The sequence below is a fragment of the Ruegeria arenilitoris genome (genome assembly GCF_013032855.1).
Classification (GTDB): domain Bacteria; phylum Pseudomonadota; class Alphaproteobacteria; order Rhodobacterales; family Rhodobacteraceae; genus Ruegeria; species Ruegeria arenilitoris.
This window is the reverse complement of record NZ_WQDA01000005.1, coordinates 55,937-166,771: the sequence shown is the minus strand read 5'-3', so window position 1 is coordinate 166,771 and position 110,835 is coordinate 55,937. Positions and strand designations below refer to the sequence as shown.

Here is a 110,835-nt window from a genome sequence, read left to right as displayed (position 1 = left end):
CATGATGCCGGCGATGGATTCCGGGCCGTTGTCGTCGGAAATCACAATCATGCCGGGCTGCAGCGTGTATTCCTTTTCATCCAGCGCCACCAGTTTCTCACCGCCCTTGGCGCGGTACACCCGCAGGTTGCCTTTGACCTTGTCGGCGTCAAAGACGTGCAGCGGGCGGTTGCTGTCGAAGGTCATGTAGTTGGTGATATCCACCAGGGCCGAGATCGGACGCAGGCCGATCGCCTTCAGCTGATCCTGCAGCCATTGCGGGCTGGGGCCGTTCTTGACGCCGCGGATCAGGCGGCCGGTGAAATGCGGGCAGCCATCCAGCGTGTCGTCGTCGATCGTCACCTTGATCGGGCTTTCGAAATCCCCCGGCACCGGGGCATAGTCGCGCTGCTTCAGCGTGCCCAGACCCCGCGCCGCCAGATCGCGCGCGATGCCTGCAACGCCCAGCGCATCGGGGCGGTTGGGAGTGATGGCGATCTCGATCACCGGGTCGATCTTGGCGGGGTCGTTCTCGGCCAGCCAGTCGACGAACCGCTGGCCCACCTCGCCCGAGGGCAGCTCGATGATGCCGTCATGTTCGTCCGACAGTTCCAGCTCGCGCTCGGACGCCATCATGCCAAAGCTTTCGACGCCGCGGATCTTGCCAACGCTGATCGTCAGATCCAGACCGGGGATATACATGCCCGGCTTGCAGACTACGACGGTGATGCCCTCGCGCGCGTTGGGGGCGCCGCAGATGATCTGCAACTCGCCCTCGTCAGTGTCCACCTTGCAGACGCGCAGCTTGTCTGCATCGGGGTGTTTCTCGGCATGTTTCACATAGCCCAGGGTAAAATCCTTGAGCTTGTCGGCCGGGTTGATGACCTCTTCGACCTCGAGCCCGAGATCGGTCAGCGCCTCGGCGATCTCATCAACCGAGGCGTCGGTGTCCAGGTGGTCTTTCAGCCAGGAGAGGGTGAATTTCATTTCTGTTTTCCTGTCCGGTTAGGCGGGCCAGCCCGCCGAATTCTCTTGGGCAGCAGGGCAAGCCCCACGCTATTTCATCGTGACAAGCCACCATGCAGGTTCGGCATATCCAACGCCGCAAACCCATAGTGCCGCAGCCAGCGCAGGTCGCTGTCAAAGAACGCCCGCAAATCCGGGATGCCGTATTTCAGCATCGCCAGACGATCGATGCCGATGCCGAAGGCAAAGCCCTGATAGACCTCGGGGTCGATCCCGCCGGCGGCGATCACCTTGGGGTGGACCATGCCGCTGCCCAGAATCTCCATCCAGTCGTCGCCCTCGCCGATCTTCAGCTGGCCGCCTTCCCAAGAACAGCGGATATCGACCTCGGCCGAGGGTTCGGTGAACGGGAAATGCGAGGCGCGGAAGCGCAGTTCGACGTCGTCGACCTCGAAGAACGCCTTGACGAATTCCTCCAGCACCCATTTCAGGTTCGCCATCGAGATATCCTTGTCGATGGCCAGGCCTTCGACCTGGTGGAACATCGGCGTGTGGGTCTGGTCATAGTCGGCGCGATAGACACCGCCCGGACAGATCACGCGGATCGGCGCGCCCTGCTTTTCCATCGAGCGGATCTGAACCGGCGAGGTATGGGTGCGCAGCACATGCGGCGGGCGATTGTCGCCCGGCGCGCGGTGCATGTAGAACGTGTCCATCTCGGCCCGCGCGGGGTGGTGGCCGGGGATGTTCAGCGCGTCGAAATTGTACCAATCTGTCTCGATCCGCGGACCTTCGGCGACGGAAAAGCCCAGTTCGGCAAAGATCGCGGTCAGTTCCTCGGTCGCCTGGCTGACCGGGTGAATCGAGCCTTGGCGGCGCGGGCGCGCGGGCAGGGTCACGTCCAGCCACTCGGTCCGCAGACGTTCGTCCAGCGCGGCATCGGCCAATGCGGCCTTCTTGGCGGCCAGCGCCGAATTGATCTCGTCCTTCAGCGCGTTCAGCGCGGGGCCGGCGACCTGGCGTTCCTCGGGCGTCATCTTGCCCAGTTCGCGCATCTTCAGCGCCACTTCGCCCTTTTTGCCCACCGCGGCCACGCGGATCGCTTCCAGCGTGCTTTCGTCGCCTGCGTCAGCGATCTGACCCAGGTATTTTGCCTTAAGATCGTCCATGACGGTCCCCTGAATTCTGTTGCTGTCCTGCTATCACAGCAGCGCGCGAAAGCAAGAGGGCCGGGCCGCGCGATCAGGTCGCGCGCAGAACCGCTGCCTGTCGATCACACCGGACCGGGCGGATCGTGGGGCCATAGCCCTGCGGATGGGTCTGCAGTTCGGGGAACAGCGCAAACAGTTCGCGCGCGGCCTCCTGCTCCAGCCCCGAGAGCGCCTCCTGCCCCGGAAAGAAGCTCTCGGACACAAGACCTGAAGTGGTGACCAGCTGGTGCTGGTCGAAGAACAGGTGGACATAGCGGACAATGTCACAGGGCTGCACGGTGACGGTATCGCCGTAGACCAGCGATTTGGCGGGGACCAGAACCTCATCCTCGCCGAACAGAAGCTGGGCTTGCCAGCCTCCGACCAGAATGCGGTGCTGGGGCGAGACCAGAATGTCTGTCTTGGCGCCCAGAACACCCGCGCGGATGCGCACCGGCGCGAAACGACCCACGCCGCGCACCGTGCGGCCGCCGATCCAGCGCACCCGGCAGGGGCCGTCATCGACGGTCAGGACCGTATCGCCGGGCTGCAGCGTCTCGATCCGGCGCGGCCCCTCGGGGGTATCCACCAGGGTTCCGGCCGTGAAACAGGCGGCCCCGGTATCCCCGGGCGACAAGGGGCCATAGGTCAGCGTGTCAGGATCGGGTTGATTGAACTGCAGGGTCGTCGTCGTCTGGTTCGGCCCGACCAGCACCGGCAGGTTGACCGAGGTTTCCCCGGCCGCCAACCCATCGACCGCGACGATGTTCTGCGTGCCGCCACCGATGTCGTAGAAATCTATTACCTCACCCGTGGCGGTGTTGGTCAGCGCATAGGCTTCGTAATTGGTTGGGCCGCCACCATCCGGATCGGTCAGGAAGATCGGAAAATCATCGGCCGAGATGACATAGACGATCTCGTTGTTGTCGGGGTCGACGGTGACCTGAACGGAGGGATCGTTGAGTGGGATCTCGATCCCAACCTGCCCGTTCGCCTGATAGAAGGACACGGTGAAATCCGCCGGATCTTCGCCGGGGCGAAGGGACACCTCCAAGAATTCGGACACGCCCGAATTCGCGGCATAGGCATTGGAATAATGCAACTCACTGATACGCCCCATGAAAGCACCACGACCGGAAAACCTGACCCGAATGTATCGCGCAAACGCCGCCGCCGAACAAGGCGCGATCCGGGAATGTGGCTAACAGGCCCCTAATTGCAACAGGTCGCGGTCAGTAGCTGTATTCGGGGTAGATCCGCGTCAGATCGCCCTGCCAGTCGCCGTGGTAATGCTCCAGCAGCTCGTCGGCCGGCACCTTGCCGGACTGGATGCTTTCCTTAAGCGCGTTCACGAAATGGGTCTCGTCCGGGACCAGCCCGCCTGCACCCGGCCGCGCCCGCGCCTTCAGGCCGGACTCGGCGATGGCCACCACCTCGCGCGCCAGATCGTGCATGTTGATACCGCCGACCTGCGCCTGCAGCCCGTCCCGGGCCGCGGCGACGCGCAACCCCTCGCGGGTTTCGGCGTCCCAGCCCTTGACCAGATCCCATGCGGCATCCAGCGCGGACTGGTCATAGGTCAGCCCTACCCAGAAGGCGGGCAGCGCGCACAGACGGCGCCACGGGCCGCCGTCGGCCCCGCGCATTTCCATGAACTTCTTGATCCGCGCCTCGGGGAAGGCGGTGGTCAGGTGATCGGCCCAATCCGAAAGCGTCGGCGTCTCGCCCGGCAGCGCGGGCAGCTTGCCCTGCAGGAAATCGCGGAATGACATGCCCAGCGCGTCGATATACTTTCCGTCGCGATAGACGAAATACATCGGCACATCCAAAGCGTACTCGACATAGCGCTCGAACCCGAAGCCGTCCTCGAACACGAAGGGCAGCATGCCGGTGCGCGCGTCATCCAGATGCCGCCAGATGTAGCTGCGCCAGCTTTTGTGGCCGTTGGGCTTGCCCTCGAAGAAGGGCGAGTTGGCAAACAGCGCGGTCGCCACCGGCTGCAGGGCCAGCGCCACGCGCAGCTTCTGCACCATGTCCGCCTCGGACCCGAAATCGATGTTGACCTGAACCGTGCAGGTCCGGCGCATCATGGCGCGGCCCATGTCGCCGACCTTTTCCATGTAGTCATTCATCAGGACATACCGGCCCTTGGGCATCAGCGGCATGTCCTCGTGCTTCCAGATCGGTGCGGCGCCCAGCCCGATGAAGCCTACGCCGATCTTATCGGCGATGTCCTTCACGTCGCGCAGATGCGCGTTCACCTCGTCGCAGGTCTCGTGGATGGTCTCCAGCGGAGCGCCTGACAGCTCCAGCTGCCCGCCCGGTTCCAACGAGACGTTGGCCCCGTCCTTTTCCAGCCCGATCAGCTTGCACGCCTCTTCCACGGGGGTCCAGCCATGCCCGTCGCGCAGCCCCTGCAGTACCGCCAGGATCGAGCGTTCGCCTTCGTAGGGCAGCGGCTTCAGCGTGTCCTTGCAATAGCCGAATTTCTCGTGCTCGGTCCCGATGCGCCATTCGCTTTTGGGTTTGCAGCCATCGGCCAGGTATTCGGCCAGTTGTTCGTGGCGTTCGATCGGCCCGCCGCCGGACTGAGGAATGGACATGAACCGTGCTCCGATCCTGAAGTGTCGAGTCGTGGGGGTCAGTGGTGGTCGCAATCTCCCCCGGTGTCAATGCACCGTCAATTCAACCGGATGTGTGCCGGGCGCGAGGGGTGGCGTTCCCAGATGACCACCGGATGCGACGCCCCGCCCTTGAGTTCCGACAGCATCCGCTCGGTCCGCAGCCCCGGCAGGGCCGAGAACACATCGAACAACGCCTCGGCGCCCTCGGCATTCACGGGAATGTGAAGCGGCGGCTGGCCGGGCTGCTGCAGCACCCAATGCGCGGGGCTGGCGGTAGGGTCCAGAGTCAGGCTCTCGATTTCGCGAGTGGCGACGATGCCACCGTCCAGCGGCCCCAGATAGGCGATCTGTCCTTCATCCACCGACACCACGCCCGGCCCGCCCGCGCCCAGCCGGAACCGCGCGCGCTGTACGCCGATCACGGCCAGCGCGACCGAGACCAGCACAAGCACCCAGCCCAGCCAGCCCAGCAACCCGCCCGGACCGCCGATCCAGCTGAGGCCAAGGATCAGAACGAACCCGGCGGCCAGCACCTCGCGCCAGCGCCACAGGGCCAGTTTGGCTTCGGGTCGGATGAAACTCATGACGCGGCCTCCATCTGATCGCTGAACAGGACCAGTGAAAAGGTCCCGGCAGGGGCAAACCCAATCGCAACATAAGCACGCACGGCGGCGTTTGAAGCCGCGAACAGAACGGCCCTGCGCACTCCGGCGGCCCGCGCTTCGGCCAGATGCAGGGCGACGGCGGTGCGGGCATAGCCTCGCCCGCGCAGCGCGGGCGGCGTAAACACGCCGCCGATCTGGACGATCTCGGGCAACGTGGCATTGAAGCCCGTCATGCTGACGGGGTGGCCGTCGACCATCAACAGCCGGTGCGAGTCGCGCTGAATATATCCGTCGATGTCTTTCTGCGCAGCCTTGCGGGCCATGCCCGGGTCGGTGCCCAAAGATTCCAAGTGATAGGCCTCGCGCCAGCGGATCAGCAGGCTGCGGTCGCCGTCAGACAGAGGCACCAGCCTTGCGTTTTCCGTTGGTGGAACGATCAGGTCGCGCAAGTCCAGCGCAAAAGAGGGCTCATCCCGGTCCAGACGGGCGGCGCGGTCCTGCCATCCGGCCTGTCGCAGAAACCGGCGGGCTTGCGTTGCCTCGCCCGCCAACCCAATGACCGTGCGGCCCCGGATCAGGTCCGCTGCCTCGGCCAGGCCGGCCTCGGGCAGATCCGGGCATTGCGGCAGGATCATGCCTTCGTTGGTGATGCCGAACACGCCGCGCAGCGGGTCGCCCAGCATCCACATGCTCATCGCGCGCGGTGCAGGTGCGTTCAGGCCGAACTCTCGCAGGTTGGCCAGCGCGAACATCGAGCTTTGCACATGATCCAGAAGAAACCGCTCGATCGCCGGAACATCCTGTTGCTGCGCCGGCCGCCACATCAGGACCAGTCCCCCAGCGTCTGCTGCCACAGGGTCATCGCGGCCACCGCCGCCGTATCGGCCCGCAGGATGCGCGGCCCCAGGCTGACCACATGCGTGAACGGCAGATTCTTCAGCCGCTGGCGCTCGGTATCGGAGAACCCGCCCTCGGGGCCGATCAGGATGGCCCACGGCAGGCCCTTGTCCTGCGCGGCCAGGCGCAGGGCCGATCCGGCCTCGGCCTCGTCGCAGAACATCAGCTGGCGGTCGTCGGGCCAGTTGTCCAACAGCTTGTCCAGCCGCTGCAGGTCGCAGACCTCGGGCACGAAGGTGCCGCCGCATTGCTCGGCCGCCTCGACCGCATGGGCCTGCAGCCGGTCCTGGCGGATGCGTTCGGAATTGGTGAAGGCAGTCTGCACCGGCATGATCTTCGCGGCCCCCATCTCGGCCGCCTTTTCGACGATGAAATCGGTGCGCGCCTTCTTGATCGGGGCAAACAGCAGCCAAAGGTCCGGCGGCAGTTGCAGTGGCCGGGTCTGTTCAAGACAGCTCAGAGTACCGCCCCGCTTGCCCGCCTCGGCCACCTGCGCCAGCCACTCGCCATCACGGCCGTTGAACAGGGCCACCTGCCCGCCCACGGCCAGACGCATCACGCCGAACAGGTAATGGGCCTGCTCGCGCGTCAAAGGAACCGATTGCCCCGCACCCAGAGGGTGATCTACATACAGCCTGATCTTCGCACTCATGAGACCCTACATATGCAAGGCAATGCCCCAACACCAGACGGTCAGGTCGCCGACGCCGTTACCGGCAACTGGGTCGATACCCGCGCCCCGGCCTTTGCCCGCCCCTATCTGCGGCTGTCGCGCGCGGACCGGCCGATCGGGACGTGGCTGCTGCTGATTCCGTGCTGGTGGGGCTTGGCGCTGGCGATCCTGCATGACGGTCAGCCGCGGTGGGGCGATCTGTGGATTGCCGTGGGGTGCGCGGCCGGGGCCTTTCTTATGCGTGGCGCGGGGTGCACCTGGAACGACATCACCGACCGCAAGTTCGACGCGCAGGTCGCCCGTACGCGCTCGCGGCCCATCCCCTCGGGTCAGGTCAGCGTGCGGCAGGCGGTGATCTGGATGGGCCTACAGTGCCTTCTGGCGCTGGCGATCCTGCTGACCTTCAACCAGGCGGCCATCGCGATGGGCGTCCTGTCGCTGCTGCCGGTGACGATCTATCCCTATGCCAAGCGCTTCACCTGGTGGCCGCAGGTGTTTCTGGGGCTGGCCTTCAACTGGGGCGCCCTGCTGGCCTGGGCGGCGCATCGCGGCACGGTCGAATGGCCTGCGATCCTGCTGTACCTGTCCGGCATCGCCTGGACGCTGTTCTACGACACTATCTATGCCCACCAGGACGCCGAGGATGACGAGCTGATCGGCATCAAGTCCACCGCGCGTCTGTTCGGGACCGACACCGCGAAATGGCTGAAGTATTTCCTTGTGGCGACCGTGGCGCTGATGGGGCTGGCCATCGTCGAGGCCGCGCTGCCCAATTCCAGCGTGCTGGCACTGGTCGTGGCCATCGGTGGACCTTGGGCAATGGGGTGGCACATGGCGTGGCAACTGCGCGGGCTGGACATCGAAGACAACGCGAAACTGCTGCAGCTGTTTCGCGCCAACCGGGATACCGGCCTTATTCCGCTCATCTTCCTTTGCGTCGCATTGCTCCTCTGATTGCACCTCGGTACCGGTGCCTGTAAGAGTCCCGCCCAATGGCCCGAGGAGATAAGAAACCGCTCATGCGCTTGCCGTATTTCCTGACATCAGCCCTGATCTTTGTCGTGTCGGCGGGGGTCTGTCTGCTGGCCGCCGGATTCGCGGTGACCAAGATCGAAGAAACCTCGGAAACTGCCGTTCGAAATGCACTGAGCATGCAGGGCCACGAGTGGGCCGAAGTGCAGGCGGATGGGCTGCGCGTTGTGCTGACCGGTACTGCCCCGGACGAGGCCACCCGATTCAACGCGCTGACCGCGGCCGGTACACAGGTCGACACCTCTCGGGTGATCGACGAGATGGACATTGCCCCGACGGCTGACCTGACTCCGCCCAAATTCTCGGCAGAAATTCTCCGGAACGACAGCGGCATTTCCGTGATCGGGTTGGTTCCGGCCAGCGTGGATCGCAACGCACTGATGGCCCGGCTGCAGAAGCTGGACCCCCAGGCGCGGGTGTCGGACCTGCTGGAAACCGCAGACTACAAGAAACCCAAAGGCTGGGACGACGCGATATCCTACGCCATCCTTGCCCTGTCCAAGCTGCCGCGAGCCAAGGTTTCCGCCAGTCCCGACCTGGTTAAGATCACTGCCATCGCTGACAGCCAGCAGGAAAAAGAACGGCTGGAACAAGAGCTGACACGCGCCGCGCCGCCCAGCTTGCGCATCGGTCTGGCGATTTCGGCACCGCGCCCGGTGATCACTCCGTTCACATTGCGCTATCTGATTTCGGAAGATGGCGGACAGTTCGACGCCTGTTCGGCACAGGATGAAAAGGCGCGCGACACCATTGTTGCCGCCGCGCAGGATGCCGGGCTGTCAGGGCCCTATACCTGCACGATCGGCCTGGGTGTGCCATCGCCCCGATGGGCGCAGGCCGCTGAACTGAGTATCCGGGCTCTGTCCGAGATCGGGCAAGGTTCCGTCACGATGTCGGATGCCGACATCACGCTGATTGCTGAACCGAACACCAGCCCGGCCACCTTCGACAAGGTCGTGGGCGAGTTGGAAAACGCCCTGCCCGAAGTGTTTGCCCTGCACGCGGTTCTGCCTGAACCCGAAAACAACGAACAGGCCGGACCTGTGGAATTCACCGCCACCCGCAGCCCGGAAGGTCTGGTACAACTGCGCGGCCGTCTGGGCGACGATTTGCAGCGTGACATGATCGACAGCTACGCCCGGGCTGCCTTCGGATCCGATCAGGTTCACAGTGCCGCCCGCGTAGTCGACCAGATGCCGCAGGACTGGCCCGTACGCGTTCTGGCGGGGCTGGAATCCCTGTCCTGGCTGAACAACGGCGTGCTGACCGTAACGCCCGACAAGGTCGAGTTGACAGGCGTCAGCCATGATGAAGACGCCAAGGCACAGATCGCGGGCCTGCTGTCCGACAAGCTGGGCGATGCGCAGGACTTTGACCTGTCGATCACCTATCAGCCCCCGCCCGAACGCGAAGACGCGCTGCCAGACCCCGAGCAGTGCGAAAGTCGCATCGCCGAGGTTCAGGAAACCCGCAAAATCACGTTCGAGCCCGGATCGGCTACGGTTTCATCAGAGTCCCGCGACAGTCTGAACCAGATTGCCGAGATCCTGCGCGAATGTGGACCGATCCGGATTGAAATCCAGGGTCATACCGACAGCCAGGGCCGTGAAGAGATGAACCAGCAACTGAGCCAGTCACGCGCCCAGTCCATCCTGAACGAATTGCGCGCCCGTCGGGTGCCGACCAAAAGCTACTCGGCCGCAGGATATGGTGAGACGCAGCCGATTGCAGACAATGACACCGAAGACGGGCGCGAGAAAAACCGGCGCATCGAATTCCGGCTGATCCGGCCCGAGCCGGTCGCCAATCAGGAAACCGGTCTGGAAGCATTGGAGACCCAGACAAGCGCAACCGAACCTGCGCCAACAGAAGAAGAAGCATCCGAAACGGATGCAGGGGACCAGTAAGTTGAACAGAACCGAATTCATCATCGCCACCGCCGTCATCCTGTTCGCCGCCTTCTGCATGGGCTGGTTCGCCAACTGGCTGGTGCACCGCCTGTCGCGCGTGCGCCAATCCGACGTGGCCGATCTGGACCGCATGAGCCAGGAGCTGCACGAGGCCGAGGAAACCCGTGATCAGGCGATCACCTATCTCCAGCAGCGCGAGGCCGAGCTGACCAACCAGCTGACCCAAACCGAGGCCGAGCTGGCCGCGGCTATGGACGGGCTGCGCGCCGCCCGTCAGGAAGCCGAGGAATTGCGCGGCCGGATCAACAACGCCGACTGAGCGCCTACCAGCGCGACAGCGCGTCCTCGTCCTCGTCCTTGGCGGCAACCCACTCCGCGCCCAAACCTGTGATTTCCTTCTTCCAGAACGGGGCGCGGGATTTCAGGTAATCCATCAGGTATTCAGCGGCCTCGAACGCATCTTTGCGGTGCGGGGCTGCCGTTGCGACCATCATGATCCGGTCACCTGGGGCCAGCCGCCCATGGCGATGGATCACCAGCACGTCACCCAGCGACCACCGGCTCTTGGCTTCCTCGGCGATCTTGGCGATGGCGCGTTCGGTCATGCCGGGATAATACTCGATCTCCATGTAGGCCAGATCGGTCTGCGCCAGATCGCGCACGACGCCGGTAAAGGTGACGATAGCGCCATTGGCCGTGTCACCTGCGGCAAAGGCATTGGCCTCGGCCCCCAGATCGAACGGCTCTTGCTGGACGGAGATCCGCATTGCCTTATCCGCCGGTCATGGGCGGGAAAAAGGCCACTTCGCGGACGCCGGCCAGCGGCGCGTCGAAATCCGACAGCTCCTGATCCAGCGCGACCCGCAGGGCCGACAGGTCGGCAAAGGCCGCGGCATAGCGGTCTTCGCGGGCGCTGAGTTCGGTCACCAGATCGGAGACCGTAGCTGCGGTGGTTTCGACCTTCTCCTTCGGCACGCCGATCCGCTCGCGGACCCAGGCGAAATACAGAACATCCATGCGTCAGCCCTCCTTCAGATGGGGCATGGCTTTACGTAGGTAGTCGTAGCCGGTGATCAATGTCAGCGTCGCCGCGATCCACAGCAGCCACAACCCGATGCGGCCCGACCAGAACATGCCATCCAGCTTCCATTGCAGGCCCGAGATGTCCTCGACCTGGCCCGACAGGATCTGGTCGATCAGCGCGGCATCCATGCCGAAGGTGGACATGACGAAATAGTGCTCGAATATGCCCTGCGAAAACAGCACGGCGATCGCCACCATCTGCGCGGTCGTCTTCCACTTGGCCAGCTTGGTGACCTTGAGCGTTCCGGCCACGTCGCCCAGATACTCGCGCAGGCCCGAGACGAAGACCTCGCGGAACAGGATCACGGTGGCGGGCAGCACCAGCCAAGGCGTCCAGTGCTCGGTCGAATAGCCGACAAGGATCATCAGCGCGATCACCACCATCGCCTTGTCGGCGATCGGGTCCAGCATCGCACCCATCTTGGTTTCCTGCTTCCACGCGCGCGCCAGATAGCCGTCGAACCAATCGGTTATGGCCGCCGACAGGAACAGGATCAGCGCGAACCAATCGGCATAAGGCCGCGTGAAATACAGAAACATCACCGCCAGGCCGGGTGCGGCCAGAAGGCGCAGCAAAGTCAGAATATTCGGCAGGTTCCACTTCATGCGCTGGACCCTACAACCATGACCGGGAACAGAAAAGACGGCACGACAAAAAACTGCCAAGAACACAGGTGTTTGGACCACGATAGGTCAGACCGTCGCAGGCGGAGGATCGATGACCGTTTCCCCCTTGGCGCGGCGCGAAGAACGGGTCAGGTTGCGCGGGTATCAGCACACCAGGAAAGATCCGCCCCGTGACCTCACATATCAGAACCGATGCGCGCGCCAACCTGATCGGCAGCGCCTGGATGATCGCGGCCATGGCCGGGTTCGCCCTGGAGGACGCGCTGTTGAAAAGTGCGGCCAAAGCGCTTCCCATCTGGCAGGTTCTGGTGCTGTTCGGGCTGGGCGGCGCGTTGGTTTTCGCCGGAGCCGCGTTGCTTCAGGGGCGGCGGTTGCTGCACCCCGATGTCCTGTCCAAGCCGATGAAGATCCGAGTACTGTTCGAAGTCTTCGGTCGCCTGTTCTACGTGTTGGCCATCGCCCTGACGCCGCTGTCCTCGGCCACGGTGATCCTGCAGGCCACGCCGCTGGTCGTGGTGGCGGGTGCCGCGCTGTTCTTCGGGGAGACCGTCGGCTGGCGCCGCTGGAGTGCCATTCTGGTCGGACTGATCGGAGTGGTGATCATCATCCAGCCAACCGGAGACAGTTTCTCGGCCCTGTCCATTCTTGCGGTGCTGGGGATGCTGGGCTTTGCCGGCCGCGATCTGGCCAGCCGCGCGGCCCCGGCCACGCTGGGCACCACCGTTCTTGGGTTTTATGGCTTTCTGTCAATTGTCGTCGCCGGCGGTCTGTATTGGGCGTTCGAAGGCGCCGCCGCGGTGCCGGTGGACGCCCGAGCCGCCCTGCACCTGACTGGAGCCGTGGTGATGGGCGCGGTGGCCTATTCTTCGCTGATGCTGGCCATGCGGACGGGTGAAGTGTCGGCCGTAACTCCGTTTCGCTATACCCGCCTTCTGTTCGGCATCGGGCTGGGCGTACTGATATTCGACGAGCATCTGGACCAGACCATGTGGCTGGGCAGCGCGCTGATCGTGGCCTCGGGGCTTTACATCCTGTGGCGCGGGCGCCGGCGGCCTCAGCCCTTTTCGTGAAAGAAATCATAGACCTTCTGCGCCAGACCGGCCGAGATCCCGTCCACCGCCTTCAGATCCGCCAGATTGGCGCGGCTGACCGCCTTTGCGCTGCCGAAATGTGCCAGCAAGGCGCGTTTGCGGGCCGCGCCCACGCCGGGGATTTCATCCAGAGGCGTCGCTCCCATCGCCTTGGCCCGTTTGGCGCGGTGGGTACCGATGGCAAAACGGTGCGCCTCGTCCCGTAGCCGCTGAATGAAATACAGAACCGGGTCGTTGCGTTTCAGGGCAAAGGGGCGTTGGCCGATGCGGTGGAACTCTTCCTTGCCGTGGTCCCGATCGACGCCCTTGGCGACACCGACCATCGGGATGTCCTCGACCCCGTGCGCCTGCATGATCTCGTGCACGGCGCTCACCTGCCCCGCGCCCCCGTCGATCAGCAACAGGTCGGGCCACAGGCCCTTGTCGCGGTCCGGGTCCTCTTTCAGCAGGCGGGTGAAGCGGCGGCTCAGCACCTCTTTCATCATGCCGAAATCGTCGCCCGGCGTCAGGTCGTCTCCGCGGATGTTGAACTTGCGATAGGCATTCTTCATGAACCCCTCGGGCCCGGCCACGATCATCGCGCCCACCGCGTTGGTGCCCTGGATATGCGAGTTGTCATAGACCTCGATCCGGTTCGGCGGCGCGTCCAGATCAAAGGCCTCGGCCAGGCCGCGCAGCAGCTTGGCCTGCGTCGCGCTTTCCGACATGCGGCGCGCCAGCGCCTCGCGCGCGTTGCGCAGCGCGCCCGAGACCAGCTCGAGCTTTTCGCCCCGCTGCGGCACCAATATCTCGACCTTGCGACCGGCCTTTTCCGACAGGGCCTGCTGCATCAGGTCTGCGTTCTCGATCCCGTCCGACAGGATCAGTTGGCGCGGCGGTTCCTTGTTGTCGTAGAACTGGCCCAGAAAGGCCTCCATCACCTCGGCCGCCGACACGTCAGGCCCGACCCGCGGATAGAAATCGCGGTTGCCCCAGTTCTGGTTGGCGCGGATGAAGAACACCTGAACGCAGGCCTGCCCGCTGTCCATATAAAGGCCGATCACATCCGCCTCGGCCACACCGCGCGGGTTGATGCCCTGCGCCGTCTGCACCTGCGTGAGCGCGCGTATCCGGTCGCGCAGGGCGGCGGCGCGCTCGAACTCCATCGCGTCCGAGGCCTCCTGCATCTGCGCGGCCAGTTCCTCCTGGATCCGGGTCGAGCGTCCGGACAGAAACCGCTCGGCGTCACACACGCTTTCGGCATAGTCGGCCTGCGAAATCATGTCCACGCACGGCCCCGAGCAGCGCTTGATCTGGTAGAGCAGGCAGGGCCGGGTGCGACTGTCGAACATCGAATCCGAACAGTTGCGCAGCAGAAACGCCTTCTGCAATTGGTTCAGCGTGCGGTTCACCGCGCCCGCGCTGGCGAAGGGGCCGAAATAGGCGCCCTTTTCCTTCTTGGCCCCACGATGCTTCTTGATCTGCGGAAACGGGTGATCCTTGGCCACCAGAATGTTGGGAAAGCTTTTGTCGTCGCGCAGCAGCACGTTGTACTTGGGCTTGAGCTGCTTGATCAGGTTCTGTTCCAGCAGCAGCGCCTCGGTCTCGGTCCGAGTGGTCAGGAACATCATCGACGCGGTCGAGGCGATCATCCGCTCGATCCGGCCGGAATGGCCGGGGCGGGTATAGTTCGACACCCGCGCCCGCAGGTTGCGCGCCTTGCCGACATACAGAACCCGGCTGTCCGCATCCAGCATCCGATAGACACCCGGCGAACTGTCCAGCGTCTTCACGTATTTCTGGATGCAGGCATAGCCGGTCGGCTGAGGCTGGGATTGAGGGGCGCTGTCGGCGGTCATGAGAGAGAGATACGATTCTCTGACCGTGGCTGCAATCTTGCGCGCCTCAGATCAAGAGAAAACAAATCCACGATTCTTGTGGATAACTGTGCGGACAACTTTCCCTGCGCCGTGATTTTTCCTTGAATCCTTGTGTTTTCACTGCGTTGCACAATAAATAGGCACAATTTCAACACATTGATTATAAAAGATATTTTTATTCTCGTTTTACAAGTGTATGAAAAAAAAGACATTTTTGTAACGAACCTGTAACAGGATCGAGAGCGGTGCAAAACTTGCAGCGGCAATACCTATTCAAGGCCCACTACATCAGGCGTTTGCCAGCCCAGATGCTGGCCGCCATCAACGCACAAAAGCTGGCCCGTGACCGCATGCGCGTCCAGAAAATACCCAAGAGCCGCGTTGATATCCGAGGGGTTTGCACCGCGTTCCAAGACCGTGTTTTCGCGTTGGGTCTTGAAGTGCTGGGGACTTTGCCGATGTCCCTGCAGGGTTGGACCCGGCCCAATGGCATTGACGCGAATGGCCGGCGTCAGTGCCTGGGCCGCCGTCCGGGTCAATGCCCATAGCCCCATCTTGGCGATGGTGTAGGACATGAATTCAGGCGTCAGTTTGCGCACCCGCATGTCGACCATATTCACGATCAAGCCGGTCGCGACGGGTTCGTCATTCTCATCCATCTCGGGTTCCAGACCCTGGCCCGCCATGGCCTGCGTCAACACGAAGGGCGCGCGCAGGTTGCTGTCCATGTGGCGATCCCAGCTTTGCCGGGTGGCAGTGCGGATGTTGTCGTATTCGAAGATCGACGCATTGTTGACCAGACAGGTAATCGGACCGCCCAGCGCCTCGGCCGCGCGCGGCAAAAGGGTCTGCACCTGATCCTCGTCCAGCAGATCGGCCTGCAGCGCCACGGCATTGCGGCCCATCGACTGGATCTCGGACACGGTCTCGGCGGCGGCTGCACCCGAGGTTGCGTGGTGCACGGCAACGTCCATGCCACGTTTCGCCAGGTACAACGCCATGGCCCGCCCCAGTCGAATGCCGGCGCCGGTCACCAGTGCTCGGGTCATGTAGGGGCTCCTTTCAGTCAGATCAGGCCAACAGGATCACGACATATGTGACGTACAGCAGCGTCAGGATGAACCCCCAGACCCGGGTGATGTCTTGCTTGAAGAAGACGAACGGGATCAGCAGCAGGGATGAGCCCAGCATGACCCAAAGATCGAATTGCAGGAATTCGGGGTCCACGGGGATGCGCCCGAACAGCGTGGCGATACCGACAATGCCCAGAAGGTTGAACATGTTCGAACCGATGACGTTGCCCAGAGCAACATCGGCCTGCCGGCGCAACGCGGCCATGACGGTGGTCGCAAGTTCGGGAAGAGAGGTTCCGACCGCGACCAGCGTCAGCCCGATCACCGTTTCACTGACCCCGTAGGTCCGCGCAATGATGGTCGCGTTGTCGACCAGAAGATGTGCGCCCATCGGCAGACCAATCAGCCCCAGCACCAGATACAGCGACACCTTCCAGTACGGCATGTCCGGGTCGGCCTCTTCCAGCGTTTCCAGGTCCTGCTCTTCCGAGCAGGAATTGCGATGCGCGTGCGCTTCTCGGAAGGCGTTGAGCAGGATCAGAGCCAATCCCGCCAGCAGGATTGCCCCGCTGAACAGGTTGAATTCTCCGCAAAAGGCCAAACCGATGAACAGAACCGAGGCCAGCAACATGAAGATGTAGTTTCTGCGCGTGTTGCATTCGCTGCTGTGGATCGTTGCCAACAAGGCCGGCAAACCCAAGACCAGCAGAATGTTGGCCGTGTTCGAACCGACGACATTACCCAGCGCGATACCGGGCGCATTTTCCTCGATGGCCTTGATGGCGATCAGAAGCTCAGGCGCTGAGGTACCGAAGGCCACGATCGTAAGGCTGACGATCAAGGCGGGAACACCCAGGCGCAAGCTGAGATTCACCGCACCCCGCACCAGCGCGTCACCGGCCAACAGCAGGATCAACAAGCCAAGACCGGAAAGCAGCCAGGCCGTCATCGACGCCCTCCTTGCTCACATGTGCAGGGGCCCTTGCCGATCCGGAACCGACCGCAGCGCGGACATTTCGCGGAAATCAATCGCTGTTGACCGGGAAAGCGCAGCTTTCCGAACATCGCCAGGACCCCCATGGCAACCAGAAACAGAATGACGACCTTGACGATCACGTCACATACCAAAGCGCGCGTAGGCCGCGCGCTCCTCGAGCAGGGAAATAGCGTCCTGCGCCATGTCCGTTCCGAACCGCGACCAGATCGGTCGGCGCAACCCGTAGCGCCGGAATTTGACCTTGTCGCCATACACTTCCTGCATCCTTGGCTTCAGATGCGCGATGCCGTCGATCAACCCAAGTTCATGCGCACGCCGCGCCAGCCAGATTTCACCGGTAAACAGATCGGCGGCCTCGTCCAAGCGACTGCCGCGCCGAGCTTTCACATAGGCAATGAAATTCTGGTGGATGTCCTCCAAAAGCCCCTTGAGACGCGCGACATCCTCTTCTTTCTCCGGAGAGAACGGGTCCAGCATCGATTTGGATTTCCCGGCGGTGTGCACGCGCCGCTCGATCCCCTGACGGGCCAGAAAAACATGGGCTCCGAACCCCGAGGAGATGACCCCGATCGACCCCAGAACCGAGCTGTCATCCGCCCAGATCTCGTCCGCCGAAGCCGCAAGCCAATAACCACCCGAGGCCGCCACATCCTCGACAAAGGCATGGACTGGCACCTTGAACTCGTCGGCCAACCGTCGGATCCGCGCACCGATCAGCGAGCTTTGCACCGGCGATCCGCCCGGCGAATTGATCTCGAGCGCGACGGCGGCAGGTTTTCCCTTGCGGAAGGCTTTTTCCAGAACCGGTGCCAAAGAGGCATCGTTCAGCGAGGCTCGGCCAGCCATTCCAATGGCTCCGGACAGGCGAACGACAGCCACGGTTGGCTGCTTGTTGAGAAACGGCAGGCTGAGTTTCATGGGTGCCGATGTAGAGTGCGCCCGCCCCTTAAACAAGGGACCCCACCTGCCATGAACGTGACGTGAACCAAAATCCTGTTCAGCCACGGCAAAAATGCAACGCCCTAGCTGCGGATGCGCCACCCGGTTTTGAAGATCCAACCGATGACCGCCAGACAGAAGCCGGTAAAGGCCAGGATCGCCAGAAGGCTAAGCAGAATGGGCACGTCCGAAAGCCCGTAAAACGACCAGCGAAAGCCCGAGATCAAATAGACCACCGGGTTGAACAACGAGATCGTCTGCCACACCGGCGGCAGCATCGAAATCGAGTAGAACGTGCCGCCCAGAAAGATCAGAGGCGTCACAACCAGCTGCGGTACCAACGACATCTGTTCGAAATTGCTGGCCCAGATCCCGATGATGAAGCCCAGCAGGGAAAAGCTGAGGCAGGACAGGATCAGAAAGGCGGCCATCGCGAAGGGGTGCTCGATGCGGATGTCCACGAAGAACGTGGCGGTGGTCAGGATCACCAATCCCACGAACAACGCCTTGGTCGCGGCGGCGCCCACATAGCCGATCACGATCTCGATGAAATTCACCGGAGCCGAGAGCAGTTCGTAGATCGTGCCCAGGAACTTGGGGAAATAGATGCCAAAGGACGCGTTCGAGATCGACAGCATCACCACCGACAGCATGATCAGCCCCGGCACGATGAAGGCGCCGTAGGAGACGCCCTCGACCTCCTGGATGCGACTGCCGATGGCAGTGCCAAACACCACGAAGTACAGCGAGGTCGACAGAACCGGTGACAGAAAGCTCTGCGCGAGGGTGCGGAAGAACCGGGCCATTTCGAACCGGTAGATGGCGGCGATGGCGGACCAGTTCATGCGGCATCTCCGGACACGAGGTTGACGAAAATCTCTTCCAGGCTCGATTGCCGGGTCTGAACGTCACGCAACACCAGCCCCGCCTCTGCCACGTCATTCAGCAAAGTGGTGATGCCAGTGCGATCGGCATTGGTGTCGTAGGTATAGATCAGCGCATCGCCCTGCCCGTTCAGCACCAGATTGTGGTGGGCCAGACTGCCGGGAATGTCCGAGATCGTGCGGGTCAGCATGACCTCGATCTGCTTCTTGCCCATCTGCGCCATCAAGGTGTTTTTGTCCTGCACCAGCATCAGTTCGCCCTTGTCGATCACACCGATCCGGTCGGCGATGGCTTCGGCCTCTTCGATGTAGTGGGTGGTCAGAATAATGGTGACACCGGCAGCCTTCAACTCGTCGACGATGGCCCACATATCCTTGCGCAGTTCGACATCCACGCCGGCGGTGGGTTCATCCAGAAACAGCACCCGCGGCTCGTGCGCCAGAGCCTTGGCGATCAGAACCCGCCGCTTCATGCCGCCCGACAGTTCCTTGATCGCGTTCTTGCGCTTGTCCCACAACGACAGCTTGCGCAGGATCTCTTCGATCCGCGCACTGTCCTGCCCATAGCCGAACAGACCGCGTGAAAACCGCACGGTGTTCCAGACCTTCTCGAACGGCTCCAGCGCAATTTCCTGCGGCACGAGGCCAATCATGCGCCGGGCGGCACGAAAGTCCGTGAGGATGTCGTGCCCCCCTACTGTGACGGTCCCAGACGTGGGTGTGGTAATCCCGCAAACCGTCGAGATCAGGGTGGTCTTTCCCGCCCCGTTCGGGCCGAGCAGGGCCAGGATCTCGCCCTCTTCGATGTCCAGCGATACGCCTTTCAGCGCTTCGAACCCGCCGGCATAGGTTTTGCGCAGATCCTTGATCGAAAGAATTGTCGTCATGCGTTTTCCCAGTTCTGGCCGGGACAGTATCGCGCCAAAGGATTGCCGAACAGACCAAATCCGCACAGTCCTCTGCGCACAAACGCAGGTTTCACTCGCGCCCGGTCAGGCGACCCAGCCAGCCTTTCTTTTCCCCTTCGGAGGTGTCTTTGCCGCCCTCTTCCGGCGCTGCAGGGCCTTCGAAATGCTGCTGAAGGTTCGAGAAGAACTGGTCAGCCATCTTTTTGGCAAAGCCGTCGATCAAACGGCTGCCTAGCTGCGCCAGCTTTCCGCCAACCTTGGCATCCACGTCATAGGCCAGAACCGTTCCACCGCTGTCACTGGCGCTGAACGTGACACTGGCGCTGCCCTTTGCAAAACCCGCCGCCCCGCCTTTGCCCTCACCGGCGATGGTCAGGCTTTGACCCTCAACCATGTCGGGCATCGTGACGGTGCCTTTGAACGTGGCCTTTACCGGCCCGACCTTCTGCACCACGGTCGCCTCGTAACCGTCCGTCGGATTGCCCGAAACCTCTTGCGCACCGGGCACGCAGGCTTTCAGCACCTCGGGGTCCAGCAGGGCCGCATAGACATCGGACGGCGCCGCCTGAATTTCACGCGTGTCACTCATTTGCATGGGACCACCCCCCTTTCTTAAATGTCTGATATTCGACCAAAGACCTATCCACGAACTGCCGTTGCGGCAACCGTGTTCCACACATTACCCGCCGCCCCCGGAATCCTGAGCCCGCATGTCGGAAATCCGTTTCTGCACCAGTTCCAGATGCAGACGGGCATCATACTGCCCTTGCCTGTAGGCCGCTGGCAGCCGTAGGTCCGCCAGCTTTTCGTCCAGCACCTGCAATTGGCCTTGCATCCGCACGAGGTCTTCCGCGGAAGGGTTGTCGGCCAGGTCCTGTTCGATCAGACGAATTTCCGGGTAGTGCTGCCAGACACGCCATCGTTGGAAATAGGCGTAGATGCGCGGCAACAACCGGACCAGCGGAAGGACGATGAAAAAGAACGGCAGGAACAGAAGGAAAACCCGATTGACCTGCGCCGCCACCCAATAAGGCAACCAATCATGCCAGGTGGATGGCCCTTCAAGTATCAGCTGCCGTGCGGTGTTGTTGAGGGGCAATGCGGTCCCTTCGATCCCCGGAAAGGCCCCGGGGTCATTAATGATGCCCTGAGCCTCGTGCAGGGCGATCGCCGCCATCGTCAGTCGATTGACCAACGCCGGATGCAGTCCCGGCCGCACGACCAGCCGCGCCTCGAGAGCGATCAGATCTACCGGGCGCGGCGGCAGAACCGGGTTCAGCGACATGCCTCCGGTCGGTACGGTCACCACGGTGGCATAGGACAAACGACGCGAAATCGCCTCGACATGTTCAAGGTTCAGCACCTTCAGTCCCGGCACCTCGTACGCGGCCAGCAGGTAGGGGGCTTCGATCGGGGCGACAAAGACGGCGATGTCCAACGTTCCGTCCAACAAGGCGTCGGCCGCCTGGTCATAGGGCAGTGCAACATGCACGTTATCCTCTTGGGCCAGCCCGACCGCGCGCTCGAAGTCGCGGAATGCGTCCGCGGTGCCGGACCCGGGCGCACCGCTGTTGATGCTCAACCCACGCCACAGCGCGGGATTGGGCGGAATCCACGCATCCTCGCGCGCCATGAAAATCATCGGCTCGAAAAACACCGTCCCGATGGCCTGCGCCCGATCCGGGTCAACTTCGATGCCGCCCTGCAAGAAGGCCACATCCACAGCCCCGTCTTCCAGGAGACGCGCATTTTCGACCGACCCTGCGGTTTCGACGATCTCGAGCCGAATGTCATCCTCGGCAAGGATATCGGAATAGTCCTGCGCCACTTCGATATAGGCACCACCCGCCGGTCCGGCTGCCATGCGCAGGTCGCCGGGTGGGTGCAGCAGAAGGATGATTGCCGCCAGAACCGCCAAGACCATGGCGGCACTGATCGTGATCCAAAGACGCATCCTACCCCTCGCTGATCCACCCCGGACAGCACGCTACGCCGCTGGCCCCAAGCTGGCAAGTATTCCGATGTGTTTGTTGATTTTTCCCGTTCCGGATCAGACCGATGCCAGACGCCGCGTCGCTGCCGGTCGGTCTTGCATTCCTGCTGGGCCCCGGCCAGCATCGCCGCGAGGGAGTGCTGCTCATGCTGAACGGAATCCGTGTTGTCGAAATCGAGGGTCTTGGCCCCGGCCCGTTCGCCGCCATGATGCTGGCGGATCTGGGGGCCGATGTCGTGACCATCCACCGCAAGGGGGGCGCCGTCACACCCGGCATGCCGGACCGATCCGTGCTGGACCGGGGCAAGCGCTCGATCGCGCTTGACCTCAAGGACCCCGGCGACCTCGAAACCGCCCGGCGCCTGATCGCAACTGCCGATGCGTTGATCGAAGGCTTCCGCCCCGGCGTGATGGAGAAGCTGGGCCTGGGGCCCGAAGCCTGCCACGCCCTGAACCCGGCGCTGGTCTATGGCCGCATGACCGGCTGGGGCCAGGACAGCCCGCTTTCCGACACCGCAGGACATGATCTGAACTACATCGCGCTGTCGGGGGCACTCTGGTACGGCTCACCACCGGGCGCCGAGCCGATGACCCCGGCCACGCTGGTCGGCGATATCGGCGGGGGCGCGATGTATCTGGTCACCGGCATACTGGCCGGGCTGCTGAACGCGCGCACAACGGGCACAGGCACGGTGGTCGACGCCGCCATCTACGACGGGTCCGCGCATATGATGAACCTGCTGATGAGCCTGCGCCAGACCGGCAACCTGTCCGACACGCGCGGCCAGAGCCTGCTGGACGGCCCGCATTGGAGCCGTACCTACGCCTGCGCGGATGGCGGCTTTGTTTCGGTCCAATGTCTCGAGCCGAAATTCTACGCCCAATTCCTGGAAATCCTGGGCCTGTCCCAAGACTCGGCGTTCCAGCGACAATACAACAGCACGCACTGGCCAGACCTGACCCGGCGCCTGGCGGAAATCTTCGCAACCAAACCGCGCGACCATTGGGCCAAACTGTTCGAAGGCTCAGACGCCTGCGTCGCCCCAGTGCTCTGCCCCGACGAGGCCGCAACCCACCCGATGAACACCGCCCGCCAAACCTGGCGCACGGCAGACGGCACCCTGCAGGCCGCCGCCGCCCCGCGCTTCTCCACCCACCAATGGCAGCCGAAACCCAGCCCGGCCCGCGGCCAACACACGACCGAAATTCTGAACGAACTTCAGGCTCTCAAGAAGACCTGACACACCCTTCATCTGGCCAACGGCCAAGAGGGCGCTGGCCCCCTCCCGCGCCGCCTACCCGCCGCGGACCGTGTCAATCATCAACTGCACATTCTCCGGGTCGGCATCCGGCGTGATCCCGTGACCCAGATTGAAAATATGCGGCCCCTTGGAAAAGGCGCGCAGGATGCGGCGGGTCTCATCCACCAGCGCCTGCCCGCCGGTGACCATGTGCGACGAGGCCAAGTTGCCTTGCACGCAGCCATCCACCTGCACATGTTCGGCCGCCCATTCCGGAGCAACCGAGTTGTCCAGCGCCACGCAATCGAACCCAGTGGCCTTCGCGAAACCGACATAACCCTCGCCCGCTTCACGCGGGAAACCGATGACCGGAATGCCCGGGTGGCGTTCCTTGAGCGCCTGGGTAATGATCCGGCACGGCTCGACCGCGTATTTGGTGAAAGCCTCGCCTTTCAGCGACCCGGCCCAGCTGTCGAAAACCTTGACCACCTCAGCCCCCGCTTCGATCTGAGCCGACAGATATTCGATCGTGGCCGCAGTGATCCGGTCCAGCAACGCCTCGAACAGCGCGGTGTTTTCCTCGCGCAGGGCGTGCGCAGGACCCTGATCAGGGGTGCCACGCCCGGCGATCATATAGGTCGCAACGGTCCACGGAGCGCCGGCAAAGCCGATCAGGGTCGTTTCGGACGGCAGCTCGCGCGACAGGATGCGCACGGTTTCATAGACGGGCGACAAGGTCTCGTGAATCGCATCAACCGGCTTCAACGCATCGAAATCCGGTTGCTGCGTGATCGTCGACAGGCGCGGCCCTTCGCCAGTGACGAACCAAAGGTCGGCGCCCAGCGCCTGCGGCACCAGCAGGATGTCGGCAAACAGGATCGCGGCATCGAACCCATAGCGGCGGATCGGCTGCAGCGTCACCTCGGCCGCCAGATCGGGGGTGTAGCACAGCGACAGGAAATCGCCCGCCTGTTCCCGCGTCGCGCGGTATTCCGGCAGATAGCGTCCGGCCTGTCGCATCATCCAGATCGGCGGCGTGTCCAGTACCTCGCCCGCCAGCGCCCGCAGCAGTTTCTTGTTCTCGGCCATGTCAGCCCCCACTATTCCGGTTTGCGCAACGGGTCCGCCTTCAGCGGCAAAATGTCAAGCGTGGCCCCCATTGTCAGGGCAATGTGACGCGACTAAAGCTGTGCCCATGACTTTGACCCTGCCCACCCCCGCATCGCCGCTGAAGATCGGCACCCGTGGTTCGCCGCTGGCGCTGGCCCAGGCCCATGAAACCCGTCAGCGGCTGTGCGATGCCTTCGATCTGCCGGAACAGGCGTTCGAGATCGTGGTGATCAAGACCACCGGCGACAACCGCGCCATGATCGACGCGGACCGTCCGTTGAAAGAGATCGGCAACAAGGGCCTGTTCACCAAGGAAATCGAAGAGGCGATGCTGGGCGGGGACATCGACATCGCCGTGCACTCGACCAAGGACATGCCCGTCGAACAGCCGCAGGGGCTGGTGCTGGACACGTTCCTGCCGCGCGAGGACGTGCGCGATGCCTTCATCTCGCCCCGCCTCAACTCGATCCATGACCTGCCCGAAGGCGCGGTCGTCGGCACTTCGTCGCTGCGGCGACGGGCCCAATTGCTGCACCGCCGGCCCGATCTGAACGTGGTCGAGTTCCGGGGCAACGTACAGACCCGGCTGAAGAAGCTGGCTGATGGTGTGGCCGAATGCACGTTCCTGGCCATGGCCGGCCTCCGCCGCCTGAACATGCAGGACGTACCTGCCACCGCGATCTCGCCCGACGACATGCTGCCGGCTATCGCGCAGGGTACGATCGGCATCGAACGCCGCGCGGACGACCACCGGGCCGCCGAGATGCTGGAAGCCATTCATCACTCTGAAACGGCCTGTCGCTTGGCGGCCGAGCGCACGTTGCTGGCCGCGCTGGACGGGTCCTGCGAAACTCCGATTGCCGGTCTGGCCGAACTTGCCGATGGGCAGTTGCGCCTACGCGGCGAGGTCCTGCGCCCGGATGGATCGGATGCCATCACCGAAAGCCAGACCGGTTCGACGGAGGACGCAGCGGAAATGGGCCGGGCCGTGGCGGCAGAACTGCTGCACCGTGCCGGGCCCGGATTCTTCGAGTGGAGAAATCTGTAAAAAGTTTCTGCGAATGTGAACTGCTTCACTGTCGCCCCGGTTGAAATCGGGCATCAATGTTTCATCCCGATTGGGAATGTGGATCAGTCTCGAATGTATCGAAGTTTTAGTTCGTGATTTTGTAGATAGTATTCGAGGGGGCGAGACTGAGAACCCTGTCCGATCGAAACGGGCCGTGCCTTTGAAAAAGGCACGGCCCGTTTTGACTCTGCGGCCCGTAACGGGTCCCTGTCATCCGGGAAACCGGTGCACGTTGCCATGATGACTGAACATCGCCTGGCCCGAGCGGATGTCGAACCGGAAATCAGCCGACCGTCCCGGCAAGGCCGCATAGAACGCGCGCAGGCCCGGTTCGACCAAGCCTGCTTGGGCGCTGCAGGCTTCGCTCAAGCGCTGTATTTCGTCGTGAGCCCGCCGTGCACGTATCGCAATGATCAGATCCTGATGCATCTCCTGCAGCTTCCGGAAATCCGCGCTATGGGCCAACACGCTGTCACCGACCAAAGCAAATAACGGCTCCAGTTCGGTCTTGCCTTTCAGATGAACAAGCCCGGCTTCGAGCATCGCGAGATCGGCGCCAGCAGCCTGTGAGACTGAGCTTGAGATCAGGATGTCATATTCGACCTGGCGGCAACTCTGCTCGATTCGAGCGGCGACGTTGACCACATCTCCGATCACCGTGTAGTTGAATCGCCGCCGCGAGCCAATGTTGCCGACGCAGGCCATTCCCGTGGCACATCCTGTCGCCAATGCGATCGGAGGATGCCCGCGCATCGTGTCCGAAGCATTGAACTCGGCCAGAGCTCGCCGCATCTGCAACGCAGCCTGTGCCGCCAGAAGCGGGTGCCGCTCCACCGGAACCGGCGCGTTCCAGAACGCCATGACCGCATCCCCGATGAATTTGTCGATGGTGCCTTTTTCGTGCAGGATCCGGTCTCCGATGACCGAAAACAGTTCATTGAGCAGCGCGACCAGGTCCGTGGCCGACACCCGCTCGGACAACGGTGTAAACCCGCGAATGTCCGAGAACATGACCGTGATTTCCTGCGTTTCACCGCCCAGTTGAAGTTGGTGTCCGGTTGCATCCATCTCGTCCAGGATCTCGGGCGCGACATAGTGCGAGAAGATCCGCCGGATCACCCGCTTTTCCCGCTCGGTCGATATGAACAGATAACCGGACAACAGCCCGAAATTGGCCATCCCGCCGGCAAGCGGGAAGGTTGCATCGAACAGCACGGACTGGTTCTGAAATGCCAACCAACTGACCCCGACAACCACGGCCGCCGCGATGCCGCCGGCCATGAACGAGGCAACGGCCCCGAAACTGGACATGACGACCGTGACGACGACTCCAAGGATGATGAAAGCCAGAAGTTCGAGGGCGGCGGTGACATCCGACCGGGTCAGCATGTCGCCCAGCAGCGCCTGCTCGATGACTTGGGCGTGGATGGAGACGCCGGGAACGGACTCTCCCAACGCAGTCTGATGCATGTCGAACAGACCTGCCGCCGATGTTCCGATCAATACGATCCGGCCTTCGATCTGGCTGCGCAGAACCGGATCATCTGCGGATTGCAGTATGTCATTGGCCGACAGGTAGAGCCCGGGATCATCCGGTCTGTACCTGACCCAGACCTCTCCGTTTTCCGTTGTGGGCAGGACCAGACCCGCCAATTCGACCGACAGCACGATGCCGGCCTCGCCCTGAGCCCCTTCGATGAAGATCACCGGCTCGCCCGTCGCGACCCTCAGAGCCTCCAGCCCAAGTCCGGGAAGAACACCGCTTGGCCCCTGCCACAACACCGGAACCCGGCGCACCACGCCCGTGCCGCCCAATGGTGAAACATTCACACCGCCGATCCCGGTTGCATCCCGGTCCAGCGGTGGCGCCAGCGGAGTCCAGTGGGGCACGGACACCAGCCCGGCGGCCGGGTTTTCGCCGATCTCCACGATCCCGGCCTTCGGGGCAATGTCCTGATCCCCTCCGGTCAATCGCGCCGCCACACCCATCACGACGGGCCAGTTCGAAACCTCGGCCCCGAACAAGATGTCATTGTCCAGCTGGGCGGCTTCCTTTTTGGCGCTGAGAATGTCAGCTAGGGCCGGATCACTCAGCAGCCGCGACGGTGAGTACCGATCGGGCTCGGCGAACAACATGTCAAAAGCGATTGAAGCGGCGCCATAGTCGCCCAAACGCTCGACCATCTGCGTCAACAGGGTCCTGGGCCAGGGCCATTGGCCCCAATTCTCGAGCGACGTTTCGTCGATATCGACGACCCGGACCGGCAAATCGGGATCGAAAGCGCGCGGGGACAACCGCTGCAACACGTCGAAATAGATCAGCCGGGACATGCGGACCGGATAAGGGTCCAGTACCCGCAGCAGACAACCAAACAGGATCAGCCCCAGGCCCACCAGCCGAAATGCACGGCGCCGTCCGGCCTTCTCGTGCTGCCTGACGCTCACGTCAACCTCTGCTCGCCGGCAACGACATGGACAACGCTCTAGCCATCGCCGCCGGACCCAAAGACACCGCCGCCAGCATCCCGCCGATCATCGACAGTTTCGGGCCGGTCGCCCGGCCTGTCGAACTGCCCAACCGGATCCGGTTGTTCGGGCGGGGCAGCGACCGCTGCCTTGACCTGCCTCTGCGGCGGAGCGGACCGGCGCGGTTCGGGCGCGTCCGATTTTGCGCGCGGCGCAGGTTGGGATTCACCCGAGCAACCTTCGACATCCACCTGCAATGGCGGCTTGAGGTCTTTCTGCGACTGAATGAACGGAAAACCACTGACCACGGCCTTGTCATACATCGCCTGATCGACCGGGCGCCCGACCGCACCACGCTGGCTGGTTGCATACAAGCTGCAAATCCGGCCCGTCGATCGGCAAGAGCCGCCGAGGCCACACATCTGAACCGTGCCATGCAGCACGAGCATCGCGCTTTGGTTTCCCGGCGCGATCCACATGTCAAATACCGTGCCCCGCACCGCCATGGTGGCCGTCGGAGTCTTGATGGAGTAGGCGCGTTTCCTGCTTTTGCCCGAGATGAACCGGAAGCTTCCACCCAGCGCCTCGACAGCAAAGCTCTTGGCCTTGCGGTTGCCGCGCAACATCTTCACGTCCAGAACCATTCGCGCATTGGGACCAACCGCGATCTTCGTGTCATCCACAAAGACAAGCTGAACCACGCCATTCGCATCCGTGACGATCGAGTCGCCGGACAACACCTCCATGCCATTACGCAGGGGCAGCGTTTTGCCGCCACGGGTCACGTCCGCCCCCTGTTTCACGCTGATTACGGTTCCGATATTTGCCCAACTGAGGGCAGGAACGCAAAGAACGAAAAAACCAACCAGAACAATCTTCAACCAAGCCAAAATGCCAGCCCTTCCCCCAAAGGTTACTGTAGAGCGCGGATGCGCTCACTGCCCGGCCAGCCTCTGAAACTGTTTTTTTGGATCAATCAAAATGACTAAAATCTTAGCAAATATGCATCCATTGGCATGTGATTGGCAAGTTTTCTGTTCTTATGCCTGTTCAGCGGAGAAGCTGAGCCGCCGAGTTTAGTCAAAAGAAACGGCCGTTTCTGCAACTCAAACCACCTGACACTGGTGATCCAGCAAAGCGCGTTCCAACGCCAAAGGCAGGCAACCTCTCCAATTGGTTCAGCCGTTTGCGGCACCCATCATTTTGCAGATGCAGTTCCCTACCGCACCTGGCTCGCCCAAATTTTTGTGTCCGATTACGTACTCTGGCCGCGCGTACATTCTAAGGCCAACCGACGTTGGGACAGCGAAACCAAATCGAAGCAGAACGCGAATCCACGCATGGTTCTTGAAAACCCAACAGCAAGACATAGTGACCACGCCTTTGCCCAAGCGGGTGCAGACCCAAGCGATTCCAAGCGTTTTCAAGGGCTTCGCCCAATCCGGCAAAAATTTCCGGTGGTGCAGGAATTGGCCTTGTATTTCCGTCGCTTGCACGGCTATACCCGTCGGCGGAGACGTGGCCGAGTGGTCGAAGGCGCTCCCCTGCTAAGGGAGTAGGCGGGAAACCGTCTCGAGGGTTCGAATCCCTTCGTCTCCGCCATTACCCATTGATACGGCTAAGATAGTGAAGGGCTTGCTTACAAGTTCTACGTTTTTGCCGCGCGCCTTCGCCGGTGCTCCGCCAGCTTCAAGCACCGTTTGGCAGATGATCCGGCCATGCAGGCGGCACCGGAAACGTCAAAACCTGCCAAACCGTCGTCTTCGGCCAGCGGGGCGCGCAATCGTCCGATCAGGTCAGGCCCGGGCTGTACGGCTGCGCCCTTGGGTCGGCAAGATAGGCAAACCGTGATGTGATGTGTTGATTGTCGGTTCATTTCGGCCTCCGCGAAATCGCGGGCCGGACAGGGAACCAGTCATGTCAGCGGCGTAAGCCGAAAATGCCATCTTGGCCTCCTTCCGAGACACCCCGCCCGGGTTGAGTTGCGTTTGATGATGGCAGGTCTCCTGACTCGCGGTGTATGGCTTGCCCCGCCTTCCCAGACCTATCGGCCCAGTGGCATCCGGGGGTCGCACACCGCCTACAGTTGCGGGGGCAGTCACGGAATTGGCGTCAGAACGGCGCCGCACCGTATTCCCTTTTACCCGACCGCCAAAACGATCGGGAACCATCAGCGCCAATCTCATCAATGAATCGGGCTGCACTGTCAACGACGTTCTGAGCGGCTGCGTGATCGAGGAATCCAAGCGCCCGTTCAGCACCAGCTGAGCGATAGGCCGTGCAGCGAACTACGGTGTTTCAACCAAGTGGATTCGGATAGCCCGGAAGGTCCGGAGACACAGCGGCGCAAGCGGGTAGATTGCAAAGTCTCCGTGAGCGGCCTCGCCTTTTCCCTTTGAATGCAGAATCCTATCGTCGGCAAACGTACGAAAATTTACGCGCGGAAAAATCATTGATTTATCCTGTAATTGATTCAAAAATACGAATTCGACACAACTTTAGCTTTACCTCCGTTGTTGTCGCTGTCGCCCGTTTCGTCGGGCCCTTCCGACTGCTGGAGTGAGTGCTGGCGGTCGGAAGGCATTTCACGAAGATCAGCGTTGGGAGGACGCGGTGCCCGGACTTAACGTACGATCCCTCCCTCGAAAGTTCGCACCGGCTTTTGCCCATGACGTCATTGCGTCAGCACGCTTTGTTCACGGTCCCGGGGATCAGCAGAAATCCTGTCTGCCAGCCACGTCATTGGCGACAGACTTTTTTGGAACGGGAATTACCAGACCGGGGTATGCTCGTATGACTGCATAGACGTGTGCGCGCGAAAAAGAGGCCACCTATTCCACATGTATCGACAAACCCAAGAGGAGAAGAAAGTGATTAACAAAGTCATGATGATTTCAGGCGCGACGTGTTTCGCACTACTAGCGGCCTGTGACGATACGAGCACGTCAAGTGCATCCGCCGAACTGACGCCCGCTCAACAGGCGTGTCTGCGAGACGTGGCCAAAACAACCAACAATTCGCAGGTGGTCGTGCTCTCATCCGCCTTCAGCGAGGCTGGAACACAAGTCACCGTTGGGGTTGGAGAGGATCGGGCTCCGTGGAATTGTATTGCCTACAGTGACGGCGCGACAGCTGGTATCGAGTTCCTGGGCGACGAAGGCGCGTTGTGACCCGTTTGATGCGTAGCCGAAATCGGCTGCGCTGCACTGGCTTGATACGCTGAGGTCCGGCTTGGTCTGCAGAATAACCATCATCGCGTTCGCGACCCTTTACCTGTTGGCGTTGTTAGCGTTTGTGACGGGCACTTTTGGCTGGTTTGGACAGGAACGAGACCCATTGTCCGGCGTATTCCTTTTGCCGCTGGGTCTGCCTTGGGTCCTTGCGGTGGACCTTTTCTCAGAGTCGGCCAAACCGTGGCTCGCGGCGATTGCACCGGTGCTCAACCTGTTGGCACTGGTTCTGATATGCAGATGGGCACGTGGTTTGCGCCAGGAATGAAGGCGGAACTCTTTCCCGCAAAATGGGAGGAAAACATGGGAAAAGTGATCTTGGGGCTTGTGATCGGGCTCATCCTCGGCGTGGTTGGAGCGATGACCTTGGGCGGCGGGGCCGCGATGGGTGTCGGCGTTGCGACAGGCTTGTCCGCCGGTGTGTGCACCACATTGAAGGGAGCTCAGGCCGAGAACCTGATCACCGCCGAGCAAGCAGATCAGATCCTCAATCGCGTGAACTCCGAGATGGCATCATTGCAAGGAATTGAAACGACGGACGAGATCGTCGGCAGCGCACAGGCATGCGATGAATTTCTGGCAAAGTTGCGGGAAGCGAAGTGAGGTTTCTGCTCACCGGAAACATTACATTTACGATAGACCGACAGAGGACCTGCTTATGAAACGCAGTTTTTGGAATCTTTTCACACCCGCACTTGCGATCAGCGGAACGGCCGCCCTGGCCATGTCAGACGCCGACGACGCGTGTATCGACCATCTGCGACAGGTCGGTGGACCGGACGGTCAATCCGGTACGATCGAAAGCTCACAGTTCTCGGAAGCCGGCACGCTCGTCATGCTGCGTGACGCCGGCGGAACACTTTGGCGCTGCATTGCGTACAAGGACGGAAGCATTGGCGAGATGTCGGTTGTCGAGCCGATGGATGATGGTGGCGGAGCCATGGACGGCGCTTCCGGGTCTACAGGTAGCCAGCGCGTCACATTCGATGCCGGATCCACCGGCGCCGAGCTCGTCGGCCAACTCGCGCCAGGGGAATCGCAGCAATACGTTCTTGGCGCGAAGAACGAACAGTTCCTTTACGTCCGCGTTGCTCCCCGAAATGGATCCTTGGACTACGTCATTCGCAACCCCGATGGGTCTGAATTGCTGGGATTGATGTCTGCGGACAAGGAGTATCGCGGACAGCTGTGGCAATCCGGCGATCATGTTGTCGAGGTCATCAACCGCGGCAGCTCTGCCGTCGACTACAACGTCATTTTTGGAATTGAGTAGGTGATCGACCTGAAACCCTGAACCGCATTTCCAAAACAACCGGGGAAAAACCGATGAAGTCCAAGACCCTAGTGGCGATCGGCGCGGTCAGTGTCTCTGTGCTTGCAGGATGCGGCGAAAGTGGCGGATCAGTGGAAGCAAGTGCACCGATTGTGGGCAGTTCCAGCGATCTGTCGTCATTTGAAGGCGCAAGAGCGGGTCAGGCTGAAATGGGCATTCAAAGTCTTGGGTTTGAACTCATCCGAAGCGAAGGGCTGACCTCGTACTGGTTCAACAAGGAGACCGGTGCTTGTGCTCGGATCACGACATCTGAGGGAAGATACTCGGACGTAGAAATGCTGCCCTCAGGTGACTGCTGACACACATCATCAATCCCAAATCTGAAAAAAGGAGCTCCAACTTGCATTTCGACCTGGCACATGCGGCGATTACCGTTGTCGCGTTGATCATTACCAACCTGGCCTTGAAATCGGCCGGTGTGATCAACGAAGAAAACAAACACCAATGGAACTGGAAAGTTGTTCTGGCCTACTTCGTGGTCGTCTTTATCATCAACATGGTGTGGCCGATTTAAAGCTGGAGGGCGAGAAGCCAACCGCCGACCTGACCTGGTTACCGTGAACGCGCCTCTCCGCGGGATTGCCGGCAGGAAAAGCGTGAGCATCGCCGGCTGAAAACAGAAAGGAATACGCATGCGGTTTTTGACGTCCCTCATATTCATCGGTGTTCTGGCAACTGCGGCGAATTCTGACGTCACCAGTCGAAACGGTGGCCCAAGCAACAGCCAGATGCTCTCAAAGGGCAGCGACGGAGGCGTCGACGGCGTCGCTTTCTTTCGCCCAGTCCTAAGCGGCGTTTTGTATCGCTCTGGCTTCAGGGGCGGCGACAAGGGTCGGACGGGCTTGAGCAACGCTCAGCGCGAAACACTGTGCGATGAAGGGTTTTCAGCCGGGTTTTACGCGGATTTCGGCAAGAACACTGAATACGGCCGAACCAGTTGTGGAAACGGATCCTTTGACTATCAGAACGCCAGATCGTCCCGCCCCGGCAGTGTCATGGCCGCCGTACACGAGGTGATTGAGGACCCTGGAAAGGGTCCTGTCCTGGTGCACTGCATGTGGGGCGTTCATTCCTCAGGCGCCTTGTCGGCAATGGCACTTGTTCAGTTTTGCGGTTGGACGGAGGAAAGGGCCAAGGCCTATTGGAATGATGCCCGAAACGGGGCCCCATGTTCGGGCGGGTGTGACCAGTGGATTGACTCGAAATTCTCCAACTTCAGTTTCGACCCCAGTTTGAAGATCTCCGCCGAACAACAGGCCGCGATTTGCCCCAAATGACATCCGGAGGACTATCCAAATGAGATTCAATCTTCTGGGGTCACTGGCTCTCATTGCACCCACAGCCTTGTGGGCGAGCGACGATGTTCGCGGAGAAGCCACGGCATTTGATAGTCCCAATGGTGTTACGGAACGCTGCATTCGGATCGAAAAAGTCCCAACGGGCGAGTACAAGAACAGCGATCTTGAGGAAGAAACTGCCTATTGCGAGATCGATTTCTATGCGCCCGAAATCGCCATTTGCCCAAAAACTTGGAGCACCAGCCCGGGAATGGCCGTCTACGATATTTCGGAAGGACCCTACGTGGGGAACCGCTCTGAGTTCGAGAGAAACGCTTGCAAGGAGGGCAAGTCGGCAAAAGAACTGGCCAATGGCAGAGTGGCCAAATTCAAATCCACCATGAACCAGAAGGGTACAAGCGGAACATTTTCCACCTCGTCACTGCTCTACTATCATTTCTCAAGGTATTTCGACGCGACGGTGAAAGTTCCGGTGGCGGTCTGGCGCAGCATGGACGCTAAGGCGCATCTTACCGAGGTTGCAGAGCCCGGCCTTGCGATTTCCGGCGGATCTCATGGCGGGCGCATGAACCATGAAGGCTGGCGGGTTTTCGTGGCTGCGGATGCCGACCCGAACTCGTACCAACCGACGGATGATCTGTTCACCGCGGATCGAACGCAGATATACGGTGTCCTGCTTGATAGCCCCGGTCATCGCTACGGCTCGGAAATCAACGGCACCCGCAAGTCCGGTTGGGGCAAAGGCCAAAATCGCGATTTTCAGGAAACACCCGCTTTCCTGGCCTTGCGGTCGTCAAAACCCTTGCCCGAGGCCATTGCAGAGGGTGTCAGGGAAGGCCGAAAGGACCGGCAGATCAACAAGGACCTCGGGCCCGAAGTCAGCGACCAACAGATGGCCTTCTGGATGAAGGAGCTTACCGAGATTGTTCTGCTCGACTTCATCTTCAGCCAGCAGGACCGTGTGGGAAATATTGATTTCACGCCCTACTGGTATTGGGTCGAAGACGGAAAACTGAAGAACCAGAAAACGAAGCACCATCAGCCGAATGATGGAGACGTTCCCGCCGATGCAATATTGATCCGTCGCAGCAATCTGAACGACAACGATGCCGGTGGGCGCGTCGAATATGCCAACTTCGCGAAATCCACTCAGATGCTGGAGAAAATGCGGCATTTCTCTCCAAACACTTACCGGCGCCTGGTTGCATTGAACAGTGACCTTCAAACGCAAGGCCCGGTTTACGGCTGGTTGTCACAAAGCTTTGGGCTGTCGGACCGTCAGATTGCGCAGGTCGTCAAAAACACCGCGCTGGCAACATCCATCCTCAAGAGCAATTGTGCCAAAGGCGATCTGGTGTTTGACTTGGACCCTGTCGCATTCTTTTTGAACAAAACTACCGAAGCGGAGGGCCTGGACTGCAATGATCCTTAAGCGTTCGATCACTGTCGCGGCGTTCGTTTGGACGGTCGTGCTCGCCTGCAGAGCGGTCGCTTTGGATGTGATCGTCATATCGGATCTGAACGGCAGCTATGGCTCGGTCAAATACGATGCCCGCATCGAAAAGGCTATCAAGCGGATAATTGAGATTGATCCCGATCTGGTGATTTCGACGGGCGACATGGTCGCCGGGCAACGCATCCCAAACCTTTCAGACAAGCAGGTCAGAGAGATGTGGAAGGCGTTTCACAAGGCGGTGTCCGACCCGCTGGAGGCTGCCGGAATTCCATTTGCGGTCACGCCGGGAAACCATGATGCCTCGGCCTATCGCGGGTTCGAGCGCGAGAGAAAAATATATGCCGAGGAATGGGCCCCCAGAAAGCCAGACGTCAACTTCCTGATGTCGGATGACTATCCGTTCTTCTACGCGTTCGAAATGCAGGGGATAACCTTTGCGTCTTTGGATGCCACGACCCTTGGGCCACTATCCGGCGATCAGCAGGACCAACTTGTGCAACTTGGGGCTGGTGGAGACCCGATTGTCACGTTCAGCCACCTCCCGCTGTGGCCGTTTGCGATCCAGCGCGAACGCGAAATCATCGGTGACCCGACGCTTGAAAAAATCTACCTGCAAAGCGGCGTCGTTCTGCACCTGTCTGGCCACCATCATGCCTTCTACCCTGGCTGGAAAGACGGCGTGGCCTATGTTTCGCAAGCTTGCTTGGGTGGTGGCCCGCGGCGGCTAATCGGTGATCGCGCCAGGTCAACTCACAGTTTCACGCATGTCACCTTCCAGCCGAACGGAGAGTTTGGGATAGCAGTATATCGCGGGCCGGATTTTGAAAGATCTGTCGACTTCAAGTCGCTCCCGACAGAGATCAGATCCCCGAATGCGGTGTTGAAACGTTTAGACCTTGTGAAATGACTAGAAGCTGAGCTTCAACTCAACTTTTTCAGGGACCAAATCGTTTATCATCTCTTCGATGCGGGCCTCGGAAAGTCCACCCGAGGTAATGAAAAGCAATGAAATTCGGGATTTGCCGGGTACATGGTGTTTTCTGATCAGCTTCCAGCCGGCGTCGGCGGCCATCGCTTCAATGGCGCTGCTGACGTTCAATGAGTGCTCCTCGTCCGAAGCCTTAAGCGATATTTCAACGCCCTTGTTTCGCCCTCCGAGCCAAATGAAACACCAACAGACAACCGCCACCAATGTGGCCATCAGCGGCAGGCCCAACCCGACCGCAAGCCCAAGAACGGTTACGACGATCAATTCGACAGTGTCTATCGGATCATCCAAATTGGAGCGAAACCTGAGCAACGCTCCGATGCCGAAGATAACGAACCCGATCATTGACCCGTGCTGGACGACCAGGAACCCCACCGCCATGCCGATCAGCGCATATAGGAAGAAAAGCCTGGGCATGACGATGTCGCCGACACTTCTACGGGCTTTGCGCCGCACCGGATGATAGACGATCAAGCCAGCCAGAACGATCGTGACCAGCACATCAAGAGAAAAGAAATACAGTTCCTGTTTGCCGCGAAACTGCGTCCATCTGCGTTCGATCAGAATCTCCGATTCCGAAGCCCCGGCTAGCATCGTCGCCGGGTCGATTTGCGACATCGCGGCACCGGGCAACAGCAGCATCAACAACACAGTCACAAACGGGAAAATCGTATTCAATTCATCGTCCTTCCTGCTTGTGCCCAGACAGTACACGTCATCACGCGCAAATCGCGCCCCTTACAAGTCAATCCCAACAAGGAGGATCAGGTAAAGAGTTCAAAGCGCATTCTCCCGACATCGCAGACAAGTTGTGATACGAATGCGATAAAGGGGTGTGTCACACACACGAGAAAATCGAAGGGCAGAAAGCACGTGTTTCCGTCAAAGCCTGAAATTTCACGGCGCTTCTGCAAATTTGGAAGATCCGCTCTTGCGGCCAGCTTCCTAGCGGCAGCGTTTTTGCCTTGGTCTGGCTCTGCCTATGCAAAAAGTGCTGATCTGGTTCTGGTCGATAGATTCAAGGTGGCGGACAAATCAAAGGGATTTTCCGAACCTTCCGGTTTGTCGCTGTCCAACGCCGAAGGCTTCCTGTGGTCTGTAAGCGACGCTGAGCCAAAACTGCACCTACTTCGAATCGACGGAGTATTGGGAAAGTCCTTCCAGTTGCCCCCTTTGGCCGGATCAGATTTGGAGGGCGTCGCGTCGCGAAAAGACGGGTCGGTTTTGCTCCTCCAGGAAACCGATCGATCGATATTGGTCGTTCAACCAACCGACCCTATCCAACTGACAAGGGTCCCACTTGCGTCCCTCAAGGGGTACCCGGCCGCTGCCGAACTGCTGGTCGGCAACCCGCTGAACAAGGGGCCTGAGGGCATCACCGTCGACCCGGACACTGGGCGAGTATTCGTTGTCATTGAAGGACAACCGCGTCTGTTGCTGGTCGTGTCACCGGACCTAACTGAAATTCAGGAAGTCATCCCTTTGGATCGTGGATCTGGTTTTGTTTCGGATCGCGTGAATGACGATGAACTGGATGTGAGCGGTTTGGCTTGGTCCGTGTCGGGTGTGCTGTGGATTCTCAGCGACAAGGGACGCCAGATCTTTTTGTACGATCCAGAGACGAGAACAGCAGATACGATCGAACTGACGTATATGAAAAATGGAGACCGAAAGGTCGTGAAGCACCCCGAAGGGATCGCCTTGGATGAGGCCAAAGGGCTTCTCTACATCCTCACGGACGATGCCGAGAAGTCGCGCCTGTACGTTTTCAATATCCCTGAGATTTGATCGCTACTGCACGGAACTCACCCCGTACGGATGACTTAGCCAAGAAAGCCCGCATTGGGTCCAACTTCCTTGATCCGCGCCACTCAGAACCGCTCCCAGGCCGCGTTTTTTGGCCGTAGGAGGGTCCTGAAAAAAGCTGCCGTCAGTTGGGCCGGTTCAGTCGTCTTGCGAAACGACTAGAAATCCAGGTTTTCCACGCTCAGCGCGTTTTTCTGGATGAATTCACGGCGCGGCTCGACCACGTCGCCCATCAGCTTGGTGAACAAGTCATCGGCCTCGACCATGTCATCGACACGCACCTGTAGCAATGTCCGCGCATCCGGATCCAGCGTAGTTTCCCACAGCTGATCGGGGTTCATCTCACCCAGGCCCTTGTAGCGCTGGAGCGACAGGCCTTTTTCGCCCTCTTCCAAAATGGCGCGCAGCAGATCCAGCGGGCCGTGGATGACCTGCGACCGGTCGCGGCGGACCAATGTGGCCGGCAGGTTGTAGACGTCCTGCAGGCTCTGGGTAAAGCTGCCGGTCTTGCGTGCCTCGCCGGAACGCAGCATCGGACCGTCCAGCGTGCGGACTTCCTCGACGCCGCGCAGGATGCGCGCCAGTCGGATACCATGATCCTGAGTGATCCGGCCCTGCCAGCCGCGCTCGTATTCCAGCGCAATCAGGTCCAGCCGCGCCGCGACCTTGTCGGCCACGCCCTGCAGGTCGGCATCCACCGCCCCGGGCACAAACGCCCCGGCAACGGCAGCCTGTTCAAGAATGTGACGCGGGTAATGCGTCGGGAAGGCGTCCAATACGCGCTTGAGTTGGCGCGCCTCGTCCACCACACGGGTCAGATCCTGACCCACGATCTCTTCACCCGAGCCCAACTTGAGCACGGCGCCCTCGACACCCTGGTTGATCAGATAGTCGTCAAGCGCCGCTTGATCCTTCAGGTAAACCTCTGACTTTCCTCGTGAAACCTTATAAAGCGGCGGCTGCGCGATGTAGAGATATCCACCCTCGATCAACTCGGGCATCTGACGGTAGAAGAACGTCAGCAGCAGGGTCCGGATATGTGCACCGTCCACGTCGGCATCGGTCATGATGACGATCTTGTGGTAGCGCAGCTTCGAGATGTCGAACTCGTCCCGGCCAATACCGGTGCCAAGCGCCATCACAAGGTTGCCTATTTCCTGGCTGGACAGCATTCGGTCGAACCGCGCACGTTCGACGTTCAGAATCTTGCCGCGCAAAGGTAGAACCGCCTGCGTCAGACGATCGCGACCGGTCTGCGCCGATCCGCCGGCCGAGTCCCCCTCGACCAGGAAAACTTCGCTTTTGGCCGGGTCCTTCTCAGAGCAATCCTTGAGCTTGCCGGCCAGATAGTTGACGTCCATCGCCGTCTTGCGTCGGGTCAGTTCGCGGGCTTTCCTCGCCGCTTCGCGCGCCAAGGCGGCCTCGATGATCTTGCCGACGATGGTTTTGGCCACGTTGGGGTTCTCCTCGAACCACTCGGCCAGTTTCTCGTTCATCAACCCTTCGACAGCCGGTCGCACTTCCGAGCTGACAAGCTTGTCCTTGGTCTGGCTGGAAAACTTCGGGTCAGGTACTTTGACGGACAGCACGCAGGTCAGGCCTTCGCGCGCATCATCGCCGGTGAAGCTGACCTTTTCCTTTTTCGCGATCCCGCTGGACTGTGCGTAGTTGTTGATCGTGCGGGTCAGCGCTCCACGGAAGCCAGCGACATGCGTGCCGCCATCCCGCTGGGGGATGTTGTTGGTAAATGGCAGGACGGTTTCGTGATAGCTGTCGTTCCACCACATCGCGATCTCGACCCCGATATCGTCGCGCTCGCCCTTGATATAGATGGGCTCGGGCATGGCCGGAGTTTTCGACCGGTCGAGGTATTTCACGAATTCCTTGACGCCGCCCTCGTAGAACAGTTCGGTCTCAAGCCGCTCGGCCGGCCGTTCGTCAATCAGAATGATCCGAACGCCCGAGTTCAGGAAGGCCAGTTCGCGCAACCGCTTCTCCAGCGTCTCGAACGAATACTCCAGGTTCGAGAACGTATTGGTCGAAGCCAGGAACCGCACCTCGGTCCCGGTCCGGTCGCCGCATTCGCCGACCACTTTCAGATGCTCCGAGGTTTCGCCGCCCTCAAACCGGGCGAAATGCTCTTTGCCGTTGCGCCAGATGCGCAGCTCCAGCCAATCGGACAGAGCGTTCACCACCGAAACGCCCACGCCGTGCAGACCGCCCGACACCTTGTACGAGTTCGAGTCGAATTTCCCGCCGGCGTGCAGCTGGGTCATGATGACCTCGGCCGCCGAGACGCCTTCTTCGGGGTGGATGTCCACCGGAATCCCGCGACCATTGTCGCTGACCGAGACGCTGGAATCGGCGTGAATCTTGACGGTCACATGGTCGGCGTGACCGGCCAGAGCCTCGTCAATGCCGTTGTCCACGACCTCGTACACCATGTGGTGCAGACCGGACCCGTCGTCGGTGTCACCGATATACATACCGGGGCGTTTGCGGACAGCCTCCAACCCCTTGAGAACCTTTATGGAATCTGCGCCGTATTCCTGATTTGCCTGTGCGTCTTCGGACATGCCGTCAGTACCTATATTATTTTGGTAAGTTATACGTTCTCTGGTGGGGAATGTCACGTCATCCCCCCAGATTTTGTGCCGGTTCTTTCAGGCGCGAGCCGAGCTGATCTGCCGACCTCAGACGGTCACAATCTATCCAGATCGGCGGCGATATCAGCAGCGATTTGGCGGGCATCGACATCGCCGCGCTCGGCCGACAGGCGCAGGCCCAAAAGGTCGGACTGATAGCGCGTCGCCAGCCGCTCGGGATCATGGTCGAGACCGATCTGCCCCTGCGCCTGCGCCTGCCGGAACAGATCGGCGAAACAGGCCTTCATCCGCGACAGATGGATCGCGGCCAGTTGCGCCAGATCATGGTCCTTTGCGCTCAACTCGGCATAGGTCTTGGCCAGCATGCAGGCCTTTGCGGGCGCGTTCGCGGCCTCGACGACCAAACGCGGCTGGGTCTTGAGCGCACCCAGCGGCCCCAGTTCCTGGGCGAGAGCTTCAAGCCGGGCAACACCTTCATCCGCATAGCGCTCCAGCGTCAGGGCATACAAGGCGTCCTTTGACCCGAAAGCGGCGTAAAAGCTGCCGGGCTTCAGCTTCAGCGCATTCTCGAGATCCTTCAGGGACGTGCCCGCCCAACCCTGACGCCAGAACAGGTCTCGGGCCTGCGCGATCAGCGCGTCACGGTCATAGGCAGGTTTGCGGGGCATGTGATCACCAATTCTTGAACGATTACTCAAATATATACTTGAGTGATCGCTCAATAAAGCCTATTTCGGACTCAGCCGCCAGAAAAGGAGACCCGAAATGGCCGATTTTCCCTCGCATGACCTCAACACCGCCCCTGAAGGTTCAAAACCCCTGCTCGAGAAATCGCAGGCCGCGTTTGGCCGCCTGCCGGGCCTGCACAAGGTCATGGCCGAAAGCCCACAGCACCTTGAGGCCTATCAGGTTCTGCACCACCTGTTCCTGCAGACCGATTTCGACAATGACGAGAAAACGGTCGTCTGGCAGACCATCAACGTGGAAAACGAATGCCACTATTGCGTTCCGGCCCATACCGGCATCGCCAAGATGATGAAGGTGTCCGACGAGATCACCGAAGCGCTGCGCAATGAAACCCCGCTGCCCTCGCCCAAGCTCGAAGCACTGCGTACGTTCACGGTGCAGGTGATGAACCAGCGCGGCAACGTCACCGACGCGCAGTTGCAGGCGTTTTTTGATGCGGGCTATTCGCACCGCGCCGTTCTGGACGTGATCCTGGGCCTGGCGCAGAAAACCATGTCGAACTACGTCAACCACATGGCCCAGACGCCGGTGGACGAGGTGATGCGTCCCTTCCTGTGGGAACGCAAGGTTGGCGAGCCGGCCTGATCCGCTCAGGCGGGGGTGACGGTCGAGCCGTCACCCGCGTCATTGACCACGAAAGACTGCGCCCGGTCGCCCAGTTCGGCGAACAACTCGGGGCCTGTTCCGGTCATCCAGGCCTGCGCCCCCAGCGCGCAGATTTCATCATACAGCGCCGCCCGACGGTCCGCGTCCAGATGGGCCGCCACCTCGTCCAGCAACAGGATCGGCGGTGCTCCGACCTGCGCGGCCAGCGCCCGCGCGTTGGACAGAATCAACGACACCAACAGCGCCTTCTGCTCTCCGGTCGAACACTCACTGGCCGCAACGCCTTTGGCGGCAAAAACCCCATACAGATCCGACCGGTGCGGCCCCACCAATGTGCGCCCCGCCGCCAGGTCGCGGAACCGGTTTTCGGCCAGCGCCTCCAACAGATCCTGCGCGCTTTCGGGCATGTCCCCTTCGGACTGAACAAGTTCCAGTTCCGCCGAGGGAAAGGCGGTCTCGGCCTGTTCCTGCGCCGCGCGCAACTGCGCCAGAGCACCCAGCCGCGCGGTATGAATGCGATGCCCGGTTTCGGCCATCTGAGCCTCGAGCGCCGCGTACCAATGCGCGTCACGCACCTGCTCTTTCAGCAGGCGGTTCCGTTCGCGCATGGCCTTTTCATAGATCAACGCGGCCTCGGCATGGCTCGGATCGAAACTCAGCGTCACCCGGTCCAGAAAGCGCCGCCGGCCTTCGGCGCCTTCGATCCAAAGCCGGTCCATCGCGGGCATCAGCCAGACGACCCGCGCCAGCTTGCCCAGATCGATCTGGCTGGCTGCCTTTCCGTCGATCCGGACCTGCCGCGCTGCGCCCCCCTCGGACCAGGTTTCGATCTCGGACCGGCAGCCCTGAACGTCCAGAAGACCGCTCAGCTTCCAGCCCAGCGCCTCGGGCCGGCGCGTCATCTCGGCGGCGCTGGCCCGGCGCATGCCGCGGCCGGGTGAAAACAGGGATACCGCCTCGAGGATATTGGTCTTGCCGGCCCCGTTCGGCCCGTACAAGGCCACCGGCCGCCCGTCCAGCGCCATGCGCGCCAGCTTGTGCGACCGAAAATGCGAGACCGTCAATTCGGTCAGGGCCAAAGCCATGACCCCTCCCTTCATTCTTGCACAAACACGCGCGCCGGACGCACCCCGCGCCCGTGCGATCAGACGCGCATCGGCATCACGACATAGACCGCGCTCTGGTCATTGCCTTCGCGCATCAGGGTCGGGTCGCCCGCCGAATTGAACAGGAACACCGCGTTCTCGCGGTCCACCTGGCTTGCGATTTCCAGCAGGTACTTGGCGTTGAAGCCGATTTCCAGCCGTTCGTCGCCATAGGCCACGGCCAGCTCCTCCTCGGCGGCGCCGCTGTCGGGCGCATTCACCGACAGGACCAGCTTGTCGCCGTCCAACTGCAGCTTTACCGCACGGGACCGCTCGGACGACACGGTTGCCACCCGGTCGACAGCCTGGGCGAACTCGGCCGCGTCCACTTCCATCTTACGGGTGTTGTTCTGCGGAATCACGCGGGTGTAGTCGGGGAAAGTCCCATCGATCACCTTCGAGGTCAGCGTGATGTCGGGTGTCGCAAAGCGCACCTTGGTTTCGCTGACCGACACCGCGATGTCCATGTCGTCATCTTCCAGCAGCTTGCGCAGCTCGCCCACCGTTTTGCGCGGCACGATCACGCCAGGCATATCGGCGGCCCCGTCGGGGCAATCCGCGTCGATCCGCGCCAGACGATGCCCGTCCGTGGCCACGCAGCGCAACACCTTGCCGCCCTCAGGGCCATCCGTCACGTGCATGTAGACGCCGTTCAGGTAATACCGGGTCTCTTCCGTCGAGATGGCGAATTTCGACTTGTCGAAAAGCCGCCGCAGCAGAGCCGCCGAAGCGGTGAAGTTCGACTGGTACTCCGAGGACGCCATCACCGGGAAATCCTCTTTCGGCAGGGTCGCCAGCGAGAAGTTCGACCGCCCCGCCTCGACCGTCAGCCGGCCAGCCGCGCTGTCGGCGGTCAGCGTGACCAGCGCGCCATCGGGCAGCTTGCGCACGATCTCGTGCAGAGTCGTTGCCGCAACCGTGGTTGCACCCGCCTTTTCGACCTGCGCGGGGGCCTTGTCGACCACCTCGATATCCAGATCGGTCGCGCGGAACAGAACCTGATCGCCCTCGGCCTCGATCAGCACGTTGGCCAGGATTGGAATCGTGTTGCGGCGTTCCACAACGGATTGGGCCTGCGAAACGGCCTTGAGCAGCGTGCCGCGTTCGATGCTGATCTTCATACCCTCAATTCCTCTGATTTGAGTGCTTACATGGGCGGGACTGGCAAGTTAGCGGTTCAGCCCTGAGGCACAAGGATTTTTTACCGATTTCTGGGTCGGAACGCGCAAACCGTCAAGGTCCCGAGCGGCCCTGCGCCCCAGTTCCGTGGAAATCGTGGAAAAATGCGCACAGAAAAACCGCCCCCGCGCAGAGCCGGGACGGCTTTTCGAATTGCAGGGGCTCAGGCTTCGAGCGCCCGGCGCAGCATTTCCACATCTTCGGCGATCTGACCGTCGGTCAGCTTCAGCTCTTCGATGCGTTTGACGCCGTGCATGACGGTGGTGTGGTCACGCCCGCCAAAGCGGCGGCCGATCTCGGGCAGCGACCGGCTGGTCAGCTGCTTGCACAGATACATCGCCACCTGACGCGGGCGGGCATAGGACCGCAGACGTTTCGGCCCGATGATGTCGGACAGGCGGATGTTGTAATAGTCGGAAACCTTGCGCTGGATCTCTTCGACGGTGATCTTGCGTTCCGAGGCGCGCAGCACGTCGGCCAGACAGTCCTGCGTCAGTTCCATGTCGATCTCACGGCCGACCAGCGAGGCAAAGGCGAACAGCCGGGTCAGCGCCCCTTCCAGAACGCGTACGTTGGTCGAGATGCGATGGGCCAGGAATTCCAGCACGCCATCGGCGATCTTCAGGTCGGGATAGGTCTTGGCGTATTGCTGCACCTTGTTCTGCAGAATGCCCAGGCGCAACTCGTAATCGGTCGGGTGCAGGTCAACCACCAGTCCGCATTGCAGACGCGACTTGACCCGTTCCTCCAGATCCTTGATTTCACCCGGCGCGCGGTCGGCCGAGATGATGATCTGCTTGTTTTGATCCACCAGCGCGTTGAAGGTGTGAAAGAACTCCTCCTGCGTCGAATCCTTGCCGGCGATGAACTGCACGTCATCGACCATCAGCACGTCGACCGAGCGGAACAGGTGTTTGAAATCCATCATCCGGCGTTCGCGCAGGGCCTGTACGAAGCGGTACATGAACTGTTCGGCAGACAGGTACAGCACATTGAGCTCGGGGCGTTTGGTCTTCAGCTCCCAGGCGATGGCATGCATCAGGTGCGTTTTACCGAGGCCAACACCACCGTACAGAACCAGCGGATTGAATGTGACGGGGCCGCCTTCGGAAACACGGCGCGCGGCGGCATGGGCCAGTTCGTTCGGCTTGCCGACGACGAAGGTGTCGAAGGTAAAGCGCGCGTCCAACGGTGCGGCCTGCAGCGACTCGAGCGCCTCATTGGTTCCGTTGCTTTCCGGTGCCAGCTCGATATTGACCGGCTCGGGCTGGTCTTCGACCGGCTGGACCGCGGCGGCGGGACGCGCCGGTGAGTTGGCGGCCACCCGGAAGGCCAGGCGCTGAACCGACTCTCCGGCCGTGTTCAGCTCGTACAGAATGAGGTCTGCAAAATTTTGACTGACGTAGTTCCCCATGAAGTTGGTCGGAACCGAAAAAACGGCCACGCCTCCCTTCAATTCCTGAAATTCCAGTGGTTCAATCCAGGTCGTAAAATTGTTCCGGCCCACGGCCTTCAGCAATTTGTTACGCAGTTGTCCCCATTTTTCTTGTGTCATCCAGCGCCTCACGCATCCCAATATTTTTGACCTAATCGGCCTTATGATTGTGACCGGTATCCCGGTTCTTATGCGTTCACTCGCGCGCAGATATTCGATCGCCGAAACCCCAGGAGTCGGCGGGAATATCAGTGGTCACGACGCTTGCCTGTTTGACGACGACCAAAAAGTACAGCCGCCCAAACCGCGGTTTGCGCCACGCAGTTCCAGTTTTCGACAGGGCCAAGATCATCGGAGTAGCCGAGATCCGCAGCAGATCGTCAAACCGGTTGGCACCGGTTGCCGACATTCGCCCCTGGATCATTCTGATGCCCGTCAGTCCGATCGCAGGAACAGCCTGTCCCCCCAAGCGAGTGAATCGCTGAAACTGTCGTAGCAAGAGGCAATGGGGCCGGGCAACGAAACTCTGATATTGACTCGGGTCTTTGGGCGAAAGAATCTCTCGGTTTCGTGAAGGCGCGGCATTCTGGCAACAACGCAAAAGGCGCCGCACGGGGCGACGCCTTCAAAACCGGAATGAACCAGCAAATGTTGACGCTAGGTCAACCCAGCGCTTTGACGCGCGCCGACAGGCGCGACATCTTGCGGGCTGCGGTGTTCTTGTGGAACACGCCTTTGGTGACGCCGCGCATCAGCTCGGGCTGGGCCGCGCGCAGAGCGGCGGTTGCCGCGTCCTTGTCGCCGGATGCGATAGCTTCTTCGACCTTGCGCAGGAAGGTGCGGATGCGCGAACGACGTGCTTTGTTGATTGCATAACGCTTCTCGTTCTGACGAGCGCGCTTCTTTGCCTGGGGCGAGTTTGCCATGTGTCTCTGACCTTTGTTCGGTACGTTTGTCTAGGGTTGCACGTCACGGAATTACCCGCACCGGATCAGAAATCACGAGTGTGAATCGGGCCAAGCGGGCCGCACGCGCATGTATGGTGGCGGTCAATAGCCAAGTTTTCAGACTTTGCCAAGCCGATTCTTGGCTTTGTTGCCCGCCATGAAAAAAGGCGGGCAACGCCCGCCTGATCCTGCAGTCTTGTCGGCGCCGGTTATTTGTCGCGGAACTGGGCCGCGCGCTTTTCAAGGAATGCGCCCATGCCTTCCTTCTGGTCTTCGGTCGCGAACATCGAATGGAACACGCGCCGCTCGAACAGCATGCCCTCGCTCAGCGGCACCTCGTAGCTGCGGTTGACAGCCTCTTTCGCGGCCATCGCGGTCAGCAGCGATTTCTCGGCAATCTTCTGGGCTGCGCCGGTCGCCTCTTCGATCAGCTTCTTGGCCGGCACCACGCGCGACACGAGGCCCGAGCGCTCGGCCTCTTCGGCATCCATGAAACGCCCGGTCAGGTTCATGTCCATCGCCTTGGACTTGCCCACGAACCGCGTCAGGCGCTGGCTGCCGCCCATCCCGGCGATGACGCCCAGATTGATCTCAGGCTGGCCGAACTTGGCGGTGTCTGCGGCGATGATGAAATCGCACATCATGGCCAGCTCGCACCCGCCGCCCAGCGCATAGCCCGCCACCGCCGCGATGATCGGCTTGCGGATCGCGGTGATCCGGTCGTTGGCGTCGGCGAACAGGTTGGTGGTGTAGACATCGACAAAGCTCATCTCGGACATCTCCTTGATGTCCGCGCCCGCGGCGAATGCCTTTTCCGATCCGGTGATGACGATGCAGCGCACCTTGTCATTGGTGTCCGCGTCCTCGAGCGCCTCGCACAGCTCACCCAGAAGCTGAGTGTTCAGCGCGTTCAACGCATCGGGTCTGTTGAGCTTGATTAGGGCGACGTGGTCTTCGATTTCGACGATGATCGTCTCAAAAGCCATGAGGTCTGAGCTTTCGGTTGTTCCGTTCAGGTCCAATTCCTTACCACGCGGAAAACTCGGATCAAGCTATCTTTGGCATTGCGCGCAATAGAAGGTTGAGCGTCCCGACTGGGTGATTCTGCGGATCTCGGCCCCGCAGCCCTCGGTCCGGCAGGGCTGGCCCTCGCGCCCGTAGACGTCGAAACTGTGCTGAAAATATCCAAGCTCTCCATCGGCTTGCCGGAAATCACGCAGCGAGGATCCGCCGGCCTCGATGGCCTCGGCCAGCACCGTCCGGATCACCGGAACCAAGGCCTCGACCCGCCCGGTCGAGATCTGACCCGCCTTGCGACGTGGCGACACTCTGGCGCGGTAGAGCGCCTCGCAGACATAGATGTTGCCCAGCCCGGCAACGATTCTCTGATCCAGCAGCGCCGCCTTGACCGGTGTGGCCCGGCCGCGGAAGGCGTTAATCAGATAGGTCTCGTTGAAATCGTTGCCCAGCGGCTCCGGCCCCAGAACGGCCAGCAGCTTGTGCTGCTCGGCGGTGGCCGTGAGCAGCAGGTCCATCGCCCCGAACCGGCGCGGGTCATTGAAGGTGATGCGCGCGCCATTGGCCATGTGAAACACCACGTGGTCATGCTTCTGCGGCATCGGGTGATGATGCACGAACTGGCCTAGCGGATCGCCGGACACAGTCATGCGGCCCGACATGCCCAGATGAATCAACAGGGTCTCGCCGCCGCTCAGATCGGCCAGGATGTATTTCGACCGCCGCCGCAGGCGTTCGACCCGCTGGCCGGTCAGCCGTTCGGCCATCCGCTCGGGGAACGGCCAGCGCAGATCGGGGCGGTTCACGTCCGCCCTTTCGATCACCACGCCTTCCATCGCCGGGGCAAGGCCGCGTCTTACTGTCTCGACCTCGGGCAATTCGGGCATTAGACGGCTCCTATTCCAAAGGGCCGCATTGTGCCCCGGTTTCCAGGCCCTATAACAGAGACGAAATTCGACGAACGGCAAGGCTTATGTCCGACAACAGCGACAAGACCACTCATTTCGGTTTCGAAACCGTCCCCGAGGCCGAAAAGGCCGGGCGCGTGCAGGGCGTATTCAACTCGGTCGCGTCGAAATACGACGTGATGAATGACGTGATGTCGATGGGCATCCACCGGGTCTGGAAGGACGCCATGATGGACTGGCTGGCGCCGCGCCCCGGCCAGCGCCTGCTGGACGTGGCGGGCGGTACGGGCGACATCTCGTTCCGCTTCCTCAAGCGGGCGGGCCACGGCCATGCCACGGTGCTGGACCTGACCGAGCCGATGCTGGTCGAGGGGCGCAAGCGCGCCGAGGCCGCGCAGATGGCCGACAGCCTGGACTGGGTGGTGGGCGACGCGATGGCCCTGCCGTTCGAGGACAATACCTTCGACGTCTACACCATTTCCTTCGGCATCCGGAACGTGACCCGCCCGCAAGAAGCCCTGAACGAGGCCTACCGCGTGCTCAAACCCGGCGGCCGCCTGATGGTGCTGGAGTTCAGCCAGTTGCCCAATGACGGGCTGCAGAAACTCTATGACCTCTACAGCTTCAACGTGATCCCGCGCATGGGTAAGCTGATCGCGAACGACTACGACAGCTATCAATACCTGGTCGAGTCGATCCGCAAGTTCCCCGATCAGGATACCTTTCTGGGCATGGTGCGCGCCGCCGGATTCGAAAACGCGAAATACCGCAACCTCAGCATGGGCATCGCGGCCCTGCATTCCGGCTGGAAGATCTGACGCATGCGCGGCCCCCACAACATCATCCGCCTGATCCGCACAGGCGCCACGCTGGAGCGCACGGGCGCAATGAACGTGGTGCTCGACGCTTTCGAAGCCCCGCGCGCGTTGCGGATCGTGGCCCACACCTTGGGCAAACCGTTCCAATGGCTGGGCTACAAGGGCGACCCGTCCATGCCGCCGGCGACCCGGGCGCTGACCGCCCTGGGCCCGGCCTACATCAAGTTCGGTCAGGTCCTGTCCACGCGCCCCGATGTCGTCGGCGAAGAGCTGGCCGAACAGCTGCGCGTCCTGCAGGACAAGCTGCCCCCCTTTCCACGCGACGTGGCCATGGCCGAGGTCGAAAAGGAGCTGAGCCAACCTCTGGACGAGATGTTCTGGGAGTTCAGCGAACCGATCGCGGCCGCCTCGATCGCGCAGGTCCACAAGGCCAAACTGGCCAGCACAGGCGAGGATGTGGCCGTCAAGGTCCTGCGCCCCGGCATCGAACGCGCGTTCCGCAAGGATGTGGATGCGTTCTATTTCGCCGCCCGGATCGTCCAGCTTTTCGCCCCCGGTGCGCGCCGACTGCGCCCGATGGACGTGATCGAGCATTTCGACGGCGTCGTCCGCGGCGAACTGGATCTCAGGCTCGAAAGTTCGGCAGCCTCGGAATTTGCCGCCAACACGCAGAATGACGAAGGCTTCTGGCTGCCGCCCGTGGTGTGGTCGCTGTCCGCGCGCCGGGTCATGACGCTCAGCTGGGCAGACGGCATCCCCTTGGGCGACAACGACGCGCTGGACGCCGCAAATCACGACCGCCGCGACCTGGCCGAGCGTGTGCTGCGCCTATTCCTGCTGCACGCCCTGCGCGATGGCTTCTTCCACGCCGACATGCACCAGGGCAACCTCAAGGTCGCCGCGAACGGCGACATCATCGCCTATGACTTCGGCATCATGGGCCATATCGACGAATACACCCGCCGCGTCTATGCCGAGATCCTCTTCGGCTTCATCCGCCGCGACTACAAGCGCGTGGCCGAGGTGCATTTCGAGGCCGGCTACGTCCCGGCCGACCAGGACGTCGATGAATTCGCCCGCGCCCTGCGCGCGGTCGGCGAGCCGATCTTTGGCATGGATGCCACCCATATCTCGATGGGCCGCCTGCTCAACTACCTGTTCGAGGTGACCGAACGCTTTGGCATGGAAACCCGCACCGAACTGATCCTGCTGCAACGCACGATGGTGGTGGTCGAAGGCGTTGCCCGCTCGCTCGACCCGCATATGAACATCTGGGAGGTCGCCCGCCCCGTGGTCGAGGACTATATCAAGCAGTCCATCGGACCCCGCGCCGCTCTGCGCGATTTTGGAAAAACAGCGCTGGTTCTTGCACGGTTCGGTCCCCGCCTGCCTGATCTGGTCGAAAATGCCCTGATCGCCCAGACCCGCAAGGATGATCCCTCCGGGTCAGATTTCTGGCCCAAGGCCATTCCCGCCGCGATCGGAGCAGCCGCCGGGGCAGTGGCCGTCCTGATCCTTGCGGGCCTGGGCTGACAGACGCCGCCGCTTTATCTGGCCAGAAATATCCTCGGGGGGAATCGCGCCCCGGCGCGATGGGGGCAGACAGCCCCCCGGCCCAGCCTCGGATCAGAGCCGTTCGATGGCGATGGCAATCCCCTGCCCGCCACCGATGCACATGGTGATCAACCCTTTCGACCCACCGATGCGCTCCAACTCGTACAGAGTCTTCAGCGTGATGATCGCCCCGGTGGCCCCCACCGGATGACCCAGGGCGATGGCCCCGCCATTCGGGTTCACCTTGGCCGGATCCAGCCCCAGTTCCTTGTTCACCGCCAGCGCCTGGGCCGCAAAGGCCTCGTTGCTTTCGATCACGTCGAAATCGCCCGCCGACAGACCGGTTCGCTCCAAAAGGTTGCGCACGGCCGGAACCGGGCCGATTCCCATCACCTCGGGGCGGACACCTGCATGAGCATAGCCCAGGATGCGCGCCTTGGGCGTCAGGCCGGCTTTCTCGGCGGCACGCGCCGTGGCCAGAACCATCGCCGCCGCGCCGTCATTGATGCCCGAGGCATTGCCCGCGGTCACACGCCCGTCCTTCTGGAACACCGGCCGCAGCCCGGCCAGCGCTTCGGTCGTGGTGGCCTTGGGATGCTCGTCGACCTTGAAATCGACCATGTCGCGCTTGACCTTGACCTGCACCGGCGCGATCTGGCTGTCGAAATAGCCCGCCTCGATCGCAGCCGCCGCGCGCTGCTGGCTGGTCAGCGCAAACGCGTCCATCTCCTCGCGCGTGATCTGGTGTTCATCGGCCACGTTCTCGGCGGTGACGCCCATGTGCCCGGTGCCAAAGGGGCAGTTCAGCGCGCCCAGCATCATGTCCAGCGACTTGATGTCGCCCATCTTGGCGCCCCAACGCGCCTGCGGAACGATATAGGGGCTGCGCGACATGCTCTCGGCACCTCCGGCCACGGCAAATTCGGCATCCCCCAGCATCAGCGATTGAACCGCCGATACGATCGCCTGCGCGCCCGACCCGCACAGTCGGTTGACGTTCATCGCCGGAGTAGCGTTCGGAATGCCCGCCTGCATCGCCGCGACGCGCGACAGGTACATGTCGCGCGGCTCGGTGTTGATGACGTGACCAAACACCACATGCCCGATCCGCTCGCCTTCGACGCCGGATTTCTCAAGCGCGGCCTTGGTCACGACGGTGGCCAGATCGATCGGCGCGGTCGCGGCCAGCGACCCTCCGAACGTACCGATTGCGGTGCGGGCACCGTCCAGAATCACGATGTCGGTCATGTCTCTCTCCTCTTGGATTTGCGCGCAGTATGCACCCGCAGCATGGACCTGTCGCGCGGGACGTTCCGTCATCGGCGGAATTGACAATTCGCGCCCGGACGCGCAAGAAATTCCGCCATGACGGAAAACTCAGACGATATCCTGACACGCCTGCCCGCCCGCCTGAAAGAGGCCCGGCGCGCCAAGGGACTGTCACTGGAAGCGGTGGCCAATCTCAGCGGCGTATCTCGGTCGATGGTCAGCCAGATCGAACGCGGCGAAAGCAGCCCCACGATCTCGACCCTTTGGAACCTGACCCGTGCGCTGCAGGTCGATTTCGCCGGACTTCTGGAAGAGTCTGAGACCACCGACCAGATCGAAGTGCTGCGCAGCGCCGAGGTGCCCAGCATCGACAATATGGGCCAATCCTGCCGGATCCGCATCCTCTCGCCGCCCGAGGAGGCCGGCGGGCATGAGGTCTATGACATCCGGTTCGACGCGGGTGGCGCGCTGAACAGCCAGCCCCATGCCCGCGGCGCTCGCGAACAGTTGACCGTACTGGAAGGGGCCGTCCGCGTCACTTCGGGCGCCGCGACGATGGAGCTGCAGCAGGGCGACACGGCTAGGTATGCGGCCGACGTGGCCCACGCCATCGCGGCACCGGACGGACCCGCCCGCGTGTTCCTGATCGTCAAGAATGCCTGATCCGCACATATCGGCCGATTTCCGCCTTCACGGATTTTTTTCCGCCATACTGAAAATCTCCTATTTGGGACGCGCGTCCGTTATGTTAGATACGCGACTCAGAAGAAGGAGACCGCCATGGCTGATGCATTCCTGTCCCACGTTTCGGACACCCTCTCGCAGATCAAAGCGGAGGGCCTGTACAAGACGGAACGAATGATCACCTCGCCCCAGGGCGGCGAGATCACGGTGGGCGGACGACAGGTCATCAACCTGTGCGCCAACAATTACCTGGGACTGGCCGACCATCCGGCGCTGATCGAGGCCGCGAAGAACGCGATGGAGCCCAAGGGGTTCGGCATGGCCTCGGTCCGGTTCATCTGCGGCACGCAGGATATCCACCGCGAGCTGGAGCAACGGCTGGCCAAGTTTCTGGGCAAGGACGATTCGATCCTGTTCGCGGCGTGCTTCGACGCCAATGGCGGGTTGTTCGAACCCCTGCTGGGACCCGAGGATGCCATCATCTCGGACAGTCTGAACCATGCCTCGATCATCGACGGGGTGCGGCTGTGCAAGGCCAAACGCTATCGTTACATGAACAACGACATGAACGACCTCGAAGCCTGGCTGAAACAGGCGCGCGCGGACGGGGCGCGGCACATCATGATCGCGACCGACGGCGTGTTCTCGATGGATGGCTACCTGGCCAACCTGCCCAGGATCCGCGAACTGGCCGACAAATACGACGCGGTGGTGATGGTCGATGACTGCCACGCCACCGGCTTCATGGGGCCGCGCGGCGCGGGCACGCCGGATCATTTCGGCGTGGACGTGGACATTCTGACCGGGACATTGGGCAAGGCACTTGGGGGGGCAATCGGCGGTTACATCGCCGGGCCGCAGCCAGTGATCGACCTGCTGCGGCAGCGGGCGCGGCCCTATCTGTTCTCGAATTCGCTGCCGCCTTCCATCGTCGCCGCCGGGCTCGAGGCGATCCGCCTGGTCGAAGAGGGCGACATGCTGCGCAAGCAACTGTTCGGCAACGCCAAATACTGGCGCACCGGGCTGGAGAAGCTGGGGTTCGACCTGCTGCCGGGTGAACATCCGATCATCCCCGTGATGCTGGGCGAGGCGCAGCTGGCGCAGGACATGGCCGCCCGCCTGTTCGACGAAGGCGTCTATGTCTCGGGCTTCTTCTTCCCGGTGGTCCCGCGTGGCCAGGCCCGCATCCGCACCCAGATGAACGCGGCGCTGACCCGCGACGAGTTGGACCGCGCTCTGGCCGCCTTCGGCAAGGTCGGAAAGGCGTTGGGGGTCATCTGATGGTTCTGAACTCGGTCATCGACGCGATCGGCGATACGCCCCTGATCGAGCTGTCCCGGGTTTGCCAAATACTGGATCTGGACGGCCGTATTCTAGCAAAGCTGGACTATCTGCTGCCGGGCTTTTCGAAAAAGGATCGGGCCGCCCGGTCCATCATCGAACAGGCCCGCGCCGACGGCAGCCTGATCCCGGGGCAGACGGTGGTCGAGCTGACCTCAGGCAACATGGGCACCGGTCTGGCGATTGTCTGCGGCATTCTGGGGCACCCGTTCGTGGCGGTCATGAGCGCAGGGAACTCGGTCGAACGCGCCCGCATGATGCGCGCCATGGGCGCCGAGGTGGTGATCGTCCCTCAGGCCGAAGGCGGCAAACCGGGCGAAGTCTCGGGCGCCGACCTGGCGCTGGTGGATGACGCCGCCCGCCGCATCACCGCCGAGCGCAACGCATTCCGCGCCGATCAGTTCGGCCACGCGGGCAACCCCAAGGCCCATGCCGCCGGGACGGGTCCGGAAATCTGGGCCCAATCAGCAGGTGCCGTGACAGCCTTTTGTGATTTTGCCGGCTCTGGCGGCACACTTGCCGGGGTCTCTGACTACCTGTCACCCCTTGGGGTGCGGTGCTATGCGGTCGAGCCCGACGGCGCTCGTGCCTTGGCCGGTGAACCCGTCCGTGCGCCCGATCATCCGATCCAGGGCGGTGGTTATGCGATGTCGGTTCTGACGCATCTGAACGGAGCGAAATTGGCCGGTCATCTGTCCGTCACCGGCGCATCAGCGCGCGACGCCGCCCGCCTGTTGGCCCGCACCGAAGGCATCTTTGCGGGCTTTTCCGCCGGGGCGAACCTGGCTGCCGCCATCGACCTGCTGCGTGGCCCCGAACGCGGTGGCTGCATCGCCATCGTGATGTGTGACAGCGGCTTGAAATACCTGTCGACCGATTTGTGGGAGTGATCCGGATGCGACCCAACACGATGAAAGCGCTGGAGAAGTCCAGGCCCGAAGAAGGGCTGTGGATGGTACAGGCCCCGGTCCCCGAGATCGGCCCCGACGAGGTTTTGATCCGCGTGAAAAAGACCGGGATCTGCGGCACCGACATCCATATATGGAACTGGGATGAATGGGCGTCGCACACGGTGCCCGTTCCCATGATCACCGGCCACGAATTCGCCGGCGAGATCGTCGAGCTGGGCCGCAACGTGACCGGGTTGAAGATCGGCCAGCGGTGCTCGGGCGAGGGTCACCTGATCGGCACCGACAGCCGCCAGAGCCGCGCGGGCAAGTTCCACCTTGACCCGGGCACGCGCGGGATCGGGGTGAACGAACAGGGCGCCTTTGCCCAATATCTCAAGCTGCCGGCCTTCAACGTGGTGCCCCTGCCCGACGACATCCCCGACGAGATCGGCGCGATACTCGACCCGCTGGGCAATGCCGTGCACACCGCGCTGAGCTTCGATCTGCTGGGCGAGGACGTGTTGATCACCGGCGCCGGCCCGATCGGGATCATGGCCGCCGCGGTGGCCCGCCACGCCGGCGCCCGGCATGTGGTGATCACCGACATCAACCCCGACCGGCTGGCGCTGGCGCAGCATGTCGTGCCCTCGGTCCGAGCGGTGAACGTGGCCAAGGAAGAGCTGCAATCGGTGATTTCCGACCTGGGCATGAGCCAGGGTTTTGACGTGGGGCTGGAAATGTCGGGCTCGCAGGCGGCGCTGGATCAGATGGTCGAGGCACTGGTGATGGGCGGCAAGATCGCCCTGCTGGGTATTCCGCCCGGAAAATCACCCGTCGACTGGAGCCGCATCGTGTTCAAGGCGATCACCATCAAGGGCGTCTACGGCCGCGAAATGTTCGAGACCTGGTACAAGATGATCGCGATGTTGCAGAACGGTCTGGATGTCAGCCGGGTCATCACCCATCGCTTTGCCGCCGATGACTTTGCGCAGGGCTTTGCCGCCATGAAGTCGGGAAAATCGGGCAAGGTGGTGCTGGACTGGGCCTGACCCTCTGGATAGTTGCAAACGCACCTTCTAGACAGGTGCGCACACATGCCGGGGAGGAAATGAAATGGCCGACAAAGCCAAGGGCGACCGCCCGCTGGAACGGGGAATCGAAGACACGCTGGTAACCGATTTCGCGGACACGCACCGCAAAAGCTATGGCGATTTCCTGCAACTCAAGACCCTGCTGAACTTGCAGAAAACCTTTCAGGACCCGGCCCAACCCGATGAGATGCTGTTCATCATCATCCATCAGGTCAGCGAGCTTTGGCTGAAACTGATGCACCATCAGCTGGTCGAGGTGCGCCGGTTTCTGCAGCAGGATGAGTTCGGCCCCGCGATGAAGAACCTGGACCGGATCAAGGCGATCCAGCGCCAGTTGATCGCCGCGTGGGAAACCCTGCTGACCATGACGCCCGCCGACTATATGACCTTCCGCAAGGCGCTGGGCAATTCATCCGGCTTCCAGAGCTACGGCTATCGCCAGATCGAGTTCATCCTGGGCAACAAGGACACCGCCACGCTGAAGGTGCATGAGCACGACCCCGAAGTGATGGAGATGCTGACCGCCGCTCTGGTCAAACCGTCGCTGTATGACGAGGTATTGCACATGCTGGCGCGGCAGGGGTTCGACGTGCCGCAGGACCTGCTGGACCGGGACTATTCAAAGACCTATTCCGGCGATCCGCGCATCGTGAAGATCTGGGCCGAGATCTACCGGAACACGGGCCGGTACTGGGACCTGTATGCGCTGGGCGAAAAGCTGATGGATGTGGAATCGCTGTTCCAGCGGTGGCGGTTCGACCATGCGACCGCCGTGGAACGTGTGATCGGCATGCAGCCAGGCACTGGCGGCTCCAGCGGCGTGGCTTTTCTGCGCAAGGCGCTGGAGCTGCGATTCTTCCACGACCTTTATGACGTGCGCACCGACCTGATGTACGGCGGACAGGGCTGAGCCATGCTGTATCGCGGATTTACCCAAGCCGAGCTGGAGCGCGAATACGCGCCCAGTTCGATGATCGGCGGCGACCTTGCCCCCTATCTGGCGGCCTATTCAGCGCTCAGCGCGCAGGCGCGGGCGCAACTGACGGTGCAAGAGACCCTCGGCTATGGCGACACTCCCGCGCAGGTGCTGGATTTCTTTCCCGCCCGCGCGCCCGGCGCACCGCTGCATGTGTTTATCCACGGCGGCTATTGGCAGGCGCTCAGCCAGCGCGACTCGGCGATGATGGCGCCCGCGCTGGTCCAAGGCGGGCAGGCCTTTGCGACGGTGAACTACACGCTCGCCCCCGACGCGCGGCTGTACCAGATGGTCGATGAATGCCGGACCGCGCTGATGTGGCTGGCCACTCGGGCCAAGTCGCTGGGGTTCGACGCCTCGCATGTCACCCTGTCCGGGCACAGCGCCGGCGCGCATCTGGCGGCGATGGTCATGGCGACCTCGGCCGACCAATTCGCCCGGATCGGCCTGCGGGTGCGCGAAGTCATCCTGATCAGCGGCGTCTACGACCTGGAACCGATCAGTCTGACCCCGGTCAACGATCCGCTGCAGTTGACTCCGGTCGAGCTGCACGACCTGTCCCCCATCCTGCGCCTGCCCGCGCCCGGGCCGCGTTATCGGGTCACGGTGGGCGAGCGGGACACGGGCGAGTTCATCCGCCAGAGCCGCGACTATGCCGAAGCGTTGCGCAAGGCCGGCCATGCCGTCAGCTTTGACCTGCAGCCGGGCACGCACCATTTCGACATCATCCTCAAGGACGGGACGTTTCTGAACGACCACCCCTGAAAACGAAAACGGCGGCCCTGGGGACCGCCGTTTCTTTCAATTTCGACCGGATCAATCCAGCGTGCGGGTGACTTCCTCACGCTCGAAGATCTCGATCACGTCGCCCGGGCGGATATCGTCGTAATTCTCGAACGCCATACCGCATTCCTGACCCGACTGAACCTCGGCCACTTCGTCCTTGAAGCGTTTCAGCGTCTTCAGCGTGCCTTCGTGGATCACCACGTTGTCGCGCAGCAGGCGCACGCCGGCCGAACGGCGGGCAACGCCCTCGGTGACCAGACAGCCGGCAACCTTGCCGACGCCGGTGACCTTGAACACTTCCTTGATCTCGGCATAGCCGATGAACTTCTCGCGGATCTCGGCGCTCAGCAGGCCCGAGGCGGCGGCTTTGACGTCATCCACCAGATCGTAGATCACCGAGTAGTAGCGGATCTCGACGCCCTTCTGGTTGGCGGTGTTGCGCGCCGATGCGTTGGCCCGCACGTTGAAGCCAAAGACCGGAGCACCCGACGCTTCGGCCAGGCCGATATCGGTTTCGGTGATGGCGCCGACGCCCGAGTGCAGCACGCGCACGCGCACCTCGTCGTTGCCGATCTTCTCCATCGCCTGCACGATGGCCTCGGCCGAGCCCTGCACGTCGGCCTTGACCAGAATGGGCAGCTCGGCCACGTTCTCGTCTTCTTTGGCCTTCTGCATCAGCTGTTCCAGCGTGGTCGCGGCACCGGCGGCGGCGCGCTTGTCCTTGGCAACCTGCGCGCGGTACTCGGCGATCTCGCGGGCCTGCGCCTCGGTCTCGGTCACGTTCAGAACGTCACCGGCCTCGGGCGTACCGTTGAGACCCAGAACCTCGACCGGAACCGAAGGCCCGGCTTCCTGGACGCGCTCGCCCTTGTCGTTGATCAGCGCGCGGACCTTGCCGTACTGCTCGCCCACGACGAAGATGTCGCCTTGGCGCAGCGTGCCCTTCTGGACCAGAACGGTCGCGACCGGGCCACGGCCCACGTCCAGCTGCGCCTCGATCACGGCGCCTTGCGCGGCGCGGTTCGGGTTGGCCTTCAGCTCCAGAATCTCGGCCTGCAGCGCGATGGCTTCCAGCAGATCGTCCAGACCCTGGCCCGTGATGGCCGACACTTCGACATCCTGAACCTCGCCGGACATCTTCTCGACGATCACCTCGTGCTGCAGCAGGTCGGTGCGCACCTTGTCCGGGTTGGCCTCGGGCTTGTCGACCTTGTTGATCGCAACGATCATCGGAACACCGGCGGCCTTGGCGTGGTTGATTGCCTCGACCGTCTGCGGCATCACAGCGTCATCCGCCGCGACAACCAGCACCACGATGTCCGTTACCTGAGCACCGCGCGAGCGCATCGAGGTAAAGGCCGCGTGGCCCGGCGTATCCAGGAAGGTCAACGTTGTGCCGTCGTTGGTCTGCACCTGATAGGCGCCGATATGCTGGGTAATGCCACCGGCCTCGCCCGCAACGACTTTGGCGTCGCGGATCGCGTCCAACAGCGAGGTCTTGCCGTGGTCGACGTGACCCATGATGGTAATGACCGGCGGACGGGGCTGCAGGTCTTCATCCTTGTCCTCGACATCCGAGATGACATCCTCGACATCCGCATCCGAAACCCGCACGACCTTGTGGCCGAATTCTTCGATGATCAGTTCGGCAGTGTCGGCGTCGATGGTCTGGTTCTGCGTGACCATCATACCCATGTTCATCAACGACTTGACGACATCGGCGACGCGTTCGGCCATACGGTTGGCCAGTTCCGATACGACGATCGCCTCGGGCAGTTGAACCTCGCGGATCACCTTTTCCCGTTCGACCGAGCCGCCCATGGCTTTCTGCCGCGCACGCTCCTGTTTGCGCTTCATCGATGCCATCGAACGCTGCCGACCACCTTCACCGCCCGACAGCGCCTGATTCAGGGTCAGCTTGCCCGAACGGCGGCCATCGTCGCGGCCCTTGCCGCGGGTCTGACGCTGTTCGCGATCCGCCTTGCGCGGTGTTTCCGCTGGCGCAGGCTTGCTGGCTGCGGGGGCCTTGGCCTTGGGCGCCTCTTTCGCGGCCGCGGCTTCTGCTGCGGCGCGCTGAGCGGCTTCTTCGGCCTCTTTCTGCTTGCGCTCTTCTTCCTCGGCTTTCTGCCGGGCTTTTTCCTCGGCCTCGCGCTGTTCGCGCTCTTTGGCCTCCTGTTCGGCGCGGCGGCGTTCACGCTCTTCGGCGCGCGCCTTTTCCTCGGCCTCGCGGCGTTCGGCTTCCTCGACCTCACGGGCCTTGGCCGCCTGCAACGCCTTCAGGCGCCGATTCATCTCGGCATCGGAAATCCCGGCCGGCCGGCGCGAAGGATCACCCGACGGCGCAGCGCCACCGCTGGGCTTGGACGCTCCCGGCTTGGGAACCACCACGCGCTTGCGTTTGGTTTCCACCACGACATTCTTGGTGCGTCCGTGGCTGAAACTCTGTTTCACATTCCCGGGGCGTGCCCCACCACGAAGACCCAATGTCTTTTTGCCGTCACTATCGCTCATAAAGCTTCTTACCCTTCCGCGCGGCCCTTGCCGCCGTCATCCATATCGCGCAAGCCACGCAGGCGCTGCGCTTCCTCTACAACACGTTTGGCGAGTCCGCCAGAGGCGAGCGCCGCATGAATCACCGTTTGGCGCCCAAATGCCGCCCCAAGCTCGTCTGCGGTCAGCCAGCCAATGTATTTCCCGAAATGCGGCGTGCTCAGCTTGGACTTGCCGCGCCCGGAACCATCGACCGCCTGAATCAGAACCCAGGCCTCTTCGCGGTCAAGCCAGGACTTGACCTTTTCATACCCGGCGACCGCATCGCCGGACTTTCGCGCCAGGCTGATCAATTCGATCACGCGGCGCGACAATTGACGCTCCACCTCGTCCACAAGGTCCTGCGGTACAGTCACCTGCGCCTTGAACCCGCGTGCAAACAGCTTCTTGCCGACGGCCGTGTCCAGCGCCTTGCGATCCGCCGTGACATAAACGCCCCGACCCGGCAACTTGGACGCGACATCCGGGAAAACCTGCCCATCCGGGCCGGTTACAAAGCGGATCAGCCCGTACCGAGGCTGCACCTCGCCCGTGGCGATGCATTTCCGCTCTGGCCCTTCGGACCGTTCCTTATGGACGCCACCGCGACCCATGTGTGCCACCCGAGGCCTGGAATCAGGCCTCGGCCTCCTCGTCTGCTGCTTCGTCCTCGACGTCCGCCTCGGGCTGCTCCAGATCGGCGGGGTCGACCCAGCCCAGCATGACCCGGGCGGTCATCACCAGATCCTGTGCCTCTTCCAGCGTCACGCCAAAGGGTTCGAGAATACCGTCATCCTTGACCCGCTGGCCATCAACCGTGGTCCAGCCTCCGGCCAGTTCCCAGTCAGCGCAGGTTGCAAAGTCTTCCAGCGTCTTGACGCCGTCCTTGGCAAGCGCCTCAACCATTTGGGGTGTCAGACCCTCAAATTCAATAAGGCTGTCCTCGGCACCCAGGCTGCGGGCGCTGTCCAGCGCCGCCTTGGCCTGAGCCTCAAGGAATTCGCGCGCACGGGCCTGCAGCTCGTTTGCAGTGCCTTCGTCGACGCCATCGATTACCAGCAGTTCGTCCAACTCGACATAGGCCACTTCTTCCAGGTTGGTGAACCCTTCCGAGACCAGCAGCTGGGCAAAGAATTCGTCCAGGTCCAGGCTGTCCATGAACAGCTGCGTGCGAGCTTCGAACTCCTTCTGACGGCGCGCCGATTCTTCGGCCTCGGTCATGATGTCGATGTCCAGACCGGTCAGCTGGCTGGCCAGACGCACGTTCTGACCACGGCGACCGATCGCCAGCGAAAGCTGTTCCTCGGGCACGACGACTTCGATCTTGCCGGCTTCCTCGTCCAGAACCACCTTGGAAACCTCGGCGGGCTGCAGCGCGTTCACCAGGAAGGTCGGCTGGTCTTCGTTCCACGGGATGATGTCGATCTTTTCGCCCTGCAGCTCGTTCACGACGGCCTGCACGCGGCTGCCGCGCATACCAACGCAGGCGCCGACGGGGTCGATCGAGTTGTCATACGAGATGACCGCGATCTTGGCACGCGAACCGGGGTCACGGGCCACGGCCTTGACCTCGATGATGCCGTCATAGATTTCCGGCACTTCCATCTTGAACAGCTCGGCCATGAACTCGGGCGCGGTGCGCGACAGGAAGATCTGGTGACCGCGCGTTTCGCGGCGCACTTCCTTGATGTAGGCGCGCACCCGGTCATTGGGGCGATAGCTTTCGCGGCCGATCTTGTCGTTGCGGCGCAGAACCGCCTCGGCCCCGCCCAGATCGACGATCACGTTGCCGAATTCCTCGCGCTTGACGGCTCCGTTGATGATGGTGCCGACACGATCCTTGAAGTCTTCGTACTGGCGGTCACGCTCGGCCTCACGAACCTTCTGCAGGATCACCTGCTTGGCCGACTGAGCGGCGATCCGGCCCATTTCCACCGGCGGGACCTCTTCCACGAAGACGTCACCGATCTCGGGCGATTCCATGTATTGCTTGGCCTGCTCGACGGTCATCTCGGCCTGATAGTTCTCAAGCTCGTCATCCGCGACCACGGTGCGGACCCGGGTAAAGGTCGCCTTGCCGGTCTTGCGGTCGATGGACACACGGATGTCCATTTCCGCGCCGTAGCGGCTCTTGGCGGCACGGGCGAGCGATTCCTCCATCGCTTCGACGACCAGACCGGGGTCGATCATCTTTTCGCGGGCCACAGCCTCGGCGGTCTGCAACAGCTCAAGCTGGTTTGCTGAGGTGATTGCCATCAGTTCGTCTCCTCTTCGGACCCTTCGGTCTCAATCTCGTCGAAAGCGTTTTCGTTCAGGGCGCCGGCATCCTTGCGCTGGCGCAACATTTCCTTGATCAGGTCATCAGTCAGGACCAGCTTGGCATCGCTCAGCCAGTCGAATTGCAGACCGATTGTCACGGTCTCTTCGCCGTTGGGGATGTTGATCAGAACCTCATCCCCTTCGACACCGGCCAGTTCCCCTTTGAAGCGGCGGCGGCCGTCGATCAGCTCGGTGGTTTCCAGCTTGGCCTCGTAGCCCTCGAACATCTCGAAGTCCTTCAGCCGCGTCAGCGGGCGGTCGATGCCAGGGCTGGACACCTCGAGCGTATAGGCGTCGAGGATCGGGTCCTCGACGTCCAGCGTGGCGCTGACCGCGTTCGAGATCTCGGCGCAATCATCCACCTCGATGCCTCCATCGGGCTTGTCGGCCATGATCTGCAGCGTAGTCTGCTTGCCGCTCATCAGGCGGATGCGGACCAGCTCGTACCCCAGATCCTCGATCACCGGAGTGATGATCTCGGCCAGTCGTCGGTCGATCGCCGCCTTGGCTATCAGGTCGTTTGTCATATGGTGCTCTACCCTTCGATCGGGCACAAAAAAACGGGCGCGCGGCCCGTCGAATTTTCCGGTGGAGCCTCGGACCAGAAGTCCGACACGCCGCTGTTGCAACTGCATATACGCAGGACGCCCCGAGTCTGCAACCCCTGCCGTCAACCAACGGACAATCCGCGTCAGTTTTCAGGCCGGTCTCAGGCCATCCACCAGCGTTCCGCGATGCGCCCATCGTCCAACGGCGCGCCCCGCCCGATCCGGCGTGGCAGACCCACGGTGCCGGAGATTGCCAGCGACATCTCTGATTCGTTGGGGAAGAACCGCACGCCACCCAGACCGCGCAGCCCTTGCGCCGCCGGCAGCACCGACACGTCCACGTATCGATCACGCAGCGCCTCGGCGCGCACGGCCGGGTCGGGGATCACGATGATGTCGACCGCCTCCAGCCAGCCGGCCTGGCCATCCTTGTAGTGGCCCTCGACCCGGCGACCGCGGAAATGGCGCCCGTCTTCGGCCCGTTCGACCCGGTAACACCCGGTGCCGTTCGCCTGCTGCAGCGGCGAAACGCTCTGCCCGTCGCGGGTAATGACGAACCGGGTATCGGCCAGCAGGAAAGGCAGGCCGGGGTTGGCCTCGGCCAGTTCGATCCGGATGCGGTCCGGCGCCAGGGCTTCGGCGCGCCCGACCTCGGACAGGACCGCCAGAACATCTCCGGCCGTCAGCGCCACACCGTCGTGAAACACCGCATCGGCACGCAGGTCGAAGGTCCAGACACGGGCTTCGGAATCGGTCTGCCATGCGGTCGCCAGCTCGCCGCGCAGAGTGCCGTCCGGCGCGATCTCGGTCAGGGTGTCGAACACCGCACCCCGGGCCAGCCGGTCCAGGCTGTCGTCACGCGGTACGGCGATGCGCAGCACGCCGCCCGATTTCGGTGTATCCGCCAGCGAGGCCCCGGTCGCGGCCAGCAGGGCTGCGGCGGCACCCGAGGTGAACAGGGCACGGCGGTCGATGCGGGTCATGCCACCTCCTGCGCGGTTCGGTCCATGATGCGCACCAGTTCGGCGCTGATCCCAGGCTCCGACAGGGCGTGACCGGCCTGCCGCACCATCTTCAGCTCGGCCTCGGGCCATTTCTCGGCCAGGCTCCAAGCCGCCTGCGGGGGGCAGATCATGTCGTACCGGCCTTGCACGATATGGCCGGGGATATGCGCGATCCGGTCCATCCGGTCCAGAATCTGGCCGTCATGTTCCAGAAACGCCTTGTTGATGAAATAGTGATTCTCGAGCCGCGCGAAGGTGCGCGCATATTCGCCGGGGCTTTCACCGACGGCCCCGTTCGTGTGGATCGAGGCCAGCGCGTTTTCCCAGTGCGACCAGGCGCGGGCGTACAGGATCTCAGTCGCGCGATCGCCCGAAAACAGCCGCTTGTTGTAGGCGCCGATTGTGTCGGACAGTTCCGAGTCGCGCAGCAGGGAGGTGAAGCGCGCCCATTGCTCGGGCCAGAACTTGCCGGCCCCGCCGCCATAGAACCAGTCAAGCTCCGCCTGCGTGGCCAGAAACACGCCGCGCAGAACCAGGCGGGTCACCCGGTCGGGGTGGGTTTGGGCATAGATCAGCGCCAGCGTGGCGCCCCAGCTGCCGCCGAATACGATCCAGTCGTCGATCTCGAACAGTTTCCGCAGGCGCTCGATATCGGCCACCAGGTGCCACGTCGTGTTGTTCTCGACCGAGGCCGTGGGCCGCGACCGGCCGCAGCCGCGCTGATCGAACAGAATCACCCGGTAGACCTCGGGATCGAAATAGCGCCGCATGGCCGGGCTGCAGCCGCCGCCTGGGCCGCCATGCAGAACCACCACCGCAATCCCGTCGGGATTGCCGCATTGTTCCACATAAATGCGGTGCCCGTCGCCCATATCCACCACGCGCTGGTCGAACGGATCGACCGGCGGGTAAAGATATTGCACTGCGCGCTTTTGGTCCGGGTACTTGTCCATTATGGCCCTATATAGTCCTACAGCGTAAAAGAGCACACGGAGACAGGAATGCAAGCGCATCCGAACACGGTTGACCCGTCCGAGATCGCAAAATTCGAGGCGATGGCCGCCGAATGGTGGGACCCGCACGGGAAATTCAAACCTCTGCACATGCTCAATCCGTGCCGTCTGGACTATATCACACAGCAGATCGCGGGCGAATTTGACCGGGACCTGACGGCAGCGAAACCGTTCGCGGGCCTGCGCCTGCTGGATATCGGCTGCGGCGGCGGGTTGCTGAGCGAGCCGATGGCGCGGCTGGGGGCCGAGGTCGTGGGCGCCGACGCGGCCGAGCGCAACCTGCCCGTGGCCCGCATCCATGCCGAGCAATCCGGCCTTCAGATCGACTATCGCCACACCACCGCCGAGGCGATGGCCGACGCGGGCGAACAGTTCGACGTGGTCCTGAACATGGAGGTGGTCGAGCATGTGGCCGATCCGCTGGCCTATCTGACCGCCACACAACAGCTGCTGAAACCCGGCGGGCTGGAAATCTGCTCGACCATCAACCGCAACCCGAAATCCTATGCGATGGCGATTTTCGGGGCCGAGGTCGTCATGCGCTGGCTGCCGCGCGGCACGCATGAATGGTCCAAGTTCATCACCCCGGACGAGCTGTTCGATCTGCTGCGCCAGGCCGGTCTGGACCCGGTGGACCGCAAGGGATTCGTCTTCAACCCGATCACCTGGAGCTGGTCGATCTCGGACCGGGATCTGAGCGTGAACTATGTCACCGCCAGCGTGAAGCCGGGCTGAGGTCTATTCCTCTTCCAGCTTCATGCGCAGGTCGCGCAAAACCGGCAGGGTCGTGCGCACACGCTCAAGGCCCAGCTCGCCCACGACCCGGTTGATCAGAGGCGCGATGGCCGAGATCGCCTGATCCCGCGCCCGGCGGCCGGCCGGGCTGATCGCCACCATCTTGCGGCGGGCATCGTCCCAATCGGGGCGGATGTGGATGTATCCGGCCCATTCCAGCTTGGCCAAGGTGTTGGTCATCGCCCCACGGGTCACATGGAATGTGCTGGCCAGTTGGGCAGGCGTCCGCTCGCCTCCCACGAACACCAGGTGGTTCAGCACCGAGAAATGCGAGATTTCCATGCCCTTGGGCAGCACCCGGCTCAGCCGGTTCCGCAGCAATTGGTCCGCGGTCAGGATCTCGCTGAACAGCGCGACCGCAAGGGCGTTGGTTTCGTCAGTCATTACCCGGTTCTGGATCAGGGCCCGTCGAACGGGCGAACATGTGTCAAGGACGGCACGCGCCGCCGTGCCTCTGTAACAGACCTATCATCCAGATCAAAAAAGTGAATGCCGGTCTGAGTGCCTGCGTCGATCAGCACCTCGCCCCAGGGCGACACGACCATGCTGTGCCCGTGGGTATGGCGCGTCTTGCCGCGGGTCTTGGGGTGTTCCCCGGTCTGCGCAGGGGCAATGACCCAACAGCCGGTCTCGATGGCGCGGGCGCGCAGAAGCGGCTCCCAATGGGCCGCGCCGGTCACCGGAGAGAACGCAGCCGGAACCGTCAGGATCGTGGCCCCGCCCTGTGCCAGCGCGGCGTGCAGATGCGGGAACCGGATGTCATAGCAGATGGTCATGCCGACCTTGCCGAAGGCGGTCTCGGCAATCACCGCCCGTGACCCGGGCCGATAGCTGGCCGATTCGCGAAAAGTCTCGGTCTCGGTGACCTGCACGTCGAACATGTGGATCTTGTCATAGCGCGCGACGATCCCGCCCTGCGGGTCGATCATGTAAGACCGGTTGGCGAACCGCCCGTCGGCGTCATGAGTCTTCAGCCCCAGCGATCCGATCAGCAGCCACACGCCCAATTCCGCCGCCTGTTCGCGCAGGCCCGCCAGTGTGATGTCGTCTTCCTCGTGCTGCAGCACCTCGCGTTGGCGCGTTCCGCTGGTCGAAACGCAGTTGGTGACCTCGGGCGTCAGGATGAACGTCGCGCCCTTGCCCGCGGCCTCGTCCATCATGGCGCGCACCATGTCCAAGTTCGCGGCCGGGTCGTCCGATGAGGTGATCTGCAGCAGGGCGGTTCTCATCAGGCGGCCAACAGCGGGTCCAGCTTGCCGGCCTGTTCGAGTTCGTACAGATCGTCGCAGCCACCGACATGGGTGTCGCCGATGAAGATCTGAGGCACCGTGCGCCGCCCGCCCGCCCGCTGGATCATCTCGGGCTTGCGTTTGGGGTTCATCAAAACGTCGATTTCCTCGAAGGCGACGCCTTTCTGATTCAGCAGCCGTTTGGCCGCGTGGCAAAAGCCGCACAGCGGCGAGGTATATATGACAACCGGTTTCATGGTCCGTTCCCTTGGATTTCGCGCAATCTAGGGGGAATTAGGCATCCTTGGCAACGCGCGCCAGTACCAACACGGAAATATCATCCGCCCCGGCCGCCCGGCAGGCGCGGGCGCAGGCCGCCAGGGTTGCACCCGATGTCATCACGTCATCGACCAGCAGCACGTGGCGCCCCGTCAGGCGGTCCGCCCGGCGCGGATGCACGGTGATCGCATCGCGCAGCGTATCCGCACGCTCGGCCGCCGTTTTGCCTTCCAGCGGAGGGGTGCGCCGCTTGCGTATCAACAGATCCGGACAGACCGGCAGGCCCGCCTCCTTTCCCAGTTGGAGCGACAAAAGCGCGGACTGGTTGTATCGGCGCTTCAGCAGCCGCGACCAATGCAGCGGCACCGGTGCGATCACCGTATCCGGTCGAAATAGCGTACCACCGGCCTGCGCCATCCAACGCGCCGCAGGTTTTGCCAGTTCGGAACGATCCCCGTGCTTCAGGGCCAGAACCAGTGACCGCGCCCGCCCCTGATACAGCAATGCCGCGCGCCCTTCGGCCCACGGTTGCGGGCGGCGCAAGCAATCGTCGCAGTCGATTCGGTGACCATCATCGCTGCCAGGCAATGGCGCACCGCAACTGTGACAGACCGTCCCGCCGATGAACGGGGTCTCGCGCCAGCACGGCCCGCACAGGCCGAAATCCGAAGCCGCCATCTCGCCGCAGCCGATGCAGCGTGGCGGATACACGACCTCGATCGCGGTTTGAATCCGTTGCCATATGCGATAATTGCGGCTTATGGATTTGCCAGCACCCAATGCACCCTCGCTGTTCGATCGCAAAGCGCTTGCGGCACACCGCGCGCGGATCAGCGACGAAGCCCTTTTTCTGCACCACGCCGCCATGGACGAGGTGCAGGATCGCCTTTCCATGGTTAACAAATCCTTTACTGCGCCAGCGATCGTAGCCCCCTACCCCGAGATTTGGGCGCCGGTCCTGCCGGGCGCCCGGGTCGTGGCCGATGACGACGTGCTGGATCTGAAACCCGCTGCGCATGACCTTGTGGTCCATGCGATGGCCCTGCATTGGGCCAACGATCCGGTGGGACAGCTGATCCAATGTGCCCGCGCGCTGCAGCCCGACGGGTTGTTGTTGGTGGTGTGTCTGGGCGGTGAAACGCTATACGAATTGCGGGCCGCGCTGGGTCAGGCCGAGGTCGAGGTGACCGGCGGTCTCAGCCCCCGTGTCGCGCCGATGGCCGAGTTGCGAGATCTTGGCGCGCTGCTGCAGCGTGCGGGTTTTGCATTGCCTGTTGCGGACAAAGTGCCCCTGACGGCGACGTATCGCGATTTGTGGCACCTGATGCGGGACCTGCGCGCGATGGGTGAAACCAACGCCATGACCCAGCGGTTGAAACACCCGTCGCGCCGCGCGGTCTTTTCCCGGGCCCAAGAGATTTACGCCGCGCATTTCACATCTCCCGAAGGCCGGCTGACTGCCACCTTCGAGCTGATCTGCCTGACGGGCTGGGCGCCGGATGCCAGCCAGCCCAAGCCGTTGCGCCCTGGCTCGGCCCAGATGAGACTGGCCGACGCCCTTGGCACGAAAGAAGGCAAACTGTCCGATTGACCCGCTGACCGAACCGATTATTTCAGCCTCTAAACCAGAATTCAGGAAGCTCACCATGTTCGATGCCACCCGCCCGGAACACGCTCCGGCAGACCACCCAAAAGTGAAGATGGGCCGCGTCGGCGTTCTTCTGGCCAATCTCGGCACCCCGGACGACTACAGCTATTGGCCGATGCGCCGCTATCTGAACGAGTTCCTGTCCGACCGGCGGGTGATCGACTATCCGGCCTGGAAATGGCAGCCGATCCTGCAGGCCATCATCCTGACCAAACGTCCCTTCAGCTCGGGCGCTGCGTACAAGTCGATCTGGAACCACGACAAGGGCGAAAGCCCGCTGATGACCATCACCAAGGACCAGACCGGCAAGATGCGTGCGGCGTTGCAGGACCGGTATGGCGACAAGGTCATGGTGGATTTCTGCATGCGTTACGGAAACCCCTCGACCAAGTCGAAGGTCCGCCAGATGGTGGCCGAGGGCTGCGACCGCATCCTGTTCTTCCCGCTCTATCCGCAATATGCCGGCGCTACGACCGCCACCGCGAACGACCAGTTCTTTCGCGCACTGATGGACGAGGCCTGGCAGCCCGCCAGCCGCACGGTGCCCGCCTATTTCGACGAACCGGCCTATATCGACGCCCTCGCGCAGTCGGTCGAGACGGCCTATGCCGCGATGGAGGCCAAGCCGGACGTTCTGGTGTGCTCCTATCACGGCATGCCGGAACGCTATCTGATGCAGGGTGATCCGTACCACTGCCAGTGCGCCAAGACGTCACGCCTGCTGAAAGAACGGCTGGGCTGGGCGGATGATCAACTGGTGACCACCTTCCAGTCACGATTCGGGCCCGAGGAATGGCTGAAGCCCTACACTGTCGACCATGTCGCGGAACTGGCTCGGCAGGGCAAAAAGAACATCGCCGTCATCGCCCCGGCATTTTCGTCGGACTGCATTGAAACGCTGGAAGAGATCAACGAAGAGATCCGCGAAAGCTTTGAGCACGCCGGCGGCGAAAGCTTTACCTACATTCCCTGCCTCAACGACGAGGACGCGCATATCGCGGCCTTGGGCAAGGTTGTCGAGGACAACCTCAAAGGCTGGCTGGACTGAACCGGCCCGGAAACAAGCACGAAAAAAGGCGGTGGAGATCCACCGCCTTTCTTTTTTGTCGTAGTCCGTTGGACTTAGCCTGCGGCAACAGCTGCGGCAACAACGACCAGCAGGATCAGCGGCAGGATGATGCCCTGCGACGAGCCCTGGGTTTCTTCGACGACAACAGGTGCCTCAACAACCGGCTCTTCCAGGTTGCCAGCATATGCGGTCGAAGCAGCAGCGGTCAGTGCAGCAGCGAGTACAAGTTTCTTCATATTAACCTCCAGAGTTTGCGCGATCCCAATTGCGGAACCACACACCTAAGACTTACCTCGTGGTTTTTTCTAATCAGCAAAGCAGAACGAATGCAATTGCAACTTGCAGTGCAAGCGGGTTGGCGCGCGAAAATGTCGTCAAATTAGCAACACTTGCGTCCCGACCTTCGCCATGGCGTACAGCTCTGCGATGTTCTCGTTGAACAACCCGATGCACCCGTTCGACGACCGGCGGCCGATTTTCCGCGTATCGTGGGTTCCGTGGATCCGGTAATACTTCCAGCTGAGATACAACGCGTGCGTTCCCAGCGGGTTATCGGGCCCCGGAGGGATGTAATCCGGCCATTCCGGGTTTCTTTTCTTCATCGACGGCGTCGGCGACCAGCTGGGCCCTTCGACCTTGCGGATGACACTTGTGCGACCGCGGCGGGTCAGTTCTTCGGTCAGCGGAACCGACGACGGGTACAGCTTGTAGACGGTTTGGTCTTCCGACCAGTAGTGCAAAGCGCGGGAAACGGTGTCGACCAGAATCGCCCCGTTCCGGGTGTTCGAGAAGTAGGGCTGCCACTGCTGCGCCTTGAACCCCGACACGTTGCGGCGAACGGCCGGTTCAGGATCGGGTGCAGGGCGCAATGGGTCGCCCGGGATGTATTGGGCGATCGCCGGGCTGGCGAGCAAAGACGATGCGCCTGCGAGGAATCCGCGGCGGGACGAAGAGAAAACGCGTTTCTTGACCATGGTGACAGGTCCTCTGCGAAAGATGTGCAAGAATCCGCTCTATGTTATTGCCAGAATGCTTCAGTCGCAAATCAAACCGGCAGAATCATGCGGGTTCGTGCATTTGAGCCTTTGCTCATGGGCCGCTGGCAGGGTATTGCCAATTGGAAACAAGCAAACCGGACTCATCATGACGCGCATTTTTTCCCTGCTCTTGATTTGCCTTGTCGCGCTGGCGGCATGTACCGACGTGAGCGGCACTTCAACCCTTGGTGCGGATGGGCGCCCACTGCCCAAAGCCTACAAGATCCGGGGCAATCCCGAAAAACTGCAGTTCCGCATGCTTGATTCCGTAAACGCCCTGCGGCAGGCGTCGGGACTGCAGTCGGTGCAGTTGAACGCGCAGTTGAACGCAGCGGCGGCGACGCACGCCAAGGACATGTCGCGGCAGAACCGGCCCTGGCATTTCGGCTCGGACGGATCTTCGCCGCTCGACCGGGTGGCCCGTGCCGGTTATGCGGGGCGTTTCCTGGGTGAAGCGATTTCCGAGACCTACGAGACCGAAACCGAAACCCTGGCCGCGTGGATGCAGGAACCGGGTCCGCGATCGGTGATCATGGACCCGCAAGCAACCCAGATGGGGTTTGCATGGCACCAGGAAAACGGCGGGAAGATCTGGTGGACGCTCGAGATGGGAACCGGCGGTTAAGCATGGCCCCAGACGAAAAAAGCCCCCGAAAACCGGGGGCTTTTTTCTTTCTAACAGGTCTCAGGCAGCTTGCATGGACTGGGCTGTGGTCAGGATCGCATACAGCTTGACCGGATCCGGGTTGGCCCGAAGCTTCGAGCAGACCGCGCCGTCGCGCAGCGTGCGCGATACCAGCGCCAAGGCCTTGAGGTGCTCGACACCGGCGTCTTCCGGGGCGAACAGCGCAAAGGCCAGATCCACGGGCTGACGGTCGACCGATCCGAAGTCGATGGGCTTTTCCAGCATGACGAACACGCCGGCAACCGAATCGATCTCGGACAAACGGGCGTGTGGCAGGGCAACACCATGGCCAACGCCGGTCGGCCCAAGGCTTTCCCGCTCCAGCAGGCAGTCTACGATGGTCTGCGGATCAAGTCCGAGTGCGCCCGCGGCGACGTCACCGATTTCCTGAAACAACCGTTTTTTGCTGGACGCTGCAGATAGCACGCGCACCGCTTCGGGCTTCAGTATGCTCGACAAATCCATGTTTTGCTCCACGGCGACGCCCCCAGAATCCGGGGGCCCCGCCCAATTCTTGCCTGTTACGGATCGATCCAGCCGATATTGCCGTCATCCCGGCGATACACGACGTTCAATCCGTCCTTGTTTTCATTCCTGAACACCAGCACCGGGGCGCCGGCCAATTCCATTTGCATGACAGCTTCGCCGACACTCAACGATGGGATCTTGGTTTCCATCTCAGCCACGATGATGGGCTGCAATGAGTCGGGTTCGTCGGCCACGTCCGATTCGTTCGAGGCGAGGATATAAGATGACGCTCCGAAGAGTTCAACCGGCTGAGCCCGTTCACGATGGTGGTCCTTGAGGCGACGCTTGTAGCGACGCAGCTGTTTCTCCATCTTTTCGCAGCACGCCTCGAATGCTGCATAGATTTCGGTTGCATGTGCCTTGGCCTGGGCTGTCAGGCCCGTGGACATATGTATGGTGGTTTCGCACACATACTCATGCGCTGAACGGGAAAAGACGACGTTGGCATCCGTCGGTCGCTGAGCATATTTGCTCACGACCTCGCCCAATGCGTCCTGCACGTGTGTCTGCAAGGCTGCACCAATGTCGATCTGTTTGCCGCTGATTTGGTAACGCATGTGATCTCCTTCACAATTCACACCCATTATGACGTCACGTCAGGTGACATGCTTGTTTTTATCGGGTGGGGGGTAGAGACATGTTTCGCGGTTGTCCTCGGTAGGGCCCTTCGGAGAAGGGAGATCGAGATCCAGTCTGGAACCGCGAAAATGCCATGTCCCAATTGAGCCAAGAGGCGGCAGAAGAGTCAATCAAAACAGGAGTGTATATACGCGAATTCTGTCATGCGCCTGGCGCAATCACAGCTAAGCCTATGAAATCTTGAAGTTTTCACCCAAATACACGCGGCGGACATTTTCGTTTTCCACCACCTCGTCGGGCGATCCGCACATCAGCACCTGCCCGTCGTGCAGGATATAGGCGCGGTCCACAATTTCCAGCGTTTCCCGCACGTTGTGGTCGGTGATCAGTACGCCGATTCCACGCTTTTTCAGATCCGCCACCAGATGCCGGATATCGCCCACGCTGATCGGGTCGACGCCGGCAAATGGCTCGTCCAGCAGCAGGTACTTGGGGTCGGCGGCCAGACAGCGGGCTATCTCGACGCGACGGCGCTCACCGCCCGACAATGCAAGGGCAGGCGCCCGTCGCAAATGCTCGATCGAAAAATCCGAGAGCAGCTCTTCCAGACGTTCCTTGCGGCGGTGCACATGCTTCACCGCAATGTCGAGCACGGCCGAGATATTGTCCTCGACACTCAAGCCGCGAAAGATCGACATTTCCTGCGGCAGATACCCAATGCCCATGCGCGCCCGGCGATACATCGGCAGCGTGGTCACATTCTGACCGTCCAACGTGACCGTTCCGGCCTCGGGGAACACCAGCCCGGCAACGGAATAGAACGTGGTCGTCTTGCCTGAGCCGTTCGGCCCTAGCAACGCAACGACCTCGGACCGGTCCAGCGTCATCGACACGTCCCGGATCACGGTCTTTTTGCGATAAGATTTGCGCAGTTTCTGAATCTTCAGACCCTGAGACCCTTCGGCAACGGACAGTTGCGGGCCCGCCATCAATTGCCGCCCTGCTGAAGGATCGTCTTGACCCGCCCCGACATGGTCGCGGTTCCGCTTGTCAGGTTCGCAATCATCTGGTCGCCGCTGATCGTGCTGGGCCCCTGCGTCAGCAGAACGTTGCCCTTCATCACGATCACACCCGAGTCGATGGTGTATTCCGCCCAGTCCCCTTCGGCGGCATCCGGCGGGCTGACAAGCACGACGTTTTCCGATGCCTCCATGCGTTCGATCCCCGACCGATCCTGGTTGTAGATCACCAACACGCGACCGGCGGACAGGCGCATTTCGCCCTGCACGACAATGACGTTGCCAAGAAACTCGGCCGAACCGTCCTCTTGATTGACGTTCAGCGTCTCGGATGTCACTTCGACCGGCAGACTGGGATCGGCTTTCACCGACCCAAAGGCCACCTGCGCTTCCTGCGCGGACGCTGGTACCGAACCCACGGCCAGGGCGAAACAAACGAGGACGAAACGAAAATCAAACACAGTCTATCTTTCGGCTTTTTTCGGCTCATATAACAGCTTAACGCCATCTGTAAAAAGAATATGGACCGGTCCACCGTCTTTTTCAGCGCCGAATGTCATCCGCCCGGCCGAGAAATTGCCGATTGGTCCTGTTCCCTGCACCTGACCTGGCGTATCGCCCCGGATCTCGTCCAATGAAGTATTCAACAGGTCTGTCGTCACCCGGATACCGTCCGTGGTGGTGATCACCACGTCCCCCGTGAAGGTGGCCGTCGCCTTGTCCGGTCGGATCGACCCCGAGTTGGAGTCCAGTGTGATCACCCCACCGTTCAGCAGGCCGAACCGGCCACGGAATTCGGTTGCTCTTGGATCGCTGTCGGCAGTTCCCTGGCTGGCCCGCACCGCCTCGACCTGGACATCTTCGCCCTTGCGGGTGGTCCCCCTATAGTTCGGGCGGGTTACAAGCTGCCCCTCAAGCCGTTCGTCGATATCCTGCTGGGTGAACGGACCCGAGACGTTGGTTTCGATGCTGCGCGACAGCAGGAATACCGTGGACAGCAGCAGGATCGCCGCCAGCGGCAACAGAACCTTCAGGAACTGCACCATTCGGGAATAGCGGTCCACCTGCGCCTCCTGTCAGCCCAGCCCGACGCGCAGGCAATCGTGAATATGCAGAAGGCCCTGCGCCAATCCCGGCTGTTCGGGGTCGACGACGAACAACGAGGTGATCTTGCGCCCGTTCATGATCGCCACGGCTTCTTCGGCCAGCGACTCCGGTGCGATCGTGGTCGGATTGCGGGTCATGACCTGAGCGGCGGTATTGTTCAGCAGCCCCTCCATGTGGCGCCGCAGGTCGCCGTCGGTGATGATGCCGGCAAGCTTGCCATCCGCGTCCGTCACCCCGACCACGCCAAAGCCTTTCTGGCTGATCTCGATCAACGCGTCGCTCATCGGTGTGTCGGCAGAAACCAGCGGCACCGCATCGCCACTGTGCATCAGATCGCGTACGGCGCTCAGCTGCGCGCCCAGTTTGCCGCCCGGATGGAAGGCGCGGAAATCCTCTGGTTTGAAGTCACGATATTTCATCAGCGCAATCGCCAGCGCATCGCCCATGGCCAGCGTCAGCGTGGTCGAAATCGACGGCACCATCCCATAACCGCAAGCCTCGCCCAGAGAGGGGATCAGCAAATGCACGTCCGCCTGTTTCATCAACGAGCTTTCGGGCTTGCTGGACAGGCCGATTAAAGGGATGCCGAACCGCCGGGTAAAGGCCAGAAGATTGGCCAGTTCCGGCGCCTCGCCCGAATTGGAGATCGCCAGAACCACGTCTCCTTTCGACACCATCCCCAGATCGCCGTGGCTGGCCTCGGCCGGATGAACGAAATAGGCCGGCGTACCGGTGCTGGCCAGGGTTGCGGCGATCTTGTGACCGATGTGTCCAGACTTGCCGATGCCGCTGATGATGATCCGCCCTGTGGCCTGCAGGATCAGCTGAACGGCTTCGGCAAACCGGTCGTCAAGGCTGTCGGCCAAAACATCCAACGCCCGGGCTTCGTCGGTGATTACCTGACGGGCAACCTTCAGAAAGGATTCATTGTCTGTCATGAGTGCGCAAAAATATCCGTTTCAGGCCATCCGGCCAGATCCAGTCTGGCACGCATCGGCAGGAAGTCAAAACAGGCCTGCGCCATCTCGGTGCGCCCTTCACGCGCCAGCCGCGCGTTCAAGGCATCACGCAAACGGTGCAGATACAGGACGTCGGAGGCCGCATAATCCAGTTGGGCCTCGGTCAGGGTCTCCGCACCCCAGTCGCTCATCTGTTGCTGTTTCGAGATATCGACGCCCAGCAACTCCTGACACAGGTTCTTGAGTCCATGACGATCGGTATAGGTGCGCACAAGGCGGCTGGCGATCTTGGTGCAATATACCGGAGCGGCCAACGCCCCGAAGGCATGATACATCGCGGCAATGTCGAACCGCCCGAAATGAAACAGCTTCAGCACATCCGGGTTTTCCAGCATGGCACTCAGGTTCGGCGCCGAGGTTTGGCCCTTTTCGACCTGCACGATATGGCAATCGCCGTCACCCCCGGACATCTGAATCACGCACAGGCGATCCCGGTGCGGGTTGAGACCCATGGTCTCACAATCAATGGCCACGATCGGGCCCAGATCCAGCCCATCGGGCAGGTCGTTCTTGTACAGATGGTTCGCCACACGTGCTTCCTTCGTTCGGTATCGTCCCCGAAATAGGGTGTTTGGCCTGCAAACTCAACGCCATCCGGACCGATGCCACGATTGATCTCCGGCCGGCTTGATGCATCCTCATGGGGGGGATAGGGTTAATACATGACCCCTCACAAGCATTCAACACACCCGCAGATCATCGCGCGCCTGAAACGCGCACATGGGCATCTGGCCAAGGTCATCGCCATGCTGGACGACCAAGAGCCCTGTCCGGATATCGCTCAGCAGCTTTTCGCCGTGGAAAAGGCGATCACGAATGCCAAGCGGACACTGATCCATGATCATGTCGACCATTGCCTGGCTTCGGGCGACGCCGACTCGGTCGACGCCTTCAAGACCATCACCAAATACCTGTGATGCTGAGCGTTTTGCAAAACCGGGTCTATCGTCACCTGCTTGCGGCGCAAATCGTGGCCTTGACGGGCACCGGTCTTGCCACGGTGGCCCTGGGGCTTCTGGCCTACGATCTGGCCGGAAGCTCTGCGGCCCTGGTTCTGGGTACGGCACTGACGATAAAGATGGTTGCCTATGTTACGGTCGCACCGGTGGCGGCGGCCATTGCGGAACGGCTAAACCGGCGAAAACTGCTTGTGACGCTGGACCTCATCCGCGCCGCAGTGGCGCTGTGCCTGCCGTTCGTGACCGACATCTGGCAGGTCTACGTTCTGATTTTCGTTCTGCAATCTGCCTCAGCCGGGTTCACCCCGGCGTTTCAGGCCACGATACCAGACGTTCTGACCGACCAGCAGGACTATACCAAGGCGCTGTCGCTGTCGCGCCTGGCCTATGATCTGGAAAGTCTGGTGAGCCCGATGCTGGCCGCGTTCCTGCTTATCTTCGTCAGCTTCGACAGCCTGTTTCTGGGGACAAGCCTCGGCTTTGTCGCCTCGGCCTTGTTGGTCATGTCGGTCGCCCTTCCCTCACCCACGCCCGTCCGGCCGCGCGGGATCTTCGACCGCACGACCCGCGGTCTGCGGATTTATCTGGCCACACCACGCCTGCGGGGATTGCTGGCTTTGAACTGGAGCGCCGCAGCGCTCAGCGCGATGGTCCTGGTCAACACCGTCGTCATCGTGCGTGCAAGCCTGGGGTTGTCCGACAGTGCCGTGGCCATCGCGCTGGCCGGATTCGGCAGCGGGTCCATGCTGGCGGCATTTGCCTTGCCGGCGGTTTTGCGGCGGTTCGAGGACCGCAAAGTGATGCTGGCGGGTGCGACAATTGCCACCGCGGCCATGGCGTTTGCTGCGATCCTGTCTGCAGCTGTACCCATGAGCCTTGCCGGGCTGTCCGCAATCTGGACACTGGTCGGCTTCGGATACTCGGCAACCCTGACCCCGTCGGGGCGCCTGCTGACCCGGTCGGCCCACGCCGAAGACCGCCCGGCCGTCTTCGCCGCCCAATTCACCCTGTCGCATGCCTGCTGGTTGGTTCTCTACCCGCTGGCCGGATGGGTCATGACAGCGTTCGGTGCGACAGTGGCCATGGCTTTGTTGACCGTTGTGTCACTGTGCGGTCTGGTCGGAGCTCTGTTGGCATGGCCTCGCGCCGAGCCGGGCGCGGTCATCCACCAGCATCCGGACCTGCCGGTCGACCATCCGCACCTGTCCGGATCGGCAGAGCACGCCCACCCGATCATCATCGACGACCTTCACCCCCGTTACCCGCATCAGCCTTGAGCGCAGGCGCCAAACTGGCATACACCCGAACCATCCCTTCGGAGCACGGAGCATAGATGGACCAGCTTGATCGCCGCATCATTGCCGCGCTGCAACACAATGCGCGCGCCTCGACCACCCATATCGCGGCAACGCTCGGGGTGGCCCGGACTACGGTGCATGAACGTATCAGCCGGATGGAGAGAAACGGTGTGATCGCCGGATATTCGGTGATCCTGCGCCAGGCCGAGGACACGCCCAAGGTCCAGGTCGTTGTCCTGCTGGAGGTACAGCAGAAAGAAACCGCCCGCATTATCAAGCGGCTGGAAGCCTATCCAGAGGTCAAGCTGTGCCTGTCGATCAATGGAGAATTCGATCTGTTGCTGTCCGCCGAAGCGCCGCGGATCGAGGATCTGGACATTCTGGTTGATGAGCTAGCGGCGATCCCGGGAGTGCTGCGGACCAACACCAGCGTTGTGTTCGGCCGCCGCATCGATCGGGGCTGAGGTCCCGATAACCCTCTGTAAACCCAAAACTGGCTAGCTTGGCCCGGACACAAGAATCCCCGGACCGGCAGAATGCCAGAGCTCAAGTTTTTCATCTCGATCGCCGTTTGGCTGGCCGCCGCCGCGCCTGCTGCCCTAGCATGGTCGGATGGCCACGCGACTGAAGTTTGCGACCGGGCCGCGCGCCGGGCGGCAATGGCCGGAGGTGTGCCGCAGGATATCCTGTTGGCCGTCACCCGAACCGAGACCGGGCGCAAGATGAAGGGCCGCCTGACACCCTGGCCCTGGACCGTCAATGTCGAGGGCAAAGGGTACTGGTTCGCCACCGAGACCGAGGCCAAGGCCTTTGTCTTCGACGTGTTCAAAGCGGGTGCGCGCAGTTTTGATATTGGCTGTTTCCAGATCAACTACCGCTGGCATGGCAAAGCCTTCCGGTCCATAGACGCTATGTTTGATCCGGATCTGAACGCAGCCTACGCGGCGCAGTTCCTGAAGTCGCTTTTTACTGAACAGGGTTCGTGGGGGCATGCGGTTGGCGCCTATCACTCGCGTACGCCCGGCCTTGCACAGGCGTATACGGACCGATTTGAAACCATCCTGGCCAATCTCGACGGCGTGCGGCTGGCGCAACCGGGACCCCCGGGCCGCGATCCTTGTTCCCGGGCGGCCGCGCCTTTGATCCCGCCCGGTCGTGGCCGAACCGGGACGGGCCGCTTGGGCTCATTGGTTCCCTCCTCCGCCGCTGCTGCTGCGTTCATCGCGTTCGATCAGGAGTGACGCGTGCCAAAGCTTGACGCCCGATCCCTGTTTTCACCCACCGTTCTACTGGCGTTGGCCTTGATGACGGTGATCGTCATGATGATCCTGCCAATGCCATCCTGGGTGCTGGACATTGGCCTTGCGGCCTCGTTCGCGCTGGCCATCCTGATTTTCACCCTGACCCTGTTCATCGAGCGACCGTTGGATTTCTCGTCCTTTCCAACGATCCTGCTGGCTTCGCTGATGCTGCGCCTGTCGCTCAACGTGTCGTCGACAAAGCTGATCATCGGGCAGGGTCATACCGGGCCCAACGCCGCCGGTGACGTCATCGAGGGCTTTGCCCAATTCGTCATGAGCGGCAGCATCTTCCTGGGCCTCGTGGTGTTCGGCGTGCTGCTGATCGTGAATTTCATGGTGATTACCAAAGGTGCGGCGCGCATGGCCGAGGTCGGGGCCCGCTTTGCCCTTGACGGTATGCCGGGCAAACAGCTTGCCATCGACAGCGACATGTCTGCCGGCGCCATCGACCATCAGCAAGCCAAGGAACGGCGCGAGCTTGAGCAACAGGAAACCACCTTTTTCGGGTCGCTGGACGGGGCATCCAAATTCGTCAAGGGCGATGCAATTGCCGGGCTGCTGATTACCCTGCTCAACTTGGTGATGGGGTTGATCATGGGGGTGATCGTGCACAGTATGCCGGTCGCCTCGGCGTTTGAAACCTATGCGATCCTGACCGTTGGTGACGGGTTGGTCACGCAGATACCGGCGGTCATCATCTCTATCGCATCCGCCCTGTTGCTGGCCCGCGGTGGTACGCAGGGTGCAACCGATACTGCCTTGTTCTCGCAACTGGGGCGTCATCCGGCTGCGCTGGCAACCGTTGCGATCCTGATGGTGCTGTTTGCGCTGGTGCCCGGGCTGCCTTTTCTGCCGTTCATTCTCGGCGGCGTGATCCTGGGTTATGCGGCCTTTGTTGTTCACAAAAAACAATCAGCTGCCACAGAGTCGGCACATATGCCGGCTTCGGACGCCGAGCCCAAGGCAACACAAGGCATCGGAGACGTCCTTGACCTCGACGACGTTCACCTCGAATTTGCCCCGGATCTGGTCAGCATGGTGTTGAACCCCGGCACCGGATTGGACGCTCGGATCGCCAACATGCGGACCTACGTCGCGTCGAGCTTTGGATTGATCCTGCCGGAGATCCGGCTGACAGACCGGGCCGACTTGCCGACGGGCACTTACGTCATTCGTGTTCAGGGCGTCGAACAGGCCCGGGGGGTGCTTCACCCCGACCTGATCCTGGCACTGGTGCAGGACGGGCTGGACCTGTTGCCGGAAGGCAATGACGTCACCGAACCGGTCTACGGCGCACCCGCCCGATGGATCCTGCCCAAGGATCAAGAGGCCGCCGCCCTGAGCGGTGCAACCATCGTAACCCCGCCCGAGATTCTGGCCACCCATCTGCTGGAAATCATCAAGCAGAACTTCCCGCGCCTGCTGACCCTGAAATCCCTGCGTCGGCTCCTGTCCGAGATGACCCGCCTCAGCGACCCGGTCCGGGCCGAGGCGAACCGAAAGCTGCTGGATGAGCTGATCCCCGACAAGGTTCCGATCGACACCTTGCACGCGGTTTTGAGGCTGCTGCTAGAAGAACGGGTTTCGATCCGCAACATGGCGCTGATCCTGGAAAGCGTGGCCGAAGCGCGGATGACCACGACGCAGCCTGAGGCGATCTGCGAGATCGTGCGCCAGCGACTGGGTTTTCAGCTGGTGGCGGACCTGAAGCGTGGCGACGGCTCGATTCCCCTGATCCAGTTGGCGCCGGAATGGGAGGAGACCTTCTCCACCTACCAGATCGACACTCCGAATGCTGGATTGGATGTGGCGCTGCCCCCCAATCTGTTCAACAAACTGGCCGATGGCGTCGTCACGACGATAACACGCAGCGCGGATCAGGGTGTGTTCCCGGCGTTGGTAACCTCGACGCGGCGGCGCAGGTTGCTGCGTACCATCATACACGCGCGGGGAATTTCGAATCCTGTCCTGTCGTTCGAGGAAATTGGGCTCGAAGCGCGGCCGGCTCTGGTCGGAACGGTGCCGGCGTGATTGAGCTGCCGCCGGACTTGCTGGCTCAGCTGGGAGGCGTGCTGTGGTCCTCATTTGTGGTTTTTCTCAGGGTTTCAGCGCTGGTTTCCCTGCTACCAGCTTTCGGGGAGCGCAGCATTCCAACCCGCGTAAAGCTGGGGGTCGCAATGGCATTCACGCTGGTCGTCGCGCCGTCGGTTTCCGTTGCCGAGCCCGACAGTGGCCTGATGCCGCTGGTTCAATTGATACTGACCGAAATCCTGATCGGCCTGACCTTGGGGATCGGACTTCGGCTACTGGTACTCGCCCTTCAAACCGCCGGGTCGATGGCCGCGCAAGCCACGTCGTTATCGCAGATCCTGGGTGGCGCCGCTGCGGACCCGGCCCCGGCGATGGGTCATTTCTTGACCCTGTCCGGGTTGGCCCTTGCCACACTGATGGGCGTTCACATCCGGGCGGCCCAATTCCTGATCGACAGCTATTCACTATTCCCGGTGGGTGCCGCCCCGATGGCGACCGATCTGTCACGTTGGGGGGTGTCGCAGGTATCGCGCAGCTTTGCATTGGCCTTTGGGCTGGCCATGCCGTTTGTCATTGCATCATTGATCTACAACCTGGCCCTGGGTGTCATCAACCGGGCCATGCCTCAACTGATGGTCGCCTTTGTGGGCGCGCCGGCAATCACCTTTGCCGGTTTGTTCCTTTTGTTCGCGGGAACGCCGATCATCCTTGCGGTTTGGTCTGACGTCCTGTTCCAGTACTTGCTTGATCCGACCGGAGCACCGGAATGAGCAGCACAGACGACGACACTGACAAGTCCTTCGAGGCGACACCACAGAAACTGCAGAAGGCTCGGGAAAAGGGTGAGATCGTCAAGTCAAATGACCTGTCCGCCGTTGCCGCCTATTCCGGCCTGACAATCGCTCTTTTGGCGGTCGGACAGTTTTCGACCGAACATTTGGGATCATCCCTGATGGTTCTGATTGATCAGGCCCCGGAACTGTCACGGTTGTTGACGTCTGGCAGCGCGGCTGCACCGGTCGGCGGGCTGATGGAAAAGGTTGCCGGTTCCGCGGGTATTTTGTTGGCGGTTCCAGCGGCGTTTGTGTTGCTGAACCTCTTGGCACAGCGCGCCCTGGTGTTTGCCCCAAGCAAACTGACGCCGAAGATATCCCGCATTTCAATCCCATCCAATGCCAAGAACAAGTTCGGTCGTGCCGGACTTTTTGAGTTCCTCAAAAGCTTCATCAAGCTGGTGATCTACAGCATCTGCCTTGCCGTGTTTTTGAAATCCAACCTGGCGGACATCCTGACGGCTGCAGCCAGCCCCGCACGAGCCTCCATCCCGCTGATGATGAACCTACTGTTTCGGTTCCTGTTCATCGTCGTCGCCGTCACGCTGACCATCGGGGTCATCGACTACCTGTGGCAGTATTCCGAGCACATGCGTAAAAATCGAATGTCGCGCAAAGAACTGCAGGACGAGACGAAGGACTCGGAAGGCGATCCGCATGTCAAACAGCAGAGACGCCAGCGCGCGCAAGAGATTGCGACCAACCAGATGATGGCCGAGGTTCCAAAGGCCGACGTGGTCATCGTCAACCCCACCCATTTTGCAGTGGCATTGAAATGGACCCGCGCCCGTGGAACCGCACCCGTCTGCGTCGCAAAGGGCGTTGACGAAGTTGCCGCGACAATCCGCCGAACAGCGATGGAGTCAGGAGTTCCGATTCATTCGGATCCGCCGACGGCGCGAGCCCTGCATGCGACCGTCGAAATCGGAAAGGAGATAACGGAAGACCTGTATCGTCCGGTCGCGGCCGCCATCCGATTTGCCGAAGCCATGCGAAAACGCGCGAAGGGAACGGTCGGATGACACGCACGAAACTAGGGGATCTAGCGGCGGTCACGGCGGCTTCATTCGAAAGAGAGTTTCAGAAACTGAAACCGATACTTGAGGCCGAAAGCCGCATTCAGGCACAGATCAGCGCACTGAACGCGCAGGTCGCCCAAACGGCGTCGGACGCCGCGCAAACCCCTGGGTACCAGATCGCTGGCGCGGACGTCTTGTGGCACGGGTGGGAGTCCAGAACCCGGCGTGACCTCAACACTGAATTGGCGCGCGTCAGATCCCGGAAACTGGCAATGATGGAGGACCTTCGCCAAGCATTCGGCCGCAAGCAGGCGGTTGAGACGTTGCAGCGCGATCAAGAAACCGCGCTGCGCATTGCACGCGCCAGGAAACTGATGAACCAGTAAACCGAAAGCTGAAGCCCGCCCTTTTGGCGTCAGGTGCCCTGGCGGCTCACGCTCATGATCAAAACACGGGACACGTCATCGCCAAGGTCCTTTCGGGCAACCTCCAACAGAGACCTTCGCAGCACCTCAAGATTGTCCGATTGCGTGAATTCGCCGTCGAACCCACCAATATTCGCGTGATCAAACAGCACTTGAAGAAACCCGTCCCGCAGTTTCGGTTCGATTTTGTAGAACTCCTCCGAGATGCCCGGCCGGGTTTCCAGGCTCAGCGACATGGTCACCAGAGCAGAGATTTCGTTTTCTTCGACGACCGGAACGACGAACTGTTTGGTCAACTTGAGATACTCATAGGGACCAGCCTTGCCCGATGTCTCACTATGGCCGGAGGTTTTGTTCGCCTTGTCTGCCTTGGCGGTCTCCTCGGCGTGAGGCTCCGGTGCTTTGGCATCGGCCACGGTTTCCGCTGGTCCCGGTGTCAAAAATAGCCCAGCCGCAGCGCCGGCCCCGAGACCTGCAATCAAAAAGAGAACGGGGAGCAGTTTCTTCATCATTTGAACACCTTAGAACGGCAACAGCGCGTCCAGCACCTGTTGCCCGTATCGTGGCTGCTGAACATCCGTGATCTGGCCGCGGCCGCCATAGGACACCCGTGCAGACGCAATCTTGTCGTAGGTAATCTCGTTCTGGCGCGAGATGTCCTGCGGACGCACATAGCCAGACACCAGCAGCTCGCGAAGTTCGAAATTCACCCTCAGTTCCTGTGTTCCGGAAATCGACAGGACGCCGTTCGGCAGGACATCGATCACCGTTGCGGCGACGCGCAGTGTCAGCTTTTCCTTGCGTTTCACCGACCCCTTGCCCTTGCTGACTGACGCGGAATCGATCGAAACCGCCTCGTCCAGTGACGCACCATCTGGCAGGTGTTTCGCTGCGCGCTGGGGCAATCCCAAGAGGCCGGGAACCTTGAGATCTTCCGAGCTGCCGCGCGACCGGTTTGTATCGTTCGAGATTTCGGCCTTTTCATCAAGCTCGATCACGACAGTCAGAATATCGCCCTTCTTGATGGCGCGCTGATCACCCAGCAGAGACTGCTGACCCCCACTCCACAGAGACGCGCCGTCCACGGCGCGCTGAGATTGAGTGTGCAACGGCAAACCCGGCCACAACATCGCCACGTGTTCCGGAGTTTCCGTAGTTGGCGACAGGCTGGGCGGTTTGCCCAGATGGTCCAAACGCCCGCAGGCGGAAAGGGACAGGATGGCCAGCAACAGGGATCTGGACAGTTTCATGATCAAAATACCTCGATTTGGCCGTCGGAACGGATTTTTCCGGTTACCGTCGTTCGTGACGACAGGTTCATGACTCGGATGCGATCACCGGCGGCTCCGCGGCCCAGCGCGCGCCCTTCGACCGCGATGGACAGTCCGCCTTTCACGAAGACAAGCGTCACCAGATCGTTCCGATCGACCAGGGCGGGAGGGCCGACACTTGCCATCAGAATTGGCCGACCGGGATACAGAGCGGTCTTGGCTTCCTGCCCGATCAGGTCTGCAGGATCATTTACCGCGCCGGGTGCCTCACCGGATTTCAACTGAAGATCAGCGGATCCAATGATCTCCTTGGCCCGGATCGTTCTGGTTGGCACGACTATGTCAGCAAAGGCGGCAACCGGAAGAAGCCACAGGGATATGAAGCCCACGACCCGCATCAGCGCACCTGTGTCGTCGCGCCCATCATCTGGTCGACGGCCGAAATCACCTTGGCATTCATTTCATAGCCGCGCTGCGCCTCGATCAGATCGGTCACCTCACGTACCGCATCAACCGAGCTGTCTTCCAAATAGCCTTGACGCAGCATTCCGAGCCCGTCCTCGCCTGGAGTGCCCACGATCGGAGCGCCCGAAGCCTCGGTTTCCTTGAACAGGTTGCTGCCGATGGCCTCGAGGCCCTTGGCATTGGAAAAGCTGGCCAGCGTGAATTCCCCCAGCAGTTGCCCTTCCGCGGTGTCGTCAAAATAGGCGTAGACCTCGCCGGACGCGTTAATGGAAATCGACCGCGCGTCGTCCGGGATGGTTATTTCGGGGGCGACCGCAAACCCGTCCGACGTGACGATGAGGCCTTCGGCCGATCGCTTCAGACTGCCGTCACGGGTATAGGCCGACTGGCCGTTTGGCAGAACCACCTCGAGATATCCGCGCCCTTCGATCGCGATGTCCAGGTCACTGCCCGTCGCGGACAACGCGCCTTGGGCCAACTCGACGGTCACGGCCGCGGGACGAACACCCAGACCAAGCTGTATTCCCGTCGGCAGGACAGTCCCGTCCGCGGCGTTCACCGTGCCGGCGCGAGCCATCTGCTGATAGTGCAGATCCGCAAATTCAGCCCGCCGGGCGTTGTAGCCCGTGGTCGACATGTTCGCCAGGTTGTTCGAGATCGTCTCGACCCGCATTTGTTGCGCCGCCATTCCAGTCGCGGCAATTTTCAGGGCTCGCATTTCGGTTTCTCCTGCAGTTTCAGATCAGCGCATCAAGGTCTTCAAGGCGCCGCGGACCCTTTCATCTTCGGCGTCCAGAAAACTCTGCCCCAGTTCGTAGGCACGCTGGATTTCGATCAGCCGGCCCACTTGGCCGATGGCGTTGACGTTCGAACCCTCCAGAAACCGGTTGAGAACCACCGGTCGCTCGACCGGCTCGACCTCGCCTTCCGGTTTGAACAGGGTGCTGCCTTCCCGCGCCAACTCGGTGCCTTCAGCGGGCTGAACCACCCCGATCTGCCCCAAAGCCTGTCCATTCACGCTGAGCGTCCCGTCGCCGCCCACATCAATTGTTGCTGCGTCCGGTGGGATGAATACTGGGGCCCCGTTGCTGTCCAGCACACGGTGCCCATCCATCGTAACCAGATCGCCATTGGCGTCCGGTGAAAAGCTACCCGCCCGGGTCAGACGGTTGCCGGACGGAGTTTCAACCAAGAAAAACCCACTGCCTTCGATTGCAAAATCGAATTGCCCACCGGTTTCCGTCAACACGCCCTGTGCAAAAGACGTGTTGCGCGCCTGAGCACGGCTCATGGACAGAGAGGGGCTGCCGGGAAGGTCCCTCACAAACTCGGAAAACACCAAACCCTGCTGGCGGTAACCCGTCGTGTGCGCATTGGCGATATTGTTCGCGACCAGACGCATTTCGTTCATCAGCCCGGTTTGACGGGACAGGGTGACGTAGGCTGTATCCATCAGCGACCTCCTGCAATCAGCGGAACCAGTGTCGAGGTGAAGAATGTGACCAGCGTCTGCGTCATGAAGCCCATCGAGACCCAGAACACGATGACGATGGCCACCAACTTGGGAACGAAGGTCAGGGTCATCTCCTGGATGGATGTCAGGGCCTGGAACAGGCCCACGGCCAAACCCGTGACCAGCGCGACCGTCAGAATCGGAACTGACGTGATCACGGCAATCCAAAGGGCCTGACGTACGACGTCATAGAACAGACCTTCGCTGAGCATCGTTCAGACCGGCATCCGCAGAATTTCCTGGTAGGCCTCAACGACCTTGTTGCGCACCACAACCGCTGTTTCGACCGCAAGCTCGGTCTGGGCCAGTGCCTGCACGAGGGCATGTGGGTCGGCCTGACCAATCATGGCCGCATTGGCGACCTCTTCGCTGTGTTTCAGGGTTGCCGCAAAGTCCTGAAAAGTTGCGCGTAGCCCTTGTGCCGCGCCATTTGCTCCCGGATCCGCTTGGGTGGCCGGGCGGGCATGCGCATAGCTCTGAGCCGCGGTGATCGATCGGATATCCATTCTGGCTTTCCTTTATTTTCTCAACAATTCCATGAGGCTGGCCGACATCTGTCGGGTCTGGTCGAACATCTTGAGGTTTGCTTCGTAACTGCGTTGCGCCTCACGCGCGTCGGCGATCTCGACCATAAGATCGACATTGGACCCTGCGTAGTATCCGCTGGCGTCCGCCATCGGGTGACTGGGATCATAGATCCGGGGCAACGCCCGCCGGTCCAGCCTGACCCGACCGGCCTGAACCAGATCAGTGCCGTCCTTCTGCACCGTCTCGAAAGGAACCGATTTGCGCCGGTAACCCGGAGTATCCGCGTTCGAGATGTTTTCCGAAACATGGCGTAGGCGCGCAGCCTCCGCCCGCAGCGCGCTGGCGGTGACGGCAAGGGACTTGGAGAAATCGCTCATGACGGCCTCCTCACGCCTTGCCCAGACTGGTACGCAGGATCCCGATCGAGGACTTGTAGATGGCCAGCGCGCGCTCATGCTGTCGCTTGACCTCGACCGCATTCAGCATTTCTTCTTCAAGCGAAACACCATTGCCATTGGGATCGACGGCGCCGCCGCGCATATGTTCGGCCCAAGTCATCCCCCCCGGCCCGACGCCGTTCAAATGACCTTCGCGGGTCGCGCTCATTGCGCTGGTGGCACTGGATTTTTCAAAGGCTTCCGCGAAAGGCTCAATATCGCGAGCCAGGTAGCCGGGCGTATCCGCATTGGCCATGTTGCGCGAGATGACGGCCTGCCGTTGTCCGGCGTGGGTTGCCAGGGCGTACGCAACTTTAAAAACGTTCAGGTCCGAGAACATCGGGGCTTCTCCCTCGATCAATTTCAATCAAGGCTTAACCCCGATTCCTTTAGAAACCGTTTTCAGAAACCAATTGGAGCCGACGCCATGTCCGACCTCGATCCCTCGATTCTGAAGTACCAGTTCGAACGGCTTTCTCCAGTGCGGCACATGGGTCTGGTCGCGGGTGTTTCCGGTGGGGTGATCGAGGTCGAAGGGCTGGCGGAACACGCGCGCATCGGCGACCATCTGATTTTGCGGCGACGCGACGACCAGCCCTTGGCTGGCGAAGTGTTGCAGGTCGAGGCCGGAGCCGTTCACATGCTGCCTGGCGCAGCCCCTGACGGCGTTCGCCTGGGGGACAGGGTCTATCTTGAGCCGACTCCGGTTTTTGCACCCGGTTTGCATTGGCTTGGTCGCGTGGTCGATCCGTTCGGCAAACCGCTGGACGGCAAACCGCTTCTGCCCGGGACGCAGGCCCGCAACGTGATGTCCGCGCCCCCCCGGGCCGTCGACCGCAAACCGCTGGGAGACCGTATGGCCACCGGGTTGGCGATTTTGAACACCCTGCTTCCGATCGTCCGGGGGCAGCGTGTCGGCCTTTTTGCGGGGTCGGGTGTGGGAAAATCAAGTTTGCTGGCAACGCTGGCCAGATCCATGCAAGCCGATGCAGTGGTCGTCGCGCTGGTGGGCGAACGCGGGCGCGAAGTGAATGAATTCGTCGAGACGGCGTTGGGCGCCGAAGGTATGGGGCGCTCGATCGTGGTTGCGGCCACGTCCGACCAATCAGCTCTGGCCCGCCGGCGCTGCGCCTGGTCTGCGATGACAGCGGCCGAGTTTTTGCGGGATCAGGGTCTGAGCGTTCTGTTCCTGTGCGACTCTGTCACCCGGTTCGCCGAGGCGCATCGCGAGATCGCCGTCGCCATGGGTGAGGCCCCGTCCCTGCGGGGTTTTCCGCCTTCGGTCACACCGATGATCGCCGGCCTTTGTGAACGCGCCGGCCCGGGAACCGCCGATCAGGGCGACATCACCGCCGTGTTCAGCGTTCTGGTCGCGGGTTCGGACATGGATGAACCGGTGGCCGACATCCTGCGCGGCGTTCTTGACGGGCATATCGTGCTAAGTCGCGAGATCGCCGAGCGAGGGCGCTTTCCAGCCATCGCGCTCAGCCGTTCGGTCTCGCGCTCTTTACCGGCTGCGGCGACACCCGAGGAAAACAAGCTGATCACCGAAGCCCGCCGGTTGGTCGGAAGCTACGAGCAGTCCGAAGTGATGATCAAGGCGGGTCTGTACACGCCGGGCACGGACCCGCTCCTGGATCAGGCGGTTCGCATCCATGACGAGCTTGATGGCTTTTTCGGCAAACTCGATCCGGACGGAGTCCAGAACAGTTTCAACCGCCTTTCGGTCATCCTGCGCCGGGCCAGCGCCGGGATGGTCCAATGATGGGTCGGCAAAGGTCTGAACAGTTTTAGATATTAAGCCGCCCTTAATCCCCGCGCTGTTAATCCAATGGGTGGGTGAAAAAGGGTGGTTTAGATGGGTGCGCAGTCAAATGCGGCGCCGATCATCATCAAGAAGAAGCGCGTTTCGGGTGGCGATGGCCATCACGGCGGCGCCTGGAAGGTCGCTTATGCGGACTTCGTGACGGCCATGATGGCGTTCTTCATGTTGATGTGGCTGCTGAACGCAACGACCGAAAAGCAACGCAAGGGTTTGGCGGACTACTTCTCTCCGACAATTCCGATCAATCCCGTTTCCGGCGGGGGCGACGGGGCCTTTGGGGGCGACAATATGTTCTCGGAGAAAACCATAGTGATGGACGGCTCGGGAGCGACGAACAAGAACCCGACCGAGGCCAAACGCGCACGGGGATCGACCGGTGTGGATGCCGATGGCGGCGGGCGCGGCGCGTTCGAAGACTTCTCGTCTCTCGAGGCTCGGCTGCTGGGGCGCTCCGGCGAAAGCATGGTGTCCCAAAAGGCCTTGAAGCATATTGTCACTCGAGTGACGGACGAGGGTCTGATCGTCGAGCTGTTCGATACCGAAGATGAGCCGTTGTTCGAGAGAGGTTCCGATTCTCCAACGCAGATGATGCGTGCACTGGTACTGCTGGTTGCACGTTCATCGGACATGGTGATGAATTCCATCTCGGTCGAGGGTCACGTGCATTCCTCTCCGGTGGTTCTGGCCCGAAATCCGTCGTGGGATCTGTCGACTTCGCGCGCGCAGGTGGTACGGCAGATGCTTCAGGACAAGGGGGTCGGCGCCAAACGGCTTGAACGGGTCACGGGTCATGCCGATCGCAAGCTGGCGGTGAAAAACCCGATGGCGGCCCGCAACAACCGGATCGAGATCGTGTTTCTGCGCAATCCCTGAGATCGGAGGATATCTGGCATTTTACTTGTTAGCGCGCTGTTAAGGCCCAGCGCGTTAGCTGTTGCGGGAACGATTTACGCAACAGAAGGGCGTGCCGATGACAATTTCCTCTTCGCTGAATGCCGGTGTGGCCAGCTTGAAGGCCAACGCGAACAGGTTGGCGACCATATCGGACAATATCGCCAACTCTTCGACCTACGGTTACAAGCGGGTTGAGACGGATTTTCATTCGATGGTGACGTCGGGCCAGGGCGGAAGCTATTCGGCGGGCGGCGTCCGGACCACCAGCCAGCGACTGATCGATCAGCGTGGCTCGCTGGTTACCACCAACAACTCAACCGACCTGGCCGTGCGCGGCCGGGGCATGCTGCCGGTTCGCCCAAGTTCCCAGATTGGAACCGATTCAAACGAAATGCTTCTGACCACCACCGGATCCTTCCGAACCAATGCGGAAGGGTATCTGGTTACCGAGTCCGGACTTGTGCTGCTGGGCTGGCCCGCCAACGCCGATGGGTCCATTCCCAACGTTTCGCGCGACACACCCGCAGCGTTGCAGCCGGTTCAACTCAGCGTCAATCAATTGTCCGGCTCGCCGACCACCGCAATGAACCTGCGCATGAACCTGCCCGCCACGGCCACCGATGCCGGCGCACCTGGTGACACGCAGCCCTTGTCCGTCGAATATTTCGACAATTTGGGCAAACCCGAGAATGTCGATATCGAGCTTGTCCCGACGGTGCCGGCCGCCGGGTCCAGCAACGAATGGACGATGATCTTGCGCGACTCCGCTTCGGGCGGTGCCGTGATCGGTGAATATACGCTGACATTTACGGACAGCAGAACCGCAGGCGGTACCCTTGCAAGTGTGACCACCGTGTCCGGTGGCACCTATGATCCGACCACCGGCAGCTTTGTCGTCAACGTCGCCGGCGGCCCGATGGAGGTCAATATCGGTCTGATCGGTGACAGCGATGGAATCACTCAACTGTCCGACACGTTTGCGCCGGTTTCGATCACCCGGGACGGATCCGCAGTCGGGACCATGTCCAGCGTTCAGGTCGATGAAAACGGATACGTCTACGCGCTGTATGACACGGGCGTCACCCGTCGGATGTACCAGATACCGCTGGCGGACGTCCCCAACCCGAATGGGCTGACCGCACTCGACAGCCAGACATATGCGCCGTCTCGCGACAGTGGAACTTATTTCCTGTGGGATGCCGGCGAAGGTCCGACGGGCGAATTGATTTCCTTCGCGCGCGAAGAGTCGACGACCGACGTTGCGACTGAACTGACGTCGATGATCCAAACCCAGCGCGCCTATTCGTCAAGCGCAAAGGTAATCCAGACAGTCGACGAGATGTTGCAGGAAACAACCAACATCAAGCGCTGATCTGAACCTGCAAAGCGGAAAGGAACGGCCTCATGAGCATGTCAACGGCCCTGAATAACGCGCTGGGTGGGCTGGGCGCGGCAAGCCGCGGCGCCGCCGTCGTCTCGGGCAACATAGCCAATGCGCTGACGCCCGGCTACGCCAAGCGGACGTTGGAGCTGACCACCAACTCTATTTCCGGCAACGGCGTCAGGGTCGTGGGAATCACCCGCCATCAAGATCCTGTTCTGATGGCGAACCTGCGCGCGGCAACGGCGGATAACGCGGCGGCCTCGGCAATCTCGGAGTTTTACTCGCAATTCGAAGCATTGGTCGGTACCCCCGATGACGGCAGATCGATCGCGGTATCTTTGAGCGCATTCGAGAACAGCTTGATCACGGCCGCAAGCAATCCCGGCTCGGTCGAGCGTCTGGATCTGGCGGCGCGCGCAGCTGGGGATCTGGTTGCCGATTTGAATAAGGCGTCCGACGGCCTCAGCAAGATGCGTTCTGACGCGGACCGAACAATCGGGACGTATGTCGAAACACTGAATACAAACCTGAAAGATATCGAAGCGTTGAATGCCAAGATCCCGGCTGTTGAGAACGCGGGCGGCGATATCAATGGGTTGCTGGATCAACGCCAGGTTCTCATTGACCAAGTCAACCAGCTGGTTCCGGTCAATGTCGTGGCGCGCGACAACAACCGCGTCTCGCTGTACTCCGACGGTGGGCTGATACTTCTAGAAGGATCAGCCGCAGAGTTCGCGTTCTCGGTCACCGGTAATACCAAACCGCACATGACCGTAGGAAACGGACTGCTGTCCGGGCTCGAACTCAATGGACGGCCAGTCCGCACATCCGGTGATTCCGCACATATCCGCGGCGGCGCTCTGGCAGCCCAGTTTGACATTCGCGACGTGTTGGCCATCGACGCGCATGAGGACCTGGACGCAGTTGCGCGCGATCTGATCGAACGGTTCGAAACTGCCGGCCTGGACCCGACCGCGATGCCGACTGATCCAGGCTTGTTCACCGATGCCGGTTCGCGTTTCGATGCCGCGGCGCCGGCGGGGCTCGCGTCCCGTCTTGAGCTCAACCCGATTGTCGATCCAGATGCCGGCGGCGACAGTTGGAAACTGCGCGCGGGGTTGGGAGCCGTTGCACCCAACGACCCCGGCGAGGCAACCCAGCTGCAGGCTTTTGGCGCCGTATTGACCACGCCGCGCCCTGCCCCAGCTTTCGGCACAGGGGCCCTGCGGGCCAGTGAGGTGTCGGCGGCGCTTTTGTCCAAAGCTGGCACAGCTGCCCATACCGCTCAATCACGCCAAAGCTACGCATCCAACGCGCAACTCCAAATGGAACAGTTAGTGGCCGAGCAAGGCGTGGACAGTGACACCGAATTGCAGCGCATGATGCAGATTGAACAGGCCTATGCCGCCAATGCGCGGATCGTCACCGTTGTCGACGAATTGATGGATTTGCTGCTGAGGATGTAACCATGACCTTGAACTCGATTGGTGATCTGGCCCGCGGTCTGACCTTGCGTGCGCGCAGCACCGAGATCAAAACGCAGATCGAAACCCTGTCCTATGAAATGTCTACGGGTCAAACCGCTGACATTTCTGGGCGTCTCAGTGGCGATTACTCGCATCTGCTGGACCTGGATCGAAAAATTGCACAGCTGGACGCCTTCTCTACGGCGACCGCCGAGGCAAATCTGTTTGCTGATGCCATTCAGATCAGTCTCGAGACATTTGAGACCTCGATCGGCGAGGTTTCGGCTTCTCTGCTCGCGTTTGGGACGTCCAACCAAGCGACTTCGCATGCTCAGGCCTCGGCTCAGGCGCGCAACGAACTGGACACGATGATTTCTTCACTGAACACGCGGGTCGGTGGCCGCAGCTTGTTCGCGGGAACCGCCACGGACACCTCTCCGTTGAAGTCGACGGACACGCTACTGGCTGCGCTGCGAACCGAATTGGCAGGGCTGACAACCCTGACCGATATTCGCCAAGCGGCCGAAGATTGGTTCAATGATCCTGCCGGATTCGAGGCAGTCATGTACAACGGGTCCAACACGACCCTCGTACCAATGCAGATTTCGGAGACCGAGCGGGTGAACATGCAGTTCACGGCCAATGATCCGAAACTTCGGGATGGATTACGTGATGTCGCGCTTGCGGCCTTGGCGACGGAGGGCGCGCTGGGATGGCCGCCAGACCTGCAGACTGCCTTGTTCACCGATCTGGGCGTGGCTCTGGCCAACACCAAGGATGACGTCGTGACGATGCGCGCTCAGATCGGAGCGGTGCAAGCCCGCATCGAACAGGCCGAAACACGAAATGCGGCGGCCAGGACCAGTTTTGAATACGCGCGCAACGAACTTGTCGCCGCCGATCCCTACGAAACTGCGGCACACCTGCAGACCGTGCAGTTCCAGCTCGAAAGCCTCTATTCGGTCACTGTCCGCAACTCGACCCTATCATTGGTGAATTTCCTGAGATGAGACTTCTGGCCTTCCTTCTGATCATGCTGCCTTCGGTGGCGGTTTCCGGGGCTGTCCGGCTCAAGGATCTAGTGAATTTTGACGGTGTGCGCGGCAATGACCTCGTGGGATATGGCCTTGTCGTTGGACTGAACGGAACCGGTGACGGGCTGCGCAATTCTCCGTTCACCGAAGAAATCATGTCGAACATACTGGAACGGTTGGGTGTAAACGTCACTGGCGAGGACTTTCGCCCCAAGAACGTCGCCGCCGTTCTTGTCACCGCCACCCTTCCGCCCTTTGCGAGGGTGGGCGGGCAGATCGATGTGACCGTTTCGGCGATCGGAGATTCCAAAAGCCTGCTGGGCGGCACGCTCGTCATGACACCGTTGAACGCCGCGGATGGGCAGATCTACGCAGTTGCGCAGGGAACCGTTCTGGCAGGCGGTGCAGTCGCCGAAGGTGACGCTGCATCGGTTGTTCAAGGGGTCCCGACATCCGGTGTCATCCCCGCCGGGGCCCGGGTCGAGCAGGAGATCGATTTTGAACTGTCAGGCCTTTCCCAATTGCGGTTGGCCCTGCGCGAGCCGGACTTTACGACCGCAGGCCGGATCGAAGCGGCCATCAATCGCGAGTTCAATCGCGCCGTTGCAGTCATGCGCGACTCGGGCACGGTGGAATTGAGCATCCCGGAAACGCGGGCCCCTTCCACCGCGCATGCGATCGGCCGGATCGAAAACATCCTGATTGAACCCGAAACCAAGGCTCGTGTGGTTGTTGATCAGCGCTCCGGCACGATCGTCATGGGGCAGGAGGTCCGAATTTCACGTGTCGCGGTTTCTCAAGGCAACCTGACACTTCGGGTAGAGGAATCTCCGATCGCCGTTCAGCCCAACCCCTTTGCCAGAGGGGAGACCGTTGTTGTGCCGCGAACCATCGCAGGGATTGAGGAGGACGCCGGCACCGGGTTGGCAGAAATCCCCGAAGCGACGACGCTGTCGCAGGTGGTTGCCGGCCTGAACGCGTTGGGCGTGTCCCCGCGGGATATGATCGACATTCTCAAAACCATCAAAGCCGCCGGAGCCCTTCACGCCGAGTTTGTCGTCAGATAGCGGTCCGCATAGGCAGGAAGCCGACTTTCGGACAAATTCCCGGTTCCGTTCTATTTTGACTTCCAACTGTCCAGCCAGCGCCGGAAGCTGGACCTTCGTTCGTCGATCGCATCCCCAGCGGCGTAGAGACCATCCTCGACGCTTTCAAGCATGGGGTCGATGCGGGCTTCGCGGAACCTGCGCCAACGCACCCAAAGCGCCCAGACGATGGCAAAAAAAACGGTCAGGAAAATGATGTTGAACCAGGGAATGATGCGGACATCCGGTCCTTCGACATGTTTGATGAAGATGGCATTCGGGAAGATCGACAGAAACTCGTTGCGCCAGCCGTAGTGGGTCACGACAACCCAATCCGGATCATCCTTGTCCGAGATCGCGTCGTTGGCTTCGGTGTAAAGGTTGGCGGTATCGAACTTAAAATAGGGTGGCCAGCCCCAGCTGGTATCTTCGTTCCGATAGACGATCGGCTTGCCGTTCGCCCGCACGGCTTGGATGAACTGCACATCGCGGTTCGAAAGGCTGGTCGACTGATCATCGGGCTCGGACCAGAAAATGCGGGTCCAATCCGTCAGATCCTGCCGCTCTTCGTAGGTGTTTACGATGCGGACAATGTCGTGCTGCGGCAGCGAGTATTGCAGGATCGCACCCAGCGTGATCCAGAAAATCAGGATGAACGCCCATTTGATGTAGACCATTCCCAAAACCTCACATGTAGTTCACGACATAGATCAGCGCGGCGATCGCCACCCAAGGCACGATATAAACACCCAGGATCAGTTTGCGACGGAACGAATTGTCATAGACATGCAATCCGCGTTCGACAAAGGCTTCCTTGTTGCCGGTCTTGCCCTTCTCTTCCCACCACGTCTCAAGCTTTTGCCGCCGGACGCGACGCGAGTAAAGTGACAAGGCAAAGTAGGCAATCGTCTGAACGACAAGCAAACCGAGAAACAGGCGCATTGCTCCGAACATATCACTCTTTCCTTACCGCGCCCCAAGGGCCGACCCGTGCGATCACCGCCTCGCTGACCCGGTCCTCGCCACTCATGTCGGGCTCATGCCCGAACAGTGCGGCGCGGGCCCCGGCCTTGTCCACTTGATATTCACGGGCAAGAAACTCGGCCACATAGGCCTTTTTTGGCTCCGGCCAGCCACCATACGTTCGGTAGAACAGTTCCTTGTGGCAAATGAACATCTGGCGCGGGTCCAGTGGGGCAAGCTCGGCCAGCAGCATATTCACAAGATCGCGGTTTGGGGTATTGGCGGCGCGCAGCGAATAGAAATAGGCCGGATGATCCGAAGTGATACGCGGCCAAGGCCCGCCATCTGTCGCCCAGCGCAACAATTGCGCGAGGCCATGATAGGCTTCGGGCAAGCGATCCGCGTGGTTGCGCGCCAAACGCCGCATGTCGCTGCGGTCCAGCCCGGTCAGATCAATGCCCGCATCCGCGGCGGCGTCAACGGTCAGAAAGTCCATCTTCTGTTGCAGAATCGCGGCGGCATCCACGCCGCGGGCCTTGACGATCGGCTCGACCAGATCGTTGTAATTCAGAAATTTGGCAATCTGGTTTCGCTGCGACGGGTCAAAGACATATTTGATCGGCAAATCCTCTGGCCTTTCACCCATGCAGATCACCGCCGGGTGATCCAGATCCGGGAACAGATACATGCCGCCGAAATGCGCCGTCCAGAAGTTGCGCTGTTCAAACACCGTGTGGCGCAACCGGACAGGGTTGCGGGTGACGTCGCCGGTTTCCTTAGCGGTTTCGATCATATTCGCGATCAGCACATCGTCGAACCAGGCGTATTCTTCGGTCTTGAACCGTTCCACCATGCCTGCCAACTGATCGGCCTTGCGCAGGGTGCCGCCGACGGTGTCGGCCTCGATCTCAATCTTGCGCAGGTTCAGCAGGTCGCGCGGGGTGGTGAGTTTGAAGACCGAGTTCACCAACTCTCCGGCCACCGCATCTGTGGCGGTCAGGGCAAACAGCTGCGCCTCGTTCATCTCGATGAATTCGCGCAGGATATCGCGCGAGGTCGAGAATTTGACGTTCAGCAGAGGCGCGCGTTTCTGCTCGGTCGTCAGCAGAATGAACTGCCGGTTGACCCCGTTGGGGTTGAGGTAGAGCGGGTCGTCCAGTTCAATCCCCACCTCGGGCGAATACCCCGAGATATCGACATGGAAATCCGTCAGCGCCGTGGTCTTGCCCGCCAGATGTTGCAGCGCGCGGTTATACCGCTCGACCAGAGCCGGGCTGGAGATGTGGACGAGATTGCCGAACATCAGGCCTTTTTCGATGAGGCGGATCATGAAGCGAGCCTTTGTTCAGTTGGCAGCCAATCGATTGATGACAGATAGCTATCCATCATGATGCAGCTCTGTTCTCGACGAAAGCCACTTTGAGCCTTCGTACCAAACCATAAAAAGTCACTGGAATCCAAATAAGTATCGCCCAAACTGACCAACCGAATTTTTCCAGAATCGGACAAGGTAAGCCGCTTGTGAGGGGGTCGCCACAAGTCTCCGAGACAGCGAAACCCGTTGCATAAAGAAGGGCGATGACCGTCAATACAGACATAAGCGAGATCGTGATCACGACATCGATTACCAACGCCAAAAGAATATGTAGCCTTTCGAGCGGCTTGAGCCAAAAGAGAGACACACAAATATAGCTCAATAGAGAAAGTACTAATAAAGCAACGAAGTAGGGTAAGAAAAAGCTCCAAAAGCTCACCCCTTCCCCTCCAGATATCGCCGCTTGGCCTCTTCCATCCGGCCCATCTCGCGGACGGCGTTTTCGATGGCGACCTCGTCGCTCTTGTCGGCATATCGGAACTCGCTGTCGGCGTAGCGATTGATCTCCTGGATCACCATGTCCACAGTGATCGGCTGGCGCAGGTCCTCGATCATCGCCTTCTTTGTGTCGTAGTCGCGGAACAGGAACAGGTCGGGGTTCTCCATCCATTCGTCGGGCAGTTCGAAATCCATCGCGCGGACCTTGACTGCGTCGGTGATGTTCTTGATCGCGCGGCCGGTGAACCGCTCATCGGCCTGTTGAATCGCCTTGAGGTAGGTGCCCAGCTTCGCAATCGTGTCCATCTGGCCGATCTCGCCTGAGACCCGGTCATAGACCTGCAGCAGAGCGTCCTCATGCGGGCGGGAGTGGCTTTCGAAGCTGGCGGCGACGGCCTTTTTGATTTCTTGGGCGGCATAAGCGTCGTGTTCGCCCAACGGGATGTCGTGGTTGCGCCCCATCAGCAGGTGAAGGATGTCGATGTAATCCTCGCGCGTTTGCGGCCCGTCCACCAAGAACCGCGCACCCGCCCGCTGGCGCAGGGCGTCGTCCACGTTTTCAGGGTAGTTAGAGAACATGCCAAAGGTGCAGTTGCCGCGCACCACGGTGTTGGCGCCGGCAAAGCTCTCCATCAGCACGGCGGTGATTTCCAGCTGACCGGCTGACGACTGCCGGTCGCCGCGTTTGCCGGCCAGCTGATCGATATCGTCGATCGTGCCAAAGCCGATGACCGAGGGGTCGATGATCGTGTTGATGAACGCCTTGGCGTTCTGGCCGGATTTGCCCTGATAGCTGTCGATATTGTCGGTGCTCAGGTTCTGATAGCGGAACGGATAGCCTGCATTCTGGCAATAATCATTGATCAGCCCGGCCATCATCTGGATCAGAGTGGTCTTGCCGGTGCCCGGTTTGCCGTCGCCCATGAAGGTAAAGATAAACCCGCCAAGCTCCGCGAACGGGTTCAGGCGACGGTCAAAATCATAAGCCATCAGCATTTTGGCCAGCTTCATGGCCTGATATTTGGCGATATGGTTGCCCACCACCTCGTTCGGTTTCTTGAACGTCATGGTGAGCGTGGTGGATTTGGCTTTCGACGCGGGCTCAAATCCCCGGATCGTCAGATCGTCGGCCTCGATATGCCAGGCGGCGTTCTGGAACGGGGCCAGATGGCCAGCCGTTTGCGCGCGCAGAGCAGCTTTTTCCATCAGTTGCTCTGCATAGGCACTGGTGGCCGCGATCAGATGGGCATCATCGGGCGCGTGCTTGGCCAGAACCTGATCCAGCTCCCAAAGGGCACCGTGCAGGGCGAGTTGGCCGTTGTCTGTCAGGACCTCATCGATTTCACCGATTTCGACCGTGGTCTCACCCAGATGCGAGGACATCAAATAGGCCAACGCATTGCCGAAGGTGTGCAAGGTGATCAACGCTTCGGCGGTCAGCAGATCCGAGAATTCGGTCTTGCGCGCGGCGGCAAGATCTCCGGCCAGATTGGCGCGTTTCAGATCGGCCAGCGGGGTCTGGTCCGCATAGGTTTCGGCCACCGCCAAAGCGATGGCAATCGCCCGGCGGATCGCCTGCTGTGTGGTCGCCTGCTGCGGGGACACCAGCGCGTCGCCGTCATCCGCGGCCTCTATCCGTTCGACCAGATGCACCCCATCGGCCCGCGCAGTGCGGCGGGTTACCAACCCCGGCGTGGTCGACCGGAACCGCCGTCCCGTCGACACACCCGGTGACCGTTCGACGGCGGCCTCGGCGGGTTTGGCTATGCGCGGCGCATGCTCGAACCCGTTCAGCAATGCGGTGGCGGCAGGATAGTGCTTGCGAATATCGTCTTCGCGCAATTCCATCTGGTCTGACGTCAAACTCATTTCAAAATCGCCTTTGTATTATCAATATCGCAACACCTGCCCGGACTTGCTGACCACAAACTTGCGCACATCCGCAAAGCCTGGCGGATTGCGTTCGGCCAGAACCTGGAACGGACGCTGGGGAAGAATGATCGAGCGCTGGGTGCGTGTGGCCCCGGTCTCGGCCCCCTGTCCGCCGAAGGGGTCCAACGCAAAGACCTCGCGCTCGACGGTCGAGAACCACCCGGCGCGTTCTTCGATGACCTCTTCGCTGTGCAGCTCTTCGGTGGTCCAGGCCAGAGCCCAATCCTGCCCCTCGGGGGCTTGCGCGTCCTCCAACACCTGCCGCAGGGGGCCGGATTGCTCGGTATAAGCCGAAGAATACATCGGGCCCACATGGATGCGGCGCAAATGTTTGGGGTGCAGGTCGTCAAAATCCTGATCGAACCCCTTGGCGATGGTCACCAGTTTCAAGCCACCAAGCGACTGCGCCATCAGATGCGCCTGCACTTCGGGCCAGCGACGCTGGTCCTTGGGCAGGGCCGTTTTGCCGCTGTCCTCCAACTGCATCAGGTAGATGACCGGCAGGTTGATCTGGCTGTCATAGACCGCCCAATGAATCAGGAATTTCCGCCGCTCGCCCTCGGTCTCGATCCAATGGCATTCCGGGTCATTGCGAGCCCAGAACAGCTGACCTTTCAACAATTCCTCGTAATAGAGCCTTTGGGACAGCGCGAATTGCAGCTTGGTGGGGATTTCCCTGTCACTGATGATCGTCCGCACCATCTCGGTTTTCAGGTCATCTTCCGAGGGCATATTCGCCAGATGTACCTGCGCCTGCTGCGCGTCATTGGCCATGGTCAGCAATTCAGCCGCCACCGGAAACCCGCTGTCGCGCTTGTCCATCGCGAGGCTGCCGAAGAACCGCCCGGTATCGCGCCCGACCAGCAGGTATTTCATGCTGAGCGCCCGGAACGTGTAGAGCAACCCCGAGAGGTAGCGCGACACGATCCGCACCTCTTGCTTTCTGATCGCGCCCTCGGCCTCCATCGTCGCGGCCACGCGCAGGAGGTGGACGGTGATCACCTCGAATTTGCGGAAATAGCGGCGCGAGGCAAAGGTATCGGTCAGGCCGACATGGTCTTGGGTGGGGTTAGTCATTTAGCTTATCGACCAATAGAAGGAATACCTCGAATGCCAACCAAAGTGCGCCCCAGACTGCGAACACGGCTGAAACTCCAAATGAGCCGAGCGCGAAGACCAATGGCACGAAGAACATCATCAATCTCAGATCGGGACCAAGGTATGCTGGAATCAATTGGGTCAGGTACCCGAACAGGATGAGAAGCGCCCCAAAGAGCGCAACGCCCACCGCTGAACTTAGCATCTTTAGCGGCGAACGGATCGCGTCCTCACCCCCCATACAAATTCTTATCATGCTTCTCAACAATCGAGGCGAACCGGCGGGCAAAGCGTTCGTCTGCCTTGGCTTTTTTCTCCAGTACGTCGCGGGCGAAGACCATGTGGTCCTCATGCGCCTCAAGCATGTCGGCCATTTTCTGATTGGTCGCGGTGCCGATGGCGGCCATGGCAGTCTGCGCCTCTTGGTCTGTCTGCACACCGATCTCGTTGATGCGGTGGGCCACGTCCTGCTGCTGCGCGGTTTTCAGCGATTTGGTCAGGGCGTCATACAGCACCACGCGTTGCTGCGTGTCTGTCTGCAGCTTGTTGATCAGCACCATCTGCGTCGCCGCCTGGTTCTGCAGTGAATCGACCCAGGTCTTGCCCTTTTCGATATAGCGCTCAAGCGTCTGGGACTTGGCCAGCTTCACCTGTTCTTCCTGAACCTTGGCGTTGTATTGCTTGTTCAGCTCGGCCAATTCAGACTCAAACTGGGTGCGCGCGGCGGCGTCCTGTTCGACGCTGATCTTGTTTTCCAGCGTGATGATCGTCGGATCCATGCCCTGAATCTCTGCGCGCAGCGCCTCGAGTTCCGCCACGGTCGCCTCGCGGTCATCCAGCGTGACGGTCAGGTTGTTCTCCACCTTCACGCGCTGCTCTTCAAGCACGGCCAGTTGTCCTTCCAGCAGCTTCACGATCACGTCGGATTTGGCGATCAGGTCCTGCAGCTTGTCGTCGATATTGGCTGAGCGCATCCGTTCTTGGCGCATGGACTCGGATTTACCCTTCGAGAAGATGCCCACGAACGATTCCCACCCGGTCTTCGAGCGCATCGCGTCGAAATCCTTGGAAAACGCGCTGGTGACGTCGTCCAGCCCCATGATCAGTTCGGCGATGTTTGCGTTCATCACCTCGGTATGGGCGTGCACGTCTTCAAGCGTGGCATTTTCGATGTCGATATCCGCTTCGGCCGTTCCGATCTTGGCGCGTGCGGCCTCGATCCGCGAGGTCAGCCCTTCGATCTGCGACTGGTTTTCACGCACCTTGGCCTGGGTTTCCTCGATCAATGCTTCGAATTGCTGGTTCGACATCTGTCCAATCCTTGTTTTTCTTATCTACCCAACAAGATAGGAAATGTTATAACGATTTACATCCCCCTGGGTCTCTCAAATCACCGGAACTTTGGCAAAACCCTATCGAAAAAGATAGGCGTCAAAACCAACAGCTGGCTGGCTTTTGATGCTTTCCGGCCCTTGCATCGCACGCCGATCTATTTTTTGATCAAATCTGGATTGATTGACGCCCCCGGGTGGCCCTAGACATGTTCTGCGCCACCTGATTGGGTACGCGCAAATTCTTTCCCTGCCCGGAGGCCGACCCATGCTGGATACCACGACCGACCTGAAATCGCTTTTGAAGAACCCCGACCTTCTGGTCACCAAGGCCTATATCGGCGGGCAATGGGTCGATGGTGACAACGGCACCTTTGCCGTCACCAATCCGGCCCGCGGCGACGTGATCGCCGAGGTCGCGGATGTCAGCCGCGCCCAGGTGGCCGGTGCCATCGCGCAGGCCGAGGCCGCACAGAAGGAATGGGCCAAGCTGACCGGCAAGGAGCGCGCCACGATCCTGCGCCGGTGGTTCGACCTGATGATGGAAAACGCCGAGGATCTGGGCAAGATCCTGACCGCCGAGCAAGGCAAGCCCCTGGCCGAGGCGGTGGGCGAGATCGCCTATGGCGCCTCCTTCATCGAATTTTTCGGCGAAGAGGCCAAGCGGGTCTATGGCGAGACCATCCCCGGCCATCAGCGCGACAAGCGGATCATGGTGCTGAAACAGCCGATCGGGGTGGCGGCCTCGATCACGCCGTGGAACTTCCCCAACGCGATGATCACGCGCAAGGCGGGCCCGGCACTGGCCGCCGGCTGCGCCTTTGTCGCGCGCCCGGCCACCGAAACGCCCCTGTCGGCGCTGGTGCTGGCGCTGCTGGCCGAACAGGCCGGCATTCCGGCGGGTGTGTTCAACGTGGTGCCCTCGTCACAGGCCAGCGAGATCGGCAAGGAGTTCTGCGAGAACCCCGGCGTGCGCAAGCTGACCTTTACCGGCTCGACCGAGGTGGGCCGGATCTTGCTGCGTCAGGCCGCGGACCAGGTCATGAAATGCTCGATGGAGCTGGGCGGCAACGCGCCGTTCATCGTGTTCGACGACGCCGATCTGGATGCCGCCGTCGAAGGCGCGATGCTGTGCAAATTCCGCAACAACGGCCAGACCTGCGTCTGTGCCAACCGCATCTATGTGCAGGCCGGTGTCTATGACGCCTTTGCCGCCAAGCTCAAGGCCGCGGTCGAGGCATTGAAAATCGGCGACGGCCTGTCCGATGGCACAACGACCGGCCCGCTGATCAGCGACGAGGCGGTGGCCAAGGTGCAGGAGCACATCGCCGATGCCACGGCCAATGGCGGCGCGATCCTGACCGGTGGCCTGCCGCACGATCTGGGCGGCACCTTCTTCCAGCCGACGATCATCACCGACGTGACCCAGGACATGAAGGTCGCGCAGGAAGAGACCTTTGGCCCGCTGGCGCCTCTGTTCAAGTTCGAGGACGAGGACGAGGTCATCGCCATGGCCAATGACACGATCTTCGGCCTCGCCTCGTATTTCTACGCCAAGGATTTGAGCCGCGTGTACAAGGTGGCCGAGGCGCTGGAATACGGCATCGTCGGCATCAACACCGGCATCATCAGCTCGGAACTGGGCCCGTTTGGTGGTGTCAAGCAATCCGGCCTTGGCCGTGAAGGCAGCCACCACGGCATGGAAGACTATCTCGAGATGAAATACATCTGCATGGCGGTCTGATCGGACGGACCATGAGACAAGGGCGCCTCTGGGCGCCCTTTTTCTTTGCAACCGTCATGAAAAACCCCGCGTCCGGAGGAACGCGGGGTTGTGCGACAACCGAGGGAGGAGACGATCATCGCCGCTTGGGCGGTCTCAGCCTCAGTTCACGGGCTTGGCGTCAACCACGTCCTTTTCGATCGCCTTGGTCGAGGTGATCTCGATCCGGCGCGGTTTCAGCGCTTCGGGCACCTCGCGCTTCAGGTCGATGTGCAGCATGCCGTTTTCCAGGCTGGCGCCGGTCACGCGGACGTGGTCGGCCAGAGCAAAACGACGCTCGAAGGCGCGGGTGGCGATGCCGCGATGCAGATAGGTGCGCTTGGTGTCTTCGGTGGCTTTCTTACCGGCCACGACCAGCGCGTTTTCCTTGACTTCGATCGTCAGGTCATCTTCGGCAAAGCCGGCGACTGCGATCGAAATGCGATACGCATCGGCATCGGTTTTTTCGATGTTGTACGGGGGATAGCTGGGTTGTGACACTTCGCTGGTCATGACCCGATCCATGATGTCGGCAATCTGGTCAAAGCCGACGGTTGCACGGTGCAGTGGTGCAAAATCAAAGCTACGCATGTTCGTTATCCTCATGTTCAGAGCGATTTACGAGTTTTGCCCTCCGATTGGACGGGCGTTGGTCATCGTCGGACCCCGGTTTGGCTGCCCGACACACATGAAATGGGAAAGGATCTGGCTGAGTTCAAGACCCGCCGGAGCTGATGAATTTCGCGCCTGAGCTGGACTTGCCCGAGCCGACCTGCAGCCGCCGGATCTTGGCCTTTGGCTGCGGCGCATCCCGCCGCATGATGGCCTTGAGGTCCGAGACGATCCCCTCAAGTTCCATGCCGAACCCGACCTTCCGACGGCCGTCGGTACCAACCGCAGATACCACAGAAAGGATCTGCCAACGCGGCCCATTGCGGGCCAGAATTGCCGAACCGGAAGATCCAAACGTGACATCGCAATTGAAGGTAATCAAACCTTGGCGCCGCTCCAGAATCCGGCAGGACCGCTGGCGCGTGATTGCCTCGGATCGGCCGCGCCCGTACGAAGCGATGCTGATCTCATCCCCGGCGACCCGGCCACTGTGCAATGCAAATGGGTTGGCGACGGTATACGGGATCGGTTGATCCAGTCGCATCAGGGCGACATCGACCCGGACCATCTCGGGTGACAGGCCAACCCGTGGATCATAGTCCGGAAGGACGGCGATCTGCACGACCGTGCCTTCTGCAAGCGCATGTCCATCGCTCAAACCTGCGCGAAAGGTGACTTCGCCGGGTGCGTAGGTCCGGCCGGTGGCCTTGTCCGTCGCACAATGGGCTGCGGTCAGAACAAGATCCTGCGCGATCAGCGTGCCGGTGCAGAACGAGCGGTCTCCGATGTCCAACCGCCCGATCGCCTCCCAACCATACAGGTCGTCCCGATCGGTTAGCCGGCGCTTGCCACTGTCCTGGGCCACCGCCGACGCAGCAATCCCGGCCAAAATCAGGGCCAATGTCACGATACGGCAGGTCATGGCCGGACAAACCTTGCGCCGACGTTCTTTCCAGGCTCGAGCGTATTGCCGGAGGCGCCAAATCCATTCCCTGCGGACAGCTCGGTGCGCAGCACCTCCAGCGACTCTTCCAGCGCTGTTCCCAACGATACCCGCCGGCCTTCCAATTCGGCCTTGGCGGACACGACCGATACGATCCGGGGGTGATCCCCTGAGAACGAGAAGATCGGTGCGCCGGACGCACCCAAATCCACGTCACAGGACATGACCAGCACCCCCGATTGCTGCGCCATGACCGAGCAGACCTGTTGCAGCGAAGGGGCTTCTGCGCGGTTGTGGGCGTACGAAACCACTCCGACATCCTCGCCACGCGTTGGCCTGTAGCCGGTTTCAAACGGGATCACGGTCGTATTTCGGATCGGCTGCCACAACTCGATCAGCGCGACGTCGTGGCGCACGCGGCTGACAGATGCGGCGCGGTCATACTCGTATTCCGGATGAATGACCGCCTGGCGCGCCGTGCGATAGGCCGATGCGCGGCCATGTCGCCACCCCGCCAGAAACTCGATTTGGCCCGGATCAATTCGTTGGCGGGTTGCTTGGTCGAACAGGCAATGCGCTGCGGTCAGAACAAGGGTGGGTGAGATCAACGCGCCAGTGCAGAAGCCGGTGCCGTTGATGTTCAGCCGTCCGACCGCCATCCATTCGCGTCCGGAATCCGAGGTTTCAAGGCTTTGCAGCCCAGTATCCTGCGCCGTGGCTGCCAATGGCAGAACACATAACGCTATCGCCCTGATCCATGTGCGCACGCGGTTCTCCGGCATGAGGTATCGGCCAATCTACTTACGCGTGGCGTTTGGCGAAAATAGGGCAGAGCCGGACCGGGCCTAATCCGCACCAGACTGATGCGTCGGCGCATCAGGCCCGATCACCGCAGGATCGGAACCGAATCCGCAGACTGTCCGGCCCGATCCAGCGCAGGGGGCCGAGGCCCGCCCGTGGCCCAATCCAACAGCTCGACCGTATGCACGATGGGCAGTCGGGTGCCCGACCCGATCTGCATCATGCAGCCGATGTTGCCGGCCGCGATCAGATCGGGGTTCTTGGCCTCGAGCGTGCGCACCTTGCGCTGTTTCAACTTGGCCGAGATCTCGGGCTGCATCAGGTTGTAGGTGCCCGCGCTGCCACAGCACAGGTGGCTGTCGGCGGGTTCGACCACGGTGAACCCCGCCCTTTTCAGCAGGTCTTTGGGATAGGTCTTGATCTGCTGCCCGTGTTGCAGCGAGCAGGCCGCGTGATAGGCCACCGTCAGTCCCTTGTCGTCACCCAGCGGCAAGTCCAGCTGCATCAAGAATTCGCTGACATCCATGGCAATGCCCGACACCCGGGCCGCGTCCTCGGCCAGCGGATCGTCGCGGAACATGTGCCCGTAATCCTTGACGGTGGTGCCGCAGCCCGAGGTGTTGATGACGATCGCATCCAATCCCTTGCCGTCCATCTCGCGCGTCCAGGCACGGATATTGGCGGCGGCGGTGGCATGGCTTTCGCGGGTCTTGCCCATGTGATGGGTCAACGCTCCGCAGCAGCCGGCGCCCTCGGCCACAACGACCTCGCAGCCCAGCCGGGTCAGCAGGCGGATCGTGGCATCGTTGATGTCGGTGTTCAGCGCCTTTTGCGCACAGCCCGTCATCAGAGCCACGCGATTGATCGCCTGCCCCTTGGGCGCAAAGCTTTGGGGCTCGTCATTGCGGCTGACTGGCGGGATGTGTTTCGGCGCCATGTCCAGCATCGCCTTCAGGCGCGCGTCGGGCATCAGAAAGCGGAACGGCCGCCCCAGCTTGGCCCCGATCAGCGCCCAGCGGAATCGCATCGGATAGGGCAGGATCCGCGCCAGAACCCACCGCAGCGCCCGGTCCGAGAAGGGGCGCGTGTAGCGGTTTTCGATATATTCACGCGCGTGATCGACCAGATGCATGTAATGCACGCCCGACGGGCAGGTCGTCATGCAGGCCAGACAGGACAGGCAGCGGTCGATATGTTTGACGGTCTTTTCATCCGGCACACGCTCGTTTTCCAGCATGTCCTTGATCAGGTAGATGCGCCCGCGGGGGCTGTCCAATTCGTCGCCCAGGACCTGATAGGTCGGACAGGTGGCGGTGCAGAACCCGCAATGCACGCAGTTGCGCAAAATCTCGTTCGCGCGGCGGGTGCCGGGGTCTTTCAACTGGTCTTCGGTGAATGTGGTCTGCATCGCCCTATCCCATCAGCCCGGGGTTGAACACGCCGCGCGGGTCGAATTTCTGACGAATCCCCTGTGTCAGAGCCGCAATGCCCTGCGGTTCCGGCTGGAACCGGCCCAGCCGGGCAAGGGTATCGGCCCCGGCCCGCACCAGCGTGGCGTGGCCGGAAAACGCGCCAAGGCGCGCGCGCAGGTCGGTGCCTGCGGGCACCAGCGCCCAGATCAGCCCGCCGCCCCAGTCGAACAGGGTCCGATCAGCCTCGGCCCGCGCGGCGATTTCGGGCGCGTCGCCGGGTTTGACCGAGATCCGCCAGACATCGCCCGGCGTGTCGGCAAAATCGGCCGCATCGCGGACCCTCTGCCACAGGGCGTCCGACGGCTCGTCCGGATCAACCGCGCCGAACTGGCCCAGCAACTCCTGCAGGCGCCCGGTGCGGTACGAGACCGATTCCGCAAACCCCTCGATCCGGATCAAGGCGCGCTGTTGCTGCGGATCATAGGCTGCACCGGTGACCTCAAAGGGTGATTTCAGCGCCTCGGACAGGATGCGCACCGCAGTTGCGGCGTCCTTGGCAGGTATCGCCATCGTCGCGCTGGCCTCGGGTTTGGGCAGCACCTTCAGCGACACCTCGGTCAGCACGCCCAGCGTGCCCCAGGACCCGGCCATCAGCTTGACCAGATCATAGCCGGTGACGTTCTTCATCACCCGGCCGCCATTCTTGATGACCTGCCCCTGCCCGTCGACAAAACGCACGCCCAGCAGGAAATCGCGGCAGGCCCCGGCCTGGATCCGGCGCGGCCCCGACACGTTGGCGCCCACGACACCGCCGATCGTGGGCGCGGCCGTGGACCCCAGCAAGGCGCGATGGTCCATCGGCTCGAACGCCAGTTGCTGACCTTCGGCCTCCAACGCGGCCTCGATCTCGGCCAGCGGCGTTCCGGCCTGCGCCACAAGCGTCAGCGCCCCGGGCTCGTACAGGGTGATCCCGCGCAGCCCCTCGGTGCTCAGCACCCGGTCGGGGCCGTCCACGCCACGGGTTCCCCCGCCTTTGATCCGCACCGGGCCGTTCAGCCCGGCCACGATTTCGGCCAGTTCAGACTCTGATTCAGGTCTCATTGCGGGGTCCGTTCTGTCTTGGGAATTCATTCCGCCGCCATCGGCACGACGCGGCGGGCCGCACTGGCATCCAGCGGAAACACCTTGGCGGGGTTCAGCAGCCATTTCGGGTCGAACACGTCCTTGACGGCCATCTGCGCCTCAAGGTCCTGCGGCGCGTATTGATGATGCATCAGGTCACGCTTTTCGATGCCCACCCCATGCTCACCGGTCAGGCAGCCGCCGGCATCGACGCACAGTTTCAGGATCTCGGACCCGAAGGCCTCGCATTTTTCCAGATCGCCGGGCTTGTTCGCATCGAACAGAATCAGCGGGTGCATGTTGCCGTCGCCGGCGTGGAACACGTTGCCCACGGGCAAGCCAAACTCTTTGCTCAGTTCGCCGATGCGGCGCAGCACGTCCGGCAGGGCCGACACCGGGATCGTGCCGTCCAGGCACATGTAGTCGTTGATCTGCCCCATCGCGCCAAAGGCCGACTTCCGGCCCAGCCAGATGCGGGCGCTTTCCTCGGCCGATTGGCTTTCGCGCAGCTCGACCGGGTTGTGGCGTTTGGCGATCTCGACGATCTTGGCCAGTTGGCTGTCGATCTCGGCGTCCGAGCCCTCGACCTCAACGATCAGCAGCGCCTCGCAATTCGGATAGCCGGCATGGGCAAAATTCTCGCAGGCCTCGATGCACAGCCGATCCATGAACTCGATCGCCACGGGCAGGATGCCCGACTTGATGATGTCCGAGACGCATTCACCCGCCACCGCATTGTCATCAAAACCCATTAGGACCGGGCGCGCGCCCTCGGGCTTGCGCAGGATGCGCAGAGTCGCCTCGGTGACGACCCCCAGCTGCCCTTCCGAGCCGCAGACCACGCCCAGCAGGTCCAGACCGCCGGAATCCAAATGCGCGCCGCCGATCTCGACCACGCGGCCATCCATCAGCACCATGGTCACGCCCAGCAGGTTGTTGGTGGTCACGCCGTATTTCAGGCAATGCGCGCCGCCCGAATTCATCGCGATATTGCCCGCGATGGCGCAGGCCAGCTGCGACGACGGATCGGGCGCATAGAAGAAATCCTGCTCTTCGACCGCGCCGGTGACGCTCAGATTGGTGCGGCCGGTCTGCACACGGATGAAGCGGTTGTCATAGTCAACCTCGAGCACCTCGTTCATGCGGGCCACGCCCAGGATCACGCAATCGGCGGTGGGCAGCGCCCCACCGGCCAGCGAGGTCCCGGCCCCGCGCGGCACGACCGGCACGCCTTCGTCGTGGCAGATTCGCAGAATGTCCGAGACCTCCTGCGTCGAAGACGGCAGAACCGCGATCATCGGCGCGCATTTGTAGGCGGTCAGGGCGTCGCACTCATAGGCGCGGGTTTCGGACGGATCGGCAATGATGGCATCTTCGGGAAGAACCTGCCGCAGACGGGCAAGAACGCTGGCCTTGTGGGCCAAAACGTCGGGGTTGGGCTGTGGCATGTCCATGGCGGATCCTCCAGTTTGGTAAAATAATATTACCAATTTCTGCATCTGGCAAGTTGCCTTCGTCGGACGTACTGTCGCGCCATGACATTGA

At 61.5% G+C, this 110,835-nt stretch carries 116 protein-coding genes, 1 tRNA gene and 1 riboswitch (2 of these 118 only partly in view); of the genes, 44 read left to right on the top strand and 73 right to left on the bottom strand.

Annotation, left to right across the window (positions count from 1 at the left end; translation table 11 throughout):
* The 7 genes from pheT to GOW72_RS16310 all read right to left on the bottom strand — a co-directional run.
* Positions 1-966 carry the 5' portion of a phenylalanine--tRNA ligase subunit beta gene (pheT, locus tag GOW72_RS16340; RefSeq protein ID WP_170367574.1) on the bottom strand. 1,431 nt of this gene lie to the left of the window's left edge, so the window shows 966 of its 2,397 coding nt (coding positions 1-966); its start codon is at positions 964-966; its stop codon lies beyond the left edge, outside the window.
* Positions 967-1,040: 74 nt separating this feature from the next.
* Positions 1,041-2,114 carry a phenylalanine--tRNA ligase subunit alpha gene (gene pheS / locus GOW72_RS16335; protein WP_093963563.1) on the bottom strand — a complete coding sequence of 358 codons (1,074 nt, stop codon included), beginning with the start codon at positions 2,112-2,114 and terminating at the stop codon, positions 1,041-1,043.
* Positions 2,115-2,187: 73 nt separating this feature from the next.
* Entirely contained in the window at positions 2,188-3,255 is a 1,068-nt protein-coding gene (locus GOW72_RS16330; RefSeq protein WP_170367573.1) for a Hint domain-containing protein, read from the bottom strand.
* 112 nt (positions 3,256-3,367) lie between these two features.
* The gene (locus GOW72_RS16325; RefSeq protein ID WP_170367572.1) at positions 3,368-4,738 is read right to left on the bottom strand and encodes a glutamate--cysteine ligase; all 1,371 of its coding nucleotides are present in this window, start codon (positions 4,736-4,738) and stop codon (positions 3,368-3,370) included.
* Positions 4,739-4,815: 77 nt separating this feature from the next.
* Positions 4,816-5,343 carry a hypothetical protein gene (locus tag GOW72_RS16320; protein ID WP_170343048.1) on the bottom strand — a complete coding sequence of 176 codons (528 nt, stop codon included), beginning with the start codon at positions 5,341-5,343 and terminating at the stop codon, positions 4,816-4,818.
* Complete coding sequence (locus GOW72_RS16315) at positions 5,340-6,188, bottom strand: GNAT family N-acetyltransferase (RefSeq protein ID WP_170367571.1); 849 nt, start codon at positions 6,186-6,188, stop codon at positions 5,340-5,342. The genes GOW72_RS16320 and GOW72_RS16315 overlap by 4 nt, the downstream gene beginning before the upstream one ends.
* Positions 6,188-6,913, bottom strand: a complete 726-nt coding sequence (locus GOW72_RS16310) for a 16S rRNA (uracil(1498)-N(3))-methyltransferase (protein ID WP_170367570.1) — start codon at positions 6,911-6,913, stop codon at positions 6,188-6,190. The genes GOW72_RS16315 and GOW72_RS16310 overlap by 1 nt, the downstream gene beginning before the upstream one ends.
* Before the next feature lie 12 nt (positions 6,914-6,925).
* Between GOW72_RS16310 and ubiA the strand changes: the two genes are divergently transcribed.
* The 3 genes from ubiA to GOW72_RS16295 all read left to right on the top strand — a co-directional run bounded on the left by ubiA (position 6,926) and on the right by GOW72_RS16295 (position 10,195).
* On the top strand, positions 6,926-7,888 hold the full coding sequence (gene ubiA / locus GOW72_RS16305; RefSeq protein WP_170359989.1) for a 4-hydroxybenzoate octaprenyltransferase: 963 nt from the start codon (positions 6,926-6,928) through the stop codon (positions 7,886-7,888).
* Between the two features lie 65 nt (positions 7,889-7,953).
* Entirely contained in the window at positions 7,954-9,873 is a 1,920-nt protein-coding gene (locus GOW72_RS16300; protein WP_170367569.1) for an OmpA family protein, read from the top strand.
* Between the two features lies 1 nt (position 9,874).
* Complete coding sequence (locus tag GOW72_RS16295; RefSeq protein ID WP_093963571.1) at positions 9,875-10,195, top strand: hypothetical protein; 321 nt, start codon at positions 9,875-9,877, stop codon at positions 10,193-10,195.
* A 4-nt stretch (positions 10,196-10,199) separates the two neighbouring features.
* Here GOW72_RS16295 and GOW72_RS16290 read toward each other — a convergent pair whose 3' ends face one another.
* From GOW72_RS16290 to pgsA, 3 genes are read right to left on the bottom strand one after another with little or no spacing between them, the layout of a single operon-like run.
* A complete protein-coding gene (locus GOW72_RS16290; RefSeq protein WP_170367568.1) occupies positions 10,200-10,643 on the bottom strand; it encodes a molybdenum cofactor biosynthesis protein MoaE in 444 nt (147 codons plus the stop codon).
* Positions 10,644-10,647: 4 nt separating this feature from the next.
* Positions 10,648-10,893 carry a molybdopterin converting factor subunit 1 gene (moaD, locus tag GOW72_RS16285; RefSeq protein ID WP_170367567.1) on the bottom strand — a complete coding sequence of 82 codons (246 nt, stop codon included), beginning with the start codon at positions 10,891-10,893 and terminating at the stop codon, positions 10,648-10,650.
* A gap of 3 nt (positions 10,894-10,896) precedes the next feature.
* On the bottom strand, positions 10,897-11,565 hold the full coding sequence (pgsA, locus tag GOW72_RS16280; protein WP_170342342.1) for a CDP-diacylglycerol--glycerol-3-phosphate 3-phosphatidyltransferase: 669 nt from the start codon (positions 11,563-11,565) through the stop codon (positions 10,897-10,899).
* A 191-nt stretch (positions 11,566-11,756) separates the two neighbouring features.
* On the opposite strand from pgsA, the gene GOW72_RS16275 reads away from it, so the two are divergent.
* Positions 11,757-12,656 (top strand): EamA family transporter, encoded by a 900-nt coding sequence (locus GOW72_RS16275; RefSeq protein WP_170367566.1) that lies wholly within the window; start codon positions 11,757-11,759, stop codon positions 12,654-12,656.
* Here the strand turns inward: GOW72_RS16275 and uvrC are convergent.
* From uvrC to GOW72_RS16235, 8 genes are all read right to left on the bottom strand, one after another.
* Positions 12,641-14,515, bottom strand: coding sequence for an excinuclease ABC subunit UvrC (gene uvrC, locus GOW72_RS16270; RefSeq protein ID WP_170367565.1), 1,875 nt, complete (start codon positions 14,513-14,515; stop codon positions 12,641-12,643). The two genes, GOW72_RS16275 and uvrC, sit on opposite strands and share 16 nt — an antisense overlap.
* Before the next feature lie 290 nt (positions 14,516-14,805).
* The gene (locus GOW72_RS16265; protein WP_170367564.1) at positions 14,806-15,585 is read right to left on the bottom strand and encodes an SDR family oxidoreductase; all 780 of its coding nucleotides are present in this window, start codon (positions 15,583-15,585) and stop codon (positions 14,806-14,808) included.
* Positions 15,586-15,607: 22 nt separating this feature from the next.
* Positions 15,608-16,558, bottom strand: a complete 951-nt coding sequence (locus tag GOW72_RS16260) for a calcium/sodium antiporter (RefSeq protein ID WP_170342350.1) — start codon at positions 16,556-16,558, stop codon at positions 15,608-15,610.
* Positions 16,559-16,726: 168 nt separating this feature from the next.
* Positions 16,727-17,524, bottom strand: a complete 798-nt coding sequence (locus GOW72_RS16255; RefSeq protein WP_170367563.1) for a S49 family peptidase — start codon at positions 17,522-17,524, stop codon at positions 16,727-16,729.
* A gap of 104 nt (positions 17,525-17,628) precedes the next feature.
* Positions 17,629-18,390, bottom strand: a complete 762-nt coding sequence (locus GOW72_RS16250; RefSeq protein WP_093963579.1) for an ABC transporter permease — start codon at positions 18,388-18,390, stop codon at positions 17,629-17,631.
* The gene (locus GOW72_RS16245; protein WP_170343068.1) at positions 18,387-19,316 is read right to left on the bottom strand and encodes an ABC transporter ATP-binding protein; all 930 of its coding nucleotides are present in this window, start codon (positions 19,314-19,316) and stop codon (positions 18,387-18,389) included. The genes GOW72_RS16250 and GOW72_RS16245 overlap by 4 nt, the downstream gene beginning before the upstream one ends.
* A gap of 91 nt (positions 19,317-19,407) precedes the next feature.
* Positions 19,408-19,932: an SRPBCC family protein gene (locus GOW72_RS16240; protein ID WP_170367562.1), complete on the bottom strand. Its 525-nt coding sequence runs from the start codon at positions 19,930-19,932 to the stop codon at positions 19,408-19,410.
* Positions 19,933-20,016: 84 nt separating this feature from the next.
* The gene (locus GOW72_RS16235) at positions 20,017-21,291 is read right to left on the bottom strand and encodes a TAXI family TRAP transporter solute-binding subunit (protein WP_170367561.1); all 1,275 of its coding nucleotides are present in this window, start codon (positions 21,289-21,291) and stop codon (positions 20,017-20,019) included.
* A 185-nt stretch (positions 21,292-21,476) separates the two neighbouring features.
* On the opposite strand from GOW72_RS16235, the gene GOW72_RS16230 reads away from it, so the two are divergent.
* Positions 21,477-22,571 (top strand): CaiB/BaiF CoA transferase family protein, encoded by a 1,095-nt coding sequence (locus tag GOW72_RS16230; protein ID WP_170367778.1) that lies wholly within the window; start codon positions 21,477-21,479, stop codon positions 22,569-22,571.
* Between the two features lie 54 nt (positions 22,572-22,625).
* On the opposite strand, the gene hemE is transcribed toward GOW72_RS16230, so the two are convergent.
* Positions 22,626-23,660 carry a uroporphyrinogen decarboxylase gene (gene hemE / locus GOW72_RS16225; protein ID WP_170367560.1) on the bottom strand — a complete coding sequence of 345 codons (1,035 nt, stop codon included), beginning with the start codon at positions 23,658-23,660 and terminating at the stop codon, positions 22,626-22,628.
* Positions 23,661-23,766: 106 nt separating this feature from the next.
* On the opposite strand from hemE, the gene hemC reads away from it, so the two are divergent.
* A complete protein-coding gene (gene hemC, locus GOW72_RS16220) occupies positions 23,767-24,729 on the top strand; it encodes a hydroxymethylbilane synthase (protein ID WP_170367559.1) in 963 nt (320 codons plus the stop codon).
* Between the two features lie 231 nt (positions 24,730-24,960).
* Here the strand turns inward: hemC and GOW72_RS16215 are convergent, their stop codons facing one another.
* Both GOW72_RS16215 and GOW72_RS16210 read right to left on the bottom strand, forming a co-directional pair.
* A complete protein-coding gene (locus GOW72_RS16215) occupies positions 24,961-27,195 on the bottom strand; it encodes a CHASE2 domain-containing protein (RefSeq protein ID WP_342355394.1) in 2,235 nt (744 codons plus the stop codon).
* 38 nt (positions 27,196-27,233) lie between these two features.
* A complete protein-coding gene (locus GOW72_RS16210; RefSeq protein ID WP_342355393.1) occupies positions 27,234-28,019 on the bottom strand; it encodes a FecR family protein in 786 nt (261 codons plus the stop codon).
* A gap of 709 nt (positions 28,020-28,728) precedes the next feature.
* On the opposite strand from GOW72_RS16210, the gene GOW72_RS16205 reads away from it, so the two are divergent.
* The 8 genes from GOW72_RS16205 to GOW72_RS16170 all read left to right on the top strand — a co-directional run bounded on the left by GOW72_RS16205 (position 28,729) and on the right by GOW72_RS16170 (position 35,440).
* Positions 28,729-28,818, top strand: a tRNA-Ser gene (locus tag GOW72_RS16205).
* 377 nt (positions 28,819-29,195) lie between these two features.
* Positions 29,196-29,403, bottom strand: a riboswitch (cobalamin riboswitch).
* Between the two features lie 683 nt (positions 29,404-30,086).
* On the top strand, positions 30,087-30,386 hold the full coding sequence (locus GOW72_RS16200) for a hypothetical protein (RefSeq protein WP_170367558.1): 300 nt from the start codon (positions 30,087-30,089) through the stop codon (positions 30,384-30,386).
* Between the two features lie 324 nt (positions 30,387-30,710).
* Positions 30,711-31,049 (top strand): hypothetical protein, encoded by a 339-nt coding sequence (locus tag GOW72_RS16195; protein ID WP_170367557.1) that lies wholly within the window; start codon positions 30,711-30,713, stop codon positions 31,047-31,049.
* Between the two features lie 55 nt (positions 31,050-31,104).
* A complete protein-coding gene (locus tag GOW72_RS16190; protein ID WP_170367556.1) occupies positions 31,105-31,719 on the top strand; it encodes a hypothetical protein in 615 nt (204 codons plus the stop codon).
* A 53-nt stretch (positions 31,720-31,772) separates the two neighbouring features.
* On the top strand, positions 31,773-32,078 hold the full coding sequence (locus tag GOW72_RS16185) for a hypothetical protein (protein ID WP_170367555.1): 306 nt from the start codon (positions 31,773-31,775) through the stop codon (positions 32,076-32,078).
* A gap of 41 nt (positions 32,079-32,119) precedes the next feature.
* A complete protein-coding gene (locus GOW72_RS16180) occupies positions 32,120-32,293 on the top strand; it encodes a hypothetical protein (RefSeq protein WP_170367554.1) in 174 nt (57 codons plus the stop codon).
* Positions 32,294-33,075: 782 nt separating this feature from the next.
* Positions 33,076-34,509, top strand: coding sequence for a hypothetical protein (locus tag GOW72_RS16175; RefSeq protein WP_170367553.1), 1,434 nt, complete (start codon positions 33,076-33,078; stop codon positions 34,507-34,509).
* The gene (locus tag GOW72_RS16170) at positions 34,499-35,440 is read left to right on the top strand and encodes a metallophosphoesterase family protein (protein WP_170367552.1); all 942 of its coding nucleotides are present in this window, start codon (positions 34,499-34,501) and stop codon (positions 35,438-35,440) included. The genes GOW72_RS16175 and GOW72_RS16170 overlap by 11 nt, the downstream gene beginning before the upstream one ends.
* Here GOW72_RS16170 and GOW72_RS16165 read toward each other — a convergent pair whose 3' ends face one another.
* Complete coding sequence (locus GOW72_RS16165; protein ID WP_170367551.1) at positions 35,441-36,199, bottom strand: DUF4956 domain-containing protein; 759 nt, start codon at positions 36,197-36,199, stop codon at positions 35,441-35,443.
* 195 nt (positions 36,200-36,394) lie between these two features.
* Here GOW72_RS16165 and GOW72_RS16160 point away from each other — a divergent pair, with 195 nt between their 5' ends.
* The gene (locus GOW72_RS16160) at positions 36,395-37,309 is read left to right on the top strand and encodes an SdiA-regulated domain-containing protein (RefSeq protein WP_170367550.1); all 915 of its coding nucleotides are present in this window, start codon (positions 36,395-36,397) and stop codon (positions 37,307-37,309) included.
* Between the two features lie 176 nt (positions 37,310-37,485).
* On the opposite strand, the gene gyrB is transcribed toward GOW72_RS16160, so the two are convergent.
* Positions 37,486-39,903 carry a DNA topoisomerase (ATP-hydrolyzing) subunit B gene (gyrB, locus tag GOW72_RS16155; RefSeq protein ID WP_170343110.1) on the bottom strand — a complete coding sequence of 806 codons (2,418 nt, stop codon included), beginning with the start codon at positions 39,901-39,903 and terminating at the stop codon, positions 37,486-37,488.
* A 125-nt stretch (positions 39,904-40,028) separates the two neighbouring features.
* A complete protein-coding gene (locus tag GOW72_RS16150; RefSeq protein WP_170367549.1) occupies positions 40,029-40,601 on the bottom strand; it encodes a TetR/AcrR family transcriptional regulator in 573 nt (190 codons plus the stop codon).
* Positions 40,602-40,698: 97 nt separating this feature from the next.
* Between GOW72_RS16150 and GOW72_RS16145 the strand changes: the two genes are divergently transcribed.
* Positions 40,699-41,265: a carboxymuconolactone decarboxylase family protein gene (locus tag GOW72_RS16145; protein ID WP_170343112.1), complete on the top strand. Its 567-nt coding sequence runs from the start codon at positions 40,699-40,701 to the stop codon at positions 41,263-41,265.
* A gap of 5 nt (positions 41,266-41,270) precedes the next feature.
* On the opposite strand, the gene recF is transcribed toward GOW72_RS16145, so the two are convergent.
* The 7 genes from recF to mutM all read right to left on the bottom strand — a co-directional run bounded on the left by recF (position 41,271) and on the right by mutM (position 47,896).
* Entirely contained in the window at positions 41,271-42,371 is a 1,101-nt protein-coding gene (gene recF / locus GOW72_RS16140; protein ID WP_170367548.1) for a DNA replication/repair protein RecF, read from the bottom strand.
* 59 nt (positions 42,372-42,430) lie between these two features.
* The gene (dnaN, locus tag GOW72_RS16135; RefSeq protein WP_170342392.1) at positions 42,431-43,552 is read right to left on the bottom strand and encodes a DNA polymerase III subunit beta; all 1,122 of its coding nucleotides are present in this window, start codon (positions 43,550-43,552) and stop codon (positions 42,431-42,433) included.
* A gap of 221 nt (positions 43,553-43,773) precedes the next feature.
* Entirely contained in the window at positions 43,774-45,165 is a 1,392-nt protein-coding gene (gene dnaA, locus GOW72_RS16130) for a chromosomal replication initiator protein DnaA (RefSeq protein ID WP_170342394.1), read from the bottom strand.
* A gap of 76 nt (positions 45,166-45,241) precedes the next feature.
* On the bottom strand, positions 45,242-45,469 hold the full coding sequence (locus tag GOW72_RS16125) for a hypothetical protein (RefSeq protein ID WP_170343116.1): 228 nt from the start codon (positions 45,467-45,469) through the stop codon (positions 45,242-45,244).
* A gap of 238 nt (positions 45,470-45,707) precedes the next feature.
* A complete protein-coding gene (rpsT, locus tag GOW72_RS16120) occupies positions 45,708-45,971 on the bottom strand; it encodes a 30S ribosomal protein S20 (protein WP_093963612.1) in 264 nt (87 codons plus the stop codon).
* A 230-nt stretch (positions 45,972-46,201) separates the two neighbouring features.
* Complete coding sequence (locus GOW72_RS16115; RefSeq protein ID WP_170367547.1) at positions 46,202-46,978, bottom strand: enoyl-CoA hydratase; 777 nt, start codon at positions 46,976-46,978, stop codon at positions 46,202-46,204.
* Positions 46,979-47,044: 66 nt separating this feature from the next.
* Positions 47,045-47,896, bottom strand: coding sequence for a bifunctional DNA-formamidopyrimidine glycosylase/DNA-(apurinic or apyrimidinic site) lyase (mutM, locus tag GOW72_RS16110; RefSeq protein WP_170367546.1), 852 nt, complete (start codon positions 47,894-47,896; stop codon positions 47,045-47,047).
* Positions 47,897-47,982: 86 nt separating this feature from the next.
* Here mutM and ubiE point away from each other — a divergent pair, with 86 nt between their 5' ends.
* On the top strand, positions 47,983-48,735 hold the full coding sequence (gene ubiE / locus GOW72_RS16105; RefSeq protein WP_170367545.1) for a bifunctional demethylmenaquinone methyltransferase/2-methoxy-6-polyprenyl-1,4-benzoquinol methylase UbiE: 753 nt from the start codon (positions 47,983-47,985) through the stop codon (positions 48,733-48,735).
* Between the two features lie 3 nt (positions 48,736-48,738).
* Positions 48,739-50,268 carry a 2-polyprenylphenol 6-hydroxylase gene (gene ubiB / locus GOW72_RS16100; RefSeq protein ID WP_170367544.1) on the top strand — a complete coding sequence of 510 codons (1,530 nt, stop codon included), beginning with the start codon at positions 48,739-48,741 and terminating at the stop codon, positions 50,266-50,268.
* Positions 50,269-50,361: 93 nt separating this feature from the next.
* Here the strand turns inward: ubiB and GOW72_RS16095 are convergent, their stop codons facing one another.
* Positions 50,362-51,537, bottom strand: a complete 1,176-nt coding sequence (locus tag GOW72_RS16095) for an acetyl-CoA C-acyltransferase family protein (protein WP_170367543.1) — start codon at positions 51,535-51,537, stop codon at positions 50,362-50,364.
* A 117-nt stretch (positions 51,538-51,654) separates the two neighbouring features.
* Between GOW72_RS16095 and GOW72_RS16090 the strand changes: the two genes are divergently transcribed.
* The 6 genes from GOW72_RS16090 (at position 51,655) to GOW72_RS16065 (ending at position 57,305) form a co-directional block, all read left to right on the top strand.
* Positions 51,655-52,221 (top strand): helix-turn-helix domain-containing protein, encoded by a 567-nt coding sequence (locus tag GOW72_RS16090; RefSeq protein WP_149776002.1) that lies wholly within the window; start codon positions 51,655-51,657, stop codon positions 52,219-52,221.
* Positions 52,222-52,338: 117 nt separating this feature from the next.
* Positions 52,339-53,523: a glycine C-acetyltransferase gene (locus GOW72_RS16085; RefSeq protein ID WP_170367542.1), complete on the top strand. Its 1,185-nt coding sequence runs from the start codon at positions 52,339-52,341 to the stop codon at positions 53,521-53,523.
* Positions 53,523-54,473 carry a PLP-dependent cysteine synthase family protein gene (locus tag GOW72_RS16080; RefSeq protein WP_170367541.1) on the top strand — a complete coding sequence of 317 codons (951 nt, stop codon included), beginning with the start codon at positions 53,523-53,525 and terminating at the stop codon, positions 54,471-54,473. The genes GOW72_RS16085 and GOW72_RS16080 overlap by 1 nt, the downstream gene beginning before the upstream one ends.
* A 20-nt stretch (positions 54,474-54,493) precedes the next feature.
* Positions 54,494-55,522, top strand: coding sequence for an L-threonine 3-dehydrogenase (tdh, locus tag GOW72_RS16075; RefSeq protein ID WP_170367774.1), 1,029 nt, complete (start codon positions 54,494-54,496; stop codon positions 55,520-55,522).
* A gap of 64 nt (positions 55,523-55,586) precedes the next feature.
* Positions 55,587-56,474 carry a tryptophan 2,3-dioxygenase gene (locus tag GOW72_RS16070; protein ID WP_170359924.1) on the top strand — a complete coding sequence of 296 codons (888 nt, stop codon included), beginning with the start codon at positions 55,587-55,589 and terminating at the stop codon, positions 56,472-56,474.
* A 3-nt stretch (positions 56,475-56,477) separates the two neighbouring features.
* The gene (locus tag GOW72_RS16065) at positions 56,478-57,305 is read left to right on the top strand and encodes an alpha/beta hydrolase (protein ID WP_170367540.1); all 828 of its coding nucleotides are present in this window, start codon (positions 56,478-56,480) and stop codon (positions 57,303-57,305) included.
* 51 nt (positions 57,306-57,356) lie between these two features.
* Here the strand turns inward: GOW72_RS16065 and infB are convergent, their stop codons facing one another.
* The 6 genes from infB to pip all read right to left on the bottom strand — a co-directional run bounded on the left by infB (position 57,357) and on the right by pip (position 64,679).
* Complete coding sequence (gene infB / locus GOW72_RS16060) at positions 57,357-59,837, bottom strand: translation initiation factor IF-2 (RefSeq protein ID WP_170359920.1); 2,481 nt, start codon at positions 59,835-59,837, stop codon at positions 57,357-57,359.
* An 8-nt stretch (positions 59,838-59,845) separates the two neighbouring features.
* Entirely contained in the window at positions 59,846-60,469 is a 624-nt protein-coding gene (locus GOW72_RS16055; protein WP_170367539.1) for an RNA-binding protein, read from the bottom strand.
* 22 nt (positions 60,470-60,491) lie between these two features.
* Positions 60,492-62,111 (bottom strand): transcription termination factor NusA, encoded by a 1,620-nt coding sequence (gene nusA / locus GOW72_RS16050; protein WP_093963624.1) that lies wholly within the window; start codon positions 62,109-62,111, stop codon positions 60,492-60,494.
* A complete protein-coding gene (rimP, locus tag GOW72_RS16045; protein WP_170342422.1) occupies positions 62,111-62,701 on the bottom strand; it encodes a ribosome maturation factor RimP in 591 nt (196 codons plus the stop codon). Before rimP ends, nusA begins: the two co-directional genes overlap by 1 nt.
* Before the next feature lie 182 nt (positions 62,702-62,883).
* The gene (locus tag GOW72_RS16040; RefSeq protein WP_170367538.1) at positions 62,884-63,705 is read right to left on the bottom strand and encodes an ABC transporter substrate-binding protein; all 822 of its coding nucleotides are present in this window, start codon (positions 63,703-63,705) and stop codon (positions 62,884-62,886) included.
* On the bottom strand, positions 63,702-64,679 hold the full coding sequence (gene pip / locus GOW72_RS16035; RefSeq protein WP_170359916.1) for a prolyl aminopeptidase: 978 nt from the start codon (positions 64,677-64,679) through the stop codon (positions 63,702-63,704). Before pip ends, GOW72_RS16040 begins: the two co-directional genes overlap by 4 nt.
* Positions 64,680-64,727: 48 nt before the next feature.
* Between pip and ubiG the strand changes: the two genes are divergently transcribed.
* Complete coding sequence (gene ubiG / locus GOW72_RS16030; RefSeq protein ID WP_170343132.1) at positions 64,728-65,474, top strand: bifunctional 2-polyprenyl-6-hydroxyphenol methylase/3-demethylubiquinol 3-O-methyltransferase UbiG; 747 nt, start codon at positions 64,728-64,730, stop codon at positions 65,472-65,474.
* 3 nt (positions 65,475-65,477) lie between these two features.
* On the opposite strand, the gene GOW72_RS16025 is transcribed toward ubiG, so the two are convergent.
* The 4 genes from GOW72_RS16025 to GOW72_RS16010 are packed head-to-tail and all read right to left on the bottom strand — an operon-like array spanning position 65,478 to position 67,762.
* A complete protein-coding gene (locus GOW72_RS16025; protein WP_170343133.1) occupies positions 65,478-65,918 on the bottom strand; it encodes a MarR family winged helix-turn-helix transcriptional regulator in 441 nt (146 codons plus the stop codon).
* Positions 65,919-65,932: 14 nt separating this feature from the next.
* A complete protein-coding gene (locus GOW72_RS16020; protein WP_170367537.1) occupies positions 65,933-66,763 on the bottom strand; it encodes a carbon-nitrogen hydrolase family protein in 831 nt (276 codons plus the stop codon).
* Positions 66,763-67,020, bottom strand: a complete 258-nt coding sequence (grxC, locus tag GOW72_RS16015) for a glutaredoxin 3 (protein ID WP_170342430.1) — start codon at positions 67,018-67,020, stop codon at positions 66,763-66,765. The genes GOW72_RS16020 and grxC overlap by 1 nt, the downstream gene beginning before the upstream one ends.
* 37 nt (positions 67,021-67,057) lie before the next feature.
* Complete coding sequence (locus GOW72_RS16010; RefSeq protein ID WP_342355398.1) at positions 67,058-67,762, bottom strand: double zinc ribbon domain-containing protein; 705 nt, start codon at positions 67,760-67,762, stop codon at positions 67,058-67,060.
* 40 nt (positions 67,763-67,802) lie between these two features.
* Between GOW72_RS16010 and GOW72_RS16005 the strand changes: the two genes are divergently transcribed.
* Positions 67,803-68,633: a methyltransferase domain-containing protein gene (locus GOW72_RS16005; protein ID WP_170367535.1), complete on the top strand. Its 831-nt coding sequence runs from the start codon at positions 67,803-67,805 to the stop codon at positions 68,631-68,633.
* A gap of 55 nt (positions 68,634-68,688) precedes the next feature.
* Positions 68,689-69,738: a ferrochelatase gene (gene hemH, locus GOW72_RS16000; protein ID WP_170367534.1), complete on the top strand. Its 1,050-nt coding sequence runs from the start codon at positions 68,689-68,691 to the stop codon at positions 69,736-69,738.
* Between the two features lie 74 nt (positions 69,739-69,812).
* Here hemH and GOW72_RS15995 read toward each other — a convergent pair whose 3' ends face one another.
* Complete coding sequence (locus tag GOW72_RS15995; RefSeq protein ID WP_005979327.1) at positions 69,813-69,995, bottom strand: hypothetical protein; 183 nt, start codon at positions 69,993-69,995, stop codon at positions 69,813-69,815.
* Positions 69,996-70,133: 138 nt separating this feature from the next.
* Positions 70,134-70,733, bottom strand: a complete 600-nt coding sequence (locus tag GOW72_RS15990; RefSeq protein WP_170343138.1) for a L,D-transpeptidase — start codon at positions 70,731-70,733, stop codon at positions 70,134-70,136.
* A 169-nt stretch (positions 70,734-70,902) separates the two neighbouring features.
* On the opposite strand from GOW72_RS15990, the gene dalA reads away from it, so the two are divergent.
* The gene (dalA, locus tag GOW72_RS15985) at positions 70,903-71,421 is read left to right on the top strand and encodes a divisome-associated lipoprotein DalA (RefSeq protein WP_093963636.1); all 519 of its coding nucleotides are present in this window, start codon (positions 70,903-70,905) and stop codon (positions 71,419-71,421) included.
* A 60-nt stretch (positions 71,422-71,481) separates the two neighbouring features.
* Here dalA and ptsN read toward each other — a convergent pair whose 3' ends face one another.
* The 7 genes from ptsN to GOW72_RS15950 all read right to left on the bottom strand — a co-directional run bounded on the left by ptsN (position 71,482) and on the right by GOW72_RS15950 (position 76,263).
* Positions 71,482-71,946, bottom strand: a complete 465-nt coding sequence (gene ptsN, locus GOW72_RS15980; RefSeq protein WP_170343139.1) for a PTS IIA-like nitrogen regulatory protein PtsN — start codon at positions 71,944-71,946, stop codon at positions 71,482-71,484.
* A gap of 56 nt (positions 71,947-72,002) precedes the next feature.
* A complete protein-coding gene (hpf, locus tag GOW72_RS15975; RefSeq protein WP_170342438.1) occupies positions 72,003-72,566 on the bottom strand; it encodes a ribosome hibernation-promoting factor, HPF/YfiA family in 564 nt (187 codons plus the stop codon).
* Positions 72,567-72,818: 252 nt separating this feature from the next.
* Positions 72,819-73,577 (bottom strand): LPS export ABC transporter ATP-binding protein, encoded by a 759-nt coding sequence (gene lptB, locus GOW72_RS15970; RefSeq protein WP_170367533.1) that lies wholly within the window; start codon positions 73,575-73,577, stop codon positions 72,819-72,821.
* Positions 73,577-74,032 (bottom strand): LptA/OstA family protein, encoded by a 456-nt coding sequence (locus GOW72_RS15965; RefSeq protein ID WP_170342617.1) that lies wholly within the window; start codon positions 74,030-74,032, stop codon positions 73,577-73,579. Before GOW72_RS15965 ends, lptB begins: the two co-directional genes overlap by 1 nt.
* 39 nt (positions 74,033-74,071) lie before the next feature.
* Positions 74,072-74,671, bottom strand: coding sequence for an LPS export ABC transporter periplasmic protein LptC (gene lptC / locus GOW72_RS15960; protein WP_170359908.1), 600 nt, complete (start codon positions 74,669-74,671; stop codon positions 74,072-74,074).
* Between the two features lie 12 nt (positions 74,672-74,683).
* The gene (locus GOW72_RS15955; protein ID WP_170343142.1) at positions 74,684-75,652 is read right to left on the bottom strand and encodes a KpsF/GutQ family sugar-phosphate isomerase; all 969 of its coding nucleotides are present in this window, start codon (positions 75,650-75,652) and stop codon (positions 74,684-74,686) included.
* Positions 75,649-76,263, bottom strand: coding sequence for a ribonuclease D (locus GOW72_RS15950; RefSeq protein ID WP_170343143.1), 615 nt, complete (start codon positions 76,261-76,263; stop codon positions 75,649-75,651). Before GOW72_RS15950 ends, GOW72_RS15955 begins: the two co-directional genes overlap by 4 nt.
* 132 nt (positions 76,264-76,395) lie before the next feature.
* Between GOW72_RS15950 and GOW72_RS15945 the strand changes: the two genes are divergently transcribed.
* The 8 genes from GOW72_RS15945 to GOW72_RS15910 all read left to right on the top strand — a co-directional run bounded on the left by GOW72_RS15945 (position 76,396) and on the right by GOW72_RS15910 (position 83,560).
* Positions 76,396-76,650 carry a metal-sensing transcriptional repressor gene (locus tag GOW72_RS15945; RefSeq protein WP_170342441.1) on the top strand — a complete coding sequence of 85 codons (255 nt, stop codon included), beginning with the start codon at positions 76,396-76,398 and terminating at the stop codon, positions 76,648-76,650.
* Positions 76,650-77,969, top strand: coding sequence for an MFS transporter (locus tag GOW72_RS15940; RefSeq protein WP_170367532.1), 1,320 nt, complete (start codon positions 76,650-76,652; stop codon positions 77,967-77,969). The genes GOW72_RS15945 and GOW72_RS15940 overlap by 1 nt, the downstream gene beginning before the upstream one ends.
* Positions 77,970-78,025: 56 nt before the next feature.
* On the top strand, positions 78,026-78,454 hold the full coding sequence (locus GOW72_RS15935) for an Lrp/AsnC family transcriptional regulator (protein ID WP_093963783.1): 429 nt from the start codon (positions 78,026-78,028) through the stop codon (positions 78,452-78,454).
* Positions 78,455-78,526: 72 nt separating this feature from the next.
* The gene (locus tag GOW72_RS15930) at positions 78,527-79,231 is read left to right on the top strand and encodes a lytic transglycosylase domain-containing protein (protein ID WP_170367531.1); all 705 of its coding nucleotides are present in this window, start codon (positions 78,527-78,529) and stop codon (positions 79,229-79,231) included.
* A 63-nt stretch (positions 79,232-79,294) separates the two neighbouring features.
* Positions 79,295-81,322, top strand: coding sequence for a flagellar biosynthesis protein FlhA (gene flhA / locus GOW72_RS15925; protein ID WP_217358184.1), 2,028 nt, complete (start codon positions 79,295-79,297; stop codon positions 81,320-81,322).
* Positions 81,319-82,092, top strand: a complete 774-nt coding sequence (locus tag GOW72_RS15920; RefSeq protein ID WP_170367529.1) for a flagellar biosynthetic protein FliR — start codon at positions 81,319-81,321, stop codon at positions 82,090-82,092. The genes flhA and GOW72_RS15920 overlap by 4 nt, the downstream gene beginning before the upstream one ends.
* Positions 82,089-83,177 (top strand): flagellar type III secretion system protein FlhB, encoded by a 1,089-nt coding sequence (gene flhB / locus GOW72_RS15915; RefSeq protein ID WP_170367528.1) that lies wholly within the window; start codon positions 82,089-82,091, stop codon positions 83,175-83,177. Before GOW72_RS15920 ends, flhB begins: the two co-directional genes overlap by 4 nt.
* Positions 83,174-83,560 carry a hypothetical protein gene (locus GOW72_RS15910; RefSeq protein ID WP_174819821.1) on the top strand — a complete coding sequence of 129 codons (387 nt, stop codon included), beginning with the start codon at positions 83,174-83,176 and terminating at the stop codon, positions 83,558-83,560. The genes flhB and GOW72_RS15910 overlap by 4 nt, the downstream gene beginning before the upstream one ends.
* 29 nt (positions 83,561-83,589) lie before the next feature.
* Here GOW72_RS15910 and GOW72_RS15905 read toward each other — a convergent pair whose 3' ends face one another.
* Genes GOW72_RS15905 through GOW72_RS15865 form a run of 9 tightly spaced genes read right to left on the bottom strand, consistent with a single transcriptional unit; the run spans position 83,590 to position 88,153 of the window.
* On the bottom strand, positions 83,590-84,108 hold the full coding sequence (locus tag GOW72_RS15905) for a flagellar basal body-associated FliL family protein (protein ID WP_170360344.1): 519 nt from the start codon (positions 84,106-84,108) through the stop codon (positions 83,590-83,592).
* Positions 84,109-84,120: 12 nt separating this feature from the next.
* Entirely contained in the window at positions 84,121-84,849 is a 729-nt protein-coding gene (gene flgH / locus GOW72_RS15900) for a flagellar basal body L-ring protein FlgH (protein ID WP_170367527.1), read from the bottom strand.
* A gap of 2 nt (positions 84,850-84,851) precedes the next feature.
* Positions 84,852-85,268: a flagellar basal body P-ring formation chaperone FlgA gene (gene flgA, locus GOW72_RS15895; RefSeq protein WP_170359890.1), complete on the bottom strand. Its 417-nt coding sequence runs from the start codon at positions 85,266-85,268 to the stop codon at positions 84,852-84,854.
* Positions 85,268-86,053 (bottom strand): flagellar basal-body rod protein FlgG, encoded by a 786-nt coding sequence (gene flgG / locus GOW72_RS15890; RefSeq protein ID WP_170343153.1) that lies wholly within the window; start codon positions 86,051-86,053, stop codon positions 85,268-85,270. Before flgG ends, flgA begins: the two co-directional genes overlap by 1 nt.
* Positions 86,054-86,077: 24 nt before the next feature.
* Positions 86,078-86,788, bottom strand: a complete 711-nt coding sequence (locus tag GOW72_RS15885; RefSeq protein ID WP_170359886.1) for a flagellar hook-basal body complex protein — start codon at positions 86,786-86,788, stop codon at positions 86,078-86,080.
* Positions 86,788-87,060 carry a flagellar biosynthetic protein FliQ gene (locus tag GOW72_RS15880; protein WP_093963653.1) on the bottom strand — a complete coding sequence of 91 codons (273 nt, stop codon included), beginning with the start codon at positions 87,058-87,060 and terminating at the stop codon, positions 86,788-86,790. Before GOW72_RS15880 ends, GOW72_RS15885 begins: the two co-directional genes overlap by 1 nt.
* A gap of 3 nt (positions 87,061-87,063) precedes the next feature.
* On the bottom strand, positions 87,064-87,354 hold the full coding sequence (fliE, locus tag GOW72_RS15875) for a flagellar hook-basal body complex protein FliE (protein ID WP_170367526.1): 291 nt from the start codon (positions 87,352-87,354) through the stop codon (positions 87,064-87,066).
* A gap of 12 nt (positions 87,355-87,366) precedes the next feature.
* Positions 87,367-87,753, bottom strand: a complete 387-nt coding sequence (gene flgC, locus GOW72_RS15870) for a flagellar basal body rod protein FlgC (protein WP_170367525.1) — start codon at positions 87,751-87,753, stop codon at positions 87,367-87,369.
* Between the two features lie 10 nt (positions 87,754-87,763).
* Entirely contained in the window at positions 87,764-88,153 is a 390-nt protein-coding gene (locus tag GOW72_RS15865; protein ID WP_170367772.1) for a FlgB family protein, read from the bottom strand.
* Positions 88,154-88,240: 87 nt separating this feature from the next.
* Here GOW72_RS15865 and GOW72_RS15860 point away from each other — a divergent pair, with 87 nt between their 5' ends.
* From GOW72_RS15860 to GOW72_RS15835, 6 genes are all read left to right on the top strand, one after another.
* The gene (locus tag GOW72_RS15860; RefSeq protein ID WP_170367524.1) at positions 88,241-89,578 is read left to right on the top strand and encodes a FliI/YscN family ATPase; all 1,338 of its coding nucleotides are present in this window, start codon (positions 88,241-88,243) and stop codon (positions 89,576-89,578) included.
* A gap of 93 nt (positions 89,579-89,671) precedes the next feature.
* Positions 89,672-90,511 (top strand): flagellar motor protein MotB, encoded by an 840-nt coding sequence (locus tag GOW72_RS15855; protein WP_170367523.1) that lies wholly within the window; start codon positions 89,672-89,674, stop codon positions 90,509-90,511.
* Positions 90,512-90,608: 97 nt separating this feature from the next.
* The gene (locus GOW72_RS15850) at positions 90,609-91,904 is read left to right on the top strand and encodes a flagellar hook protein FlgE (protein WP_170343156.1); all 1,296 of its coding nucleotides are present in this window, start codon (positions 90,609-90,611) and stop codon (positions 91,902-91,904) included.
* Positions 91,905-91,936: 32 nt separating this feature from the next.
* On the top strand, positions 91,937-93,382 hold the full coding sequence (gene flgK, locus GOW72_RS15845) for a flagellar hook-associated protein FlgK (protein WP_170367522.1): 1,446 nt from the start codon (positions 91,937-91,939) through the stop codon (positions 93,380-93,382).
* 2 nt (positions 93,383-93,384) lie between these two features.
* Positions 93,385-94,392, top strand: a complete 1,008-nt coding sequence (locus tag GOW72_RS15840; protein WP_170367521.1) for a flagellin — start codon at positions 93,385-93,387, stop codon at positions 94,390-94,392.
* A complete protein-coding gene (locus GOW72_RS15835) occupies positions 94,389-95,483 on the top strand; it encodes a flagellar basal body P-ring protein FlgI (protein ID WP_093963660.1) in 1,095 nt (364 codons plus the stop codon). Before GOW72_RS15840 ends, GOW72_RS15835 begins: the two co-directional genes overlap by 4 nt.
* A 50-nt stretch (positions 95,484-95,533) precedes the next feature.
* On the opposite strand, the gene GOW72_RS15830 is transcribed toward GOW72_RS15835, so the two are convergent.
* From GOW72_RS15830 to GOW72_RS15800, 7 genes are all read right to left on the bottom strand, one after another.
* Positions 95,534-96,178, bottom strand: coding sequence for a DUF1523 family protein (locus GOW72_RS15830; RefSeq protein WP_093963661.1), 645 nt, complete (start codon positions 96,176-96,178; stop codon positions 95,534-95,536).
* A 10-nt stretch (positions 96,179-96,188) separates the two neighbouring features.
* Positions 96,189-96,455 carry a hypothetical protein gene (locus tag GOW72_RS15825; protein WP_093963662.1) on the bottom strand — a complete coding sequence of 89 codons (267 nt, stop codon included), beginning with the start codon at positions 96,453-96,455 and terminating at the stop codon, positions 96,189-96,191.
* A 1-nt stretch (position 96,456) separates the two neighbouring features.
* On the bottom strand, positions 96,457-97,794 hold the full coding sequence (locus GOW72_RS15820; protein WP_170367520.1) for a DUF6638 family protein: 1,338 nt from the start codon (positions 97,792-97,794) through the stop codon (positions 96,457-96,459).
* A gap of 55 nt (positions 97,795-97,849) precedes the next feature.
* On the bottom strand, positions 97,850-98,218 hold the full coding sequence (locus tag GOW72_RS15815; protein WP_170367519.1) for a hypothetical protein: 369 nt from the start codon (positions 98,216-98,218) through the stop codon (positions 97,850-97,852).
* The gene (locus tag GOW72_RS15810; protein ID WP_170367518.1) at positions 98,215-100,146 is read right to left on the bottom strand and encodes an AAA family ATPase; all 1,932 of its coding nucleotides are present in this window, start codon (positions 100,144-100,146) and stop codon (positions 98,215-98,217) included. Before GOW72_RS15810 ends, GOW72_RS15815 begins: the two co-directional genes overlap by 4 nt.
* Before the next feature lie 21 nt (positions 100,147-100,167).
* Entirely contained in the window at positions 100,168-101,286 is a 1,119-nt protein-coding gene (locus tag GOW72_RS15805; RefSeq protein ID WP_170367517.1) for a hypothetical protein, read from the bottom strand.
* A 251-nt stretch (positions 101,287-101,537) separates the two neighbouring features.
* Positions 101,538-102,617: a coiled-coil domain-containing protein gene (locus tag GOW72_RS15800; protein ID WP_170367516.1), complete on the bottom strand. Its 1,080-nt coding sequence runs from the start codon at positions 102,615-102,617 to the stop codon at positions 101,538-101,540.
* A gap of 289 nt (positions 102,618-102,906) precedes the next feature.
* Between GOW72_RS15800 and GOW72_RS15795 the strand changes: the two genes are divergently transcribed.
* Positions 102,907-104,382, top strand: a complete 1,476-nt coding sequence (locus GOW72_RS15795; RefSeq protein ID WP_170367515.1) for an NAD-dependent succinate-semialdehyde dehydrogenase — start codon at positions 102,907-102,909, stop codon at positions 104,380-104,382.
* A gap of 141 nt (positions 104,383-104,523) precedes the next feature.
* On the opposite strand, the gene GOW72_RS15790 is transcribed toward GOW72_RS15795, so the two are convergent.
* From GOW72_RS15790 to GOW72_RS15765, 6 genes are all read right to left on the bottom strand, one after another.
* The gene (locus tag GOW72_RS15790) at positions 104,524-104,991 is read right to left on the bottom strand and encodes an Hsp20 family protein (protein WP_170342492.1); all 468 of its coding nucleotides are present in this window, start codon (positions 104,989-104,991) and stop codon (positions 104,524-104,526) included.
* A 124-nt stretch (positions 104,992-105,115) separates the two neighbouring features.
* Positions 105,116-105,934 carry a trypsin-like serine peptidase gene (locus tag GOW72_RS15785; protein WP_170359854.1) on the bottom strand — a complete coding sequence of 273 codons (819 nt, stop codon included), beginning with the start codon at positions 105,932-105,934 and terminating at the stop codon, positions 105,116-105,118.
* Positions 105,931-106,722 (bottom strand): trypsin-like serine peptidase, encoded by a 792-nt coding sequence (locus tag GOW72_RS15780; protein WP_342355391.1) that lies wholly within the window; start codon positions 106,720-106,722, stop codon positions 105,931-105,933. Before GOW72_RS15780 ends, GOW72_RS15785 begins: the two co-directional genes overlap by 4 nt.
* Before the next feature lie 119 nt (positions 106,723-106,841).
* The gene (gene glcF, locus GOW72_RS15775; RefSeq protein ID WP_170367514.1) at positions 106,842-108,164 is read right to left on the bottom strand and encodes a glycolate oxidase subunit GlcF; all 1,323 of its coding nucleotides are present in this window, start codon (positions 108,162-108,164) and stop codon (positions 106,842-106,844) included.
* Between the two features lie 4 nt (positions 108,165-108,168).
* Positions 108,169-109,269 (bottom strand): FAD-binding protein, encoded by a 1,101-nt coding sequence (locus tag GOW72_RS15770; RefSeq protein ID WP_170367513.1) that lies wholly within the window; start codon positions 109,267-109,269, stop codon positions 108,169-108,171.
* Positions 109,270-109,295: 26 nt separating this feature from the next.
* Positions 109,296-110,744: an FAD-linked oxidase C-terminal domain-containing protein gene (locus GOW72_RS15765; protein WP_170367512.1), complete on the bottom strand. Its 1,449-nt coding sequence runs from the start codon at positions 110,742-110,744 to the stop codon at positions 109,296-109,298.
* Positions 110,745-110,825: 81 nt separating this feature from the next.
* On the opposite strand from GOW72_RS15765, the gene GOW72_RS15760 reads away from it, so the two are divergent.
* A protein-coding gene (locus GOW72_RS15760; RefSeq protein ID WP_170367511.1) for a DUF599 domain-containing protein crosses the window boundary here: on the top strand, positions 110,826-110,835 show its 5' portion. Its footprint extends 701 nt past the window's final position; 10 of the gene's 711 nt are visible here — the first part of the coding sequence; it begins with the start codon at positions 110,826-110,828; its stop codon lies off the right edge, out of view.

What these genes read in the sequence shown, in the direction of transcription:
- pheS (WP_093963563.1), bottom strand. Translation starts at nt 2,114, where the DNA reads ATGGACGATCTTAAGGCAAAATACCTGGGTCAGATCGCTGACGCAGGC.
- GOW72_RS16330 (WP_170367573.1), bottom strand. Translation starts at nt 3,255, where the DNA reads ATGGGGCGTATCAGTGAGTTGCATTATTCCAATGCCTATGCCGCGAAT.
- GOW72_RS16325 (WP_170367572.1), bottom strand. Translation starts at nt 4,738, where the DNA reads ATGTCCATTCCTCAGTCCGGCGGCGGGCCGATCGAACGCCACGAACAA.
- GOW72_RS16320 (WP_170343048.1), bottom strand. Translation starts at nt 5,343, where the DNA reads ATGAGTTTCATCCGACCCGAAGCCAAACTGGCCCTGTGGCGCTGGCGC.
- GOW72_RS16315 (WP_170367571.1), bottom strand. Translation starts at nt 6,188, where the DNA reads ATGTGGCGGCCGGCGCAGCAACAGGATGTTCCGGCGATCGAGCGGTTT.
- GOW72_RS16310 (WP_170367570.1), bottom strand. Translation starts at nt 6,913, where the DNA reads ATGAGTGCGAAGATCAGGCTGTATGTAGATCACCCTCTGGGTGCGGGG.
- ubiA (WP_170359989.1), top strand. Translation starts at nt 6,926, where the DNA reads ATGCAAGGCAATGCCCCAACACCAGACGGTCAGGTCGCCGACGCCGTT.
- GOW72_RS16300 (WP_170367569.1), top strand. Translation starts at nt 7,954, where the DNA reads ATGCGCTTGCCGTATTTCCTGACATCAGCCCTGATCTTTGTCGTGTCG.
- GOW72_RS16290 (WP_170367568.1), bottom strand. Translation starts at nt 10,643, where the DNA reads ATGCGGATCTCCGTCCAGCAAGAGCCGTTCGATCTGGGGGCCGAGGCC.
- moaD (WP_170367567.1), bottom strand. Translation starts at nt 10,893, where the DNA reads ATGGATGTTCTGTATTTCGCCTGGGTCCGCGAGCGGATCGGCGTGCCG.
- pgsA (WP_170342342.1), bottom strand. Translation starts at nt 11,565, where the DNA reads ATGAAGTGGAACCTGCCGAATATTCTGACTTTGCTGCGCCTTCTGGCC.
- uvrC (WP_170367565.1), bottom strand. Translation starts at nt 14,515, where the DNA reads ATGACCGCCGACAGCGCCCCTCAATCCCAGCCTCAGCCGACCGGCTAT.
- GOW72_RS16265 (WP_170367564.1), bottom strand. Translation starts at nt 15,585, where the DNA reads ATGACCCGAGCACTGGTGACCGGCGCCGGCATTCGACTGGGGCGGGCC.
- GOW72_RS16260 (WP_170342350.1), bottom strand. Translation starts at nt 16,558, where the DNA reads ATGACGGCCTGGCTGCTTTCCGGTCTTGGCTTGTTGATCCTGCTGTTG.
- GOW72_RS16255 (WP_170367563.1), bottom strand. Translation starts at nt 17,524, where the DNA reads ATGAAACTCAGCCTGCCGTTTCTCAACAAGCAGCCAACCGTGGCTGTC.
- GOW72_RS16250 (WP_093963579.1), bottom strand. Translation starts at nt 18,390, where the DNA reads ATGAACTGGTCCGCCATCGCCGCCATCTACCGGTTCGAAATGGCCCGG.
- GOW72_RS16245 (WP_170343068.1), bottom strand. Translation starts at nt 19,316, where the DNA reads ATGACGACAATTCTTTCGATCAAGGATCTGCGCAAAACCTATGCCGGC.
- GOW72_RS16240 (WP_170367562.1), bottom strand. Translation starts at nt 19,932, where the DNA reads ATGCAAATGAGTGACACGCGTGAAATTCAGGCGGCGCCGTCCGATGTC.
- GOW72_RS16235 (WP_170367561.1), bottom strand. Translation starts at nt 21,291, where the DNA reads ATGCGTCTTTGGATCACGATCAGTGCCGCCATGGTCTTGGCGGTTCTG.
- GOW72_RS16230 (WP_170367778.1), top strand. Translation starts at nt 21,477, where the DNA reads ATGCTGAACGGAATCCGTGTTGTCGAAATCGAGGGTCTTGGCCCCGGC.
- hemE (WP_170367560.1), bottom strand. Translation starts at nt 23,660, where the DNA reads ATGGCCGAGAACAAGAAACTGCTGCGGGCGCTGGCGGGCGAGGTACTG.
- hemC (WP_170367559.1), top strand. Translation starts at nt 23,767, where the DNA reads ATGACTTTGACCCTGCCCACCCCCGCATCGCCGCTGAAGATCGGCACC.
- GOW72_RS16195 (WP_170367557.1), top strand. Translation starts at nt 30,711, where the DNA reads ATGAAGGCGGAACTCTTTCCCGCAAAATGGGAGGAAAACATGGGAAAA.
- GOW72_RS16190 (WP_170367556.1), top strand. Translation starts at nt 31,105, where the DNA reads ATGAAACGCAGTTTTTGGAATCTTTTCACACCCGCACTTGCGATCAGC.
- GOW72_RS16185 (WP_170367555.1), top strand. Translation starts at nt 31,773, where the DNA reads ATGAAGTCCAAGACCCTAGTGGCGATCGGCGCGGTCAGTGTCTCTGTG.
- GOW72_RS16175 (WP_170367553.1), top strand. Translation starts at nt 33,076, where the DNA reads ATGAGATTCAATCTTCTGGGGTCACTGGCTCTCATTGCACCCACAGCC.
- GOW72_RS16170 (WP_170367552.1), top strand. Translation starts at nt 34,499, where the DNA reads ATGATCCTTAAGCGTTCGATCACTGTCGCGGCGTTCGTTTGGACGGTC.
- gyrB (WP_170343110.1), bottom strand. Translation starts at nt 39,903, where the DNA reads ATGTCCGAAGACGCACAGGCAAATCAGGAATACGGCGCAGATTCCATA.
- GOW72_RS16150 (WP_170367549.1), bottom strand. Translation starts at nt 40,601, where the DNA reads ATGCCCCGCAAACCTGCCTATGACCGTGACGCGCTGATCGCGCAGGCC.
- GOW72_RS16145 (WP_170343112.1), top strand. Translation starts at nt 40,699, where the DNA reads ATGGCCGATTTTCCCTCGCATGACCTCAACACCGCCCCTGAAGGTTCA.
- recF (WP_170367548.1), bottom strand. Translation starts at nt 42,371, where the DNA reads ATGGCTTTGGCCCTGACCGAATTGACGGTCTCGCATTTTCGGTCGCAC.
- dnaN (WP_170342392.1), bottom strand. Translation starts at nt 43,552, where the DNA reads ATGAAGATCAGCATCGAACGCGGCACGCTGCTCAAGGCCGTTTCGCAG.
- dnaA (WP_170342394.1), bottom strand. Translation starts at nt 45,165, where the DNA reads ATGACACAAGAAAAATGGGGACAACTGCGTAACAAATTGCTGAAGGCC.
- GOW72_RS16125 (WP_170343116.1), bottom strand. Translation starts at nt 45,469, where the DNA reads ATGATCCAGGGGCGAATGTCGGCAACCGGTGCCAACCGGTTTGACGAT.
- rpsT (WP_093963612.1), bottom strand. Translation starts at nt 45,971, where the DNA reads ATGGCAAACTCGCCCCAGGCAAAGAAGCGCGCTCGTCAGAACGAGAAG.
- GOW72_RS16115 (WP_170367547.1), bottom strand. Translation starts at nt 46,978, where the DNA reads ATGGCTTTTGAGACGATCATCGTCGAAATCGAAGACCACGTCGCCCTA.
- mutM (WP_170367546.1), bottom strand. Translation starts at nt 47,896, where the DNA reads ATGCCCGAATTGCCCGAGGTCGAGACAGTAAGACGCGGCCTTGCCCCG.
- ubiE (WP_170367545.1), top strand. Translation starts at nt 47,983, where the DNA reads ATGTCCGACAACAGCGACAAGACCACTCATTTCGGTTTCGAAACCGTC.
- ubiB (WP_170367544.1), top strand. Translation starts at nt 48,739, where the DNA reads ATGCGCGGCCCCCACAACATCATCCGCCTGATCCGCACAGGCGCCACG.
- GOW72_RS16095 (WP_170367543.1), bottom strand. Translation starts at nt 51,537, where the DNA reads ATGACCGACATCGTGATTCTGGACGGTGCCCGCACCGCAATCGGTACG.
- GOW72_RS16090 (WP_149776002.1), top strand. Translation starts at nt 51,655, where the DNA reads ATGACGGAAAACTCAGACGATATCCTGACACGCCTGCCCGCCCGCCTG.
- GOW72_RS16085 (WP_170367542.1), top strand. Translation starts at nt 52,339, where the DNA reads ATGGCTGATGCATTCCTGTCCCACGTTTCGGACACCCTCTCGCAGATC.
- GOW72_RS16080 (WP_170367541.1), top strand. Translation starts at nt 53,523, where the DNA reads ATGGTTCTGAACTCGGTCATCGACGCGATCGGCGATACGCCCCTGATC.
- tdh (WP_170367774.1), top strand. Translation starts at nt 54,494, where the DNA reads ATGAAAGCGCTGGAGAAGTCCAGGCCCGAAGAAGGGCTGTGGATGGTA.
- GOW72_RS16070 (WP_170359924.1), top strand. Translation starts at nt 55,587, where the DNA reads ATGGCCGACAAAGCCAAGGGCGACCGCCCGCTGGAACGGGGAATCGAA.
- GOW72_RS16065 (WP_170367540.1), top strand. Translation starts at nt 56,478, where the DNA reads ATGCTGTATCGCGGATTTACCCAAGCCGAGCTGGAGCGCGAATACGCG.
- infB (WP_170359920.1), bottom strand. Translation starts at nt 59,837, where the DNA reads ATGAGCGATAGTGACGGCAAAAAGACATTGGGTCTTCGTGGTGGGGCA.
- GOW72_RS16055 (WP_170367539.1), bottom strand. Translation starts at nt 60,469, where the DNA reads ATGGGTCGCGGTGGCGTCCATAAGGAACGGTCCGAAGGGCCAGAGCGG.
- nusA (WP_093963624.1), bottom strand. Translation starts at nt 62,111, where the DNA reads ATGGCAATCACCTCAGCAAACCAGCTTGAGCTGTTGCAGACCGCCGAG.
- rimP (WP_170342422.1), bottom strand. Translation starts at nt 62,701, where the DNA reads ATGACAAACGACCTGATAGCCAAGGCGGCGATCGACCGACGACTGGCC.
- GOW72_RS16040 (WP_170367538.1), bottom strand. Translation starts at nt 63,705, where the DNA reads ATGACCCGCATCGACCGCCGTGCCCTGTTCACCTCGGGTGCCGCCGCA.
- pip (WP_170359916.1), bottom strand. Translation starts at nt 64,679, where the DNA reads ATGGACAAGTACCCGGACCAAAAGCGCGCAGTGCAATATCTTTACCCG.
- ubiG (WP_170343132.1), top strand. Translation starts at nt 64,728, where the DNA reads ATGCAAGCGCATCCGAACACGGTTGACCCGTCCGAGATCGCAAAATTC.
- GOW72_RS16025 (WP_170343133.1), bottom strand. Translation starts at nt 65,918, where the DNA reads ATGACTGACGAAACCAACGCCCTTGCGGTCGCGCTGTTCAGCGAGATC.
- GOW72_RS16020 (WP_170367537.1), bottom strand. Translation starts at nt 66,763, where the DNA reads ATGAGAACCGCCCTGCTGCAGATCACCTCATCGGACGACCCGGCCGCG.
- grxC (WP_170342430.1), bottom strand. Translation starts at nt 67,020, where the DNA reads ATGAAACCGGTTGTCATATATACCTCGCCGCTGTGCGGCTTTTGCCAC.
- GOW72_RS16005 (WP_170367535.1), top strand. Translation starts at nt 67,803, where the DNA reads ATGGATTTGCCAGCACCCAATGCACCCTCGCTGTTCGATCGCAAAGCG.
- hemH (WP_170367534.1), top strand. Translation starts at nt 68,689, where the DNA reads ATGTTCGATGCCACCCGCCCGGAACACGCTCCGGCAGACCACCCAAAA.
- GOW72_RS15995 (WP_005979327.1), bottom strand. Translation starts at nt 69,995, where the DNA reads ATGAAGAAACTTGTACTCGCTGCTGCACTGACCGCTGCTGCTTCGACC.
- GOW72_RS15990 (WP_170343138.1), bottom strand. Translation starts at nt 70,733, where the DNA reads ATGGTCAAGAAACGCGTTTTCTCTTCGTCCCGCCGCGGATTCCTCGCA.
- dalA (WP_093963636.1), top strand. Translation starts at nt 70,903, where the DNA reads ATGACGCGCATTTTTTCCCTGCTCTTGATTTGCCTTGTCGCGCTGGCG.
- ptsN (WP_170343139.1), bottom strand. Translation starts at nt 71,946, where the DNA reads ATGGATTTGTCGAGCATACTGAAGCCCGAAGCGGTGCGCGTGCTATCT.
- hpf (WP_170342438.1), bottom strand. Translation starts at nt 72,566, where the DNA reads ATGCGTTACCAAATCAGCGGCAAACAGATCGACATTGGTGCAGCCTTG.
- lptB (WP_170367533.1), bottom strand. Translation starts at nt 73,577, where the DNA reads ATGGCGGGCCCGCAACTGTCCGTTGCCGAAGGGTCTCAGGGTCTGAAG.
- GOW72_RS15955 (WP_170343142.1), bottom strand. Translation starts at nt 75,652, where the DNA reads ATGACAGACAATGAATCCTTTCTGAAGGTTGCCCGTCAGGTAATCACC.
- GOW72_RS15945 (WP_170342441.1), top strand. Translation starts at nt 76,396, where the DNA reads ATGACCCCTCACAAGCATTCAACACACCCGCAGATCATCGCGCGCCTG.
- GOW72_RS15940 (WP_170367532.1), top strand. Translation starts at nt 76,650, where the DNA reads ATGCTGAGCGTTTTGCAAAACCGGGTCTATCGTCACCTGCTTGCGGCG.
- GOW72_RS15935 (WP_093963783.1), top strand. Translation starts at nt 78,026, where the DNA reads ATGGACCAGCTTGATCGCCGCATCATTGCCGCGCTGCAACACAATGCG.
- GOW72_RS15930 (WP_170367531.1), top strand. Translation starts at nt 78,527, where the DNA reads ATGCCAGAGCTCAAGTTTTTCATCTCGATCGCCGTTTGGCTGGCCGCC.
- flhA (WP_217358184.1), top strand. Translation starts at nt 79,295, where the DNA reads ATGACGGTGATCGTCATGATGATCCTGCCAATGCCATCCTGGGTGCTG.
- flhB (WP_170367528.1), top strand. Translation starts at nt 82,089, where the DNA reads ATGAGCAGCACAGACGACGACACTGACAAGTCCTTCGAGGCGACACCA.
- GOW72_RS15910 (WP_174819821.1), top strand. Translation starts at nt 83,174, where the DNA reads ATGACACGCACGAAACTAGGGGATCTAGCGGCGGTCACGGCGGCTTCA.
- GOW72_RS15905 (WP_170360344.1), bottom strand. Translation starts at nt 84,108, where the DNA reads ATGAAGAAACTGCTCCCCGTTCTCTTTTTGATTGCAGGTCTCGGGGCC.
- flgH (WP_170367527.1), bottom strand. Translation starts at nt 84,849, where the DNA reads ATGAAACTGTCCAGATCCCTGTTGCTGGCCATCCTGTCCCTTTCCGCC.
- flgA (WP_170359890.1), bottom strand. Translation starts at nt 85,268, where the DNA reads ATGCGGGTCGTGGGCTTCATATCCCTGTGGCTTCTTCCGGTTGCCGCC.
- flgG (WP_170343153.1), bottom strand. Translation starts at nt 86,053, where the DNA reads ATGCGAGCCCTGAAAATTGCCGCGACTGGAATGGCGGCGCAACAAATG.
- GOW72_RS15885 (WP_170359886.1), bottom strand. Translation starts at nt 86,788, where the DNA reads ATGGATACAGCCTACGTCACCCTGTCCCGTCAAACCGGGCTGATGAAC.
- GOW72_RS15880 (WP_093963653.1), bottom strand. Translation starts at nt 87,060, where the DNA reads ATGCTCAGCGAAGGTCTGTTCTATGACGTCGTACGTCAGGCCCTTTGG.
- fliE (WP_170367526.1), bottom strand. Translation starts at nt 87,354, where the DNA reads ATGGATATCCGATCGATCACCGCGGCTCAGAGCTATGCGCATGCCCGC.
- flgC (WP_170367525.1), bottom strand. Translation starts at nt 87,753, where the DNA reads ATGAGCGATTTCTCCAAGTCCCTTGCCGTCACCGCCAGCGCGCTGCGG.
- GOW72_RS15865 (WP_170367772.1), bottom strand. Translation starts at nt 88,153, where the DNA reads ATGTTCTCGGACCTGAACGTTTTTAAAGTTGCGTACGCCCTGGCAACC.
- GOW72_RS15860 (WP_170367524.1), top strand. Translation starts at nt 88,241, where the DNA reads ATGTCCGACCTCGATCCCTCGATTCTGAAGTACCAGTTCGAACGGCTT.
- GOW72_RS15855 (WP_170367523.1), top strand. Translation starts at nt 89,672, where the DNA reads ATGGGTGCGCAGTCAAATGCGGCGCCGATCATCATCAAGAAGAAGCGC.
- GOW72_RS15850 (WP_170343156.1), top strand. Translation starts at nt 90,609, where the DNA reads ATGACAATTTCCTCTTCGCTGAATGCCGGTGTGGCCAGCTTGAAGGCC.
- flgK (WP_170367522.1), top strand. Translation starts at nt 91,937, where the DNA reads ATGAGCATGTCAACGGCCCTGAATAACGCGCTGGGTGGGCTGGGCGCG.
- GOW72_RS15840 (WP_170367521.1), top strand. Translation starts at nt 93,385, where the DNA reads ATGACCTTGAACTCGATTGGTGATCTGGCCCGCGGTCTGACCTTGCGT.
- GOW72_RS15835 (WP_093963660.1), top strand. Translation starts at nt 94,389, where the DNA reads ATGAGACTTCTGGCCTTCCTTCTGATCATGCTGCCTTCGGTGGCGGTT.
- GOW72_RS15830 (WP_093963661.1), bottom strand. Translation starts at nt 96,178, where the DNA reads ATGGTCTACATCAAATGGGCGTTCATCCTGATTTTCTGGATCACGCTG.
- GOW72_RS15825 (WP_093963662.1), bottom strand. Translation starts at nt 96,455, where the DNA reads ATGTTCGGAGCAATGCGCCTGTTTCTCGGTTTGCTTGTCGTTCAGACG.
- GOW72_RS15820 (WP_170367520.1), bottom strand. Translation starts at nt 97,794, where the DNA reads ATGATCCGCCTCATCGAAAAAGGCCTGATGTTCGGCAATCTCGTCCAC.
- GOW72_RS15810 (WP_170367518.1), bottom strand. Translation starts at nt 100,146, where the DNA reads ATGAGTTTGACGTCAGACCAGATGGAATTGCGCGAAGACGATATTCGC.
- GOW72_RS15805 (WP_170367517.1), bottom strand. Translation starts at nt 101,286, where the DNA reads ATGACTAACCCCACCCAAGACCATGTCGGCCTGACCGATACCTTTGCC.
- GOW72_RS15800 (WP_170367516.1), bottom strand. Translation starts at nt 102,617, where the DNA reads ATGTCGAACCAGCAATTCGAAGCATTGATCGAGGAAACCCAGGCCAAG.
- GOW72_RS15795 (WP_170367515.1), top strand. Translation starts at nt 102,907, where the DNA reads ATGCTGGATACCACGACCGACCTGAAATCGCTTTTGAAGAACCCCGAC.
- GOW72_RS15790 (WP_170342492.1), bottom strand. Translation starts at nt 104,991, where the DNA reads ATGCGTAGCTTTGATTTTGCACCACTGCACCGTGCAACCGTCGGCTTT.
- GOW72_RS15785 (WP_170359854.1), bottom strand. Translation starts at nt 105,934, where the DNA reads ATGACCTGCCGTATCGTGACATTGGCCCTGATTTTGGCCGGGATTGCT.
- glcF (WP_170367514.1), bottom strand. Translation starts at nt 108,164, where the DNA reads ATGCAGACCACATTCACCGAAGACCAGTTGAAAGACCCCGGCACCCGC.
- GOW72_RS15770 (WP_170367513.1), bottom strand. Translation starts at nt 109,269, where the DNA reads ATGAGACCTGAATCAGAGTCTGAACTGGCCGAAATCGTGGCCGGGCTG.
- GOW72_RS15765 (WP_170367512.1), bottom strand. Translation starts at nt 110,744, where the DNA reads ATGGACATGCCACAGCCCAACCCCGACGTTTTGGCCCACAAGGCCAGC.